Source organism: Clostridia bacterium (assembly GCA_016887505.1).
GTDB lineage: Bacteria > Bacillota > TC1 > TC1 > UBA5767 > UBA5767.
In genome coordinates this window covers 2,406,374-2,521,716 of record CP069393.1, presented here as the reverse complement: position 1 = coordinate 2,521,716, position 115,343 = coordinate 2,406,374, and the positions used below count along the sequence as shown (strand labels likewise).

Below are 115,343 nucleotides of genomic sequence, written 5' to 3'. Positions count from 1 at the left end.
ATATTTTTGTGACCGGGCAAAACGAACCATAAAGCCCACCTGATCCACGACTGAAATATTGGTATGGTCTTTTGTCAACATCATGACACTTCCTGCAATTGCCACAAGAATGGCGACAATGCTCACCACCGTATTCTTAAAAATTAGGTAATACATAATGTCAAGAATGCCAACGACTATGGTCACCATAATGGTTTTAAATAACTCTTCTTTACCGAACCCATCAAAAATCTCAACCCTTGTTTTCAATCCCTGGGGAATATACAAGGGATTCTTTTTTCTTTCTTCCATACGCACCTCCATCACATGTAATAACTCATGACTAAATCTTTAATCTGCCATATACTCTCTGCTAAGATATAAAAGATTACTGTATTTTTCATTCTCTTCTTATAGCTGCTACTTTGTTCTTCATCAATTCCTATATGAATAAAGCAGTGAACGACTCTCAAAACTGCTCCTACACGAATTAAAAGGATGAAGGCATCAGCCATTTCTTTTAATAGATCCACTGCCTCACCATCCTTCTATTTCTTAAATACCGCTTTTCCCATTTGATAGATTCGAGCAGTTGAGTAAACTCGGTTCATCATGCCACCGCCACCATTTCCACTTGAGACAATCAAAAATTCCTGCAAGAACTTTGGTGTCCTTAAGGCCAATAGCAGAGCTGCTAGTCCCCAAAACACATGGGCATTGAGCATTAATGAAACACCCAGTTTCGCTAGTACAATCTGCACCAGAACAGCTGTTGTACTTTGAAAGAACTTTTGTATATAGGTTCTAAACACTCCATTGTCTTGATCCATTAAGCCCACACAAGCTAAAGGTAAACCTATTCTAAGAATCAGAATTTCAAGTCCTCTTGTGAGAAACTGGATATACAGCATAAAAAAGCAGATAAAAAAAATGATGGACACAATACCAGTGAAAATCCCTGCGCTTGTAATACCGGTAATAATGGTACTGAAATCCGTTGCCATACCATTAGAGACAGTGGTAATTAGTTCATTGCTTAGGTCTTGAACAATTTCAGCCAACCAACCATATAAGGTTGGAAAACTAATGGCAATGGCAAGGGACTTGAAGAACCCTGTAAGGAGCATAATAGGTTCAACCTCTGCATCGCCTTCTGTCCATAAAATGTATCTCTCAAAGCCTTTCTTTAAAAATTTCAAGACAATAAGAGAAACTCCAAATGAAAAGAAAATATCAAATATGCCACTTATACCACTGGTTCCAAGAAGTGTATCCATATAGTCTTCTGCATGAAGGGCAATAGGAACAAGACCATCTAAGAGTGTATTTACATATGCCAAACAGCCCGTTAATATGGCGCCAATTAATAGCATGATGACGTATTCCATTAATGTGCACCTCCTTCTCTGATAAAGTATTCAGGGGCTGAGAAGCCCCCTGCTACTTTAAATCGTTGATTTCCATACAATTAGCTCACGCTACCACTAAAGTTGAACATGTCTTGGATACGTTGTCTCAAAGTCGGCAAAATCACGTCACCGAAAAGTGCGTACAAACCCGCTAACAGCAATGCTCCGATGACAATCGAGATCAAAATTTTAACCGCCGAATCAACCATTCCTTCACCACTATTTCCCGCAAGAATTGCTCTTCCTTTAACCATTACTTTTACCATTTCCATTTGTGCTTTGTTCATTAACTTTCTCATTTCATTACCTCCGTAAGTTTAATTTTGTTTTTTATTTTTAATCGGGACTTTCCCATGATTAAACGTAGTAACCAATAATCAGATTAAGTGTTGCAGAAGCTAGAACTGCTCCTATAACTGAAACAATTACCGTAACAATACGGTTGTTCCACTTCTTCTGATCAATTTCATCTGCTGCGCTTCTTCTAATAAAGAAATAAATAATCAGTAAAACACCGACAATAGGCGCTAGAACCATCAGCCATGTTGTTACATCTTGAATCAATTTTTCAGTGCCTTTGACAATTTGACTGTCCTTAACCGTATCCGCCATAACTGGAACCGTTGACATCATCATTACGACCAGCGTTCCTAAGATTGTCTTTAAAAAATTCCTTGCTTTCATTTTTAGTGGTTTAAGTTTCACCTTGTTCACCGCCTTTCATATTTCGCATATAAACAAAATTCGATTTTTCTTCTTGGGTGTAATACTCCCAAATATTCCATGTATCAATGGCATTAGAAGCTTTTCTTTGATTTCGTTTTCCTTCTCTTTTTTCACGCACCTTTCTGTTGTGTTCTTTGTCTCCAAGTCCAAAGAGGGTATTAAAAAACCACTCCGATAGATCTGGCAATTGCATCATTGCCGGGTGATTTCTCGAAGTGATTAATGTATATGGTCTATTGATTCGTCTGATCTCGTCCACCGTTAATAAGGCTCGGTGAGTCAGATTAACACTATGGGAACTTGATGGATTAGAATATTTACCATGAGACGAACTTAGAGAATAGGTGGATACAGTATAGTTCCCCAGCTTCTTTGATATTTCATCCAAAGTTCCCAAATCATCTGCCTGAAGATAAAGCCAGGTTTCACAGTTGGATTTAATAGTTCCAGCGACTTCTTTGCCATATTTCTCATCCAGTTGCATAAAGCTTTGAAGGAATAAATTGAATCGAATGCCTCTACCACCACCAACCGTTAGTTTATTGGCGAAGTCGGGAATCTTCACAAAGTTACCGAACTCTTCAAGCATGAAGTTTACTCGTCTTTTTAATCGTCCACCTCTTTCATCTGCATTTTTAACCAGTTGCATATAGCATTGATTAACAAAGAGACTGGCTAAACTATAATACGTTGTCTTTTCATCTGGAAGCACAATAAACAGTACCTGCTTGTTTGTTCCCATTCTCCTTAAGTCAAAGTCACTGGCTTCAGACATGGAATGTATGAGTGGGTTTGTAAACAGCCTTAATGTTGTCAGTGCTGAAGTATAAAATGATCCTCTCGTTTTATTTGGAGCAACTTCACTTATGGCAAGTAAGGCTTTTGCAGGATGATGTGCCGGCATGTTCTTCATGTATTTGATGATAGGCATTGCCCCATCCACCACTTTGCACATCTCACTGATGAAGAAATAAACATTGCTCATGTTCTGATATCTTCTGTCTTTACCATTACGATTGTCATAAACGACTGCCATAATAGCACTGGCAATAATACTGGCTTCACCGTTGGTCCATATTTTTTCATTATGACTGTTCTCCGGTACAAGGGCAGTAGTTAAGTCCCATGTGGCATCCACCGCTTTAGGAATATTATTTTCATCAATGGCATCAATGACCGGCTGTAAGAAGTTATACCGATCACTCTTTAAGGGATTCTTAAAGTCAATACAAATCACCTCATAGCCAAGGGCTTCAAAATAGGGATAGGTGTAAGTGAAGATTTCACCTTTTGGGTCACTAATGACTAAACTTTCAGCTGAAAGCCCTAGTAGTCCAACCGATTGAAGCACCACTGACCTTGTTTTTCCTGATCGTGTTGCACCAATGCAGAGACTATGGGTATCCTCATCAATGTAAAATATCTTTTCTGCATCACCTTCTTGATGAAAACCGACAACAATACCACCTTGGTTTAGCTTGGGTATCGAATATTCCTGCGTATCGGTTTCTGGCAAGTCTTTTTCATTTGACTTTTCATTACTTCTTTCTGGTAACCTTTGAAGGGCTTCTCCTTGGGATAAGCTTTTTTCTTTTGGACAGTTTTCTTCTTCTTCTTCATCCCGCTTGGTCCTTTCCATTAATATTTTTAATTCGTTTTTTCTAAGCTTTATAGATTTAAAGCCTTTGTTCTTTTCTTCTTCTGTGAGCCATCTAGCTGAACCAAATTGCATTTGTCCTGCTCTAACCGGCGTTGCTATATCATGGGTAATTGCTTCTAAATCTGATTGATAAGGTTTCATATTTGCCAGATAGAAGTAAATGGAGCACAGAAGGATAAAGCCTTGTAAATAGAAAAATAGCGACAAATGTTGACCACTTGCCGCCATACTTTCAAAACATGATTTTATTGGAATAAAGGTGAGCACCTTCATTTTTCCTGACAATAAAAAATGTAGGTTGGTGGAAAAATATATATTCATCCATAAACCTACAAGAAATATTAGAGCTGATATCATCAGCTTCAGTTGTTTATACTTCATCTTTCACATCACCTCACAGTTCTATCCCGTCATCAGCAACCATTTCAAGATCTTCTAGCTTCTCATGGCGTAGAATCTCTGGCACAAGCAATTCAATTTTTTCAAGAATCGAACCGATGGCTTTTTCATCCTTATAATTCAAATTGCCATTAAGCCCCACATAGTTCACTAGGCTTGAATGGATTAATTTTAAATCTGTTTCACCAAACATCCGATCAGCATTAATGAGTCCTGATCGTTTAGCAAAATCTTCTTTTGCAGCTTCAAGACTTGTAAAATAATGCCCCAATGTAACGGAGTTACCATCATAGGTATATCGCCAAGTCACAAACTCGAAGCCTTCCTGCATTTTACCCATAGCTAGAACATGTCCATCATGTTCTAAAATTTTACGATAGCCCTCTATTAATCCATCTGCTTTCAATGGTTTTAGTTGATTATAGAGTTCTATTAATTTTGTCATTCAATCGTCCACCTTTCTTTTACATACTGTTTTCATTTTCTTTGTCCCAGTTGAGCCCTTTGCCTTTCTTTGATTCTTCAATTTTTTCTTTTAATGCTTCTCCTTCCAGTATTGATAATGGATAATTCTTACCGGTATCTAATGGATCATCCATTTTGACAAGTTGTACTGCCGATAAAAGCATTTCCATTTTACTTTGAGAAAGCTTAGCATCCATCCTTTGACTGTTTAATTCAAAAGCTTTTAACAGTGCTTCCTTGGTAAAATGCTCTGGTGGATAGAGTTTTCTGTTTCTGCATTTTTTGCCCTCCCCATTTGTAAAAGTAATATATTTTCTAGTATCACTCCAATCCACTTGATAGCCTAATGCCTTCATATTGGCTATGAACTCTTCTTTGCTTCTAGCAATCCATTTCATTTTTTTCACTGCTAAAAAGAGTTCATATTTCCAACTATGACCTTTTTCTTTAGAACGGTATTCACCCCGATTCACATGACTGCCTGATTTACCCTGGGTAATAATCAATCCGTATTTTTTGCAAATTTCATCAGAATAATCTTTCATCATTTGAAGCTGCTCTGCACTTTGTTTCCACTTATGTCCTGTCTTTTTATTAACAGTGTTTACAATAAAATGGGTGTGAAGATGATCTCTATCTGTATGGACTGCATAAGCAACTTGAAAACCTTTAAAGGTTTCCATTTGAACCAGCTCATCCGCAATTTGTTTGACGATTTCCGGTGTCACCTTATCATAAGGAGCAAAGCTCTGAGTGAAATGAATGTATTGTCTACCCTTTAATTTACTGTATTCCGACTTCGTCATGAAAAACTCGTTATAAGCCGTATTTACTTCACAATTGTGACCACCTTTAAGATTTTCATCTGTTTTCGCGGGATTAATAATATATTTTAAGACTCTGTTAAGCGCTGATAAGGTGTTGTTTTTCCCGTTAATAAATTCAATAACAGCCATAATCACTACATCTCATCTAATTCATGATCTAGTTCATTGGCTAAATCCTTTAAATCCTCAAGCATCTTCTGACTGAATTCAGATTTAACACCTACAGCCTCATATAGATCAGATAGTGCGCCAATTATCTTTTCAGGATTCTCTTCAAAAAGTTTTGATTGCCTGATGTCTTGTGATATTAGAAAATCTTGACCTTCAGCATATTGTCCCTTAATTACAACATCCACTGCATAAGAACCCTCAGTAATGCCTATGGTTGTATACTTTCCATCTGCCGGTAATTGATTAAAATAATTGGCTGCTTCCTGGAGATTGTCTTTCCACTCACAACCATTTCCATAACGATAAATATGATATTTCATTTGTCATCACCTCTTCCCTTTCACTAATTTGCATAACTCATCCCACAGACCGGTGAATGCTTCTCTGGTCTTCGTTAGATTAACCTCCTTGATTTTTCCTTGATGGGCTAATACGGTTAACTGGTTTAAGTTGTTGCCGATTTTGGATAATTGATGATTCATTTCTTTAATGTCATCAAAAAAAATAATCTCCTTGTCCAGTGCGGATAGGGAGACGTATCTGCTTATGCTAAGATTTGCTTTTTTCGCTTTACCTACAATCTTTTGATATTCTTTTTCTGTAACTCTTATATTGATTCGCCTTGTTTTATTCAAAACATCACCTCTTCCCATTAAAATCCAATAAAAAAACTCAAAGTATAATTAAATACCTTGAGCTTCGATTTCGTACAATTGCATTTATTCTAATTTCAGAATTAACAGTAACTTATAGCACTTCTAAACTTTATTTTATCGCGGTGTGTTCCAATAAAAGTACTAAATCTCTTCGTCTAATTTATGATTTATTGGTAAACTTAAAATTTCATCAGATTATAACAAGATTACTCCCACTAATTATTGAACAATCAAACCAGATCTTCTCATGTAGGAATTTAATTCCTCTAAGTTACGATTGAATATTTTACTTATCAAGTAATCCTCTCTTTTAACAATATTAGTACCCAATTTGGGTATTGGTAATACCGCTCTAAAACCATCCACCCACACTAAACTAAAACGCCTCCTTATATTCCCATCAACAAATAATTTGTAATCGTATCTATAGGCTGATTTATCTGGATGACATGTAGCCCAATCTTCTTGAAATGCTTCTCTTTCATCATAATCATTCCAACTTATCTTAATATTCTGATTCAAATTAGATATTGCTTCGTTTTGGGACTCATCAACATCCCACTCACCACGAATAGCTTCAATAATATTATCCTCTTTCTCATAGACAAAATTCGAACTACTAATCAATAAGTCACTAAATTTAATTAAATGCTCTAGATAATGTATTCCTTCGTTCATTTCTCCAATTATAAAAAATACACGTATCATATTATACAATCCATGTGTCCCACCTTGATTAATGATGTACTGAACTATTGCTTCTCTTGTTTCTTCTTTTTCATAAAGAACAGCGGTAGGAAAATGACAATATTGCACAAACTCATTACCAAAGTATGATGGATAATTCATTTTGCTAAAAGTATCATATAACTTAGGCAGCTTTCTATCTAAGCTGTATTCTATTTCTACTAAATCACGCCAAAATTGAATAGATTCATAGGGAGCATCATTAACCCTACAAGCATAAAACTCTTCTATATTCTCAATGTTAATACAATCCATATCATACTCAAATACTTCTCCATCACTATAGGGAGAATAAGCAGATACATTATATAGATATCGTTGCAAAAATTCACTCTCAATATTACTTTTTTCTATAACCCATTTAAGATATTCCATTGAACCGGCATTGTCTGTGGTCTTATTTATCGTTTCTAAAATGTTATATAATCGATGACATTTCTTCTCCATTGTACCGGAATCATACCAAAAACTTTGATGAGCTAGATACAAACACTCTGGTAACGCTCTACTCACTAATTGCTCTGCTCTGTAATTTGGACGTACCATACTATTGTCTATACCATAAATCAACAATTCATATTTCTTATCAATATCCACATTATCATACATAACTGCTAATTGAAATATGGATTCGCTCTGACTATCATATTCATCTATATTGTCTCTTAAAGTATCTTTTAGAATCTTATCTAATAAGCCTTTACTTGCAACTTTTTCAAATAGGCTCTTATTAAATTTATATATTGTAAATAACACTGTTTGTATATATATAACACTCTCGTAATTCAAGAGTTCTCTCAGAAATTTTTTCACCTGCAAAGAATCAAATCTAATCTTTGATATAAAAATCCCTAACATATTAGAATGATAATACCTTAACCATCCATTATAGATAAAGTTATATGGCTTAATTGCTTCCAACCACTCAATTAATATTTTACTCGTATCATGATAGTTATTATAAGCGATTCTAGCAATCTCAACCCCTAACTCGAATTCGCTTAATTCGTATCTAAAGTCATCTTTTTGTATAATTGCTAAAAGTATATGTAGTTCAATGTGTCTTGACCATGCTGGGTAATTCCTTTGATTCGCCTCGTTAAATGCTTCCTTCAGTTTGTCACGATATTTAACTTCTTCACTTAGGAAAGTGTATATTGCTAATGTATTAGTGTAATACTTTTCATCCTTATCCTCAATTCTACTGATAAATTTTTCTCTAAATTCAATAGCTTCCTCTGTTTTTTCAAACAAGATATTAATATATTGATGTTCTACTAAGTTATACGACAATGCTTCCAACATGAATATATCCATAGTCTCAATTAACTCAGACAAATATTTCAACTCAAATTCCAAAGCCGTTCTAATAAAGGAATGTTCTAGTTTATAATCGTTTGCAACAAAATCCATATGTTTTACATTATTATCATTTAACTTAGATTCACTGAATAACTTCTTATAAATATCATCTATCTTTTCATTTTTAATATTATATAGATAATAACAAAGTCTTCCAATATTTTTATGATTTACTTTGACCGTTTCTAATGAAAACTTTTGTTTTGCAAAAAAGCTTATATCTACTCCGTTAGTTCGATGATATACCTCTACAAAATCAGGAAAATTATCTTTAGTTATAGAATCACCAATATTCAAATTATCATTGCTTACTAAAAATTCTAATTCTTGTTCCTTATATGTGGATAATAAATATATAAAAGAATCAGAACGAGAATACTGTGGCTCTAAATACAAATACGATCTATTTCGTCCAATCAAATCATCCTTGTATTCATTTGAGACATAATATGAACCCAAATAACTTTCTAAGAGCCTTAACGCTAAACACTTATAGATGTTTCTATTCGTTTCTGCTCTTCCAAGACTTGTTCTTAAGAAAATATTTACCATAAAATCACGATTAGAAAAAAGTTTTAAGTCTCTTAATATTTGGGGTCTATCATAATACTCTTTTTCTATTTTTTGATACAAAAAAAATTCTTGGAATCTCTTATGTCTAAATGACATCTTCGTTTTTGCACCTTCATAATAACTTGCTTCAAAAAATAAATCTGCCAAAGCCTCAACAATTATATTAGTATCTCTAGCTGATTTCACTCCAAAGTTTTGCTTAATTATTTCTTGAACTTCATCTAATGAAACAGAATATGATAAGTTCTTTTGCATTTGAAAAGCTATTTCTTGGCATATTTCACATATTTTTTCTTGCTTAGGTTGCAACAAAGAAAGTTCCATAAGTTTTGAATAAGTTCTTATCCAATAAAATATAGCCAATTCAATAATTTCTATTTTGCTAGTTGTAAAATCTACATTTTCTATATTTTCCCACAAGATATTAACTGAGAATATATCATCTATTTCTCTTATCAGTTTCCCATTTTCTAGATTATTCAATTTTTCCCTTTTTATATCATTACTCTTTGAATCAAAGTACTTTTCTATATCTTTAAAATTTAGTTTTTCGAAAATATATTCGTTCCATGAAAATTCTTGTCGAAAATACGAAAGATTACTTGAGTCTGATCTTGATGAAATTACTATCCCCTTTACCTCATTTTGCTTTGATAGCTGCTTAATTGATTGGAGTATCTTACTAGCATCATAAAACGGCACTTCATCTAAACCATCAAATAGATAAAAATACTTATTTGTTTCATTTCTATACGATAAATCATAATCAGTCAATCTTGCTCTAATCAGATTTTCAATATTACCATTTATACACTCTCTTAATCTTATAAATACTGGAATGCAAACACATTCATCCTTCTTAGTTTTTTCAAAATAGAATGTATTAAATTTATCAGAAAAGTCCTTGTACACTTTCTTCATTGCCACTGATTTTCCAGTTCCCGCTGCACCTAATATTAATCCAAATTTAGCATTAGTCAACTTTAATATTAAGTCTTCCACAGACCCTCCATTTGCAAACCTTAAATTTAAAAATTCATTTGATTGCAAGAAGGTATTATCATCAATTGTAATAGTATCTTTTATGAACTCCCATTCTCTTGAAGCTGAAAAATACATTTTATATAAATCTAGATTACTGGATTCTTTAACCATGTCTAGTATATTATCAGCTTGTAACCATTTGATCTCTATGTTATTATTTTTAGCAATACGCGCTATATCTATTCTTGGCGTATCAGACTCTGAAAGTATCTCCTCATCAGTGCAAACATGGCTTAATTCAGCATTTGTGTAAATATAAATAACATCTAGTTTTCCTTTAAAATACTTAACTGCTTTTATTAATGACTTTCTAATCTGACGATATTTCGTGTCATTACTTTCACCTATAAAGAATTTACACTGTGCCCCATACCATTTCTTTTCATCTTTATCCTCAACAGGCTGAAACTCTAATCCCGCCTCATTTATGTTATAACCGTATTCATATGCGGTCTTTTTTCTATCCCGAAGAAAGAGAACTCTACACATGTCTTCAAAAGCCTTAGTTCTATCTTTATTCTTCTTATTAAAATCATGCCAATCTGCTCTAATCAAGATATAATCTCCACCTTTCAAATTACTTACACACTAATTTCTTTAATTTTAGGGTTTGGGACACAGTCCCAAGTATTTATAGGGTATGGGAAGCTCCCATCAAGCACAATGTCATACATTGTGGAAGCTTGCCCTCATGAAAGCAGAGCTTTCCTATTCGGTCTTTGGGGTATTGAAAAATAAGGTTTTTCTCTCTACATCAATCAATAAATATCTGAATTGACCATTTCTTTTATCATCGAACTTGCTAAAATCATACCAGTTAAGATTATAACTTCCGTTCATAATAATTGTCTCTTCCCTATTTTTCATCGTTCCTGCACCTGTATGTTCAGCCCATTTCATGTTTCCAGTTACAACCCTACCATCAGCAATGCTAAAATCAGCACAACAGGTGTTTTCTTTACTGTCCTTCTTCCAGTAACTTGGATCATTCGTTAGCATAATGATATGTCCATCTACAAACTTATCATGATCCTGAAGAACATTTTCAACTCTTACTACATCTTTAATCAAATCATATTTCCCAAGATCTTGAGCGCCATGATTTTTCAGATGAATTTCTTCTGACTCAAATATGACACTCTTTTTCAAGGTCTTATACTTCAGCTCGATGGGAATGTATTGATTCTCATTGATTACCAATATATCAATATGATAAAGCTTATCACCGATTTTATAAGCATATTCAAGACGAACCTCAACTTCTGGATACTCACGCTGTATTTCCCAAGCTAAAGCAAACTGAAAATCAGCTTCTGAATGAAAAATCTGTCGCTTAGACTTTAATTTTTTCATGATTAGATTCATATCTAGTTTTATTGCAATCGCCCCCTTTATTATGGTTAATTCTGCTAATACTATTTTCTCATAAACATCAGATTATTTCATCAACTATTGTAAACTTCTTTAATTTCATATGAACTCAATATCCATCTCTTCATCCAACTCTCCAGAAATTTGTTTTTCAATATCTCCATTAAATCTCATATCGATTCCACCTTTGGCGACTAGATAATTCTTTCGATCCAGATTATAAAACAAATCTCTTGGCGTTGTGTACTCATCTTCATAACCGTTAAAAAGATTATATGCAAGCCTAACTAAGGCTTTACTACTAGAACACAAGTCCACTTGACCATTTGTTAGAATTTCTGGATTAATTTCATGATTCTTAAAGTCATAGATATGTCGAAACTTTGTAAATAAATCTTCATTCCCTCCAATGATATAAAAAAGTGACATTCTCTCTAAATCACTTGGATGGGTTCGGTCTTTTAAAATCATATTTTGAAAATTATAAGCATGATCTTCATTTAAAAAATACATTTGCTGCCTCCTTTCAAAGCTCCATTTCTTCTTCAATATCCCTCTCTGTTTCATAACTTGCTTCTAGCTCTCTTGCTCGACTTTCCTGTTGATTGCTTTTTATGGTTATTAGATCTTCATTAAAATCCTTACCTGTTGGACTATGCCTTAGCAGCTTATAGTTCTCATGATATTTCTCATTAAACTGCTGGCAAGCAAAATGCCCTGCTTCGTCATTATCGAGGCAGAGCATAATTCTATTAATCTCTGGATGCAGTTTTAAGTAATAATCTAATGCTCGATCAGCTACACCTCCAAGTGAAATCATATGATGTTCAAAAGATTCAATTCCATGATATTGGAGCAAGGTTAAATAACTCATCAGATCAATGGGGGATTCAAAGACACATACTGTTGTACTGCTTCCCTCATAAGAAAAGGGAAATGCCTTATCAGAGTTTTTTACATCTCCCCGATAGGAATTCCCCCTCGTATTGGTACTGCGTACACTGGCGAACTTGGCTTCATGTTTTTCATCATAGCCTACAAAGACACAGCTCCTATGAGTATTTTCATATAGCTTGTCCTGACTGATAAAATCGTAAACAGCTTCCTTATCAATACCTCTTGACTGTATGAGATAGGCAATGACATGTTTGTAGGTATCATTTTTATCCGGCAATACAAATGGTCCTTTTTCATCATCAATCGGTTTAGGTCTTGGTGTAAAATCACTTTTTTCTGTACCAAGAAGTGTATAAACTGCATCTACCCAGTTCTTATCTTCCATTTCCATAACAAACTGAATAGGACCACCGCCTGCATCTTTAGAAAACCAATTCCATTTAGCACCGGTTGCATCGATGTAAAGACCTCCATAATCTTTGACTTTATAGGAATTACCCACCTTCTTGAGATTAAGTCCTATTTGTTCAGCATATGCAATGAGATTGATACTGTTCGATTCATTTATTTCAGCTTCTGTAAATCGTTTCAAATCTTAACACCCCTCATCCATATCACCAAAGTTTATTGTTTCGATATCTCCGTCAAAGGTTTTAATCACTCGTTTAAATACACCAATCTTCTCATGTTCTTCTGTGGCAAGTTCAAGTTGATTATGGTGTAGTAAAAAAGCTTTAATGCCATGCTCCATAATATAGCTTTTAATCTTTTCCTTTGCCTCACCTTTTGTGCCAAGTATCCATGTAATGGTTTCAGCGTTATTTTCTCGAATACGTTCTGTTCTATTTTGATTCATCAATAATCCCTCCTACAATTCCATCTCTTCATCCACTGAAGTATATTCAACCTGCTCTTCTTCAGCTGCTGATAATTTAATAGGTTCGTAATTTGCAACATCCATTCTATCGTTTGGTAACACGCCATTTTCTGCCATAGAACTAAAGCTATAACCACCTACAATAATATGATCTAATACTTTAATATCTAAAGGTCTAAAGATATCGACAATCCGTTGTGTTAAAGCAATATCTTCACTAGAAGCTTTTAAACTGCCCCCGGGATGATTGTGCGATAGCATGATGCTACTGCAATCATTTGCAAGAGCCATTTTTAGAATATCTCTTGGGTATACGACCGCCATGTTGGTAGTTCCTTGTGATACTGTTCTAAGCTCAATGATGCTGTTGCTGTTATCTAAAAAGGCAACCAAGAATCTTTCCTTATCTTTCACACCACCAAGTAAAGATGCAAAGTATTTCCCTGAATCATTAGGCGATTTAAAGGTGATTTTTTCATTCTCCTGATCTAGCTTAAGCACATTGTAAGAAGCAATGAATTCATTTAGCTTATTGAGTTTTTCAAGTTGCCTGTCATTAGGTTCAACAACACCTGGATGCTCTAATATATTAAAAGGATTGTTTTCTTTTGCATAACTTTTCAATTTGCTCATTGGAATACCAGTCAATTTATTTAAGCTTTGAAAAAAGCTATCTGAGTATTTTGCTTTCGTTGCCATATTACTGTCCCCCTTCCAATGCTTCTAATGATTTTGCTTTAGCTTCGATCACTTCTTTAAGTGCCTTAATTCTGTCTTTTTCAACTTCTTCAACCTCCAAAGCATCAATACTTGTAAAGAATGCCTGTATACCTAATTTCTCTACCGCTTTTGTCACTTTCTTTTCTGAGCTTTCCGAAAGCTCCAGAACCTCACACATCAACTCAATGACGTTTTCTTGTTTGATATTTTGAATTATTTGTCTAGTCATTAAATTCAACTCCTTCCATTTAAAAAGCAGGGGTTGCCCCCTGCTAAACTGTCATTTCTTCGTCATCTTCAATGATTACTCCTTCATTAAAATCTTCTTCACTCACTGCGATACCATCATCACCTTTATCCATGTCCAGTTCAGCATTCAGCTCGAACTGTCGCTTTAGCTTCAGTGCTAACTCTTCCTCATACATAAATGGTTTCTCCCATTCTTCCTTGGACTGGGTCATGTTTCTTTCATACTCATCAATCTGGCTTTCTATTTTTTCAATGCGCTTTTCAAGACCTTCCAAAAGGTTTTCAAGCCTTACCATATTACCATGGGGACTATCTCCAAATTCAACTTCGTACTTTTGCTCTGCATGAAGAATCATCTTATACTGACCAAAGAAATTATTCTTTTGGATTAAGAGATCAAAGCCATTAAATGTTCCTATATGAGTTTCTTTATCTGGTTCGATCCTTAAAAGTAACACTTGAAAATATGTTCCTGCTTTTTCCCTTTCGTCAAAGAACTTACCATCAATATTGATTTGAAACTCTTCTGTTTGATTCATGTCACGCTTACTGATGTCCTTAATCAATCCTTCAAGGCGCTGTTTTGCCTGTTGAATCAGCTTAGGATATTTGTAGGTAAAATTATCCTCCATGGCATACCTTCTGCTGTTGTATTCAGACTTTAAAAGACTTAAACGGCTGACTTCGTTATCAATATCCATCTTTTCTTTAATTAAAGGATTGCCTGTTGCTAGGGCTTTAACTTCTGCAAATGATAGTACTGTTTCATCAATATCCTCTGCATTTCTTGCTACGGATTTACTAGTCATGATTTGACTGATGAATCGCTGTTTGTTCTCAACAATTTGCCACAAATAACTGTCAAATGTTGATTTTGTCACGTATTTATAAATGTTTACAGCTTCATTTTGATTACCTTGTCTTAAGATTCTTCCTTCTCGCTGCTCCAGATCACTTGGTCTCCATGGGCAGTCTAAATGATGAAGGGCAATTAATCGGTCTTGAATATTAGTTCCAGTACCCATCTTAGCAGTTGAACCAATGATAATTCTTTTATTACCACTACGCATATCTGCAAATAGCGTTTCTCTTTGTGCTTCACTGTTGGCATCATGTATAAAGCAAACCTCTTTTTCTGGAATACCTCTCTTTATTAATTCTTCCTTGATATAAGGATAAACAGAAAAACGCCCATCTGTATTAGGCGTTCCTACATCACAAAATATGATTTGTGTTCCTTTAAAAGCATGGCTCTCCTTATATTCTTCAAAGACCTTATCAATGCACTGATTGACTTTGCTGTCGGGTTCATTTGGTGCTTCATTATAAAGCAGTCTAGGATCAAGGCCTAAAAGTCTTGCTTCGTTGATTATTTTAAGCATGTTATCAATCCTTGGATCAACCATACCATTTCGAATATCACTTGCCCTTTCTACAAAGCTTTCCATAATCTCTTTTGTAAAATCACTGGACTCAGCTGAAATCAACTTATGCTTATCACCTTTTAACTTAGGAATAGGTAATTTAAGCATATCGGCTGTTTTTACATCTGCCATGTTTTTAAAAATCGTCATCAGCTCCGGTAAATTTGAGAATTTAGCAAATCTGCTTTTATAGCGATAGCCGGTTCCTTCTGGTGCTAACTCAAGGCTTGAAACAACTTCTCCAAACTGTGCTGCCCATGCATCAAAGTGATGGATGCCTCTTGCTTCAAGCTCCTTATTTTGAATATACCTTTGCATCACATACATTTCGGTCATACTATTACTGATGGGGGTTCCCGTAGCAAAGATTACCCCACGACCATGATTGATTTCTTGGATATACTGGGTTTTCATGAGCATATCCATGGATTTCTTACTTCTCGTATTTGAGATTCCTGCAACATTTCTTATCTTTGAAAACACAGCACAATTCTTAAAATAATGGGCTTCATCTACATAGACACAATCAATTCCAAGTTCTTCAAAGTTAATGACATCATCTTTAGGGCTATCATGAAGTCGTTTAATTTCAGCTGTTAATGATAGCTTAAGTTTTTCCATCTGCTTGATACTCCAATTTTCGCCATTACTCTTTTTTGCATCAGCAATAGCAGCAGAGATATCATTGATCTGCCTATGAATCATTTCTTCCTGTCGTTCATTCGATACAGGAATCTTTTCGAATTGGGAGTGTCCCATAATAACAGCATCATAAGCACCAGTAGCAATACGACTGACGAAACGTCTACGATTTGATTTTTGAAAATCTTTCTTTGTGGTGACAAGAATATTAGCCGATGGATAAAGCCTTAAGAACTCACTGCCGATATGCTGTGTTAAATGATTTGGTACAACAAGCACTGCTTTATTAATCAGTCCCAGTCTCTTTTGTTCCATACAGCTAGCAACCATTTCAAAAGTCTTACCTGCACCTACTGAATGAGCTAGAAGTGTACTGCCACCATAGATAATTCTTGCAATGGCAGCTGTTTGATGTTCTCTTAATTTAATATCTGGATTCATGCCTGGGAACTTTAAGTAACTGCCATCATATTCTCTCAGACGGATATTGTTATAGTGCTGATTATAATAATTCACATACTTTTTACGTCTTTCTGGATCTTTAAATAGCCATTCTTTAAAGGCTTGTTTTAGCAGTGATTGTTTTTCTCTCGCCAGCATGGTCTCTTTTTTGTTGATGATATATTTTACTGTATCACCATCTTCAACGCGATCCTTCACCGTAGAATTTCTAAGGTTTAAGCTGTCTTCAATGATGTAGTAAGCATTCATTCTAGATGTACCATAGGTTTCTTTGGCTGAAACTGAATAGCCATCTAATCCTTTGTTCTCAACTGCAAAGCTTGCATTGTAATTGTTGTAGTGCACTTTGATTTCATTTCTTCCACCAGTATTGTAATAATATCTCGGTGTTTTCAAGGTCTCATAGATGAACTGCTCATAATCTGTTGGTTCAATCCAAGTGGTTCCTAACCTTACATCAATATCACTGGCTTCAAGATCAATGGGTTGTACTTTTTCTAGGGCAGGGACATTCTTAGAAAAGAGTTCAGGATTCATATCCGCAAAGACCTTGGCAAATTTAAGTTTTTGCCTAACATCACCTGAGAGGTACTCATCAGCTGTCTCCCAGCCTCTTAAAACATCATTTTCATCATACTTTTCAGGGTTCAGATAAATGTCTTGTTCAAGCTCTTTAATGATGACTTGAGGTTCTTCATCATAAAGCTCAGCCATAAATGGAATATCCACCATGCCTTTTTCATTTAAGGAAGCTGTTAATGCTTCAAATGCAGAATCTACATCTGTTATGGATTCATAAGGCTTAATGGTTCTTTTGGTAAACATGTCTGCCTTTGTGACATGATGATCTTCATCCTCCACTTCTAGAGAACATAAAAGTGGATAATCATTGTCATCACGGAAGGCACTGGCATTTGGTCTTGAAGTAATATAACCATGATTCTTCACAAATGTATCGTAGAGTTGATTTAATTGATCTTGAGCCTTTTCAAGCGTTTCCTTAGTACAACCTTCCATTTGAAGTGTAATGGTTTCTCTTGTTATTTCACGAATCGCCATCATGCCTTGAATACGTTCAAGGGTTTTACCGGTATAATCCATTCGTCTCATCATAGAGTTTTCACGGTAATAAAGTTTGTCATCTATAAAGGCATAACAGTAGTTCTTATACTTATGATCAGCAGGGATGTCATTGTTATCCTCTTTTTTTGCCTGCTCGTAATAGCCGATTTCAGCTTGAAGATGAGAGACTGCTTCTGTTAGAGCTTCTTGTAGATTAAAGTTACTATCTGTATTTACACATGTCGTATAACGACTGTCTCTACCAAACATTCTTTCATCAAATATCATTTCACCAAGCATCATATGGGGATGGTCAATGAAGTACTGATTGACGGGGACCCCATTTTCATTTTCTGTAACTGATAGCCAAGTTGGTATTTCCACCGACCTGCGTTCTCTTTTTTTAAGAAAAAGAATATCTGCTGTTACATCGGTATTAGCATTTTCCTTAAATGCTGTATTGGGTAATCGTATTGCACCTATCAGCTCTGCTCTTTCAGCAATATACTTTCTGACAGCTTGATCTTTTTTGTCCATGGTTCCCTTACTGGTAACAAAGGCAATGATGCCACCAGGACGTACTTTATCTAATGTTTTTGCTAAGAAATAGTCATGGATCATGAAGTTATGCTTATCATAAAGTCTGTCATATACTTTATAATTACCAAAAGGGACATTGCCAATGGCTACATCAAAAAAGTTATCTTCAAACTGTGTTTCTTCATAACCTTTAATTTGAATCTGTGCATTCTGATAGAGCTGTCTTGCAATACGACCTGATACATCATCCAGTTCAACCCCAAAGAGTTTTGACTTGTTCATAGAGTCAGGAAGGTGGGAAAAGAAATTACCAACACCTAAGGAAGGTTCCAAGATGTTCCCCTTTTTAAAACCAAACTGATCAAGTGCCTGATAAATGCTTTGAATGACAATTGAAGATGTATAGTGGGCATTGGGCGTTGAGGCTTTTGCACTATCGTATTCTTCTTGTGACAAGAGTTTCTTTAATTCAGCATACTCATTGCTCCAGCCACTTGCCCCTATATCAAAAGCCCCAGGCATACCACCCCAACCTACATACCTGGCTAAGATGGATTGTTCTTTATCTGTTGCCATTCGATTTTCTGCCTCAATAACTTTTAACGTTTTAATGGTTTCAACATTGGCTCTGAATTTTGTTTTTAACCCACCAATACCAATCTCATCTTCAGGTGAAAATTGATAATTGATTTTTGTAGATTGTTCCTCCTTTTTCTTTTCATCTTTAACTGGACCAATGGATACAATGCCCCACTTTTCTTCTTCAGTCAGTGGTTTCTCATCAGGGAGAAAATCCAAAATAAAATCAACACTTTCTTTTCTGAAAATTGGATAACCCGTTTGCCCTGCAAAAGTTAAATCCATAAGAGATACCGCATTGCTATCATAATCAATGGATTCGATCTGAAATTTCCTTCCCTCAATATCCACTTCCATACCCACTTCTAAAGGATATTCATGGAGATCCTCATCTTCTAAGTCCAATAAATCATCCGTTTTTGAAGATGCTTCAATAATGATTTCATGACCGTTATCATCAAATATTGGTTCTTGATTCTCTTCATCAATATCCTCTAAATAATAAGCCTTATAAACAATGTGACCTTGCCTAGCAATATTTGATAACCAATCTTTTAGAAAATCATTTAACTCATCTTCTAAATCAAGATTAATCAACTCATCACCCTGATACGCTACATGATAGATTGCCATATTATCTTGTTGAAAAGTGGCTGCTGTTAATGTCTTTTGATTATGGTCCACTATGAGTTCCATATCTGGATCACTCATTAAATCTCCATTTTGCTCGTAATAATGGGATAGAGAGATTCGATTCTCATAAAGTCTTTCAATGACAAGGTCCATAAAGCCAGGCGCTTTTAGCTTCATATACCGATAACGTCCGTTTAAGATTCCAGGAGCAACCTTCATTAACTTTTTATAATTCTCATGCCTAATGTCATTTTCAGCGTAACCTAAGTCAAATAATGTTGGTTGATACACTGTCTTTCTTGTTGGTGGATTATCATTTTTATAACGTGGTTCAAAATATTTACCGTTATCAATTAAGGCATCAATACCAGAAGCCACTTTAGCCCAAGACAAATGAATTTCTTTATCGCTTTTATAAATATCAATTGTAATTCCTTTACTGTCGTGGTTTTCAAAACCACTTAAATCATCAGAGAATGTAACAGAACTACCGCCAGTACCATATTCATTTTTTAGAAAGTCTGCTTTTTCTTTTGCAGTATGTTCTTCTGAGAAGAAATCTACAATCCGCTGTTTCCCACCTTCAAAACCAGAACCTCTTAGTACTACCTTTTCAATAATTTCATCATCTGTTAGTTCCATTAAAAAAGAGCTACGCTCTGGCAGCTCTAAATCTTTTGCTATCTCTCCTTGAAGATGATTTCTTGAAGAACGATCTCCTCCGCTCTCATTCTGATCATCTCTCTGTGATGATAAGTCTGATAAGTGTTGGTCGGGTCCTGAATGGGTTCTTCTTGTAGCATCTGGCCTTGAAGTTTCTCCATCCTCTCCCACGCTTCCTCGTTCACTTGATGCATCATTGGAAGCAACGTCCCTTCGGTCACTAGATAATTGTACCGATTGATGTGTTCCTCTTTCAGATAATTCAACGCCATCTGCCCGTACTTCCCTAGCGGCTTCTTGTCGTAGCTTTCCTCCCTCGATACTTGAATCTGAGGATGATAAATCCCTTGTACTTCCTGATAACTGAGTTCCATGGGTTTCATTAACATTCACGCTCCTTTTTTCTTCTTTGATGGTCTTAATTTCTCTTTCGATTTCTCTTAGAATATGTTCTGAGATGGTACTTGTCAGATAACCTAATCTTAGTGTTAATGCCTTTGAATCAAAATCTGTTACTGTACTAAATGAATTTAGATTACTTAGCTTAGGTTCTTCAATGCCTGATCGAATGGCTGTCATATACTCTACACTATCCATAAGAGACTGCATAAACTGCCTTAAAACGCCTTCAACGGGAAGTCCCGATAATTTGGTCTTAGGCAATTCCTTTTCAAGACCTTGCTGGATATCTGAGGTATAAGCAAGGACAGATTCATGGGTCCGCCTTGCAATCCATTCTGACAGGGTGTTTGCATTAAAACTTTCTAATAGTTGTGATTCTAATGTTTCATTCAATTTCCACACTTTTGGAATGGTATGTGGCTGGCCATGGGTATCTTCAATATCAAACAGGTATTTTAGTTTTAAATAAGCACTTTGATCATCGAAGACTGCAATACTCTTAGCACCTCTGTTAATCCACCTGCCAATGCGACGGTTCCAGATTTCCATATCAGCAACTAATGTAGCTTCAGGTCTTTGGGCATATATGAGCACGGCATTATTAAAGCTGTGCTTATATATCTTTGCATGAAATGTTAGAAAGTATTTCCATGCCTGCTCATCTTGCATGATTTCCTTCAAGATGTAGTCATAAATTTCCTTGATTTCTGTCAGTCTATTCAATCATCTCCTCCCCCTCCTCAATGTAATGTGATTGGTTTTTCATCTGGCTAAAGTAAAAATCAAGAGCCTTTTCAATTGTTTTTTCAATAGCCTTCTTATCTTCATTTGGATTAAAATACTTTGAAATGATTGTTGGTTGTAGCTTAAATGGTTTCACTTTACCAGTGCTTTTTAGCATATCTCCATTAATAATCTTTTGGGCTGTATTCCAGTTTAGGTTACCCTCTTTCTCATGCTTTCTCAAAAGAGCAGCCTTTTTCATATCCACTTTAAATGTGTTTTCAGAAATAATGGCCTCCACCATTTCTTGATTTTCCTGTGATAGATAAGAGAGGTCTACCCCAGCTCGCATAGCAATTTTACCTTCATCAACTAAGTCTTTTAATGGAGCACTTAATTCGTTAATACGTAAGTATCTTGATATATTTCTTGGAGAAATACCGTATTCTTCACCAATATTTTGATCAGACCTTAACTTTTCGCCCATTGGGCGAAAAGTTGAATCAGCTGACAAATCAGGAGCTTTCGATAGCTTTTCAATTTCATCTAGCAGATCATTTCTTACACCTTGTTTCTTCATGGCTGTATGTCTAGTAGCAATAACCGTGGCTCTTTCTGAGTAAGCTAAATCTGAAAAAGATCGTTGCATTAAATTTGTTTCAGTGACTATGAGTGTTGCTTCTTCTTCTGTAAGTCCTTCTTTAATAACTGTTGGAACTTCAGTTAATCCAGCTTCTTTAGCCGCATTAACTCTGTTATGGCCAGATAATATTTCATACTTATCATCCACTTTTCTTACTACAATAGGAACAATCACACCGTAGTTTTTAATGCTCTCCACCATGTCATTAAACCGGTCCCCTTCATAAAGCTTGAATGGGTGATTTCTAAAAGGAATAAGATCATCCAGCTTTAAAGAGGTTGTGCCATCTTGTTTTTCAGATGGCACTTCACTGTGATCTTCACCAAATATTGAGGCAAAGGTTTCAACTTTTTTCATTTTTGTTTTATCCATTACTAATCAACTCCTTTACTAGTTCCTGATACGCTATAGCAGCTTTATTTGTTGGCATATAATCCACAATACATTTACTTTGAAGATTGGCTTCACCTACTTTTACTGACTTAGGTATCCTAATATCAAACACTTTGATATGTTCACCATAAGCTTCATCCACCATTTCAATCATATTCTTGGATAGATTGGTTCTTTCATCAAACATGGTTAGCAGAATACCTTCAAAAGTAATGCTTGGATTAATTCTGCGCTTTATCTTCATAATTGTTTGAAGTAATAACTCCAAACCTTTTACAGATAGGTACTCCGGTGTTGCCGGAATCAATACGCTATCACAAGCAGCCAATACATTTAAAGTCATCAAGCCTAAAGATGGTGCTGAATCTACAATGATGAAATCATAATCTGGTCTAAGCTTTTCTGTGATTGTTTTTAGAACATACTCTCTGCTCATAGTACTGACCAAGTTCATTTCAATGGCTGACATTTCAATACTACTTGGAATAACATCCACACCATCACTATTTAGTATGTAACTCTCTTTTGGCGGAAGATCATCTTCATTCATAACAGCCATCATCAAATGGTACAGTGTCGTATCCAAAGTTTCAGGTTTTACAATACCAAAGCAGTCAGTCATGGAGGCTTGGTTATCCGTATCGATTGCCAGTACCTTGTAACCCTCCTTTGCTAAGATTGTTGCTAAATTCCTGCAAGTTGTACTTTTGGCTACCCCACCTTTTTGGGATGCTACAGCTATAATTTTACTCATGATTTTTTATGCTCCTTTCTGATATTCACTTTATAATGTGATAATACACTTTTAGATTAACTGTATCAAGGTTTCGCTTATTTTTTCGCTTATTTTGAATTACTTTCATTGAATCATTCGATGATACAATTGCAGATATTCACTAATAGGTGTATTATTTAACTTAGGTAGGTGATAATTAATGAAATTAACGATGGGTGAAAAGATCCGTATTTTACTTAAAAGAAAGAATGTAACGATAATAGAACTTAGCAAAAGACTCGGTACCACAAATCAGAACATGGCTAATAAACTCAAAAGAGATAACTTCTCTGTGAATGAGTTAGAAGCGATTGGCGAAGCTTTAGATTGTGAGTTTGAGGGGTATTTTGTTGAGAAGAATGGGGAAAGAATCTAATTATTGAATTAGAAATCAATGTTGATATGGGAGGTAACACAGTGATATTAAAACGAATTGAAGTAAACAACTATCGTAAATTCTTAAATACTGCACTTTCATTTGATGAAGACATTACTTTATTAGCAGGCGCAAACAATAGTGGTAAAACATCTATTATCGAATTGATGGAACATATAATTAATAGCACAAAAACTAATTTAAGAGTTGAAGATATTCCAGTTGAAAATTCTAAAGAATGGCTAGATAAAGTATATCCACTCTTCTTAAATTCATTTACTCAAATACATGATAATGAAAAAGTAATTCACGATATAGTAAACAGTATTTTTGGCCTTGACTCTATAACTGAAACAGAGCCAATTCTTTTACCACTAACAAACGTTAAATTTACCATTGATTATGATCCTCAGAATGACGACATAAGAAATTTTGCTGATTATATTATGGACTTTGATCCGACAAATCACTCTTTCTATTTCGAATATAGTTTTGAACCAACCGCATCGATTTTTGGCAAGGTTCTAGCAAATGATTTTGGCAAATTAAAATTACGCTTTGCTCAGCTAACAGATCCGGATTCTGATATTCTAAAAATAAACTCCATCAAGGAACGTATTCTCAAGTTATATGTTTCTTGCTTAGTTGATAAATGCTTTTTTACGGATAAGCAATTTAGCAATCGCAACGAAATCGAAACAAAGAGCTTCAAAAAACTATTTAACTTTCATAATATCTGTGCTGGCAGATCTCTGGATGATCAAAATGGAGATAAACACAAAACTTTAAGCAAAGATATGATCACCCTTACAAGTCATAATAAAGAATGGAAATCGTTGATTGAACAGTTACCAGATAAGATATTACAACGACTAGAAGCAGAAAATATTACTTCACTTGTTCAAGAGACTTCTATTAACGGACTAAGTGATGCTATTAGTTCAATAGCTCAAACTAATGGTGGAAATACTGGAAACATGGTACTTAATATGGATGTCTCTGAAGATGCTATCAGAACCTTGATAATGCAAATTACAAGCGCCAAGTATCTTGTTGATAATCACTTCCTAAATGAATCTTCACAGGGACTTGGGTACAGCAATATGATTTACATACTAGTACAATTAGAGAATTATAAATTGAGTATAAATTCCCTACTGGTTAACATGTTCTTTATTGAAGAACCTGAATCTCATATGCATCCTCAAATGCAAAATGTTTTTGGAAAATACTTAAGAAAATACTATCAAATGCAGAAAATTCAAGGTCTAATAACAACTCATTCAAGTGAAATAGTCAGAGCAACTGATATGAAGAATCTAAGAATAAGCCGTTCTTTTAGTAATTTTAAAAGCGATATACTTGATTTTTATGATTTTAAGGATGAAATCAAAAATGATCCAATAATTGATAATTTTTATGACTGGTTCTTTGAAGTAGGCTTCTCTGAAGTAGTTTTTGCAGATAGAGTTATATTATATGAGGGTGATACCGAAAGAATGCTAATACGAAAAATTGCAACATTTGATTGCTTTAAAAAATTAAATCAGCTTTATGTTGCATTTGTTCAAGTTGGCGGTGCTTATGCTTATAATTACAAGAAGCTTATTGAATTCCTTAAGGTTAAAACATTAATTATTACAGATTTAGATTATGACAAATTGGCAAAAACTGAAAATCAAATACAAAATTCATTTACTACAAATGCAACTCTTAAAAATTTTTATAAGGATACACACAATAATGTTGAACCGAACGTATCTGACTTATATAATTGGTCTTACTTAGGTGGTAATGTCATTCTAGACGGACATGCTTACTTAGCCTATCAAGGTAAAGATGATGGATATTCAAGAACGTTAGAAGAAGCAATGTTAGCAAAACACTATAATGTAAATGCATTCACAAGCAAAAATAGATCCTCATGGGTTAAACTAAGATCTAATGATAATTTGAAATATACAATCCCTCAAAAAAATGCTCGGTATTGTATACGCGATATCGTTGCACATACATCAAATGGGAAAACAGATTTTATGTATTCAGTAATACTTAATAATTATACCGAACAGCTTCTACCAAAATACATTGAGGAGGGATTACTTTGGCTAATTCAATAGTTGATAATATTTTTCTAGTAAATGCACCGGCTGGAAGTGGTAAAACATATAAAATACGTTCTATGGTCACTAATCACTCTATTGAATTCCCAGAAGATAATATTTTATGTATAACTTACACAAATCGTGCTGCCGAAGAATTGAATAAAGATTTGAATAATCCTAAAATTCACATATCAACCATTCACTCCTTTTTAAACGATTTTATTGGTGTCTATTTTAGTCATCAGGATATTTTAAAACTCTATTTTAAATTCTATAGTAATAAAATAAAAAAACGCATTGAAAATATTGAAAATGAAGACCATATCAATAATAGTAATCAAAAGTACATTGAAAAATATGGTTCTTTGGATTATGACACGCTAAAAAGCAATATCACGTCATTATCATATAATGAAACAGCATTCAACTCCTTATATTACGGCGGGCTTTCACATGATGATTTAATTGTATTTTCAAAAGTGATATTTGATAATTTCACTGTAATAAAAAAACGTTTATCACAGAAATTTCAGGCTATTTTTATAGATGAATATCAAGATGCATCTGCTGATATACTAAAGATCTTTTATAACGCGACTTTAAATACGCCATCTAAACTATACTTATTAGGTGATAAAATGCAACAAATATATAAAAATTATGATGGTACATTTGAAAAACAATTATCAAGTTTAAATACCACTATCTCCCTTACAACTAATCACCGTTCGATATCTGAAGTTATTGATATTCTTAATAAACTGTACAACGACCCTTCATTTGTACAAGTACCTTCAAGTAAAAATATCGATATCAAACCAGACCACAATCCTAGAGTAATAATTTGTAACGATATCGAGAAAGCGATTAATCAGGAGCTTAATTGTTTCCCAAATGCTCTTTGTTTATATCTTTTAAATCAAAAAAAATTCGATTCTATTGGGTGTGGGAACTTATATCGCACACTTAACCGTTTGGAAAGGTATTCTCATGTTCAAAAATATAGCGCCTCTGATATTCTTACAGATTTTTCAAATGAGAATCCTGATCCAATTTTAAGAGTATTCTTTATCATTGCAGAAATCTCAGATTATTACAATCATCACAACTTGGGCAAAATACTTCAATTATTCAAACAAAACCACAGAATCTTTAATGCAAAGATATATGAGTTTAAGTCTCACGATGACAAAAAAAGACTTTCAACTATTCTAGAGAAAGTTATTACCCAGTACCTAAGCAACGATGTAACAAACAAACTAGAAACCATACTATCATGCTTACTAGAAAGCAATCTTATTAGAACAGATTACCTTGATCCTGATTATGAAATAGAATACTCCAATGTTTTAGATGTAAAATTCTCTGAGTTCAAAGCTATCCTAAATTATTTAAAAAGCCCTAATATTTCAACACAGCATGGTGTTAAAGGTGAAAGTCACGATACCGTCTTTTTCATCGCAGAGAATAGTAATAGAATACCTGTTGTACATATGTACAAATTTTTTGAGCTCTGGAGCACTAATGATATTTCACTTACTACATTCGAATCCTTTTATTATGAATACTGCAAGTGGATTAATGAAACTAATACCGAATTAGGTTTCCAGATATCTGATATCACTCCAGAACTACATGCCGAAAAGATGGATTATTTAGTATCTCGTGTTAACTCTTTACTTTCACATTATTCTGATAATCAATACTTTCAACTATTATGTGAAAAAGATTATACCGATTACCTCTCAAGACCAAATAAAACTCGAGTAATCAAATGTTTCAAAGAAAGTGTAGTTTATGGTTCACTGAGTGCATATCGTTTATTTTATGTTGGCTGTTCTAGATCTCGCCGTAATTTAACAATATTTATCAGCGAGACTTCAATTTCTAATTATAAACAGGAGCTTATCGATAAATTAAATAAAACTGGTTTCTCAGTTATTGACCAATAAATAATGTTCTACAAATAAATATAATAGAAAATTAGTAATAAAAAATCCTGAATTCTCATGCCACAAATTCAGGATTTTTTGCTACCTATTTTCAATTTTTGAACCACAAAACCGACTGCTGGTTGACGTGTTCCCACGTACCAGGTCATATTGCAATTTTGATTTTGATACTCCTTTTTAGGTCTTTTTGGGGGTAATTTTCGCTATTTTTGCTAAAACTAAAGAAGTCATAAAAGTGCTTGAACTCCAGTAAAATCAAGGGTTCTGGCGTTGTAGTTTTACTACCGTCTCCACATGTGTCGATTGCGTAAACATATCAAATGGTTGCACATCCACGATCTGGTATTGGTTGGTCTCTAGTAGAAGCTTCAGGTCTCTTGCTAGTGTGGCAGGATTACATGATACATATAGTATTTCACGCGGGCCAGCATCTAGTATTGCTTGTAGGGCTTCTGCTTCAACGCCAGACCTGGGTGGATCTAGAAAGATGACATCTGGATGGAAATCTTTAGGAAGCTTCTCTGGGAGGATTTCTTCCACCTTGCCCAAGAGAAAACGGGCATTGTCGATATGATTCAATTTTGCATTTAGCTCAGCATCTCTAATCGCAGAATGCACCACTTCTATGCCTATAACCTCACCAGCTCTCTTGGCTATATGGCAAGTAATACTTCCCATCCCGCAGTAAAGGTCTAATACTTGGTCTTCTTTGGTTATGGCAGCCTTATTTAATGCATAAGCATACAGGGCCTGCATCTGACTATGATTTACTTGCACAAAAGCAAGCGGTGAAATCCGGAAGGTAAAGCCTAAGATGTTTTCTTCAATATAGTCATCTCCACTTAGGTGATAGTATTTATGCTCCTCACTATCAAACCAAACCAGACTCACAACCTTACGCAATTCATGACAAGAATCCTTCATGCGTTTGAGTACGCTTCCCGTTGGCACCTTTCCATGCAGAATCACCATAAAATTAGAGTTTTTAATACTCTTCTTGATGACCACCCTATTGACTTGAAGTGAATGCTTGGCAAGAAAAGTCTCAAGCTGCCTCTTAAGTTCACTCATATCCCCAGGAATCAACAAACATTCCTTGATTGTTACAAAACGCTTGGACTTCTTAGCAAAAAAACCAAGCTCATGTCCCCTCACCTGAAATTGAATCTTCGTCCTATAGCGTAGCGGATCATCCATGCCTATAACCGGTCTTACTGTTATATCTTCCAAGCCACCAATACGCGCCAAAACCTGGCCTACCTGATTCTTCTTCAAATCCAACTGAGCTGAATAGGTTAGATGCTGAATATCGCATCCCCCGCATTCAGGAAAAAATCTACACGGTGGCTTCACCCTGTAAGGACTCTTTTCAAGAATCTCCACCAATTCCCCCAGGGCATAACTCTTCTTAATTTTCTTAAGCCGGATATGCGCCTTTTCCAAAGGCAACAGTCCCGGTACAAATACTACCAACTCATCGATCCGGGCTACGCCGTCCCCATCTTGGGTTAAATCACTGGCCGTTACCGTATACGTCGATTTCTTATTCAGCATAGCTTGCCCCCTATCCGGCTGTATTGCCGTCCTCAACTTTTTTAAGCAGCTCAATGGCTACCTTTACATATGTACTATCCTGCTCATACTCTTTTCTTACCCCTTCAATGCGCTCCATACACTCCTTGCGCATCTCACTAGAAGCAATGAATGTCTTCAAAATACTCTTCAACTCATCTGTATTCGATACCTGCATCGCCGTCTTTTGGACAATTTCCAGCATGGGCTGCTTCTTCTTGGTAAAAGCCACAAATGGCGTCCAATTGAGAAGCGCCTCATATGCTGTAATGTACAGGGGTTTTGCCACCAATAAGTCTGCATGCCCCAGTATCTCCTGAATACTTTCCACCTCACGCAACTCATGAATATTTGTGTACCCTTTTCCAATTGAGCGGCTTAGTGAACGCTTTCCACCCGTTACCATAATGGTTTGCCAGCCAGAATCATTCAACCAGTCATAAAACTTCTTCGGTTGCTCCAGCCTTTCCAAATAATCACCGAACAAGACCAAGGTCGGCATATGCTCATTGAATAAGGCCGGAGGATGCTCTTCCTTCGTTCTCTCAAAGGGCAGGTTGGCCTTGCGCAATTTTAATCTATCAACTCCTAAGTCGATTAACCTCTGTTCAATAACTGAATCCGCAGCAATATAGGCATCCACCCCACGAACTAGCCAAGAACGATTCTTCGGCATCTCGGTAACAGCCAAAATCAGTTTATATTTCCCGCCATAATGTTGCTTATAGCTCGAAGATAAAATGGCCAATTCCGGATACAGGGATATAATGACACTAGGCTTTTTCTGACGAATCACCCGTCTAAACATGGGGAAAAATATGCGAGAAAATAGATCCTCCACATTTTCAGACCGAAATCTTGTTCCCCGCAAGACACTCTCCTGAATCGTTAGGTGTCCCGCTAAATTACTTAAGGACAAATAGATCCCCCTATGCAATCTAGGAGCAACATGCTGAAATAGGTCCATCGACAGGACGTCCATCCCGTTTCTACTCATCTGATTTTCCAAGGCCACCGCCGCATCAGCATTAGAACTAAACAGGCCGTTATAAAAGATGAGAACAGGAAGACGCTTCTCATTTTTACTAGTTTTCTGTTGGCTTAGATTCTGGGTTATCTCCATAATCGCAGACAATGAATGCGTATCCGCAATACTCTCCATATTCTTTTGCATCGTTTTCAAGATATATGGCTGTTCCAACATCAGCATTATAATTGAAGGAATATGCGATATATCCTCAACCTTAATGGCAGCACCTTCCGCATCTAAGAAATCCGCATTGTCCTCTTCCTGCCCAGGAATCAGATAGGGAATTAGCATCGGCATCTTTTTCGCAATCGCCTCCGATACACTAAGCCCACCTGGTTTCGAAATAAGCAAATCTGCCTGGTCCATCAGTCCAGCAATGTCTGTATAGAAACCATGTATCACGATTTCCTTTTCAGATAAACCTTCCCCGTATTTTTTGAGCAAGCGCTTATGCAAGGCTTCATCATTGCCACAAACTACGATGATGCGCATGATTACAGGCATGGCCACAATCCTAGCCAACACCTTTTCCATTAACTTCAAACCCATAGAGCCACCCATCAATAAAATGGTAAACAAATCATCCGGATTTTTTTCTGGTCTAGGCTCATAAAACTCTTGTCGTATCGGTATACCATACGGAAAGACCTTGTTTTCAGGAACCCCGCGCAACATCAGGTCCTTCTTAGTATGCTGACTGCCCGTAATGTAGGCATCAATAAATCTATGTTTCGCCGTATATGTGTGGTGGCCTTCAAAATCGGTCACAACCGAGATTAAGGGTAGATCTATCTTACCGGATTCCTTAAGGGCACCCAAGATAAACGTCAAAATAGGATGGGTAGAAATAATAATATCCGGCACCTGATTTTCAATAATCTGCAATATCCCTTTTTCCGATTTCTTCTTTATAATATTGATTGCAGCTTCATTTAGTCTATTCTTATCCGCTACCCGATAAACCTGGCCATAAAGCTGAGGCGTCGTTTTGGCCAAACGCTTATAGCCATCCGAGACCAATACATCCAAGAGCTTATCCTGTTCCTTAAAGGGGTCACTTACCGCCGTTTCAAAACCTAGTTCCTTCAACTTTTTCTCTAAGGAATTTGCTGCATAATTATGACCTCCGCCAGTCGACAATGTCATCAATAATACTTTTTTCATAACCCACCTCAAAAAATATTGATATAGGCCATGGTCAACGCCTGCCATATCATCATAGAGAAAATCGAAGTATATAGAGAACTCGTCATTTCATAAACTAAAACCAAAACGATACCAGCAAAAAAAAGTGGTGGCATCAACCAAAAATTGAAAAAAAACAATGAAAACAAAAGACTACTCACAAGCATAGCCACCCCATTTCCCCATTGCTTTTCCATCGCCAAATACAAGTAGCCCCGGTAGACCACCTCGGTAAGCAGGGGGAAAAAGATGCAAACAGCCATAAAGACAGTAGCTCTATTGAAGACGCCACTTGCTTGGCGAATCCCCGCAAAAAAGGAAGAAATATCCACACCCAGGAGCAATAATAAATAATAATAGCCCAAGGTTAGTACAGCAAACATAAGAATGCCTGATATCAATGCAATCTGGACATACCACCAGGGCTTTTCCATAGTCAAATTGATTTTCAAACTGGAACGGTAATAATGATGCTGCATATATGTATGGATTACCCCTAGGCCAATAGACCCGCCCAAAAATTCTAATAAAAGTACCGGTCCCATAGAAAGGCCCGTAGATACATTCCCCAAAATCAATCGGGTTATAGCTCGGAATAGGACAACTGTTGCTAGAACAATCAGGGCGTCCCAAATATTCCAATTGTTTGATGATAAACTTTTTTGCATGTTAACCTCTTTTTCTGTCTGTTTTCTTCCCTCATTATATAAGATTCTATGTCTCTTGTCGCACCTAAGTTCTGATAAGCTTGATATATACAGACAAAACAGAACAAATCTCATCCAAGATACAAGCAAAACGACAAAAAATGTCCCTGTTCCAGGGACAAGTATACCTAGCTATTACCACCTTCGTTCACAAGACTCCTTTTTCTTCTTTGTTTGGGTTTTCGAATATCTAATCTAGCATAGCAAGAAGCACTTGCTAGCATCTAGGACTCTTACAGGATTGCACTAGCTTTCCATTCATTTCTTCCAACTAGCTCCACGAGAACCTGTATGACGTCTGCATCAAAATAAGCATCAGCACAAGCTTGCAAATTAAGAAGCGCTTCCTCTTCCCGTTTTGCCTGACAATACGGTCTCGGAGAAATCATGGCATCAAAAGAATCTGCCACAGCAATTATGCGAGCACCCAAGGAGATCTCTGTCCCCTTTTTCCCATTGGGATAGCCCGAACCATCTAATCTCTCGTGGTGGTCGAGGATAAAACTCGCAACATCAGAAAATGTAAGTGTTCCACACAATATATTGTATCCAGAAATACTATGCCCACGAATTTCCGCCCATTCTAATTCATTTAACGGACCCGTCTTATCCAACACCGAGTTGCTGACAGCGATTTTACCAATATCGTGTAATAGGCCAGCGTTCTTGATTTTACTTACTTCTTCCATTTCCAACCCTAATCTCCTAGCGATGGCTTCACATAATGAACCGACTCGTTGTGAATGACGCATCTCTCTGTTATTCTTTTCAAAAAGAGCATTCATAATCGTGTTTACCAAGATCTCACAGTGATTAAGCTTTTGAATATCATTTACGGAATAATTATCACACAATTTATCCTCTACATACTCATGCAAGAAAGTAACAATATAGCCCTCTTGTTCCTTATAGGCCGTAACAGTATAATACTTTTTCAGAGCCTGAGAATAGTATTTAAACCGTACCTCCCTTTCATATCGATGTGTCGCAATATGAACATCTCGGTCTAAAATCTTATTCATCGAATTTGAAGACAGGACATCTTGACTTCGAGCACCAATTATTCCCTTTTTATTTAGGCCCACAATCGTGGAGAATGCTGTATTTGTTTCCTCAACCTTGTAGTATGCCTCCGATTCATTGTCCTCGCAGATTCTCTTATGTAGTGCATATCCAATGGGGCTTTTCTGCAAAATATTTCGATATAGACTCATGCTATTCTCCTTACAGATAATCTTTATGTGTATGGTAGTAATTCGACATTACTGCTACATTCCCCTTTTTCATACCTCTTCGTCATATCGCTACATAACCGGTACTGCTTCGATAGGGCCTTTACCAAATTTGGTCCAAAGGAAAAGGACTATAACTCTCATAGTCCTTTTTCCTACTATCTATTTTGTTTTCCTAAGATTCTCCCCCGCTAGCAGTGAGAGGAATCTACTTTTTTCACTTTGCCAATCTCCTTACGGAAATTACGCTTCACATTATCAATATACTGGCGACGCAGTTTTTCTTGTTCTTCCAGTTCTTCCGGCGTCAAGCCTTCTTCCAATCTCTTATGGTAAAGCTCATTAATGCGAGCAATCACTTTTTGCATACTCATCTACCCACCTTTCCAAAACGCTTCTAATATATTAACGCATGAACGATTTCTTGGCAAACTAGGATGCCTTCGATTTGTATTGAGATTGAATCATCCGGTAGTAGAAACCTTGCTTGTCCATCAACTCCTCATGACTTCCCCGCTCTACAATCCGTCCATCATCAATGACCAAGATTTGGTCTGCTTTACGAATCGTACTTAATCTATGCGCAATTACAAAGCTGGTCCTACCCTCCATAAGTCTTAATAGGGCCTCTTGGATATGCGACTCTGTCCTCGTATCGACTGAACTAGTTGCTTCATCCAAGATTAGAATATCTGGACTCGCTAAGATTGCCCTCGCTATAGCCAAAAGCTGCCTTTGTCCTTGAGACAAGTTGCTTCCTTCCTCCGTCAAATGCGTGTCATATCCTTCAGGCAAGCGGTGAATAAACAGATGCGCATTTGCCAATTTTGCCGCTTCTTCCACTTCCTCATCTGTCGCCGTAAGACGGCCATAGCGGATATTTTCCCGCACAGTACCCGAAAAAAGATAGGTATCTTGCAATACAATGCCTAACTTCTCTCGCAGCGACTCCTTCTCCAGGTCCACAATATTCTGGCCATCAATCGTAATGCTTCCTTTTTGTATATCATAAAACCGGGTCAGAAGATTAATTATGGTTGTCTTGCCTGCTCCTGTTGGCCCCACCAAAGCAATGGTTTCGCCACTCTTCGCTTCTAAAGACACATCCTTAAGAATCGGTTTTTCCGGATCATAAGCAAAATTCACCCTATCAAAGCGAACGTTCCCATTTAGTTTTTCAACTTGAATCGCTTGCTTAGAATTTTTTACTTCAGGTTCTTGATCCATAATTTCAAATACTCGTTCTGCACCAGCAATCGCCAGTTGAATGGTGTTATACAACTGAGCAATCTGGTTTAGGGGGCGCCCAAACTGTCTCGCATAGTTCATGAAAATCGTGATAACACCTAGGGTCAGTAAACCATAGACATAAAACACAGCCCCCGCTGAAATAACTACTGCGTAACTGAAGTTGTTCAAAAAAATCATGAGCGGCATCATCATACCAGAATAAATCTGTGCCTTAATGGAGGCCTTGACCAGCTTCTGATTTTTCTCTTGGAAATCCTTTATGACAGCCTCTTCACGCCCATAGGCTTTGACCACCTGATGCCCAGTGCAATACTCTTCAACCATACCATTAATATTACCCAAATTACCTTGCTGAGAAGAAAAGTTCTTTCTGGTCTTTTTGCCTACCAAACCCATCAGTATAAACGTAACAGGTATCATCAAAACAGTAATCGCGCCCAGTTGCCAGTTAATCACAAACATCATGATGGTTACCCCAACCAAGGTCAGCGTATTCGACACTAGCTGGGTAACACTTTGGGATAAGGTATTCGAAATATTATCGATATCGTTGGTCATACGACTCATCAAATCGCCATGTGAATGTGTATCAAAAAAGCGAAGTGAAAAGCTCTGCAACTTACTAAACAATTCATTCCGAAGTCTTTTGACTGCAACCTGGCTCACCCGAATCATAAGCCTGGTTTGGATATAGGTAAACAAACCGATTGCCAGATAACAAGCGCTCAAAACTAGCAAGAGTTGCACCAGGCCGGGTACGTCACCAAGTAGGATATAATCATCTACTGCTTTGCCCATCAGAATGGGTGCAAAAACGGTCAGTGCCGTCGTCACAACAACCAAAATTGTCGTCCAAAAAATCATAATCTTCTGGTCATCCATGTATGAGAAAAGGCGTAATACCGTCTTTCTAGGATTCTCAAGCTTTGGTTTTTCTTGGGAGAACCGAGAAGCTGGGCCACCATGGCCACGCCCCGAACGTATATTTGGCGAATTCTTTTTCATATCTTTATTGGCCATCATTTATTCCTCCCAACTGTGATTCGTATATGTCTCTATATATGTCGCTGGTTTGCATTAGCTCCTCATGAGAACCGATTCCACGCAACATGCCATCGTCCAAGACCAAGATCTTATCTGCCAAAAGCACGGTAGAAATCCGTTGGGCTATGGTAATGCTAGTCCGTCCAGCCAAAACTTCCTCCATCTCTTTTTGCAGTTTCGTCTCAGTTTCAACGTCTACTGCACTGGTTGAATCATCGAGAATCAAGATTGCCGGATCTGAAATGATCGCACGCGCTATCGAAAGACGTTGTTTTTGTCCACCAGATAGGTTTACCCCCTTCTGGCCCAGCTCAGTCTTATAGCCATCCGGCATGGCCTCAATAAATTCATTGGCCTGGGCTATCTGCGCCCCACGCTGAAGTTCCTCAAAGGAAGCATCTGGTTTGGCAAAGCGCAAATTATCTTCTATACTGCCCGAAAAAAGAAGTGGTGCTTGAAGCGCAATACCAATCTGTTTTCTCAAAACGCTTTTGGAAATCGTTTTCACGTCAATATCATCTATTAGCACCTGTCCCTGCGTCACATCATAAAATCGAGGGATCAAATGAATAAGCGTACTCTTACCGGAACCAGTAGCACCGAGTATGGCTACTTTCTCACCAGGTTCTATTGTGAAATTCAAATCTTTCAGCACACAGTCTGCACCATGTTTATCGTAATCAAAACAAACATTCTTGAATTCGATTTTGCCCCGAATATCTACTTCTTGCAGGGCCTTTTCCATATCCTGGATATCACTTTGTTGGTCAAGAATCTCTTGTATCCGTTTTGCCGAAGCTGCTGCTCTGGAAATCGTCATCAAGACCATGGCCATCATCATCAGCCCCATCATAATCAGGCCAAGATAGTTGATAAAAGCCTGAATCTGACCAATCTGAATGCTGCCATTTGCAAAATTCACACCACCCAAATATAGTGCACCCACAATAGCCATATTGGAGACGATTAGAATAAGAGGCATCATCAGGGCAATGCGTTGGTAAGCAATCGTAGATGTCTGATAAAGATCCTCATTGACCTTTCCAAAACGCTTTTTCTCAAAATCGCCACGCACAAAAGCCTTGATAACCCGGATACCAGAAAGATTCTCTCCAATTACGCCGTTTACAGCATCAATTCTTTCTTGGACCTTCGAAAACATGGGAAAGGCAAAGCGTATAAGAAGAACAACCCCTACAATGAGAATCGGCAACATGAAGGCGATTACTCTGGTAAGTCCAGGACTAGTTACCACCGCCATAGCCAAACCACCTAAGAGTAAAAATGGCCCGCGTAATGCTACCTTTAATCCCATGAGTACTGTCTGCTGAACCTGGTTCACATCATTGGTAGCCCGGGTAATCAACTGACCGGTCTCCAACCTATCCACGTTCCCTCTAGATAAGCGCATAATTTTCCCAAATACTTGATCCCGCAAATCTCCACCTAGACTTTGAGACGCAATAGAAGCATAATAATTGCACACAAGTCCCGAAACAAGGCCCACGATGGCTGCTCCCAACATTAGAATACTCATTTTTCCGATATAGCCCAAATCTTTGTTCGCTACGCCAATATCGATCATTCGCTGCATGATGGCAGGAAGTAGCAAATCCATAAGAACCGAGCCCATAATAAAAGTCGGTGCTAGGATGGCTGCCTTTTTGTAATTCTTTAGTTGTTTCAATAATCCCCATAATTGCTTCATATATTTTTTCTCCTGCAAGGATGTCCTGTAACACCCAGATTTTCTCGAACCCTCATAAGAAGCCCGTTAAACTGTAACTTTTCTTCTGCGGTAAAGCCTTGAAAGGCTGTTTCTTCCTGCTCTTGCATATCCTTTTGTAATATTTGCATGGTTTCCCTGGCTTTATCCGTTAGGAACACCTGCATAGACCTTTTATCGTTTAAGTCACGCCTGCGTTCTACGAAACCTGCCTTTTCCATTCGTGCCACCATCTTGGTAATTGTGGCCGGACGTATATCCATCCATTCTCCAATGTCTCGTTGACTACTGCCATCCTGGTGCATGAGAAAGGCCAATAACTGTGGCTGACCCTGGTACAAACCTAGTTCCTCGAGGTTCTCATGCAATTTTCGGTGCACCAATCTAGATGTATAGCCTAGATTGTGCAATAAACTATTTCTATGCATAGTACCATCCTTTAGTATTTATTTTGCCGGCTAACTATATTTGAGTATACCACACATCTATATCTTGTCTATAGAAAATTAGTCTATTCACAGAAATGTCACAATTTACTTTATCAGAGTATGGTCTGCTAAAAAACAAAAAAAAATTGCCCGAAGGCAATTCTTTTATTTAGCTAATATGTTTGTTAATCACATTCATCATGGCGTCTTTTGGCATAAATCCAACCAATTTGTCTACCACTTTTCCACCTTTAAATACCATCAAAGTTGGGATACTCATGATACTGTATTCCGATGAGGTCACAACATTTGCATCCACATCCAACTTGGCTACCTTCAGTTTACCTTCCGTGTCGCCAGCAATTTCTTCTACAACTGGTGCTACCATTCTACAGGGGCCACACCAAGTTGCCCAAAAATCTACCAACACTGGTTGTTCTGAATTTAAAACTTCTTCTTTAAAAGTTGCATCACTTACATGTACGATTGACATATCCTTCACCTCGTTTTTCTTTTAGAATCTATTGTGTATTCCTAATTTCTGTACTCATTGTACCCCCTGGGGGTATCTATGTCAACCTTTTTTCACACCTTTTCAAAATATATTTCTTATTTTCGACTATCCATGGGAATATAGGCTCCCTTGCCTGATACCGATTTATAGGCAGGCCGGATAATCTTTTGTTCTGAAATCAACTGTTCAATACGATGTGCACACCAACCAGCTGTTCTAGCAACCGCAAAGATTGGTGTATAAAGATCTCCTGGAATATTCAACATGTCATAAACTAGACCAGAATAAAAATCTACATTTGCACAGATTGCAAAATCTTCTCCCTTTAGTTCTTTAAATAGCTGTTTGGTCAGACGTTCTACGCTCTGGTAGAGTTTGAACTCATCGACACGACCTTTTTCTTCCGCCAATTCCAAGGCCTTTTGTTCCAGTACTTCCGCTCTAGGGTCACTGCTCGTGTAAATTGCATGTCCCATACCGTAGATTAATCCGGTTTGATCAAACGCATCCTTTTTAACGATTTTCATCAAGTACTTGTACAATTCCGTGTCGTTTTGCCAGTCCTCCACATTGCCCATGATATCCGCCATCATCTCAAGAACTTTACGATTGGCGCCACCATGCTTCGGACCTTTCAATGCACCCACCGCCGCGGATAGTGCGGCATAGGTATCCGTTCCGGATGAGGAAACAACGTAGGTAGTAAAGGCAGAGTTATTTCCGCCACCGTGTTCTGCATGAATTACCAAACATAAGTCCAACAGCTCTGCTTCTTTCGCTGTAAACTTATTGTCTGGACGAATCATATGTAGGATATTCTCCGCTGTGGAATATTCTTTTTTAGGTGCGTGTATGTATAAGCTAGCATTATTAAAATAATGCTGTTTAGCCTGATAGCCATAGGCCACCATGGCAGGCATCTTCGCAATCATATCCAAACTTTGTCTAGTGATATTCCGAATCGAGATATCGTCTGGATTATTATCATAAGAATAAGACACCAGCAAACTGCGCTGAATTTTATTCATAATATCTGTACTAGGATTCTTAAGGATCATATTTTCTACAAATCCATCTGGAAGATTGCGATGATTGCCCAAGGCTTCATTGAAATCCTGTAATTCTTCTTTATTGGGCAAGCTTCCAAACATCAACAAGTAGATGGTTTCCTCAAAGCCAAAACGTTTTTCTTTAAGAAATCCTTGGCAAAGTTCCCGCAAAGGAATCCCTCTATAGGTAAGATTACCAGTATCCGGCACTTTTTCACCGTCCACGATGATGTATCCGTGTACTTCAGCAATAGAAGTAAGACCCACTAAGACCCCGGTTCCATTTTCATTTCGGAGGCCTCGTTTCACCTCATATTTTTTATATAAATCTGGTTCTATATGATTGTTTTCTTCAGCCATCTTTGCCAGTTTGTCAATAATGGTTTGCTCTTTATTTGATAGCATATTGTACTCCTTTCGCCTATAAATATATCTTCGGATTTTACAATTTTCCCAATTTCTTCGCTTTATAATTATACCAAAATGGTATAAATTATACAAAGGTTTTAGCATGTGGCATAAGATTGATAAAATCCCTACTCCCTTTTAAAAAAAGACGATTGTACAAAAGTACAACCGCCTCTCGCTATTAATAATTATTCATTTTACAATGCAATTACTGCATTTTCGTTATCCATACCGCATTGTTTGGTGCATCCCATTGTACTTCTGAATCTAAATTTTCTCCAATGAAACGAAGGGGAATCAAGGTACGTCCATTGATCATTCTCGCCGGTACATCAATCTTCACCGCTTCGCCATTCACGTAAACTGTATCTTGGTCTATGGTCAGCTTGATTTCTGTGCCTTCTTTACTAGCCGTTACCGTCCGGGTTGCATCGTCATATGTCACTTGCATATCCATCGCTTCAGCTGTTTTTCTTAGTGGCACCAAGGTACGTCCACTTTCCATGCGAGGTAATTCGTCATAGTAAACACGTTCGTTATTTACCAAGACCTTCATTTCGTCCATGGTATCGCTCATCATATCGTAAAGATCTAGAGAGTTATCCAAGGTCAGTTCTGGAAATTCAATTTCCTCGACAGCGTTGATGTTTGAAATTCTGTCGTTGAAGGTTAAAACGATATTAATTTCCGGTTCTTCTTCCATCGTCCAAGGTTCATCAATCGCTTCACTAAACTCTTTCACGTCTAGGCTTAGACCTATCGTTCCTTCTGTAGCTACCAAGTATCCTTCTGAATCAATCTTATAGGTAATGTCTATTCCATCTTCGTCTAAGATGTTGACATCGTCGATCATGTCAAAGAATTCATCAATCGCCTCAAGCATCTCTTCTTTGGTTTCATCAGAGCTATACATTTTGATTATTTCTTCAAATTCTTGTATTTCCACAGCATCTTCACTACCCATTTCCATTTGGGGCATGGATTGCTCAATTAATCCTACGTAGCCTTCCATAAAGGAAGTGAAATAGCCTTCATCAATGATAAAAGTCATAAAATAATTTAACCAATCTTTTGCTTCTTCATCACTCATCTTAAGATTGTAAATTTTTACTGTTTCACCATCCAGGGTACCCCTACCCGTATTGCTTAGGTAGTTTCCTGAATAATCCCAGTCTTGCATGAACTCAGCGGCCATGTCCTTCATGTCCGCTTCAAATTCCAAGCTAGATTCCAATACACCAGAATAATCAATACCCAATACATCATTCATCACATTGGAACGAATTGCAATATACTCTTTTCCTTCCAACTCCGGTATTTCCGCGGTCAACTGGGAGGGTAATTTAACAATCTCTTCAAAGGTAAGATCACTACCTGAAAGATCAATGTCCATCCAGATTGTAAACGGCATATCTCCCATAATGCTCATAAGATTCATATCGATTCTGCCCTTGACCATGGTCTGATCATCATTCGTGATCAATTTTTGAGACATGGTAATGGATGACGCATTAATGATATTCAAAATAGGCTGAATATCCGCCATATCCTCATCAGACATACCACTAATCTCTACGGATACTTTTGCTTCCATATTGTCTTCGTAAGACAACATCTCTGCATTTTTCATCGTAGCATTATAGAGTGCTATTTCTGCACTAGAACAACCGGCAATCAGTGATACCGTTATGAACATAACCATCAATAATGCCAACGCTTTTTTCTTTGTATTCATAATAACTCCTTTCAAAATCCTTCTATTGTTAATTATATCATTTTTTATCGAACTTGTAAGGACTCCTTTGCCAAGAGTACCGTTCAAACAAAAAAAAGGAGGAAACTTCCGAAGAAGTTTCCTCCCATATTACTAAAATATAGCTCTAGCTAAAGAGGCCTAGATAGTTCTGCGTGTTGTCGGTTTCGCTGAATTTGTCCACGATAATACCACTAAGTGCGCCCGTAGGACAAGAGGAAATACATACACCACAGTTTCTGCACAAGTCACGGTCAACCGTCATAATTGGGAAGTCCAACTGACGTGCATCATAGGAGCAAGCTTCTACGCAACGCATGCAGTTAATACATCCACAATGCATGCAGCGACTAGCTTCTTTTCTGTCATCGTCTTCCAACAGACCAAGCTCAACTTCGTTGAATCCAGGTACTCTGTCTTCTACATCGATGAAGTATCCATCCATTCTGCCTTGAACATCATCGTTAAGGTCAATGAAATGCATTCTATTGGCTTCCAATTCACCTTTCAAATCGCCGCTGCCGCCCAATTCATAGTCAATGGCCTCAGCAGATTTTCTTCCGCTTGCAACCGCTTCAATTACAGATTTAGGTCCAGTAGCGCAGTCACCGGCAACGTATACGCCAGCTTCAACAGATTTGCCACTATTCATGTCGATTACGTTCGGGATGAAGTCTCCAACAATGGTTTGGCCAGTAGCCAGAATTACGATATCTGCATCGATTGCTTTATCAGCTTCGCCAGTCGCTTCTGGGCTTCTTCTACCAGATGCATCTACAGCGCCCAATTTCATGGGTGAGTAGTAGAGTTTGCTGCCATCAATTTTAGAAGGTGCTGCTAAGAACTTGTAGGCAACGCCTTCTTCTTTAGCGTGAGCAATTTCTTCTGCATAGGCTGGCATAGCATCTTCGTCTCTTCTGTATACCACGGTTACTTCATCAGCAGATAGTCTTAAAGCGCTTCTCGCTGCGTCAATGGCTACGTTACCGCCACCAATAACCACAACTTTTTTGCCCTTCATAGAACCAGCTAGATTTAAGTTAACGTCTCTTAGGAAGGATACACCAGAAAGAACGTTTCCGCTCTCTTGTCCTTCGATGGAAATGTTAGGATCACCATGGGCGCCTAGGGCCACGATAACACCATCATACTGTTCTTTCAGTTGATCTAAGCTAACATCAGTTCCTACTTTAACACCTGTTCTAATCTCAACGCCCATACTTTCAATGCGTCCAATTTCCAAGTTCAGGATGTCTTTAGGCAATCTGTAATCAGGAATACCTACTGCCAACATACCACCAGCGATTGGAAGTGCTTCAAATATCTTCACACCGTAACCAGCTTTAGCCATGTAGTAAGCAGCGGACAGACCAGCAGGACCAGAACCTACGATAGCAATGTTTTTGCCATTGTACGGAGCCAATTCAGGGATAGGAAGTTCAGATCCGCAAGCCATGAAGGTTTCATCTGCTGCAGCTCTCTTCAGAAGACGGATGCTTATGGGCTCGTCTACAAATCCACGACGGCAAGCTGCTTCACAAGGATGGTCACATACTCTACCACAGATTGCTACCAAGGGGTTAGCATGGCTGACTGTTTTGTATGCGCCGATGTAATCTCCACGGCGAACTTGGTCGATGTACAGTGCTGCATCTACACCAGCAGGACAAGCAGCCTGACAAGGTGAGTAGTCTGGGTCATACTTGAATTGGAACTTCACATCAGATTCTTTGTCTTCTTCTCTTTCACCTACATGAGGTTTGTTTTCAAACTGCGTTTTGAAGGCAGGTAATGCTGCACCAACAGCCTCGGTCAAAGAATTGTATCCCAACTGTTTCAACAGTACGGAGAGATCTTTACAAAGTTTGGTGTAGTATTCAATACCCTTGATGATGGCGATGGAACATACACCGACTGCTTTACAACCAACCATCAAGAATTCTACTAAGTCTTCTGCGTTGGTAACACCACCGATACCATATAGGTTCAGGTCTTCGATGCCGTCTTCAATTGCATTTCTAGCAATCTCGGAGTTGATTCTCATAGCGATCGGTCTCATGGCACCACCGGACATCCAGCCGTAACCATCTGCAGAACCCATTGCTGGTCTCTTATTGTAGATATCTACTTTTAAAGTAGGTCCAATAGAGTCGATAGCCGCGATAGCGGATGCGCCTAATTCCAAACAGGTTCTAGCACAACCGACAGGGTCTGCCCAGTTAGCACTTAGTTTACAAATAATTGGAATAGATACGCGCTCTAAGGTTGCTTTGAGCATAGGGATCATATCGTGTTCCGTATAGGAAACCAACTCAATAAAGTCAGCACCGGCTGCTTCTGCTTTGGCTACAATTGCTTCTGCTTCAGGCAGGGTGTGTCCAACAGATGCGATAACGACAGCGCCAGCTGCTTTGGTCATCGGGATTTCTCTTTCGAACCATACTTCGGGGTCAGAGTCAGCCCATTTTTCACAGTTGATCAGCGAATCGTTGTTGTGCATCGCGATGTGAGGAACTGGGTTAACTGCTCTTTGCTTACGAATAGTTTTAGTTACTACCGCACCGGCACCACATTCGTGAGCACGGATTAAACCTTCAGCTGCGAAGGATAGAGGGCCTGATGACAAAATCAAAGGGGACTGCATCTTCACGCCACAGAGTTCTGTGGTAATGTCAGCGCCTTTAAAATCCTCAGGCAAATCTTTCATCCATCTAATGTTTCTGATACTTTGCATAACTACCTCCAAAATGAATTTTATTATCTATTTTTCAGTATAAACTTAATTAGATACTTAGTCGTTTAGCTTATCTTTCGCGTCTTCAATTGCGTCTACTACCTGTTTGTAACCTGTGCAACGGCACAAGTTGCCTGAAATTGCTTCCACAATTCTTTCCCGGTCTGCTTCAGGATACTTGTCTAGAATATTCTTTCCAGACAAGACCAAGCCAGGGATGCAGAAACCACATTGCATGGCGTTGTGCTCCACAAATGCTTCCTGAACTGGATGCAATTTATCGCCATCTGCTACACCTTCGATGGTCTCAATGCTTTTACCCTCGCAGGAAGCAGCCAAGGTGAGACAGCTATCTACGGTTTCACCGTCTATGATGACAGTACAAGCACCACATTCACCGATGCCGCAACCTTCTTTGGCTCCTGTTAATTTCAAATCTTTTCTTAATACGTCCAGTAAACGGGCATACGGTTCGATTTCCACCGTAACCGGTTTCCTATTGACAATCATGTTTACCGTAATCTTATTCATTCTCACTCACCCCCGTGGCTTCGTTCAAAGAGCGTTTCACCAAGCTGGCGATTACTGGTTCCTTATACGGCGTGGACCATCTTCTGCCGGTCACGCTGACCATTTCCTCGGCCACCTTTTCACCGATTGCTTTATGCAGTGCATAGCTCGGTTTTTGGCCTAACAGCATCTCTTCTGCCGATTTGATGCGAACCGCAGTCGGCATACAACTTCCAGGCACAATGCGTACTTCCACAGCCTTACCTTCTTCGTCCAGTTCCACATAGGTAGCCACATTCATTCTAGAAATGGCCAAAGCTTTTCTACGGCCCAACTTCACGAAGCTGTAGCCTGCTTCTGGATTCATGATGGGTATGCGGATGCTAACGATAAGCTCATTTTCAGCGATATCCGTTACATACGGTTTCAACAAAAGGTCCTCTAAAAGAACTTCTCTTGTTCCATTCACGCTGGCCAGTACAATGAAGGCACCCAAGGCCACCAAGGGAGGTAGTGGGTCAGAAGCCGGCGATGCCGTTCCAATACTACCACCGACAGTACCTGCATGGCGAATCTGTGGTGAACCTACACTATGACATGCTTCACAAAGGAATGGAGCATATTCATTTAAAAATGGATTCTCCCAGATTTCTTCATGCGTAATGCCAGGTCCCAAATTGATCATATCGTCTTCCACATCGATAAACTTCAGTTCCGCGATATGGGTCGTGTCGATTACTATTTCAACACCAAGGCGTTTTTTGTCGTCATCTCTCATCTCAACCATTAAGTCGGTACCGCCAGCAATCAGTTTGGCTTTCTTGCCATACAGGTCTAGCAGTTCCAGGCAGGCCTCGATAGAAGTGGGTCTCTTATATTCAAATCTAATCATCTTCCATATCCTCCTACTTCAATGATCTGCCCAGAAGTGAACGTTCCAGGTTGCAAGGAATCTCTCTTACAGGCTCACCCTTAGCATCTGCGATGGCAGCTGCAATGGCTGCACCAACCGCTTCGGTTGCCGGTTCTCCCAAGGACTTAGCACCATAGGTACCTTCTTTATCCTCACATTCAAAGAGGATGGCTTCCATCTCCGGTACATCCATGGAAGTTGGGAAAATATAGCTATCAAAGTTTTTACTTCCCAGCTTACCCTTATTTACCGGTACTTCCTCGGTAACACCAAGACCTTGACCCATGGCAATACCACCATAAATCTGTCCTTCTGAGGTATCTGGATTTACGCAGGTTCCTAGGTCGTGTCCTGAAGTAACTTTTAGGACGTCTACAAAGCCTGTTTCCATATCTACTTCAACTTCCGCTACGATTACGCCATAGGAGTAGGTTGGGAATGCATCCCCTTGACCAGTGTGATGGTCTAAGCCAAGATCTTTCGGCTCACTCCAGTTGAAGGCAGCTAACGATTTTCCAGTCCAAAGTCTAGTGTTGCAAACATCGCCTAGGCAAACTTTATGTTTGCTAGCGCCCATTTGGTTGCCTCTGACAAAGTATTCATTGTTTTCAATGTCCACATCGTCCACATCTGCTTCCAACATTTGAGCAGCGGTTTCCTTCAGCAAGCGACCAAGCTCCAAACTAGCTTTTCTCATGGATTGTGCGCCCATTACGGTACCACGGGAAGCCACGGTCATGCCTGAGTCAGGAATGGAGTGGGTGTCCACACCAACAAAGTTGATTCTATCTGGGGTACAACCAATACCTTCTGCCGCGATTTGTGCATAGGCTGTTTTCAAACCTTGGCCATTCTCAGCCAGGCCTGAGTTAATCAAAATAGTTCCATCCTCGATTGCGGTACAAAGAGCGGCTCCTGCATCTGGTGTTTCAGCACCATAACCACAACCACGATAGCAGTTAACAAGAGCAATCCCTTTTCTCTTTTCTTGGTTGTTATGCGTTTTAGCATACTCTTTTTTCTTAGCATAGTAATCGGTTCTCTCAACCAAGGTATCGATCATTTCTAGGGTAATTGTTTCTTCCACCAGTTCTTGACCAGTCGCCGTTAAATCACCTTTTTGTAACACGTTCAACTTTCTGAATTCTACTTCATCCATCCCCAGTTCCTTCGCGATTTCATTGATGAATTGTTCTTGCGCAAAGATAATCTGTGGTGATGAATAGCCCCGCATAGCGCCACCGTGGATATTGTTGGTAAATACGCCATAGGTATCTGTTTTTACATTCGGAATGTTGTAAACGCCAGCCGAGTGAATGGCGGCACGGCAGTTCATGAACTGGGTTTGGTTGTTGTAAGCACCAGCATTGTCAATCTGGGTGCCTTCCCAAGCCACAATTTTACCATCCTTCGTCAAACCAGCTTTGTAGTGGAAGTGGAATGGGTGACGTTTGGGAGACTCCATAAAGGATTCTTCCCTAGTCATAACCATCTTGACGGGTCGGCCCGTTTCCATGCAAAGCAGAGCTGCTCTGCCAACAATCATTCCGACTAGTTCTTCCTTACCGCCAAAAGATCCACCGAGCATTCTTTGTACTACACGGCACTTATTGAAAGGAGCACCCGTAGCATCTGCTAGGTAACGTCTGGTGAAGAAGGGGTTTTGTGCAGAAGCATGTGCAGTGATCACACCGTCTACTGGGTCTTGTAATACTACACAAGACTCTGTTTCAAGGTAGGAATGTTCCACATGGTTGGTTCTATATTCTCTTTCTAAGATGATATCTGCTTCTTCAAAGCCTTTTTCTACATCCCCTTTGCGAATAGGGAAGTAGGAATCCAAGAAGATATTTCCTTTTACATCCTTATTGGGAACGCCGTCCTTTAGGCCGACACCCTTTTCACGAATTTGAACTGCGTCTTTAGCCAGTGCTTCTTCAATTGTAAAAACGCCCTCTAGTTCTTCATATTCTACTTCGATAGCCGCCAATGCATCTTGCACCAGTTCGTTCGTCTCTGCAGCCACGATTGCAACTGTTTCACCTACGTACCGTAAGATTTCATCTGTTACGTATGGATAATCAGCCCAGCTTTGCGGCTTTCTGACATCCTTTCCGGTCAGTACAGCGTGTACTCCCGGCAACTCTTTGGCTTTGCTTGTATCAATGCTGACAATCTTAGCATGCGCATATGGGCTGCGCAAACATCCGCCGTACAGCATTCCTGGGAACTCAACATCAGCAGCATAGACCGCACGGCCGGTAACTTTGTCGACTGCGTCGAGTCTAGTTACTCGCTTGTTCAGATATCGAAAGTTCTTTTTCCCCATTAATGGCATAGGTTTACCTCCCGCTTTCTAATTAAACTTCCAAAAACGCTGCGTTGCTTCACGCATCTCATCTTTGGCTTTTTCAACATCGATGGTTTTAATCTGGTAATTTTCTTTGACCAGTTTTCCGTCAATCATTACTTCAGAAACATTGTTGGGATTTCTGAAAAGGATCAGTTGGTCATATACGTTGAATTGGTTGATTGGTGTTGGGCTGTCGATGTCAATGGTAATAATATCGGCTTTTTTGCCAACGGCCAGTCTTCCTAAGTCTTCGCGCTTGATGGCATCTGCTCCCATGGAAGTAGCCATCTTGTAGACAACGTCTGCTGGCATAACTTGTGGGTCTTGTTTATGAGCTTTGTGTACCAAGAATGCACCACGCATAACTTCAAAGAAGTTGTTAACGTAGCCGTCACTACCGATACCCACTGGAACACCCGCTTCTAGATATTCAGGGATGGGCGCAAATCCGCCACCAACTTCACAGTTGGATAAAGGCATGTGGACAATTCTTGTACCGCGTTTGGCTACAATGTCAATCTCGTCTTGTTCCAGTTGTACACCTTGGGAAGCAAGTACATTTTCGGAAAGGAATCCAAAGTCTTCATATACATTTACGGTTCTCTTACCGTACTTATCCAAGCACCAGTTGGGCTCGAATACTGATTCAGACATGTGCATATGAATATCTGTACCTAGTTCGTCGGCCATTGCTTTGGCGCCCATCACAAAGTCCTCATCCCCTGTAAATAGAGTATGAATAGACATGATGCCTTCAACCAATCCGCCTTTTTTGTTGTTTTCTTTGCAGAAGTCGTAGTTTTCTTTAAGTCCCAATTGTGCATTTTCTTCACTTTGTCTTTGGCAAGCTTCAAAGCACAATACGCCTCTTACGCCGGCCTCTTCTAGTACTTTTTTCTCGATATTCAAGGCACCTGGTATAGAGTTTGGTCCTTCTAGAATGTCAACAAAAGTAGTAACACCAGAATCAATGGCTTCTACACATGCCCAACGAGCTGTTTTTTCTACTAACTCATGATCTACGCGATCTTCCACGTACGGCCACCAAAAATCATCCAAAAAGCTTGAAAATTCCGTTACCAATGCTTCCGTGGTAATTCCGTGTGATAAGACGCCATACATGTGATTGTGTCCGTTGACAAATCCGGGTGCAATCATCTTACCCTTTGCATCAATAATCTTGTCTGCACCAGTCTCGTCAATCTCTGCGTTCGGTCCTACTGCAACAATCTGATTGCCTTCCACACGGACCCCCCAGTCCTGCTTCAAGCCTTCTTCCGTCATGAGGCATGCACCTTTAAAAACAGTTATCATCTTTTTTTCCTCCTACCCATATATTTTTCTATTACAGCGTTTATGCTTAATATTTTCAAGACAACTAAAAAAGCGTACATCAGCAAAAGCCGGTGTACGCTTGTATTCTTACCTTTGGAGTGCCAGTTCCCGGTTCCGGTTCCATAAATATAGGTACTCAATACATCTTTACGTCGAAATAATTATACTATAGAACAAACCTTTTTGTAAAGTTATAACTTATTTTACAATTTTGGTACCCTTGTCACCAACTACAGCATCTCTTAGGTTGTCAAGTGAAGTAATGATACCTTCTCCACCCTTTTCAACAAATTCAACAATCGCTTGAACTTTAGGGCCCATACTACCTTTTCCGAATTGACCTTCTTGGTCATAGCGCTTCGCATCAGCCACTGTTACCACACCTAAATTTTCTTGTTCCGGTGTACCAAAGTTGATGGCTACATTGCTGACATCCGTTGCAATCGTCAGTATGTCTGCATTTAGTTCAGAAGCCAGCAAACTAGACGCTAGGTCTTTGTCGATTACAGCTTCTACACCAGAAAGTATGCCTTGTTCGTCTCTCATAACAGGAATACCGCCACCGCCGACAGAAATAACGATGCATCCAGCATTGATCAGTTCTTTCACTTCTTCCAACTCCACTACATCAATGGGTCTTGGGGAAGGAACAACTTTTCTCCAGCCTCTACCGGAATCTTCTACCCAGCTTTCGCCGTTTGCCATACCAACTTTTGCTTCTTCTTCAGTATAGAAAGCGCCAACTGGTTTGGTTGGATTTTCAAATGCAGGATCCTTAGGGTCTACAACAACCTGGGTCAGTACGGTCACGACCGGCTTATTTAGACCTTCTCTTTTTAGTTCATTCATAATATTCTGCTGAATCATATATCCAATTTGTCCTTGGGACATAGCACCACAGATATACAATGGTTGAGCAGGCACCTGTTCTCTGGCTGCTGCATTCTGCAATAAGATATTGCCAACCTGCGGACCATTACCGTGTGCAATGACTACTTCATAGCCTTCTTTGACCAATTTAACGATGTTCTTTGCTGCTTCATTTACATTGGCCATCTGTTCTTCAACAGAACCTTTTTGCCCTGGCTTCAAAATAGCATTTCCACCCAAAGCTACTACTACTGATTTCATATCTAATATCCTCCTATAAGTCTTAATTACATAAGGCAATTATACCCCAAATCATACCTGTTGCAAAGATATTCTTAAGTGTGATTAAATTCTTTAAGTCTTATTGCAATCTAATAGCAAACAAGCGCCTATTAAATCCGTCATAGTATTGATTACACTCCGACGCGATACCTTTCTAGCTCTTCTTTTGCCCCATTTGAGCCTTCAAACAAGAAAAGCGGAGCCACCCGGATGGGTGGTTCCGCCAACATAAACAATATCCTATTTAACTGTTTCTACAAATTCGCCGATTGGTTCTCCCTGTACAAACTTTCCGTCTTGGCACATTAGCTGTCCTCGCAGAACAGTTGCAACGGGATACCCCTTCAACTTCATACCATCAAAAGTGGAATACTGCGCTGCCGTGTGCACCGTTTCCTTGCTGATGGTTACTTCCTTCTCAGGATCAAAGATTACCAAATCGGCATCTGACCCTACCCGAATTACCCCTTTTCTAGGATAAATACCAAAGGTTTTAGCGGGATTTTCACTCAGCATTTTGATGAGTGTTTCGAAACTGATTTTACCTTCTCCAACACCAGCTGTATGTAAGCAGGGGAACAAGGTTTCTGTTCCCGGGATGCCACCATTGGTTTCAAAGAAGGTGTCACCATTGAATTTTTGCATCGCACAGTATGAGCAATGATCCGTGGTAAACATGTCGAGCGTGTTTTCCGCCACATTCTCCCACAAAAGCCGGCGCTCTTCTTCACTTCTAAGAGGTGGTTGCATGATGTAGAGTTGGGCATCGTCCCGCTCATAGGCTTTTTCATTTAAAAGCAGATAGTGGGGACACGTTTCCCCGCTAATATTAACGCCTTCTTTGCGGGCTGCCTTAATCCTATTTGCCGTCTCGCCAGCGGATACATGCACAATATGCACATGGGTGTCATACTTTCTGACGATCTCAATGATGCGCTCTACAGCGTGAACCTCTGCTTCAACCGGTCGACTCACACCATGGTATCTCGGTGCAGTTTTGCCTTCTTTCGTTAATACAGCAATCTTGTTGGCAATAATGGGTTCATCTTCGGCATGAATCGTAACCACCAAGTCCAGTTCACTACACATGGCGATGATTCGTTCCATTTCCTCGTAGGGCATTCTTTGGTCATAGATTGTGAATAGTTTTAGACTATTGACACCGGCCGCTTTTAATTTTTCTAACTCTTTCTTGGTTGTTTTCACATCGGACGAAACCACATGGAAGGTGTAGTCAACAAAGCTTGCACCGTGCGCCTCCTCCTTACGAAGAGCCAAAGCCTCACTCATTGTTACACCAGAAGTGGGCTCCGCATAGTCTACAATCGTAGTCACGCCTCCAAACAAGGCTGCTCTCGATCCAGTCTCAAAATTATCGATGGTGAATACATTCCCAATGCCCATCTTGTAATGAACATGGGCGTCAATCAGACCAGGAAGCACCAACTTACCGCCTGCATCAATCACTTGATCCTGACTGTTCGCGAGCATATCCGTGCCAATGGCCGAAAACTTACCGTCCACAATCTTAAGATCTGTAGCTTCAAGACCATGTTCCAGAAATACTTTTCCGTTTTTTATTAGTAAAGCCATTGCCTCTCCTACTTCCTAATAACCAATTTTTTTCAATGCTTCATTCAAGCCTTCAATGGTGGGTTCCACCTTAAGTGGTTCGCCTGCTGCATCGATGGCATTTTTAACATCTTTTAAACCATTACCGGTAACGGCACAAACTACTGTCTCCTCTTTACCGATCACTCCGTCTTTAACTAGTTTTTGCAAACCAGCCATACCAGCACATCCGGCAGGTTCACCGAAAACGCCGGCGGTTTTGCCCATGAGTCGCATGCTGTCTAGAATTTCTTCATCCGTCACGGTTTCCCAAACACCGTTCGACTCTTTAATTGCCCGTAGAGCCTTGATTGCATTTCTAGGCACGCCTACCGCAATACTGTCCGCGATGGTATTTTCGACTTCTTGTTCCCAAGCTTCGCCTTTGCCGTTCTTCCAAGCGTGTGCTAGTGGCGCACAGCCTTCTGCTTGAATGCCAGCAACACGTGGCAACTTGTCGATAAAGCCGGCTTTGAATAAGTCAACATATCCCTTCCAAGCGCCAGCAATGGTACAGCCGTCACCTACACTGAATACAATCCAGTCAGGTACTTTCCAATCCATTTGTTCGCAAATCTCTAGGGTAACCGTTTTCTTTCCTTCAACTAAATAGGGGTTTACGGCTGCATTTCTATTATACCAACCAAACCTACTAATTGCTTCTGCACTAAGTTGGAAGGTTTCTTCGTAACTGCCTTGTACGCTCATCACGTTGGCACCGAAAATTTTCAATTGGCTTACTTTTCCGCTAGGAGCTCTACCTGGTACAAAAATAACCGTCTTGATGCCAACCGAAGCTGCGTTTCCTGCCAAAGAAGAAGCCGCATTCCCAGTTGAAGAACAACAGATGACTTCTGCTTTTTCTTCTAGTGCTTTGGCAACCGCCACGCAAGAAGCTCTATCTTTCAAACTTGCAGTAGGGTTGATGCCATCGTCCTTGACATATAAAGTATCAAGACCAATAATTTCACCCAGGCCATCCGCTTTATATAGGGGGCTCCAACCAACTCTTAATTTAGGCTTGGGACCATTCTCCTCGATTGGCATAAAGGGCTCATATCTCCAAATAGAGTAATCCTTGTTGTTCGCAAAGTCTTCCTTAGAAGTGTTGGCCTTGATGTAGTCATAGTCATAGATCACATCCAAGATGCCTAGCTTAGGTCCACAGTCAGGACAGGTGTATACGCCCGGTTCAGCCGGAAAGGTCTTCTTACAGTGAATGCATTGCAAGTGTTTAACATTTTTTAATGTAGACATAACAGTACTCCTCAATTTTTGATTAAATTAAATATCGCTTAAATTATACCACAGAAAATTATTCCGCATTACATCATTTGATAAAAATCCTACACTCTCGTTGCTTTTTCCACACTTTTGTACCACCCAGCCAGGGAAGGACAACTTTCTTCGACAAAAAGACCCTAAGCCCCGCTCTCATCGGCACTCTTTCAAGTCCCATGCTATCCTCAACAGCATAGACAGCAGCATCTCTTTTTGAGGTATCGCATGCAACATAGGCTTCTTCCTCCCCACGGGTATATCCCACTAACTTTTCTCTTTGGTACCAAGTACAAACGCCACCACTACCGACACTACGGTAGTATCTAGGTACCCCAAGTCCTTCTCCTGCATCAATACGAATGTAGCGTTCTGTTACCAGAATAAAACCAATTAGCTCTTCACCAAACTGCGACCTTACCTGTTTGGCAAGTCTTTCTTCGTCAAAGGAAATCAGACTACCTAGTCCAGCGCCAATGCTTTCCATAAACTCAGGATCATCATAGAGAGAAGCAAGTATATAGGACGAGCGAGCTGCATCCTGCCATTCATCGATCTCGCTATCCTTCATTGCCTGTGACAAGGCCATTTCGGGCAAAAGGAAAATGCATCCCAAAAAAGCCACCAACATGAATTGCCATACCTTTTCCATCAGTAGCCCCCTTCCCCAAAGACCATACCTCTCACCACGATTTCCGTAACCAATAGTCCCTCAGGGCCTAAATCTGTTGCATACAAAAAGCGCACCAGTCTAGAAGGGCTAAGACGCAAGCAGGAGACGATAACCTCGTCTCCCACATACAATTCCTGATTCCAGCCATCGGCATCGAATTCCCGAAGACGTACATTCTTCCCTACCCGTCTTAACACACAGGTCTCCACTTCATACTCCCCCAAGTCTTCTTTCAACCTAAGCACATCCTCCCTATGCATCACCGCATCTCGGCACACATCCTGCAAAAAGCATTCCGCCTCATAATACACTCTACCTCTTTCCTGTATCTGCATATGGAAAGTAAAGACAAGCAACATCATCAGGGTAAACCCCAGCAAAGAAAGCACCATCCCATATACCCTACCCATTATTAGGCCTCGTACTCTTTAAAAGTAACCTTTGTAATCTCGCCCGAATCTCCATACGTCTTTTCAATATTAAAGAAATTGTAATCTTGAACACTAGTAGTGAGAATCTCAACTTCTTCTTTATCAAAGAACACAATTGTATACTGCCCATTGTACTTGTTGTAGTAGTCATAGGCATATTGGGCAGTGACTACATTGGGATTGTTCATCAAGAACTGTACTTCGTTTTGTTCTTGTTCTACATAAGACATCATGTCTCGAGCGTTTGCAGCTTCTCCCAAGACTGAAAAAGAAAATAAGCCAATCGTCACAGCAATAGTAAGTACCAATACGACAATTTTATCCATGTTTAATCCTCCTGTAAGATGAAATGAATAGAAGTAACCTTTTTACTTTCGTAGGTCACATCCATTAGAAATCGTTGCTCTAGGGTAAATGGGTAGGTATAGGGATTTTCTTCATAGGTAGTGTCTATATATGTTTTCTGGCCATAACTAGAATCCAGCACAATGCTGACAGCCTCATTCTCAGCGTAATAATCGATTAAAGATATGACATCTGCTCCATAGGCCTGGGTATCTGGCAGGAATGTAGGAAATTGGTTTTCCGCTAAGCTAAGTGATGCCAATGACCCCAACATTTCCATAGATTGACGATATAGGGGAATACAGCAAATAATCAGGGAAAGAATAATACAAGTTATGAGTATTTCAGCTACCAGTTGGTTCATACGTTTCTCCTTTTATATGGGAACGAAAGGCACGCTGCCACTAAGCCAGGGCAAGAGCATGGCATAGGTCAATAAACCAGCCAAAGTAAGGCCACTAAAGATGCCAAACAACTCGATGGTTTCTTTGCGTCTTCTAGCTTCCTGTTTGCGAATAAGCTTACTAATACAGAGATCCGTTTGCATAGACCGGATTCCTTCCATTAAATGGATGCGATCTGCTTGAGATATCTTTTCAATAAAGAGTCTCAACTCTAAATCCCCTACCTCTCGGTCGATTCTTTGGTAAACAGCGAGCATATCGGCACTGTTTCGTTCTCGCTCTCTTCGTATCAAGTCTAGGGTAGGTCTTAGATAGAAAGCGTGATTTTGCAGAATATGAAGTACCTCGCTAAAACAAGAGGGTTCGACTGAACCAGTAAGAATAAAAAGGCGCTTCAAAAACCGGATCTCTTTTTGCCGGTCCTTGGCTCCATAGGAGTAGACTGCCATAAGCCACAAGTCCGGTAAAAAAGGAACAAGCAAAATTAGTAGACGCCCAAACCCTTTGTCTGGGAAAAATATCAACCCAAAACCAAAAAACAAAACACCAATTTTTTTGAAACGCCAAAATGTTTCCGGCACTATGACTGTACAGCGAAGCTTCCTCGCATATCCTTGTACCAAAGGCTTCAAGACGGCAAAGAAAAGCTCACCTCTTTGGTAGGATATCCGGATTGTGTCCACTACGAGAAGCAGGAGTAGAAACAGGGAAATCTTAATCCAAATTTGCATCAGAACGTCCTTTCTAGGTATTGCAATATAAAACAGAAAACCAAGAGTACAATAAGATAGAAGCCGGTAAAAATATCATGTTTAAAAGAAGTGTAATACGCATTTGCACCAGTAATCATCAAAGCCTTATTCAGAACCGGCACCAGGATATAGAGCACACCAAGAATAATCAGCAATACCTGGTAGGAACGGCTTAACGCTTTCAACTCTTTCATCGTCTGCATCTCCACCAAGCATTCTTCTGCAAGATCGACAAACTGTTCAAGTATGGTCTTACGTCCACCCTTTTCACACGCTTGTCGGACAATATATAGAAGCAAGGTAAAATACTCAAGGTCGATGGTCTTCATCATCGTTAAAAAGATTTCATCCCTTCTCGCTAAATCGTTGTACTGTAAGGCTTGTAGAATATTCTCGAAAATTCTCCTTGAGCCACCATGCAATTCTGGTATCAAACTTTGGATAGATTCCAACATGTCTCCACTAATTAAATAGCGGGAAGACAAAAGGCGATAGATTTGAGGCAGTTCAGCCTGGAGTCTCTCCTTTCCCCGTTTGGTCAATAGATATAGAAGAATCAAACTTACGAGAACTGCCGAAGCTAAAAATAGTAAAGACCGAATCAGGCCATACCCTAAAACCAGCAGAACTAGAAACAATAGAATACAAAAAACCAAAAGCAGAAATACCAATAGCACCAAGGCTTTTTCGCTTGTCCCTCCAACATGCCAGTCCATAAAGGCAAGAAAGAAGGATGCTTTTTCCAGGATTTTGGCGCTCCGTGATTTTTCTTTAAGATGGCCAACTAGGCTATCTAACAGATCTTCTTTTTCCAGCCCCAGCATTTTTTGAATCCGTTTTTTCTTTTCTACCGAGCGCAAAAGAAACTCCAAAATAAGGAGTGCAGCCAGTAGCAGGAATAAGATTGTCATCTCAATCTCTCCATTCTGAGGCTAGTTTTTCACAACGCCGGCGGCTAACATATCGGCTCAACTTGTCAATATAGGTATCCGACGGCGGCTCCAAATGTACAAACCCATTCTGCTCATAGTCATATCTCGCCAAGACTCTTAACTCATACGGTTTGGGATCTAGCCTGCGAATAATCTCCAACCTGCGAAGTTCCTCAAGAGATAAATGCTCCAGGTGAAGTTCCTTGCGTCTCACCTCCACTATTTCTTCCACCACAATTCGTCTACTCTCATAAGGATGTCTAGCTAGATGAATAATCAAATCCAAGCTATCCGCCAAATTTTCCTCAGCCATCCGGCTCTGCCTTTCACTCTCCTTTAAAAGATTTGCACAACAGCGAATCGCTAAGGACGCTTTGGCTGCATGCAAGGTCCCGCCAATACCTGCATTAAGTCGTATCGCCCCACGAACCAAGCTCTCCATTTCCTCACGGCAGGTAATCTCTCCCACTACCAAAACATCTCTCGATGTTTTCAACATATAGCGAAAGCCCTCTTCAATACTCAAATGAGGATTTTCAATCACCGCTAAAATGTTCTTCTCCGGGTAATGCTCTTGAACCCTGAGCTCATTTTCCGTATCCAGAATGCCAATGCCCCAATAGTTTGGAATTTTCTCAATTAGGGCAGACAAAAATGTGGTCTTTCCAATACCCATCTCTGAGCCCGTCACCAAAAAGGAACCCCTCCCCCTTTGGTTTTGGCAAAGCAATCGATATATCTTTTGGTCTATCGTGCCATATTTATCCCGTAAGGTTTCCAAGGTCACCTTCTTCAGGTTGAACAGGCGCTCATTGAAATAGAGATCACCCGGACCGGGTGTTGCCAAATATCCTGCCACCGTAACCCGGGAGCCAGATATTTTATCTACACTTAGAGCAGGTCGGTTGTAGTCATATTGCGGTCTAGCTCGCCCCGCGGCCTTTTTCTGCACCCGGTAAAGCGCAGTATTGGAAGCAAAAGATAGTCCTTCCAAACGAATCTTTCTTCCCTGGAACACGATATAAATATAGTCGGAACGCAATACCCCCATCTCATCAATATTTTGGTATTGCAAGGAGTCAAGCACATCTTGTCCATTTTCCTGGGCAAATATCATTCGAGCTAGCAGCCTTCTTCGGTAGGTCAAATCCCCTAGGTTCGCGTCAAGCCTGGCTTTTTCATCCACCAAAAAGTCTTCTAAGTCTTCCCGCCTTAGTGCCGCTGACTCGCATTGCCTTAACAATTCTTCCAAACCACCAAGGTCTAGGACTAATTCCAGTAAAAGCCAGTAGGAATGAGGTGGCATGAAAAATTCCTCCATGGCTTCATCCTTTAGCTCTCTAGCTAAGACACTCGCGTAAAGGAGCACCATATGATTTTTAGATTGCAACAGCCCCTGCATCGCTTCCTCTCGTGTTTTTTGCCAGGACTGCCACTTACTTCTGGCCGTTTCCTTGCTCAGCTTAAAAGCCTGGGCATATTTTTGGGGTTCTTCCAAAATGGAGGATACCGTGCAGTAACAGGTAGAAAGAAAGGAACGCATCCACTTATCTTTCATCTTGTTTTCTCCTAAAACGATGTAACACTTTGTAAACTGGATTTCTTTCCATAACCCGCTCTGGAAAAAACAAATTTTCGACACTCCCTTGTACTGCCTGCCCATAGGAAGAATTAAGCAGATTTCTTAGATTGAGTGGCTCTAGCCACTCCCGTTGTAATAAAGGGCAGGAAGGCAGTAGCGTAAAGGGTTTTCCAAAAATTCCATCGTATGCCTTATACATTTCTAGGCAACAATTTTCCTCAGACAAATGACTAACAAAGAAATGTTCCACTTGAAGCTCATCTACCCGTTTCTTATCTAGTTGCAGCCAGAGTGGATTGGGAGGAAGAACAAGGAATCTTCTAGCAGGCCTTCTCGTAAACCCTTCCGCAAGCAGTACCATTTCCGCCTTTATGCTCGCCTCCTTTTGCATTTCCATCTTCTCCCGTTGACTAAGAACCGAGGACGATTCCAAGATGCGCAGGTTGGAATGCAGTTCAGTCGCATAGTCTAAAACAGGGGTATTGGCTTTCCCTCGCGCTAGGTCCAGCAAGTAGGCATCTGCTGCACCACTAGGTTTTTTGCAAAATTTCTGATCCAATTTCAAGCTATCCGAAAGAACCAATACCTCCTTATCCATACCCGCCAAAATCCAGGCCATGGTTCGTATCAGGCTGGTCGCACCTAGTCCTGTTTGTAGTCCCATAATTTCAATTCTCATATTTTTCCACCCTCTTCGTAGGGGACTCTATGCAAGGAGACTGTGGTTGCGTTGAATCCAGATATAGTCTGGCGCTAAACGTTACCACCCCCCGTACTTTTTCTATTAGACGCTGCTCATAATCATCCACTGGAATCAAGATTTCAGTCCTACCCTCTTCAGTAGTCTGCACCTGCATGAGGGGTGTTTTGCTAACTAAAATCTCATAGGTCCCATCATCTCGATGTGCAAGCAAATCTATGTTTCGGCCGGCCTCAAGACTGCCTAACAAATCCTCCCTAAGGCTTACACTAATCAAGCGATAATACCCTTCTTGCCTGCTATCCTGTGTTTTCAAGCTCTCCAGCACCAGTATTTCACCACCGCCTATGTTTCTTTCAACAATCTGTCCTTCTATTTCATCTAAGCTGCTCAAATAATGTTCTGGCAGAAAAAGCACCGGTCTTTCCACCAGTTCTATCTTGGCGAGCGCCTCCTCATCAATGGCACTCCCCTTGCTGAGTCTAGTATTTTCTTTTAGCACCAAAACCAGATCCTGTTCCATGGCATCTAAGTCCATCGTGCTTCGAAGGTATGCCTCTTGCTTTTTTAATTCCCCAGGCAAGGCAATCTTCTGAAAGTAGTATGACAAGCCAACCAATAACAGCGCCAGGACAATACACAGTATCCGGGGATAATAGCCTGGCAGTCTTTTTCCATGAACCATCCACTTCATAGCGACCTCCTCAAATCTCTATTCGTAACCGCTTAGTAATCCCCTATCCTTTCACTCTTCTTTAATGAATTTGGAACAAAAAATATAAAAAAAAGGACCCCGAAGGGTCCCTACTACTAGTAAGCTAAACTTTTAAAAGGTCTTTTTTTCAAATGGTCTGTTCCAGCTCTGCGGGCTAAATCGTCTGCTGTAGCCTGACCTGAGGCAGCAAGTGCACTCTCGTTCAATCCAAGTATGATGGAGTTTTCCATAACCACTTTGCCGTCTATGAGTACCGTTTCCACATTCTTGTTGCCAGATGAATAAATCAAGGTAGAAATCGGGTTGTGCATCGGTATGGCTTTCATATCGAGTGCCGGGTCAAATAAAAACAAATCCGCTTTCTTTCCAACTTCTAAAGAGCCAATCTCATGATCTAGACCTAGCGCTTTCGCCCCCTCAATCGTGGCCATCTCCAATACCTTGCCAGCCGTCATGATGGTTGGATCCCGGTGCGTAACCTTCTGCAATAGCGCCGTCATCTTCAATAGCTCAATCATGTCATTCGAGTTATTGCTGCCTGCTCCATCTGTTCCCAATCCCACCGTCAAACCGGCCACATTGAATTTGGGAATTGGTGGTACGCCGGATGAAAGATACATATTGGATACAGGGTTATGGGATATCTTGGCGTCAAATATCTTGCTCATACGAATGTCCCGGTCTGTTAGGTAAACACAATGCACCATCAAGAAGTTGGGTCCCATGATACCCATTTTTTCCATCACATCGATGTCGGGAAGACCATGCAATTCTTCTGATGCAGCTCGGTCAAACGGCGTTTCAGAGATATGGATGGTTATGCCGGTTCCAATTTCATTCGCTAAATCTCGCGTCATATTGAGTGAGGCCGCTGAGTTACTCCAAACTGCTGCTGGTGCCAACCAGATTTTGAGCCGCTCATTCTCGGTATTGTGGTAGGCTGCAGCCAGTCTGCGAACGTCTTTTTCAATCACATCTACCGTCTGAGCCATCTGAGGACGCACACCAAACTGGAATCCATCATCCATGTAGCCACGGGCTAAAATACCCCGGACACCCAATTCCTTGAAGGCTTTAAGCACACCATCCGAAAGATTCTCTCTAGGATGAGGATACATGTAGTCTAGTTGGGTAGTAACCCCACTATGTATACCTTCCACCGTACCAATCAAAGCACCGGTATAGCAATCCTCTTGGGTTAGATGAGTGCTGCTGGGAAAGGTCATATCAGAAAGCCAATCAGAGAGCACCTTATCATCTCCCAAACCCTTTAACAAGGTCTGGAAAAGATGGTTATGGGTATTCACCAGGCCGGGAAACACTATCTTCCCTTTCGCTTCAATGACTTTCTCTACACTAAGGTATTTTTGATCCATTTCCGCAACCGGACCAATTTCCAAAATGCGTCCTTGGTCAATTGCCAAGGAATGCTCATACAGAGTCTCTCTCTTGCCGTTCATCGTGACAATGATGGCATCGCGTATCAATACATCAATCATTCGTACACCTCCGAATAAAAAATTAAGGCCTTGCTTACGCAAGGCCTTAAACTCTAGTTTAAGTAGCCACTATGCCGTGACGAGGCTTAAAACCATTTTACCCGAAGACAGGAATAATTGCAAGATGCGTTATTCCTGGTCCTCCCACATTGCATCCAATTCTTCATCCGTAATATCCCACAGTAAATCGTAGGGTGGAAGAGGTTCTTCCTTCATGAATTCCGGAATGCGGTCGGTGCTCTTACCTAGTCCGCACTTCTCGTTATAGGCCTTTTCGGACATAATCAAGTCTATGGCCCATTTATTTAAGCTTTCAATCGTTTCTTCACGATTATACAAAGTATTAATCATATCTCTAAGAAGTTCTGGTTGCATAGCCGTTGCCGAAGTAACAAAGGCGCAAATTCCAGCAATATCATATAAGGCTCTCGTAATTTGCATATTTCTAGATATTCCTACCCAACCCTCGTTTTTATCATGGTGGTCCTTCGGAATAAAGACCGTAAGTCCTGCCGTATGGTCTGCCCCCATAGGAGTCGTAGCATAGGTAATTCCTGTGCCTTTCACACCACGCGGGTCATATGCACTCATCGTTTGATCTTTAACAGTCGGGATCCGTCTGACGCCTAACAGTTGTCCTGCACGGCTGGCACCGTTTCCGGCAATTCTTCCACGCATACCACCGGTATACACTTCGTTCATGATGGCTTTAAATCCTTCAAAGTCACCGAACTCTACCATGCCACCTTCAGCCATGACGCCCAATGCACCACCCAATTCAATGGTATCTAGTCCTAGATCGTTGGCAATATAGTTTAGTTCGCCAATTTCATCCAAGGTACCCAAGCCCAAGTTGGAGCCCATCAAGGCAATCGTCTCATACTCCAATGGTGCAACCAATTCTTCACCATTGGCCTTAGGCACTACGTTTGAGCATTGTACGATACATCCTGGCATGCAGGGTTCCCAATTGCGTCCGCAACCACCACGTTCCTGGATCAAATCGTAAAGTGCTTCACCAGAAATATCCTCCGCATGCTCAAAAGTACCTTCTGAAAAATTCCTAGTAGGAAGTCCACCCAGTTTTTGAACCGGCATCACCGTGTCAGCGGTACCATATTTTTTCATGGCTTTTGGACGATCACTGGTTGCGATACAAGTATTAAAAGCCATTCTGGCTTTCTTAAAGGCATCCGAGTTTCTATTAGGCAGTTGGTAACTACCTTTTCTAGGAATCAGAATCGCTTTCACGCGTTTCACTTCACCCATCACCGCACCGATTCCTCCGCGCGCTGACATTCTGCTTTGTCTTGAGAACATATCGGTATTGGCTATACCACTACCCATCATGCCATACTCACCAGAAGGTCCCACCGAAATAATGGCATAGTCTTCGCTATATTTTTCAAACAATTTCTTCGCTAGGCTGAAGTTGCCCAAGCCAGAATATTCCTTAGCGTCGATAAATTCCACCGTATCGTTTTCAATTTTAAGTAACCAAAGAGAATCCTTATCTGCTTTTTCTTCCAGGATAATACCCCGAATTCCTTGTTTTGCCATGGAATTCGCCACGATACCACCACTGTTGGCTTCCTTCACACCACCAGTAAGAGGACTCTTACACCCAATAGAAATCCTGCCACCAGAAGAAACTGCTGAATCTGGCATAAGGCCAGTCGCAAATATCAGCTTGTTGTGTCTTCCCATAGCATCACAGCCTGGAGGAATCTCTTCTGTAATAATCTTATTGGTTAACCCTCTACCACCCAATAGCTGGTCATCACCCGTAAGTTCTTCAAATTTGTAGCTCTGATCGGCTACATTGATGCGCAATAATTTCATAATTACACCCCTATTCATTTCGTATAATCTCATTATATCACAAGTCTTCAGACAATCAACGGATAATTGGAACCGGTTCTATCCACCACAAAAAAAAGAGACTGCCAATGCAGTCTCTTCCATTTTTAAGATTACTATCTTTGTCCACCAACGTTACCCATGGTCAATGCCATCAGTGCTTTAATGGTGTGCATTCTGTTTTCAGCCTCATCGTAAAGAACGGATTGAGGACCGTACATAACTTCTTCAGTTACTTCGCTACCTACATCAGCAGGCATGCAGTGCATGTAGATGGCTTGCTCTTTTGCAAGTTCCATTCTTCTTTGGTCGATGATCCAGCCTGGATTAGCTTCAATCATTTCAAGACCAGCTGCTTCGTCGTTGCCTACGTGCATGATTGGGCCCCAACCTTTTGCATAGATGATATCAGCATCAGTACAAGCTTCGTCCATATCGTGAACGATTTCGAACTTGCTGCCGTTCTTTCTAGCATTTTCTTCAGCCAAAGCTACCGCTTCAGGAAGAATATCAAATTTCTCTGGGTGAGCCAAGGTAACGTCCATGCCAAAACGAGTCATGATAGATACCAAGGAGTTAGCCATAGAAAGAGGTCTCATGTAGTTACCAGCAGAAGTCCAGGAAATAACAAATTTTTTGCCTTTCAAATCTCTGCCGAATTTTTCTCTAATGGTGAACATGTCAGCCAAAGCTTGCGTTGGGTGCCAAATGTCACACTGCATGTTGTAAACAGGAATGTTGGAAGCTGCTGCAACTTTTTGCATCCAATCGTTTCCGCCAACCAAGGTGTTACGGATACCAATACCGTGGCCCATTCTGCCCAATACTTCTACAGTATCTTTAGGAGTTTCGCCATGGTCAACTTGAGTAGCTTTGGGAGTCAGGTAGTTACCGTGACCACCCAATTGAGTAATACCACACTCAAATGCGTTTCTAGTTCTTGTAGATTCCTCGAAGAACAGCATGAATAAAGATTTTGAACGCAGGATATCGTCGTGCTGAATACCCAGGGTGTTTTCCAGTTTTAATCTCTCAGTGGTGAGAAATAGTGTTTCCAACTCTTCGTTGGTCCAATCTTTGGTAGATAACAAGTGTTTGCCTTTTAATAAAGTTTTCATCTTTTTCTCCTCTCCTTAATAGCAATGCTTATTTTTCACTGGCAGTCAGTGCTACCAGTGCAAAAAACTTAGATGCGGCCAAGTACTCATCTACGTTGACTTTGTCTTCCGTAGAATGGCACAGGCTGGAATCCCCAGGGCCAAAGCCCAATGCAGGTACGCCAGTTTTGGCACACAGGGAAGTTGCGTTGGTGCAAAAGTCCCATTTGCTTACAACTGCTTTTTTGCCGAATACAGCTTCAAAAGCTTCAATACCAGCTTGTATGATTTCATGGCTTTCAGGAATTTCCCATGAAGGGAAGTAATCTTCAGCGTTGATTTCATAACCGGTATAGCTTACAACTAATTCTTCATCGATTGCTGCTGTTGCATCCGGTACCAAGTCCAAAACAGGTTTAAGCTCTTTAATTAGGTCTTCTCTAGACTCGCCACAGGAAATTCTTCTGTCGCAATAAATGGTTACTTCACCAGGAATAGTATTCAAGCTAGGTGTCTTACACTCAACTTTAGTTACTTCGATAGAACCTTTACCCAAAAATGGATCTTCTTTAAAGTCATCAAAAGCATCAATTCCTTTAATAATTGGCAAGGCTTTAATCAGCGCGTTCTCACCCTTCCAGGCACAACTGCCATGGGCACATTTTCCAGGAACGGTAATCTTAATCAACGCTCTGCCTTTATGACCACGCTTCAATTCTCCATCTGACGCTTCGGATACAATAATGTAGTCCGGGTTAATGTCTTCTTCAAGCTTCATCATTTCTTCTGCGCAGGAACCTTCCACATCTTCTTCAGAAATGGAACCACCTACCCACATGGTTACCTTGTCATCTAAGCCAAGATCTTTGATGGCTTTAGCTGCCCAAACGATGGCGGACAATGGACCCTTATCATCTACAGCGCCACGGCCCCAGATATCTCCATTTTCGTCCATTTTGCCTTCTAAAGGATCAAATCCCCATTCAGAGGCATCACCAGTTTCAACAGTATCAATGTGTGCATCGTACAATAGTACCTTATCACCATGTCCTACACGGCCATGGATGTTTCCGATAGCATCGATACGTACTTCATCGTAACCCATTTCTTCCATTTTCTTGGCCAACCAGTTAACGGCTTCGCCTTCGTTGTAGGTTACGCTCTCGATAGAAACGAACTCACGTAGAAATGAGATCATCTCACTTTTGTGTTCATCAATATAATCACTAATTTGTTTCGTGATGTCAGTAATGTTTTCCATAAACTACCTCCTCCTACTACAAACCCATCTTTGCAAGTGCATCTTATTCTTACACAGTACCCATATCCCTGTCAATAACCCTTATTGAGATATTTTGAATTATATTCCGGACAAATTAAGGAGTTCAAACTGTTATACCTCTGTTTTACTCGGCATAAGTCCTATTTACTCTCTTTTACTCAATTGTGTGAAAATATGTATCCCTATCTCGCCGGCATCTGGTCGTAAAAAATTATTTTTAAAAATTTCTCACGAAATCTTTTTTTCACCACACCAGTCCTCGATAAGAAAGGGGGCAGGATGCTCCAACACGGTAGGTTGAATCCCGAGCCTGCACGCGGTGAGCATGCTTTTGCCGGTACACATCAAAGTGCACCTCCAAATGCTGCTTTTTCATCCAACATTCAAGGTGCACTTCTTTCAATCATATTGTTCTGTATAAACGTTCTGGGTAAACCTTATTTGGTCAGGCGGCTCCATAGTTCTCCAGCCTTATCCTTGGCTTCATTGGCCAATTCAAATGCGCTACCCTTTATGTCTTCAAAACCATCTTTGGCAGATAACATTTTATCGGTCATATCATCCAACGCTTTTAGGTCAGAGTACAGAGGGTGTGCATCACAGATAGCAGTTACTTCTGCTTGCAGTCCTGCAAGGTTGCTATCAAATTCATCGGATAATGCACGGTCAATCAGGCTAGCGACTTTCTTCATATCCTCTTCTTTGAAACCTCTAGTCGTAGCAGCAGGAGCACCCAAGCGGATACCACTCGTAACGAATGGGCTCTCTGGATCAAATGGAATCGAGTTCTTGTTGCAAGTAATTCCAATTTCATCTAAACGAGCTTCTGCAACTTTTCCTGTCATATTTCTAGAACGTACATCAACCAACATTACGTGATTGTCTGTACCACCAGATACGATATGTAGTCCAGCTTCACTTAAGGAATCGGCTAGGGTTGCTGCATTATTGATAACCTGTTGCTGATAGGTTTTAAATTCTGGTTGTAGGGCTTCTTTAAAGGCTACCGCTTTCGCTGCAATAACGTGCATCAATGGGCCACCTTGCAAACCTGGGAATATTGCCTTGTCAATTTTCTTAGCATGTTCTGCTTTGCAAAGAATCATACCGCCTCTAGGTCCACGCAATGTCTTATGTGTTGTAGTGGTTACAAAGTCTGCATACGGTACGGGTGAGGGATGAAGGCCAGTTGCTACCAAACCAGCAATATGAGCCATATCTACCATCAAGAGTGCGCCGACTTCATCTGCGATTTCTCTAAAGCGTTTGAAATCAAAAACTCTAGAATAGGCAGATGCACCAGCTACAATCAGCTTGGGTTTGACTTCTTTGGCTCTTTCCAAAACAACATCCATATCAATGGTTTCCGTGTCAGGCTGAACACCATAGGATTCAAAATTAAACCACAAGCCAGAAATGTTAACCGGTGAACCATGAGTCAAGTGACCACCGTGTGCTAGGCTCATGCCAAGTACGGTATCACCAGGTTTCAGGCATGCTAGGTATACACCCAAATTGGCGCTTGCGCCTGAGTGAGGTTGTACGTTTGCATGGTCAGCGCCAAACAGTTCACAAGCCCGTTTTCTAGCCAAATCTTCGGCTACGTCAACATACTCACAACCACCATAATAACGCTTTCCAGGATAACCTTCCGCGTATTTATTCGTAAGAACGCTACCTTGCACCTGCATCACGGCAGGGCTAACAAAGTTTTCGCTGGCGATGAGCTCGATTTTTCGGTCTTGTCTTGCTCTTTCCTTTTGTAGTACTTCAGCAATTTCTGGATCAAATTCCTTTAATCTAATCATAACTACACCTACCTATATTTTATTTTAACCCTAGATGGGGCTCTTCCTATTATTTTACAACATTCTTTAATATAAGTTAACTTATATTTTCAAATTTCAACCCGGTTAATTTCATTATTTGATAAAAACACCAGCAGGAGCCGCTTTTATCCAGATAGTAATCTCGAAATTATGAGAAATGAGCAATCCGATCTCGTCTAAGCGCAATAATTTCAGACATAATAGAAATGGCAATTTCCTGCGTGGTCTCCGCCCCTATTGGCAATCCAATCGGTGTATAGATTGAATCCAACAGTTCCCTGTCATAGCCTTCTTCTTCTAAATTGTTAAGAAGTGTTTTTACCCTAGACTTAGATCCAATCATTCCAATATACTTACACGGATTCTTCAATATTTCTCTAAGACAAATCATATCGTAGGCATGCCCTCTAGTAACTAGCACCACATAGGTAGCCGTATCAAAACCAATCTCAGACAACGCCTTCTCAAAGGGTTTACATAGGACTAAATCTGCCCATGGAAAACGTTCCTTATTGGCAAACTCAGGACGGTCATCTATGACAGTCACCTCAAACTCGCAGCGAGAAGCCATCTCCGTAAGCGGTATCGAGATATGTCCACCCCCAAATACCACCATCTTTTCATACGGCGTAACTGCCTCAATCACCCACCGACCTTTGACACAAAACTTATCACGGTGTAACAATCTCGTCAAAAGTTCATCCGGCAGCAATTCACGGGCCAGTTCCGACTGGTTCTTGGCTTCTTTTTCAGAAACAAGAATCTTTTTATCTCCTTCCAAATCACGAAAGAGAATACCTTGCTCCTTGTTGTTTAGCAAAGACAGAATCCTTTCATAGGTTTTTGTCTCCCGTACATACTCCACGTGGGTCTTCATGGTGCCCCCACAAATCATGCCTTCTTTCATGGCTATATCGTCTTGCAACGTGATTTGAGAGATCGCATTCTTTTTATCCTTAATCACGCTAAGAGCAAACTGGCGAATTCGTTCTTCGCCGGTTCCGCCCCCCACCGTTCCAACAAAGCTTCCATCGGAAAAGACCAGCATGTTCGTCCCCTCATGACGAGGGGTCGAGCCAGTGGCTTGAATAATTGTAGCCAAGGCCATTTCCCTACCTTTGTTGTTTACAATCTCCTTAATGATCTGAAAATCCATCAATCCCTCCCAATTGTTCCATCACCGCAAGCAAGGTTGCACCACCTAGTGCTCTCGCCTTATCGGATATGCTGTAGCAATTCTTCTGTACCGGTCTAGGATCAACATCTCCCACCTTCATGCCAGGAAATACAGCCAAGCCAGTTTTCAACAGTCCTCGCACTACACCATCGAAAGGAGCCTTAATTGCATTACCATCTACTTCGGCAACCAGTTCATGCTCTTTTACATAGTCGCCAATCTGTACAATTTCCTTGAAAAGTCCTTCCTTCGGTGCTCTTAGCACCCTATCTGCACTTCGGCCACCGATGATGCCCGGTGTATTGGTGTTGGGTAGTGCTTCCCCTTTAAGAATAATTCTTCCTAAATCATGTCCCCGCATGGTCTCAATCACCACATGAACATCCCTGCCGGCACAAAAGCCTGGGCCCAATCCAATAACCAGTTCCGCATCATCCATACTGGTTCCAAGATTTTTTTTGGCAAGAATGGCGTCTACTACGACTCGCGGTTGAAACTCTTGAATAATCTTGGCCTCAGGGTCCGCCAGTACGGGAATGCTATTTTCCGCTAGTATCTCTTGGTAGTTTGAAAAATCAGCTCGTTTGGCTACCATATTTTCCACCACAGCCTTCTCTTTATACATGCAATCCGCAAAGGATACCGTCCTACGAATAACTGTGGGTTCTGCGATTTCCGTCATAACGACCTGAAAGCCAGCTCTTTTGAGTACATAAGCGACGCCTGTTGCAAGATCTCCGGCGCCTTTCACTACAATTTTCATTTCCATGCCTCTCTTTCACGTACATGCTCTAAAATCTCTTTTTGGTCTACATCTTCTATTACGGCCTGATCAAGGACCGGACAAAAGGTAATCCTGTCCTCATGACGCTTCAGTACTTCTCTTGCACCTACGTCTCCTTGAACCGCTAACAATTCAGAAAATAAATCTGCTGGCACATAGGCGGGGTGGCCCCTTCTTCCCTCATAGCTAGGCAACACAATGCGATTCGAATTGGCAAGCACATATTGGTAGAGTTTTGCCAACGTCTCCTCTTTCAGGTGCGGCATATCACAAAAGGTAATCCAAATACCATCCAGCTTGAGTTCCTGCAAGGCCTGCACACCGGCAACCAAGGAGCTTCCCATGCCCTGCCTATAGTTTGGATTTTCTATGATTTGCACGCCCGGAAGTGAACTTTGTGCCATGATTTCATCTAGATTGTGTCCCAAAACTACGGAAACCTCCCCAAAGTCCTGGTAAAGGGAAACCGTTTTTTCTAAAAAGTTCATTTCTCCGCAGGAGAGGGTCTGCTTGTCCCGGCCCATGCGGCTGCTTGTACCAGCAGCAAGAACTAGCGTTGCCAGGCACATCTCGTATTCCTTTTTAGCCAACAGTGAGATGACTTTGCAGTCAACCCCCCTCTTTTCAAGAAGTCTCTTACATTCTAAGGCGAAGCTCCTCTTTTCTTGGGATTCGGATTTGTTGAAAATTACTTTAAGACGTTTTTTATTGTGCACACCTTTCATATATCCTTCAGGATGTACGACAAGATTTGCAAGTTCTTCTGCCCCTAGGATAAAGGGGGCATCCTTTCGCAACACCTTCAGAATATTTTCATAGCCATATACCATATCTGGGTCTAGTCTTTCTCCTAGAACTTCACTTCCAATTAGTACAACCACATTTCCCTCTTCAGAGATAACCGGTTCATGAGGGTAGGGCGCTTTCAAAGGACGGTTCCGAGCACCGTCTGCTTCCACAAGCAGGATAACTTGCTCGTGAAGATATTCTTCCACCTGACGTCTGATGGCTTCTAACACTTCTGGTTCATGCCCAAGGTATTTCTTTTTTTCAGGCCAAGTGGATCTGTAGAGAACTGGAATTTCTCCCGCTCGCCAGATTGCCCGCAAAGCCTCCAAGTCCTGCTTGGTCAGTCGATCCCCAACCTGCAAGGTGTGGTAATCCGTAAACTCGCTTATTAGCACCTTGGTGGTCGTAGCGATGAGCACCTTTAGACCTTTTTCAAGGCAGGTCTCCGCCACATGCCGGATGGTACTAGTCTTACCGCCTCCACCGATGAAATAGTGTACCTTTTCATCACCCGCGATCAGCCAATTGGTTAACAATAATTCATGCTCCATATCGTTCTCCTCATTAAAACATAACGATTGATTCTATTATACCACTTTCCTGCATTTGCGCATCCTGGTACAAAAAAAGCCGCACTAGGCGGCTATTAAAATCTCGGTGGTGTAATGGCAGACAAAAATACCATCTCGTCTTCCCCTGCATTGCGAATGCTGTGGGGCAAGGAGGCAAAGTAATAAATGCTATCACCCTCCTGAAGCGTATAGGTCTGTTCGCCAATCTTAATCTCCATCGTTCCCTGCATTACCAAATTACACTCTTCACCAGGGTGGACTGATCCTTCTTCTCCTACATCTGTATTGGGTTCAATACGCGCAATAAATAATTCCATCGCCCGGTTTACATCTGGTGTCAGTAATTCATAAATCAAGTGGGATTCCGGTAGTTTCAGTGTCTTTCGTTCTGAACGACGCACTACGGGACTGGATTTCTGATCGTCTATCAAGAAATAGAAAATCGGCACATCCAATGCTTTCGCAATCTTTCTAAGTGATGAGATGGAAGGTTCAGCCAAATCACGTTCAATTTGACTTAAAAAGGAAGCCGTCAGACCAATTCTCTCCGCCAGTTCCTTTAAGCTTAAATTCTTTTCACTTCGCTTTTTGCGAATTTTATCACCTAACATCAAATTCCTCCAGTGTTTAGTCTCACTCTATATTACTCTAATTATTTAAATATATCTACATAAATTCACAGTTTTCCCAGCAAAAAGTATTTATTTGCTTTTTTTACAAAACAAATCACGGGTCCATTCCCTCGGCCCAGGCACCGAGTCGCGTCCGGCATCTGAGCTCTCGACGCATCATTGCTTTTCGCTAGTATTTTGCAATAAAAAAGGCACCACCGTTCGTGGCACCTTTCATACAAATTAAGCATCAAGCTTTTGTTTTAAAATCTTATTAACCAAACCGGGATTGGCTTTGCCTCGGCTGGCCTTCATAACCTGACCGACCAAAAATCCAATCGCCTTGCCCTTGCCACCCTTGTAGTCGGCAACAGACTGGGGATTCGCAGCAAGTACTTCCTCTACGATTGCCTCCACTGCGCCTTCGTCGTTCACCTGAACCAAACCTTTTTCTTCCACGATTTGTTTCGGGGTTTTTCCCGTTTCCACCATCTCTGGAATCACTTGTTTGGCAATTTTTCCACTAATGGTGCCATCATGCATCAGTTTGATCAGTTCCGCTACGTCTTTTGGGCTGACCTTGGATTCATCTACCTTTATGTTTTTCGCATTCAAGGCTTTTGAGAAGTCTCCCATCAGTACGTTGGCAATCGTTTTGGGGTCATCCACCTTGGCCCGAACGCCATCATAGAACTCGGCCATTTCCAGCGTATCGGTAATCACCATCGCATCGTAGGCAGATAGACCATCTTCACTAATCAAACGCTTTCTGCGCTCAGCCGGTAAGGCAGGCAGAGCATTTTTAACCTTTTCAATCCATTCATCTGATATGACGATTGGAGCTAGGTCCGGCTCTGGGAAATAGCGGTAGTCGTGGGCTTCTTCCTTGCTACGCATCGAAAGGGTAATGCCTTTGGCATCATCCCAGGTTCTGGTTTCCTGTACGATAACACCGCCTGCTTCAATCACTTCAATCTGACGGGAAATCTCATAATCAATCGCCCGTTCTAAGGCCTTAAAGGAGTTCATGTTTTTGGTTTCAGTCCGGGTACCGAAGGCTTCTCTGCCCACCGGGCGTACCGATACATTGGCATCTACCCGAAGTGAGCCTTCTTCCATCTTGCAGTCGGAAACATCGATATAACGGATAATTTTTCGTAATTCCTCAACATAAGCCCTTGCTTCTTCTGAAGAACGAATATCCGGTTCAGAAACAATTTCAAGTAGGGGTACACCCACACGATTGTAGTCTACTAGGGAACCACTAGAGGTCATGATGGTATTCCCGTTGTGGACCAATTTACCGGCATCTTCTTCCATATGTGCTCTGGTTATACCGATGACCTTCGTCCTTCCATCTTCCAATTCAATTGCAAGCGAACCATGCTCGCAAATGGGTTGATCAAATTGAGAAGTCTGGAAGTTTTTAGATAAATCCGGATAATAGTAGTTTTTTCTATCAAATTTATTGTAGCCATTGATGTGGGCATTCAACGCCAAACCTGTACGAATGCCAAACTCAACCACTTGCTTGTTCAGTACTGGTAAAACGCCCGGCAAGCCTAAGCAAACTGGACAAACATGGGTATTGGGTTCTCCTCCAAATTCAGTTGAACAGGAACAGAATATCTTGGTTTTGGTTTTCAGCTCTACATGGACCTCAAGTCCTATGACAGCTTCATATTGTGTCATTATTCCACCTCCAGATTCGGACGTTTGGTATGGAAATCCGTAGCGCGCTCATAGGCATGTGCTGCTTTTAGAATAGTGCCTTCTGCAAAGGGCGCCCCGATCAGTTGCATACCGATGGGCAGGCCATCAATAAATCCACAAGGCATGGACAGCGCAGGTACGCCTGCCATGTTGATGGTTACAGTACAAATATCGGATTGATACATACTCAATGGATCCTTTGTCTTTTCGCCAAACTTAAAGGCAGGTCCGGTAGCCGTTGGGGTAAGCAATACATCAAATTTTTCAAAAGCCTTGTCAAAGTCTTGTTTAATCAAGGTGCGGACCTGTTGGGCTTTTTTGTAATAGGCATCATAGTAGCCTGAGCTGAGTGCATACGTACCCAGCATAATTCTCTTCTTAACTTCATGACCAAACCCTTCGGCTCTGGTCCTCGTATACATGGAGTACACATCCTCCGCTTCCATATCACGGTAGCCATAGCGCACACCGTCAAAACGAGCTAGGTTGGAGGAGCATTCAGCTGGTGCAATAATATAGTATGCCGGAAGGGCGTACTTGGTGTAAGGCATGGAAATTTCTTCTACCTCTGCACCTAGTTTTTTAAAGGTCTCAATGGCTTCTTGAACCAAAGCAACGGTTCCCTCATCTAGGCCTTCACCATAATATTCCTTCGGTACACCAATTTTCATACCCTTTACATCTTGATTTAGAAAATCACGGTACCGGGGTACTTCAACATTTGCTGATGTGGAATCTCTTTTGTCATAGCCGGCAATGCTCTCCATAACCAGCGCACAGTCTTCTACGTCTTTGGTAAAAGGACCAATCTGATCTAGGCTAGATGCAAACGCAATCAGGCCATAGCGAGATACTCTACCATAGGTTGGCTTCAAGCCCACCAGACCACACAAGGAAGCTGGTTGGCGGATTGATCCACCCGTATCTGAACCAAGAGAGAACACGGCTTCTCCCGCTGCCACACAGGCTGCCGGACCACCTGACGATCCTCCCGGTACACAGTCTAAATTCCAAGGGTTTTTGGTTGGGAAAAATCTAGAATTCTCCGTTGAGGACCCCATGGCAAACTCATCCATATTGAGCTTTCCTACCATAACGCCACCTGCAGCATTCAATTTTTCCATTACATGGGCATCATACGCCGGCACATAGTTTTCCAACATCTTGGAGCTGCAAGTCGTCGTATAACCTTTGGTGGAAATATTATCCTTGATTCCCATCGGGATACCTGCCAGGGGAGAAAGTTCTTCACCCATAATCCGCCTTGCATCTATTTCTTTTGCCCGGTTTATCGCCAACTCTTCCGTCTGACTTACCATGGACTGTACTTTGGGTTCTACTGTACGAATATGTTCATAGTGCTCGCTCACGATTTCCAAGGAACTGACTTCTTTTTTCACCATCAATTCACTTAGTTCGTGGGCACTCATTTCATGAAATTTCATGTTTATTACCTCGCTACATAATTTTGGGCACACGGAACTGGTTGTCCTTAGCCGCTGGAGCATTGGCTACCACTTCCTCAGGTTCCATCGAAGGCTCCACTACATCTTCTCGGAATACGTTTTTGATATCCAGCACGTGACTGGTCGGAGGCACATGGCTGATATCCAATTGATTCAAAGTGTCCATGAATCCAAGAACAGCATTCAGTTCCTCGGTATACAATGTTTTTTCTTCTTCCGTTAGTTCCAAACGTGCCAGTTTGGCAACGTGTTCAACTTCTTTTTTGCTGATGGACATATTTTCACCGCCTTTTTCTTAAAAATCCTTCTGTATTGTATCAGAAAACCCCTATTCTGGGTAGACTATACCTCTTCGTTCAAGAAGCTCTCAATTACAACTTTTTCTGCTTGCTCTGTATTTAGGCCCAGGGTCATCAGTTTGATTAGCTGGTCACTTGCAATCCGTCCAATGGCTGCCTCGTGAATCAGGCTAGCGCCCTCATGTTCTGCTCGAATTTCCGGAACACTAGAGACTTGTGCCGAATCCATGATGATCGAGTCGCATTGGATGTGTCCACGACAATGATTGCGTCCCGTCATTTTTAATTCAAATTCCTGTCTAGAATTGCCCTTGGCCACACTTCTGGAAATAATCTGGGCATCTGCATTTTCACCTTTTAAAATGATGTCCACGATACTCTTGGCCCTTTGCTGACTATCCGTAAGCATCGATTCTTGGATGAGCAGGCTGGCATCATCTTCAAGCTCCACGACCGTTTCTCTAGTCGTATCATCTACGCCCTCGATCTGCACCATTTCCAAAATAGCCTGCGAACCCTTCTCTAGAACTAACTCCGTTTTAGGATTCAGAAATCTCTTACCGCCATCTCCTTCACCATAGTGCTTTTCTGTATATTTAAGCTTTGCGTTTTTTTCCAAATGAAAGGTATGTAAACCATCGTGCTGCGAATCGCCTGTACCACAGTTGTGGATGCCACAACCAGCCACAATGTTCACATCTGCGCCTTCTCCGATTAAAAAGGTGTTGACGACTCTTTCCTTGAGTCCACTTGCCGTAATAATAACCGGGATATGCACCGTTTCCCCTTTGCTTCCAGGCAGGACATGAATGTCGATGCCCATCTTATCTTCTCGGGCCTTAATTTTCACGGTTTCCGTGGAATAAAGGCTATAGGATCCGCCATCTTCCCGTATGCTATGAGCACCTTTCGGTACCTCTTTGATATCGGCAACTTTCTGCAACAGTTCTTTAGCTGTTTTGTCCATAGTTAATCTCCTTGTCGCACGTAAAGTCACAATAGGCATCTGTATGTAAAATCTTTTTCAAGATTTCATCCTTGGTGCCGCGCCTATCAATTTTACCGCCAGATATCAAGACAATCTCATCGGCCAGTTCCATAATTCTCTCTTGGTGCGAGATGATGAGCATACCATTTGAAGTGCCATTGCTATGATAGTCTTTGAAGGTCTCGGTCAATCGGCTAAAGCTCCACAAATCGATGCCCGCCTCTGGTTCATCGAAAATAGAGAACTTCGGCTTTTTGGCTAAAATGCTGGCTATTTCAATCCGTTTCAACTCTCCACCAGATAGCGAATCATCAATTTCCCTTTTCAAATAATTATCCGGGCAAAGGCCAACCACCTTAAGCACTGAACACATAGGATCCTTTTTAGGGTCCCAGCCAGCCAAGGTTAATAGCTTGCCGATTGTCAGTCCCTTGAAACGTGGCGGATGCTGAAAGGCAAACCCAATACCCAGTTTTGCCCTTTGGGTTATATCTAGGGCCGTAATATCTTTGCCGTCTAAAAGAACACGCCCGGTATCGGGTTTATAGATGCCCATGATTACTTTGGCCAGTGAAGACTTTCCTCCTCCATTGGGGCCAGTAAAGACATAGAATTTGTGGTCTTCTAAATCCAAATTGATATCATGCAAGATTTGCGTTTTTCCATGTTCCGTATCCATGGATAAACTGATATTCTCTAAGGTAATCATAATTCCCTCATTTCTTTATAATCCATAGCGTCTTATAGTAGCGCCATCAGTTCTTCTTCAGAGATAACCTCTACCCCTAAATTCCTTGCCTTCGTAAGCTTTGAACCCGCGTCCGTGCCAGCCACTACATAGGTCGTCTTCTTGCTAACAGACTTGGTCACTTTTCCACCATGGGATTCAATCCAATCTGTGGCCTCTTGCCTCGTGTAGTTGCTAAGTGTCCCGGTCAGAACAAAAGTCTGTCCCTCCAGCTTATTGTCTTGCATTTGCTCGCGCGATGAGAAATTCACGCCAGCTCTTCTCAGTCGCTCAATGACCTCACGGTTGTTGGGCTGCGAAAAGAAGTGCACAATGCTGGAGGCAACCTTAATGCCTACGTCTTGGATGTCCACCAATTCTTCTTCTTTGGCTTCAATCAAAGCATCCAAAGAACCAAATTGTCTTGCTAAAACTGCGGATGCCTTCTCGCCCACATGGCGAATACCCAGGGCAAAAATTAATCCTTTAAGGTCCTGCTTTTTACTGTTTTCGATAGCCGCAAGCAGGTTTTCTATGCTTTTTTTACCCATGCGGTCTAACACGAGCAGTGCGTCAGACGTGAGTCCATACAGGTCGGCTGCATTTTTAACCAACCCTTCTTCAAATAACTGGTCCAACTGTTTTTCACCCAGCCCGTCAATGTCCATTGCTTTTCTAGAAACAAAGTGGACCAGCCCCCGCTTTACTTGCGCCGGACAAACGAGGCCGCCAGTACAGCGAAGTGCCGATTCTTCCGGTAGTCGTATGGTTGGTGAGCCACAGACTGGACACGTGTCTGGCAAATGATATGGTTCTAAATTAGCCAGGCGCTTCTCAGGAAGGGAGTGTAATACTTCCGGAATAATATCACCTGCTTTTTGCACTAGAATCCTATCTCCAATGCGGATATCTCGTTCTTCGATAATATCTTGGTTGTGGAGTGAAGCTCTAGAAACCGTAGTGCCAGCCAATTGCACCGGTTCAAATACCGCTGTCGGTGTTAGTTTTCCCGTCCGGCCCACATTGACTTCAATATCCAGTAAGGTGGTTTCCGCTTGTTCTGGCGGAAACTTGAAGGCGATTGCCCATTTGGGACTCTTGTTGGTAAAACCCAATCGTTCTCGGTCCGCCAACTTATCTACCTTGATCACGATTCCATCTATCTCGTAGTCTAGCGTATGCCTCTTCTCAATCCAGGACTCGCAAAAGGCAATCATCTTTTCTATTCCAGCAATCCGGCAACCATTTTTTTCCACTGAGAAGCCTTCTTGCGAAAGCCAAGCCAAGGCATGCTCTTGGTTGCTAAAGGGTATTGGTTCTGCTTCTATATGAGTTATATCATAGATAAAGGAACCGAGTTTTCGTTTCTTAACTACGGCAGGGTCAAGCTGGCGAATCGTACCCGCTGCTGCATTTCGAGGATTGGCAAAAAGCTTTTCACCTTCCTCTTCTCGTCTTTCATTGATGCGAGCAAAAGCCTTTTTGGGGAGGTATACCTCACCTCGAACTTCCAATACCTTCGGAGCCCCTGTACCCAACGACTTCGGAATGTCTGCAATTTGCATCACGTTCTTGGTTACATCCTCGCCCGTGAGTCCGTCTCCACGAGTGGCAGCCATGGTAAGCTTGCCCTCTTCATAGATGAGAGCCATCGATAGGCCATCGATTTTCATCTCGGCCATGTAGACTACATCTGGTCCCAATACATCACGGCAACGCTTGTCAAATTCCCTCAGCTCTTCCGTGTTCATCGCATTGGCTAAACTATATAGCTTGTTTCTATGTTGGTATTGGCCAAAGCCGTCTGCAACTGCACCGCCCACCTGTTCAGTAGGAGAGATGGATTCTTTTAATTCTGGAAACTGTTTTTCCAAGGATTCCAGTTCCCGTAAAAGCATGTCATACTCAAAATCGGAAACGCTGGGGTCGTCCTTAAGATAGTATTCCTTGTTGTATTGGGCAATCAAATCGCGCAACGCTTGCACGCGCACTGAAGCTTTTGTTAAATCCAACATGCTTCCTCCCCACTAATTTAGTCCGCTCTGCGTACCGGAGCGTATTCGGCAATGAAAATCTTGATTCCTTGTCCAGGAAAGGCGATGGACAGCTCCATCTGAGCTCCCGTTCCATCCGTCTTAACCACGGTGCCTTCACCAAATTTTGCATGAATCACTCTGTCGCCTAGGCGGAAATCGGATATCTCACCAATACTCGCTGTTTCCTGTTCTTGATTTTTAAGTTTTTTCTGCTCTTTTTTACGTTCAAAGCTCATCTTGATACAGTCGGCAGGTATTTCCTCGATAAAGCGAGATGGTTGGTTGTATTTGGTCATGCCATACATGTTTCTCTGCCAAGCCCTCGTGATGTATACCTTCTCCATCCCCCGGGTAATGCCTACATAGCATAATCTACGTTCCTCTTCCATTTCTCTGTCGTCATACAGAGCTCGTTGATGAGGAAAAATGCCTTCTTCCATGCCGGCCAGAAAGACCACGGGAAATTCCAGTCCCTTTGCTGCATGCAAGGTCATGAGTGTCACTTCGTCGCCCGAGGCTTTGTTGGCATCCAAATCTGTATATAGGCTTGTGGCTGCCAAAAATTCCTCCAAGCGCTTATCTTCTGCATATTTATCGAACTCTAAGGTCTCACTTAAAAATTCCTGTAGGTTCTCGATCCGGTTGACGGCTTCTGTTGTGCCTTCTTTCTTTAAGGCATCCACATACCCCGTTTCCTTGAGTATATCTTCCGCTAGGGCCGTCAGCGGCACCTTGTCTACCTGTTCTTGGAATTTTTGCATCATCTTATAGAAGGCTTTTAATTTATTTCTTGGACCACTGCCCACGGTATCCAACAGATTTACCGACTCCAAGGCACTTACCTCATTGGCTGCGGCATAGGCCAAGATCTTGTCTACCGTCGCTACCCCGATGCCTCGTTTGGGTACATTGATGATCCGGCCTAAATTTACAAAATCGTGGGGATTGTTCAATACTTGTAGATAAGCCAGGATATCCTTAATCTCCTTTCTAGCATAGAAAGAAGTGCCTCCATAAATACGGTAGGGGATATTTTGCCTGATCATGGCTTTCTCTAGTGCCCTGGACTGTGCATTGGTACGGTAGAGGGCTGCAAAATCCAAGTAACTCCGATTTTCCGCTTTCATACATTTCGCAATTTCGTTTGCAATATACCATGCCTCATGGTTCTCATCCTGACCTTCATATACCTTAAGACGTACACCTTCGCCCTTATCCGTCCAAAGATTTTTTTCCTTGCGTTCTGCGTTATTGCAAATAACCCCATTGGCGGCTCTTAGAATACAACCGGTAGAACGATAGTTTTGGTCTAACGTGATGACGGCAGCATCTGGATAATCTTTTTCAAAATCCAAAATATTCTGCATATCGGCACCACGCCAGCCATAAATGGACTGGTCAGGGTCTCCAACTACAGCCAGGTTGCGATGTTTGCCCGCTAGAATGCGGACCAGGCGGTATTGTACATAGTTGGTATCTTGGTACTCATCAACAGATATATATCGAAACTTATTGGTATAGTAGTCTCGCACATCGTCGTGTTCCATCAAGAGTTTCAGCAACATAACCAATAAATCATCGAAATCTAGTGCGTTGGCACTCTTGAGTTGCTTTGAATAGGATTGAAAAACCCTTGCTACAATTTCGTCATGGTAGTCTGTTGCTTGCTCTAAAGCCTGTTTGGGTGTTTTAAATTGATTTTTTAAATCGGAAATGCCCCCTAGCATAGCCCGTGGGGTATTTTTCTTGGGATCTAAGTCCAACTCCTTGACGACCTTTTTCAACAACTTCAAACTATCGTCGCGGTCATAGATGGCAAAATTATTGTCATATCCCATTTTATTAATATGTCTTCTGAGAATTCGATTGCCCATGGAATGGAAGGTAGAAACAAAGAGCTTGCGTCCCTTGTCCGCACCTACTAGCCTTTCTACACGTTGCTTCATTTCCTTGGCTGCCTTATTGGTAAAGGTTATGGCTAAAATTTCCTCAGGATTCACACCCTTGTCTAGCATATAGGCTATTCTTGTGGTTAGGACTTTGGTTTTTCCTGAACCAGCTCCTGCCAAGATCAGAAGTGGTCCGTCTATATGTTCTACTGCCTTTCGTTGGGCAGGATTAAGGTTTTCCAGTAAATTCATTTTATCTCCCTTTTTTAAACAATCTTTTCCCATTATACCAAATTATGGCCCTCTAAACACGATAAAAATAGATACGGTCTATCCGGCCCTTATATTATAAGGCAATTATGGTTGGGTTACGACCTATTAGACTAGATTATTCTCTTTTACTCATTTGTCTCCAACAATAGAACAGCCCCAGGGCTATGGGGCTGTAACTACTCCAGTAGGTTTCCTTGAAACAGATATTTTACCTTACCGTCTACCACAATGATGGTTGAATTCCCCTCTGGGTAGTAGAGTATATTTTCTATGAAATTCTTGATATCCTCTTCAACATAGGAATACTGCCCAACCACGAAAGTTCGAGCATCCGGATGAAAATCAAGCTCCACAATAGTGCCATCCGTGCTTTGGAAGTCAGCTTTTCCTTCTATTCCCCTACCAACGTATACCGTAAAAGCATCCTTATTCAAAACCAGGTCATTTAATACTTCGGTAGAAGCTTGCAAATAGGTGAGATCACTATGCATTTGTCGAATATCCAAGCCCTCAAAAGCCTCCAATACTACTTCGATATTTGTTCCTTCTTCCAAGCTTTCCCATTTCTTTTGGTAGTCCTTCATTTCTTTTTCCAGGGCAATCACCTTAACAGTCAAAAAACATAGGGCAACAAACAAGACTACCAACACTATGCTTAGGCTCTTATTTTTCATTTTCATCTTTTCCTCCAACTAGTAAATACCAATCTTGTACTCCTCTACAGTATATCCTCATCCTTCAACAAAATCAGCCCCTTTGGTAAGATAGAATCGAAAGCTTGAAAGGAAAGTATAGACTACGCTCAACACCCTATGCTATTATTAAAGAGAGAGAGGTATAACGTATGCGCGACTTTTTGAATTCTTTAATTAGCCGCTTCGGCTTCATACTGTTGCTCCTAGCCTTTTGGCTAGGATTCTCGCCTGACATCACCGTACAAACGGTGCTCATCGGTCTTTTTTTCAGTGCCATCATTAAAAAAATTTCGGATTACCTATTCCAAGACATTTACCGTATCAATGTTGATTACCGGTTTATCTTGGGCTTTTTTTCGTATTTCCTAAATCTACTTGGAAACATCATGATCAGTGCTTTCTCCATGGTCCAAGTTGTTTTTTGTCATCAAGATGACCCCATCATCTTCAATGTACACCTAACTACAGACAATCCCCTAGTTGTAATTTTAGTAGCCAATGCCATAACCCTCACACCTGGCACCATCACCTTAGAGATTGGTGACGACCAAGTACTGAGTGTTTTATCCATCAACGCCGGAAAAAAGGGTACTGCTATCATGGAAAACGATATTATTGCCGCCTATGAAAAGCCCTTCCAGAAGCTAAAACGAAAGGAGCGCCCATGAATCTATTAAATATTAGCATCCTGATTATCGTTCTATCCATGATGGGAGAACTATTCCGCTTGCTCTTGGGGCCAACCTCCTGGGACCGGCTCATGGCAGCCAACCTGATTTCAGTAAAGGGACTGATGATCCTTGCCTTATTTGCCCACTACAATCAGTTGGAATACCTCTTGGATGTCGCTCTTACCTATGGCATCATCGGTTATATTGGCATTATCCTGATTGCCAACTATCTAGCAGAAGGGAGAAACGACCATGAATAATCTAACCGTCCCCCTAATACTAGGCTATGCTGGTTTCTTTTTTGCTTGGTTTTTCTTATTAGTAGAGGCCTATGGACTCATTGCTCTTAAGAATATTTATAGCCGCTTTCTTTTATCGGCCTTGGCTGATACCGTTGCCATTTTGCTGCTTTTTACTGGCATAATTCTCGTTGATCGCAACCTGGCTAGTTCCGGTAAAATGCTCGTGCTATTGGCTTTTCTTCTAGTCGTGAACCCCATTACGTCGCACTTAATTGCTCGTTCCGCTAGGCGTAACGGTATCGGTCTACAAGACAAAAAGAAGGAGGACTGATATGCGCATCGCTTTTTTAAGTTTTCTACTGGTTATTGTGCTTGCCATCATCTTTTCCAAGAGCATCATTCGGGCTATCATCATGCTATCGGTGTTTTCCGTCATTTCCTCCTTACTGTACTTTCTTTATCAGGCACCAGATGTAGCCATGGCCGAACTTGCGATTGGGGCTGCCGTTGTACCCCTAATTTATGTAATCAGCATCACCAGACAAAAAAAATACATCGTAATCGACAATACCAAGGATCGTTTTCTCGAGCAGGGTATGACAGGTCACATGCTTTTATCGCAGTTTTGCAAAAGTAAAAACCTAGAATTGGTCGTCTTGAGGGAAATTCCAGAAAAGGAATCCTTCCTTTTTTCTAAAAAGGATATCGACTTGATTGTGGAACGTGACAGCTTTCTTTCTGGCACCAGCATCAGCTATCAGGTTAAGCCCTGCGACAGGAGATATGTTTTTAAAGGCTCGCAGTCTAGCTACATTTTCAACGACTTAAAACAACAACTGCTGAAAAGCCCTTGTGCCTATGCCCGCATAGAAAGTATCGAAGAAGGTGAAACAGATGACTAAGAAGACTACAAACTGGCTGGAACAGTGGAATGGATTGGTCAAGCGCCATATTTTCACACTACGTATTTTAAAGTACTTCTTTCTTCTTGGGGCCATGATCATTATTTTTACGGCCCTAAATATGAGCTTCATGCAAGAAAGTCTCACTCTTTCTACGCCCTATTTAAAAGACTATTATCTGTCGCATTTCTTACAAGATACCGGGGCCATGAATTCAGTGACGGCCATTTACTTAGACTACCGTATCTTCGACAGTATCTTTGAAGCGGGGATTCTGTTGATTGCAGTGACCGGGATTATTTTCATCGCAGGAAGCGACAAGGGGGGACACTATGAAAAATTCTAGACTGCTCGTTCAAGTATCCAGAATGGTCTTTCCCTTCATTATCCTGTTTGGCTTCTACATCATTTTAAATGGCGCTACCTCTCCAGGTGGCGGATTCCAAGGTGGGGCCATCCTAACGACTGGTTTTCTAATCACCTATTTCAGCAAACCAACGCGCACAATCAATCTCCACCGCTTGGTCATTGTGGAAAAGAATCTCTTTTTCATCTTGTTGCTAGTAGTGCTAACCCACTATTTCCTACCGACTCCGCCAGCACTCTACCTTATTGCCATGAACCTGATTATTGGGCTCAAAGTCGCGGTCGGTCTTACCGCAGTAGTAGCCGTATTTATTGAGGAGGGACGTTGATGATATTTTCACTAGAAACATTCCTAATTCTAGCCATCATCCTAACTGGATTCGTAGGACTCGCTACTGCCAAAAACGTCATACGGTCCGTCATTTGCTTGAATATCACGCAAACTGGCATCATTCTCCTATTTCTTTCCTTGGTCTACCAGCCAGGGATGCTTCCACCTGTCATGCCGACGCCGCTTTCTACCATGGTCGATCCAACTCCAGAAGCTTTGGTGATTACCACCATCGTCATTGGAGCTGCCATCACCTCCTTGGCCCTGATGATGAGTATTAAGATTTTTCATCATTACGGCACGCTCGAGTGGAATGAATTATCGAGAAGGGAGGGCTAACATGTACACCCTTCCTCTTTTCTTAGTTTTTGCACCGATTGTTACCGCCATCTTCATCTATATTTTGGAAAACAGGTGGAGCAATTATCTAGTTTTTGCAGCGCAAGCTTTCTTGAGCTATATTTTCCTGCGTCTTATTCTAGTATTTCCCGAGATCAACAACCAGACCTTCGTGTTAGGAGATTGGACCTTAGCCTCTGGGATAGCCTTTAAGATTGACAATCTGTCCCTAGCCTTTATCGGGCTGTCCATCTTTCTTTGGTGGCTGGTACTACTCTATGCCTGGGAATTCCATGGCAAGGACAACAAATTTTTATTCTTCCTGTTGTTTCTGGAGGGCACCTTTTTAGGGCTCTTGATGGTCAATGATCTATTTACCTTCTTCATCTTTATCGATATCATTACCATCCTCTCCACCATCCTCGTCGTCTACAAAAAAGATGGTTGGTCTCTACGTTCCGGTCTCTACTACCTGTTAATCAATTCCATGGGCATGCTTACCTACCTCATGGGATTCATCATCATCTACCTATTGACCGGTACCCTAAACTGGGATTTGGCCAGCAGCCGACTACAGGCCTTGCCCCCTAGTCTCGCCATCACCACAGCCTATATTTTAATGAGTGCTTCCGTCACTGTAAAAGCAGCCTTCTTCCCTACCTTCAACTGGCTATCTAGAGCCCATGGTAGCGCACCAGCCTCTATCTCGGCCTTGCTCTCTGGTCTTTTGGTAAAAGGTGGACTATATGGCTTCATCCGAATACAAGAACTCTTTGGTGGCAGCCCGCTTGGGGACTTCTACTTCTATTTAGGCTTCATTACCGCTTTAACAGGAATTGCCTTTGCCATTTCCCAAAAGGATATCAAACAGATTTTGGCCTTTCACACCATCAGTCAGGTGGGAATCATCTTGATTGGTATTTCCAGCATTCAGACCGACATCTACTATGGCGGCTTGATTCATCTATTCAACCATGCCATGTTTAAGTCATTGCTTTTCATGGGTGCCGGCGTAATCATCAACCACTACCGGACCAGACGAGTAGTTGAAATCAGAGGCGTATTCAAGCGCTTTCCACTACTGTCCATCGCCATGTTTGTAGGAATCCTGGCTATCACGGGAACGCCCTTTTTTAACGGCTACCTAGGCAAATACATCATCGCCCATGAGTTGGAAGGAAGACCCTTCTTCTTCTATCTTTTCCAGCTGATTAATCTTGGAACCATGGTTTCCTTCATGAAATTCTCACAAATCTTCTTTCCAGATACCAAGGAAAGCATGGCTTTCACACCACATATGAAAGGAAAGTATATACCACGAAAGGCACAAATCAATATCCCCATGTTTACCCTGGCCTTTACCTGTATTCTCTTAACCTTCAGCTATGCTTTTTTAGGAGATTTGCTACAAGCAGAATTCCCTGTCATTCATTTGGTGGATAAAAATAAGATGCTGCAATGGGTAGCACTTGCCGGTATGGCCTATCTAATTACACGCTATCTAATCTTTTCGGATAAGGCAACACCCTTGATGCACCGTATTCGGGAAACAAAGATTCCCTTCTACAATACCGCCTACATGTTTATCCTACTCATGGCCAGTATGTTTTTATTTAGTTTGTAAAAAAAGGAGAGCACATTTCAACGGATTCGGTTTTGAGGTGCATATTTCAAAATCACAGGTAAAATCACAAGAAAATCGCACTAGAAATCACAGCGGGGTTCACATTATTGTGGACCCGCTATTTTACTACACCTCAGCCCCTTCACTCCCAAAATCACACCCGTTTTCACAATAGAATTCACATTGGTTTTCACATAACTATTGCTTGTTAACTCCAGCGTTAACGCGTGAATTGGCTTGTGAATTGGTTTGTGAATTGCACAAAAATAAGAGAGCGGAATTTCGCTCTCTTACAACTTTCTATTGGCCATTTATCGTTGCCTAAGGTTCAGAAAAACCTAGATCACAAATACCAGCATAACTACTAGTTTGAAAGATTTTTTATCATAATCATAGTGCTCATGATAAAGGGTTTATTCGCCAAATTTTCTTAATTCCTTTTCAAAAGCCGCTATTCCTTGTAATATTTCCTCGAAAGGAATTTGCTGTCCGTATATCATGCTTTGCATGCTAGAGTAATCTGTCATGAGTGTTTTCTTGATCGAATCAGGTGGACTGAGGAGAATATCATTAAAAGTGCATTCCCCGTATTTTGCCCAATTGCAGATGTAAAATTTCTCTTTAAATTCTGCAACTTCTTTTAATAGTTCCGGGTCAGCTATAGCGGATTCTTTAATTGGACTGTGTAGCATCATGTACAAATCATAATAATGTCTAGAATATCTAGCTGGTAAATTAGAAGTTATCGGGCGATGAGCCTCTCTATGTAGAATGGTCGCTTTTTCCCAAAACGTTCTTTTTGCTTCAACCGTCCTCACTGAAGTGGAATTAGTTGTGAAGAGTTGGGGATAATAATTAGCAGCATATGGAATGATTTCTAGTTCTTTTGTAGGTGTCCATGAAGCGAGACATCCTAGCTCCAGCCGTATTTCCTGAACCAAAGCGGGGTTTTGGAATGATCGAGGATACGAAAAATGAATCGTAAAGGGATCATCTTGATTGATGAACAAACTCCATCCTTCGACTTTTTCATTAGCGAGGTCTTCTTGCAATGATTTCAGAAACTTTTCGCGCAGAAAAATAGCTGTTTTTTCATTGGTGCTCTTGTTAAAGATGTCTTGCTTATTTTTTGATCTTTCTTCCCAGGGTTCGTTCAATCTTAAGCCGATTACTCGCCAATCAAGAATTAAATCGATATCTTCTGAGAATCTTTCTATCACATCATAACATTTCGAAAGACTGGTTCCGCCCTTGAAGGCTAGATGGTCAGAATACTCTGATGATCGGAACAGAATGTCTATCATCCAACACACCCAAAAATCTTTTTCGATGATTGCATCACTTATTCCCTTTTTTGAGGCAACCGCTTGAAATAGGTCCGAAAGGTCTTTTCTAGTTCTTTTCGCAAGTTCTCTCATTGCATCCTCCATTAGACTCAATAATTTCAAGAATTTCATCAAAGATCCATCGTCTAATATTTTTGTTGTTATCAAGCAATGATGATAATTCGCAGCATGAATATTTTTCGAAGATTCTTGATCGATCAATATCTGAAATTTTTCCTTTTCCCAATGCTTTAATCGCTTCTATTAAAAGACCCTCTTTGTAAGATAGCTCTGTGATTTCGCGACTTGTCTTAGTACTAAATCTAATGGTCATGCCATTGTATTCAATTTTTTTGTACGGTCCACTAGATGCGTAGTTATACACTGCCGGAACTTGAGTGCTCAACCCAAGAATGTTCAGAGCCGTATCGCCTTTGGGGATGATTTTCCATTTATAATTTTTTGCATATGCTTTAGCGAGTTCATTTGGAGACGCTGGAATTGATTCATTCAGAAAATCGCTATAATTTGGTTTTTGATAAACTCCACGGATGACTCTGATTAACACGCCTTTTTTGTTGAGGCGCGACAAAGCCATTTTTACGGCGTCGTAATTGCCGTAATCTAGAAAATCCTGAATTGTAAAGAGATCGCCATTTCTTTCATTATTTATATGCTCTTCAATTAATCTTTGGATCATTTCGCGAGTCACAATAATCACCTCTCTCGTCGTTTCGTTACTAATAATATATACTTTTAGTAACGAAATGTCAAAGAAGAAAGCGACTGAGTAGCAAGATTCGTTACTAATGATGTACGTTTTTAGTACCGAAAATCGGCTCAAAGGCGCTTGTAAGAGGTTTCGATAAGTGAAAAATTAGCCAACTGAGGCCCTAGATCAAATCTTGTGCGCTAGAGTGAAATCATCCGTGTGAATTCGAATTTCGATAGGCAGAATATTGCTTGCCGATTGCGACCCAGCTCAATTTGGATCTACTTTCGGAGATTCCTTTTGCAAGACGCTCGTCGGAATGAAGACGTCTAAATCCATCTCCAAGGGCCAAGGTTTTCTTTAGCCTATTTTAGTGCATTTCGATTGGTGGTAATGTCGGTGATGCGGTGGCAATACCATAATCGCCAATTATGCACTATATAATACATAGATAGAGGTATCGTTTCTTTAAATTGCGAAAAAATAATTTATGTTATGCATGCAAGATAACGATCTTGCCCTTCCATGGATAGGAATCAATCCATGGGGTTTGTGCGAAAGTCCCATGCGGCCAATAGCGGGGCCTTAAAGCTCTTGGTACTTGTTTTTTAAATGAAGTTGATATTATTGCATCTTTTAATGCACAACAGCGGTTGTTGCGCTCTATGATGCACAATTCGGTGGTATATGAATTTCGCAGTGAGGTGAGAATCAAAAAATTGAATTCTAACGTTTGGAATCGATAAAAAAAGAAGCGATGAATATTCGTCGCCTCTTGAGAAATACCATGTGAATTCTCGTGTGAATTCCGTTGTGAATTAATGTGTGTTTTCTCTTGTGATTTTAAAATATGCACCTCAAAACCGAACCCGTTGAGCACATTTGCTCTCCTTTTTCCTATTTGGTATATCCTCTTGGATTATTTTCTTGCCATCGCCAAACGTCTTGGCACATCTCAGCCAAACCCTTTTGGGCAATAAAGCCCAGTTCCTCACGCGCTTTTGTTACGTCAGCATAACAAACGGCAATATCACCCGGACGCCTAGCGCTTATTTCGAATGGAATCTTTCGTCCGGAAGCTTCTTCAAAGGCTTTAACAATCTGTAAAACAGAATAACCCTTGCCCGTTCCCAGGTTATATAGACCCTGCATTTTTTCGGTTTCCACTTTTTTTAATGCCAAGAGATGGCCCTTGGCTAGATCCATTACGTGTATATAGTCCCGCACGCCGGTTCCATCTATTGTCGGATAGTCTGCCCCAAACACCGTTAGCTGGTCTCTTTGGCCAATGGCAACTTGAGCCACAAAGGGGAGCAAATTATTGGGGATTCCCGAAGGGTTTTCACCGATTTTTCCACTCTCGTGGGCGCCGATGGGATTAAAATATCTAAGATTAACCACCGAAAAATCATCCCAAGAATTCTTCAAATCCATTAGGATTTGTTCAATCATCAACTTGGTCCTACCATACGGATTGGTCGGTTGCAGTCTTGCCGATTCCTCTATGGGAACACAGTCCGGATCGCCATAAACCGTAGCAGAAGAGCTAAACACCATGCGTTTCACCTGGTAGCGCTTCATCATTTTCAGTAGGTTCATCGTACCGCAAACATTATTCTCGTAATATAGAAGTGGTTTTTCTACGGACTCTCCAACTGCCTTTTTTCCCGCAAAATGGATTACTGCATCAAAGGAGTACTTCTCAAATACCTGTTCCAAGGCTGCTATATCCAACAAGTCCACTTTTACAAAATCAAAGCATTTGCCGGTAATTTCCGTTACCCTGTCAAGTGCTTGCATTGAGCTGTTGGATAAATCATCTAACACCACCACCTCATAGCCAGCCAAAAGCAATTCTACCAATGTATGTGAGCCGATGTAGCCGGCTCCCCCCGTTACTAAAACCATAGTCCCTCCAAAATATTTTACTTCATTTTAGTATAGCACGTCTTACAGTAGGTTCGTCTAACCATACGAGGCTACTGCGTTAATACGTTAATCCACTTACCTGATTTAAAGCGCAAATAACCCACTACTATTTTAAATGCTTCTTCTGAGAAAAAGGCTAGGTAAACCCATTCCACAGATAGCTTGAGGCCCAGTCCTGCGAGAGCTCCTAATGGTAAAGCAACAGCCCAAACACCGACTGTATCTAGCATCAGGCAATACCTGGTATCTCCACCAGCCCGGAGCACCCCAGTGATCAGGGTAATATTGAAACTGCGGGCTGCCATCAGCAGACCCATTATACGAATAGTCTTAATCGCCAATCCTGCTGTCGCACCAGAAACCTTGAATGGCATAATAACGACTGGCGCCAAGAAAATAATTAGAATCCCCAAAACCAAGCCACTCAAGAAGGAGGTTCGAAGCAAGCGCCCACCATTAAGCTGGGCAAGTTTCCTGTCACGCCCCCCCAGGGTGTTGCCAATCATTATGGCCGCTGCACCACCTATTCCAAAATACAGGGTTTGCAATACCCTCTCAACCGTATAGGTGATGGAAATAACCGTTACGGCTTGGGCACTAATTCGCCCGTAGACCATCATGTAGAGCGTTACTCCGATAACCCACAGTGCCTCATTAAGAATCACAGGTCCCACTATATTGGTAAAACGCAACCATTCTTTTCTGCTAATATTTTTAAAACTATTCTTGTGCACAGCACCTGGCAACTGTTTTCCAAATACCAATCCCAAAACCAGGGTAGATTCTATGATTCTTGAAAAGACGGTGGCTAGAGCTGCCCCCTCCACGCCCATGGCCGGAAGACCAAGCTTGCCAAAAATTAGCAGATAGTTTAACAGCGTGTTGGCACCAAAGGCCACAATGGAAACATACAGGGGAAAACGCACCTTACCAGCCGACTTCATAACGGTCTCATACAAAAAGGCAGCCCCGGTAAACAAGTAGCTGAAGCTGGCAATATGCAGATATCTGCTGGCAAGCTGTATCAACGCCTGGTCGTGTGTAAACAAACCCATGAGTTGTTGCGGTGCAAAAAAAGCAAGTCCCGACATAATCAGGGTCGGAATCACAGTAACAATAAGTCCCAAGGCTGTATACTTATTGAAATCCCGAATATTCTTATCTCCCCAGAACTGGGCCGTAAACACCGACGTTCCACTTACAATACCAAACAGAATAACAGAAAAAACAAAATATACCTGGTTGGCCAGACCTACAGCCGCAATTTCTAGGCCACCCAGCTGGCCAATCATTACCGTATCCACAAAATTAAGTCCATTGATGATTAAATTCTGTAGGGCAATCGGAACCCCCAACATAATCAATGACTTATAAAACTTCTTTAATTCCATTCCTTACACCAAAACCTTCTCTATCATTTTAGAACATCATAGCCAATACTAGCTTGAATGGCAATCTTCTTTAAAAAAAAGATGGAGCCAAAAGCTCCATCTTGCTTTGGCATATTCCCGTACAAGGGAGTTTCGGGGGGGAATAAGCCACTTGGTATAATAAGACAAATGTCCTAATATCATCGTTACACCGGTTAGGTAGTCCGGTTACCACTTAATAATAAAGTACTTAAGCTCATTTGTCTAGTAGTACATACCTTTTTTACTCCTTTTTTCGAAAGATCCCACGCCCTCTTTTCACTAAAAACACATAGGGGACGTAAGACTAGTCTTACGTCCCCTATGAATCTATTCGGAAATTTCCTTTTGGGACTTACTTAGATATATTTTTGCCACACAGATCAAGAGGTAAATCAATCCCGCAGTCAAAAAGGCCGTGGCAAAGGGCATAGGCGATTCAATATAAAGCCCTATCAGGATTCCTGCTAGAACGGAAATGATTCCCCGCCACCTAATTCCCTGATAATACAGCGCATGCTGGATAAGTCCCGCACGATGCAGGTAAAAATCCACAATGATTACCCCACCAATCGGTGCAAAAACCAGTGACACCAAGGCCAAAAATTGGCCCAGGTAATTGTACATTCCACCTACTGCCAACACACCGGCTAATACGATGGATACGGTAGTCGTTTTAATTCGCTCCCCTCGGTCCAAAAAGTTGGCTATGCCAAGGCCTGAGGCGTACAAATTGTTATCGGCTGTCGTCCATGACAAGAAAATCAAGAGGAGGGATCCAAATAAACCAAATCCCAGATGGAACAAGATATCTGGTAGATCAGGACTACCCACTACTAGACCCATGATGGCACCGATTCCAGTCTGAAGGCTATTGAGCAGTACAAAAGTAAGAAGCATGGTAATCAGGACATCCCGTTTCCGCAGGGCAAATCGTAAAATATCTGGTGCAGCAACGGCACCGACAATCCAAGACCCTACAACAATGGATACTGCTCGACCGTATTGCATGGTTTCAGTCGGTTTTAGGAGCATCAAGGTAGATAACTCAATTTCCCCGACAGCTAAAATTTGACGGATTCCAAAATACGAAATCAGTACAACGATGGGGACGGATATCGAGGATATTCGGACCATACCGGGAAAGCCATACACCGCCGTCAAGCCAAATAGGACCGTCATCACCAGGGATAGAAATACAACATTCCAGCCTGTATAATGGCCCAAAGATTTGGCCGCCAAACCAATACCGATTGCAGACCAACAGATAAAGGATAGCGAAAAAAGCAGGGAAATGATTTTAGAGCCTCGAATTCCAAAAGCATAGCGGGACAGGTAGGTTGCGCTTAGTCCCGTTTCCTGGGCAATAAATCCCATAACCATGGCTACCAAAAACAGCAAACTATTTCCAAGAACGATTGCACCAAAACTGCTACTGAGCGTTAGTCCTTCCGATATCAAAGTGCCAGTTAAAAAATTGGACACCGTTAAGATGAATCCCGCCCAAATAATACTTAGCCCCATCCATTTGCTTCTTGCCTCTTGGGGAATAGGCGACAGAGGATAGTTATTAATTTCATACCGTTTTCGAACCTTATTCATCGGCACCCTCCCTCGCTAAAATTTCTACAATACATTCTTCTATGACTTCTTTTTTTCTGATTAGCACTTCTTGACTACTCTCCACATTCTTTTCTTCAATCCGGTCCAAGTATTCTTGCTTGAATTCCAACACTTGAACAAAACATTCTGGATTCTTAACCATGATTTGATTTAAAATATAATATTCCAAGTCCTCTGTCTCAATCAACAGATTACGAACTGACTTGGACTCTAACATCTCTGCGATGGACAAATGGTATTCTTCGATGCCTTGCAAGGCTACTTCGTGCTGTCCCAGGTTAAAACTGGTAATTGCAAGTCTAAAGCGGTCCTTAATATGCCCAACCTCCATAGGCTTATCACTGGTCTGCAAATACTTAGAAACAATCAGCTCAATAGCCAAACGCACCTCCAAGTATTCCCGGATGCTCTGCACCGTAATAGCACTGACCTTAAACCCTACATTGGGCAGGATATCTACAAAGCCCTTCTTTTCAAGAATCTTGATGGCGTCATTTACCGTAGTACGACCAATACCGTATTTTCTAGCAACATCGAAAGATGAAAACTGGTCTCCCTCATGCCAAAGTCCGGTCGAAATATTGTCTCGCATAATCTTATAGATCAAGGTAACCTTGCTCTCGATTGACAGTTTACGCATCGTCCTTTGCGCCTCCCATAGACCAGAGTTTCTTCAAGTCCTCTTCATTGTTTTCAACAATGCCCAGCATTCTGCCCCCACAGATGAGGCCAGCATGGTCCATACCACTCGACGTATACACTTCTTTATCAATAATCAAGACGGCTCCTCCGTCTTTTTTAAATGAAAGCATGCTTTCTCGAAAGGTTTTTTCAAGGCTGTCACATTCTTTTTTCGGTTCATAGTAAATGATTAGGCTAGGTTTCTGACCCTTCTTGGTAAAGATGCGGTTTCTGCGCCGAAATTGCTGCATGCTCTTTTTGTTTCCAATCCAAGGATAGTCTATGCCGGAATCACCCCAGAAGGACCGTTTGTAGCCCATGACACTATGACTAAACACCCGCTCATCTGGAAAGATTTCTTCTCCTTCCGACTTTGGTAAAATCAGGCTCATACCATAGGATAAACGGGCAGACGGCAGTTCTTCCTCAATGGCCTGGCCCTTAAATCTTAAGATGCCGTCCATCATCGGTACCACGCCAAAAAGAGCATATAGAAACAACCTACGCTCTTCTTTGTTGGGAATACCCAAAGAAAGACATTGACCTTCTTGTATCGAAAAACCCAAGTTCACCAAACTTGCTGTATCTGTAAAAACGCTGAATCGCTCAGCGTATAACACCTGCTTTACCAAATTGCAAAACCTCCTCAAGATTTCTTTTTCCAAACATGTTTCATACTTACCAATATATATTGACAAGGAGCACTAGAAAAGAAAAAAATCATAAAAAATAGGATTGCCACCAAAATAGACACGATTCCATTAAACAGCATGGCCCCAAATATCCCTTGTATGACTACCACACGACAAATGAATATACTTGTCAAACCGGCTAAAATAGACACGGTAAGATAGGGCAATACTTGAACAAAGTAGGACCGAAACCGTGTATGAAGGACATGCCTATATACCATATATGGCTTTTGCCAAAAAGAAATGGCTAGTAGGCTTAGAAGATTGGCGGATAAGATCCCCACCGGTCCAAAAAAATATCCAAGGGCTAGACAGAGCAGGACATTCAATGCGCCACTTAGTATGGGTACATAGCGGTCTGTAAACATTAGACCACTAACCTTTTTAAATATTTCAGCAGGCTGAATCATGATCTGTAATAAGAATAGGGCTGCAAAGCCATAGCGCACCCCAGACTCCAAAACATAGGTTTTTCCCAGCCAAAACTGCATAAACAAATCTGAAACATTTAAAAATCCAAGTGCCACGGCCGTCCCCACAGCGCTATAGAGAAAGAGCATCGCCCGGTAGACCGCTAGATTGCGTATTCCATCATTTTCTGTAAGCAAATTTCCTACACTGGCTGTCATATTCTGCACTATCATATCGCTAAAATGGGTCAGTGTCAGAATAATCATACCATAACTTCCAAATGCAGCCGTTTGTGCTAGGCCTCCGAATACCGCTACATAAATATTATTCAACCCATTTTGCAGTACACTTTCCACATTGTGAAAAGAATGGCCGACCATTCGCTGGACTATTTTCTTTTTTTCATCGGATGCTACCTGCCCAACCTTTCCGGCCGGAATCAAGCCCAGACGATTGACCAAAAGATGTACCGAAACAAAGTACATCAAGGTCGATACGAAATGAGCTGCTATATAGGTATAGAAGCTGGGGAATATGGGTAGAAAAATTATCCTAAGCAAGGCCATCACGCCTTGACTCATGACATATAGATTTGTGAGAAAGAAAAATTCCTGACTCACCATGGCAAACAAGACAGGATACGAAAAAAAGAATGCGAGTGCATAGTTAAAGGCAATCAGGAAAAAGTACAGCCCCACTTGGTAAGAATAAAATGAGCTAAGAATCAGAGTAAGAAGAATAGATACGCCGATAAAGACCCAACCTAATCTGAAATATACTTTTCGAAATAGTCCATACATCGCCAAGACGACAGGTGCATCCCCCTGACGAGCTGGCGCATACAGGGATGTTAAAAAAGAGGGAAATATCCCAAATTTAAAATAGCCAAGTACAATATACAAATCTGAAAAAAGAGCAATTAAACCAATCGCCTCTTGACCCAATACGCTTGCTACTGTAGAGCGAGCAAAAAAAGCGAGTATTGTGGTTACGGAAATGGCAATCATTCCCAAAAAGCTGTTTCTAGCCGCATATCTAGTTCTCAATGTCTTTACCACCTGTAACTTGGATTATTTTCTCTAGTAAGAGTATCTTTTAACATGATTCCACTTGTTACCAAATTTGTCGATATATGGATTTAGATATTTCAAAAAAGGCTCGTTTACAGATCTGCCCTTTTTGAGGGTCGTAGATGAGAATCATCAGTCCGTCCCTGTTGGCAGCAAACACCGCACCATCCAGGATGGTCTCAATACAGTCACCCTCAAGCTTTCGGACAGATAAAGAAAATGGTAGATTCGCCTCTTCTTGTTCATCAAAGTCAAGTATCAACTCTTGGTTCGTAAAGAAGGATTTCAGGACCGGCTCAGATTGTCGAAAATCCTTGTAGACGAAACCAGTCCCATAATTTGTAAACCAAGCTGGTTCTAATCCTAGATCAGAATCCGCCAAAGACTCCAGTGCCTTCTCCAATGGTGGTACCATATTGACATTACAATAACTTGCCATCACAATCTTTCCATCCATTTCGATTCCATCTAAAAAACTTTCCAAATCATATTGGTTGTTTGTCCAATCGTATTCCGCAATCCCCAACCTATCTGCGATATAGGACATCAAAAACTGGGTGGCCTGGTAATTTCCTATATAACTCAAATGCTGGTTGTAGCTCACCACACCATCCTTAAAAGCTTTTTCTCCTTTAAAGGTAAGTGATTCCCTGCCAAGTTCTGTTTCTCGGTTCATATCCAGAAAAAAGACACCCAATTCCTGTAAATCTTCTTCTAGCCGCTCAGTTTGTTCTGTATAATTGCTATGCTCCAAGAACGGTGTATAAATGGGAGCCATGATGGTGAATAGTTCTGAATCGTTGGCTTTAACCAATTCACAAATTTTTTCCAACCAGTAGGCATTTTCCTCTGAATAATCAAACAAATATTCGTAGTCAGAATGCGCATATAAATCGGCATCCTCTGCCTGCAATGTATTGGTCAATTTCAATATGAATCCAAAATCATCCGGATCATACACATACTGCAAATTGCTTTTTAGCTGTTCCCAATCTTTCCAATTGTTATGGCTATTCACAACAGGAACTAGTAGATTTAGTACATATTGGGGCTCCACTAGTTGGATAGCTGTATTCACTTTATTGATAGAAAATGGGATTTCATTCAAAACATCTCGGTATTTCCAGAACCTGCCATCTTTCGGGTTATCGATTACGTTATGCATTGGATGAATAAGGGAAAATGTTTCAAGCACCACCAATTTCGCCCCTCGCTCCTTATAGATCTCTTCTAATAGCATATAGGTAATCTTTAGATTCTGCCCTGGAGATACGACCATCATGGTATCTACACCCAATACATTTTCCATGCTTTCAGGATTGAAAGAATGAAGAGCATGGGAGCCTCCAATAAGAACTACATCTGCCACTGTTTCTTCTTCATAAATCCGGTCGATTCTCGTTCTTAATAAGGGCATGTGGTAGGCCAAATACTGATTAGACAAAGTCAAAATAAATAGAAATAGAACGATGAAGGCAATACTCTTAACGAGTAGTCGAATCTTCTGCATATTTTCTCCCGTTAAAACTGGAAATAAATGAATTCTTGAACATTCATCTCACCATAAAATCCGAATAATACAATGGAAAAGATTAAAACAAAATACAGGGACCACCGTAGCATCAAAGGCTCTTGTAGCAAACGATTCTTCAAGCCACTCAGTCCCTTATGCTGTTCTAGTTGCCAATCGTAAATCAAGACTACCATCATCGAAATCAGCAGAACACTCATCTCCACACGGTCCAAACCATAGCTGAAAAAGCGATCCGATAGTGCACCACTCGATACTAGCCGATTTCCTGAAAGCAAGAACAGTTTTCGGAAATATTGCCAGGCTTGGTGCAGGCTTTGTGAGCGGAATAGAACCATCGACAAGGTTACAAGAACAAACGTACTAGTGATTCTCACATAGCGATATGCAGGGCAAGTCGTACACCATCTGTTTAAGGTCTTATGCTGAATACTGAAACGATACCATAGATAGTCAAGGTAGTGAAGGATACCATGTAACATACCCCAAAGCCAATAGGTCAAATTGGCTCCATGCCATATACCGCTAACGGCAAAGATGACGAAAATATTGAAATGTGTTCTAGCATGGCTGATGCGGTTTCCACCCAAGGGGATGTAAACATAATCCTTAAGCCAGCTTCCGAGTGAGATATGCCAACGATTCCAAAAATCCCGAATGCCTTCTGCAAAAAATGGTTGTCTGAAATTGGTCATTAAATCTATGCCCATTATTTTTGATGCCCCGATTGCAATGTCCGAGTATCCAGAAAAATCACCATATACTTGAAAAATAAAGAATACCAGCCCAAGAATCAACTCCCACCCATCCGTGATGGTGTCTAGTTGGGAAAATACTGAATTTACATATACAGCTGCTCGGTCGGCAACCACAATCTTTTTAAAGAATCCAATCCCCATCATCAATAGTCCATCGTGTAATCTATCAAATTGAAAGGTATTCTTGTTTTTTAGTTGAGGCATCAAATGGTCAAAACGTTCAATCGGGCCTGCTACTAGTTGCGGAAAAAAAGAAACATACAAGGCAAAGTAGCCAAAATGATGCTCTGCTTTAATCTTTTTCCGGTACACATCGATTGAATAGCTCAAGGTCTGGAAGGTATAAAAAGAGATGCCCATCGGCAATAGAAAGTGGAATCCCACATCCATCCCATTGCCAGTTATTAGGCGACTAGCCAATCCATAGGTATAGCTGAAATATTTGAAAAAAAACAGTAAACCCAAATTGGCAAGCAGGCTCATACTTAGAAAAACTTTACGAACTTTTTGATTCTCAGATTTTTCCATCATCAAGCCAACCGTATAATCGACTAGAGTGGAAAAAAGAATGAGCACAATGTAAGCTGGATTCCACCACATATAAAAGAAATAGCTGGATGCCAATAGTAGCATCCATCTAAATCGTTGTCCGGGCACTACAAAGTACAGCAGAAGTACCACGAGATAGAACAATATAAAGGCCATTGAATTAAAGGACATATGGAAACCCCTTGCTTATGTATTCTGATTTTTTGTCAGTCATTTTGCGAGCGTCGTTTGGGACTCGGACCATCATACCGTTTCTTTATCCCTTCTGCAGAACCAGGCTGCAGGACCGTACGAACCGTCTGTAAAAGGATTCGGATATCCAATAACATGCTATAGTTCAAAATATAGAGCAAATCGAATTTCAGCTTATCCTTGACGTCCGTACTATATTTCCCATCTACTTGCGCAAGACCCGTTATGCCCGGCTTTACCCGGAAGCGGTCACAGTAGTTGGGTATGGTTTCCTTATATTGGTCTACAAAAAATGGCCGTTCCGGTCTAGGACCAACTAGACTCATCTCACCACGCAAGACGTTGATCAGTTGAGGCAACTCATCGATGCGTGTTGTTCTAAGGAAACTTCCTACTTTGGTAATACGGGGATCATCACTCGTCGCAAGGACTGGGCCTGACATTTTTTCCGCATTCACAAACATGGTTCGGAACTTATATAGCTCATACTCTTTTTCCTCTTTTTTTACCCGTTTCTGACGAAACATGGCTGGTCCTCTGTCCTCCACCTTGATTGCAATTGCTGCTAGCAGCATGAGGGGAGAAAAGACCACCAGCATAAGGAAGGCAACTACCAAATCCATGGTGCGCTTAAAGAATCGTTCTTCTAGTGACATCGACCGATTGTCCATTCTAAAAAGCAGGGTATCATCGAAACGAACCACCTTCGCGTTGCGGTAACCAATCTGCAAAATATCCGGTTCATACAAGACAGGCAAGTCATTCATTAGTGCAAAAGCAACTAAGCGCTGTCTTTCCTTGTCTGCGCAGATACTAGCCATATAAAGAGCATCGGTCTGTAGCAAGACATCATCTGTAATTTGGCTAACCGATTCAACACGAGCTACAACGTGGCAACGGTCATAGGACTTACTTTCCAGCTGTCTTTTAATAGCTTCTAATTCTCCTTTGGCACCAATCACAAGGATGCGAAGAGCCGGGACCCGCTTTGTATACATATGGTCGCGAACCAGCAGGAGTGGAAAGAGTAAGACCAGCTGGATAATATAGGCATAAATAAACAGTTTAGCCGGCAGGACAAATACGTTAAAACCGACCGCAATAACGACTAGACCAGCATTTCCAATCATGCCTGACAGCAGTAGGGATAAAAACACCTGGATGCCATCCATTGAGCCCGCTTCATGCAGCCCGAATACATCAAACAGAACCATCATACCAAGCAGCAGAAAGGGCATTAACACGGCAATATCAGAAAATAGGTAGACATGGCCATGCCGGTAATTAAAAAGGCTTAAGGCCAAATGGTAGGAATAATAAATAATTATCATCGACAAAATTCCCTGCAGGATGCCATATGTTTTACTTGCAAAATAATTCTTCATTGTCTTCACCATCCGCCATTCTTATTCCACTGATACCAAAGCAGTTCCAGATTTTTCCTGCCTAGTTGCTTTTAGTCTCTTGCATAGAGGTCTCGCGTATATACTTTTTCTGCAATATCTCTTAAGTCATCCGACATCCGGTTGGCAACAACGAGGTCTACCCTGTTTTTAAATTCCTCTAGATCCTTGGTCACCCTAGACTGAAAGAATTTCTCACCAGGATAGTCCGGCTCATAGACCAAAACCTCAATGCCTTTGGCCTTGATTCGCTTCATGATGCCTTGGATTGAGGAATGACGGAAGTTGTCGGAATTCATCTTCATGGTGAGACGATATATGCCGACCAATTGGGGATTACAAGCCACAATCCGGTCTGCAATATGGTCTTTTCTCGTTCGATTGGCATCCACAATTGCCCGAATCATGTTGTTCGGTACGTCTTGGTAGTTGGCCAATAATTGTTTTGAATCCTTCGGTAGACAGTAGCCACCATACCCAAAGGAGGGATTATTATAATGATTTCCAATTCGTGGATCTAATCCGACGCCATCAATAATTTGAGCTGTATTCAGACCCCTAATTTCTGCAAAGGTATCTAGCTCATTAAAAAAGGCTACACGCATGGCTAAAAAGGTGTTGGAAAATAGCTTTACGGCTTCTGCTTCTGTCGATTCCGTAAACAAAACAGGAATTTTCTCTTTTATGGCTCCCTCTTGCAGAAGCTCTGCAAAGATGCTAGCCCGCTCACTTCTCTCGCCAACGATAATCCTAGACGGATATAGATTATCGTAGAGTGCCTTCCCCTCTCGTAAAAACTCTGGTGAGAAAATAATCTGCCTTGTATTGAACTCTTTTCGAATTCGCTCCGTATATCCTACTGGCACAGTAGATTTGATGACCATCACGGCTTCTGGATTAATGGCCATTACCTCTTTAATCACCGATTCAATGCTACTAGTATCAAAGTGATTCAAATCTGGATCATAATTGGTGGGGGTCGCAATGATGATATAGTCAGCACCATGAAAGGCTTCGCTCGCACACAAGGTAGCTTTCAGATTCAAGGGTTTCGTCTGAAAAAATTCATCCATCAGATCATCTTGGAAGGGAAGGATTCTGTCGTTTACCTGTTTTACCTTACGAGCATCGATATCTAGCGCTACTACCTCATGATTCTGGGATAGCAAAACCCCATTAGACATGCCTACATACCCCATACCTGCTATGGCAATCTTCATACTAGTCCTCCTTCATGGTCCAATTTTCATAATAGCCTTTAAACCAGTTCACAAAACAATCTAAACCTTCCTCCAGCCCGGTCGTCGGTCTATATCCTATTGCTTTTTCTAGTTTGCCAGTGTCTGCATAGGTTGTTTCAACATCCCCTGACTGCATGGGAAGTAAGTTCTTTTGGGCCTTCTTGCCAAGCTTATTTTCCAAGATCTCGATAAACTCTAGCAATTCTTCCGGATGTGCGTTGCCGATATTGTATATCTCATGAGGCGCCTTCCCAACCTTTTGGGGTGGTTTTTCCAGCAACTTCTCCATGGCTTGCGTAATGTCGTCCACATAGGTAAAGTCGCGTCGCATCTTGCCATAGTTGTAGACATCAATGCCTTCACCCGCCATGATTTTCTCAGCAAATCTATAGTAGGCCATATCGGGTCTTCCCCAAGGCCCATAAACCGTAAAAAAGCGGAGTCCCGTCGCTGGAATACCATACAAATGACTATAGGTATAGGCCATCAGCTCATCTGCCTTTTTCGTTGCAGCATAGAGACTGACCGGTTGGTCCACCTTCATATCTTCTCGGAAAGGCAGTTTTTTTTCATCCCCATACACGGAGCTGGATGAAGCATATAGTAGATGCTTTACCGGATGACGCCGACAAGCTTCTAGGATACTTAAAAAGCCCTCCACATTGCTTGTTACATATTGAAAGGGTTGTTCCAAGGAGTATCTCACCCCAGCTTGTGCCGCCAAGTGAATGACGACTTGTGGCTGAGCACTCGAAAATAGGGATTCTAACTTTTCTTTTTCATTCAAATCCTGCTCATAGAATTGGAAAGCATCCTTATTGGCTAGAATAGCCAGTCTCGCCTCCTTTAGGGAGACATCGTAGTAGGAGTTCATATTGTCTATTCCCACTACTGTATGGCCGCTATCCAACAGTCGTTTCGCCATATGGTATCCGATGAAACCGGCTACCCCTGTAATTAAAATTGTATTGGAATCGCCTTGGAGTTGCATCTTGTCTCTCCTTATCCTGCCCCATCCTAGGGGATCGTTTCTAGCCAGCATTGCCCCTGATTGTTTTAGATAATTGTAAGTATACCAACTTTTTATCCCTTAGAACAAATATTCGTGACATTCCATCAGGATTCTATCTTCTCTTCCTTGTGGCAATGCGTCCACTCCCTTCGCGCTAGCAAGGTCTGTTCGATTTGTTTGACTATATCAGATAGTTCCATCCTACTAGTATCCACGCGCACATCCGGGTTTAGTGGCTCCTCGTAGGGGCTGCTAATACCAGTAAAATTGGGGATTTCCCCCTTTCTAGCCTTTAGATATAAGCCCTTGACATCCCTTTTTTCACATACTTCCATCGGTGTGTCCACATAGACTTCCAAAAAGTTCTTGCCAACGATGGTTCTTGCCTGCTCTCGGTCTTCCCGGTAGGGTGAAATAAGGGCCACCATAACCAGGAGTCCTGCTTCATTCATCAGCCTAGCTACTTCAGCTACCCTCCGAATGTTTTCAATACGGTCCTCTTCCGTAAATCCCAGATTCCGGTTTAGGCCATGCCGAATATTATCCCCATCTAAAATCATGGTATGTTTTCCAGCCTGCATCAACTTGCTTTCTAGGGCATTGGCGATGGTGGATTTGCCGGAGCCGGATAATCCTGTCAGCCAAATGGTTCCCGCTTGTTGATTTTTTTGCCTAGCTCGAACTTCTGGCGTAACGGTGGTCTTTTCCCAAAAAACATTAGTTGAACGCCTCATTGAATGGTTTATGGTGCCACAAGCTGAGGTCATATTGCTCACCCGGTCCATCAAGATAAAGGAGCCTAGGGTCTGGTTGTGCCGAAATTCCTCAAATACCATATTTTCAGATAAGGCTATGGTGCAAACACCGATTTCGTTTTTGATTAGGTGTTCCACCCGCAATTGTTTTCCCGTATGGACATCAATCCTATATTTAATCTCAAATATGGTGGCAGGAAGAAGCTTGGTTCCACATTTAATCAAATAACTTCTTCCCTCTACTAGTTCATGATCATCCATCCAGAGCAAGTTTGCCTCAAAAAGGTCCGCCAGTTGTACCTTGGTATCACTTGCAAGCACACAACCCCGAGAAACATCCACCTCTTTGTCTAACTGTATGGTCACAGGCTGCCCCAGCCCAGCTTCATCAACACATTTATTCGCCAAGTATAGGTCCTTAACCCTTGCCCTTTCCTGGCTGGGCAAACTTAGGACTTCATCTCCAACCCGGATGGTTCCTGATTCTATCTGTCCTTGAAAGCCGCGGAATTGTTGATTGGGTCTGGACACTCTTTGCACAGGCATGATAAAGCTTTTTTCTTGCTCTTTTTTGGTGACGTCAATCGATTCTAGTATTTGCAAGAGAGGCAATTTGTCGTACCATGGCATGTTTTTGGATACATTAGTCACATTGTCTCCTGCCGTAGCAGAAACAGGAATCACCTGTAACGACTCGAGGTCAAAGACGGCTGCAAAAGATTGAAACTCCCTTTTGATTTCTTCAAAACGATTTTTGTCATAATGAATCAAATCCATCTTGTTGACTGCAAGCAAGATATGCCTAATGCCCATCAAGGCACAAATTCTGGCATGGCGTTTGGTTTGCAGCTGAATTCCCTGCGTTGCATCAACTAAAAGAACTGCTAGGTCAGCAAAGGATGCACCTACGGCCATATTCCTGGTATACTGCTCATGCCCAGGGCAGTCTGCCACAATGAAGGATCTCTTATCCGTGGAGAAGAATCGGTAGGCAACGTCAATGGTGATTCCCTGTTCCCGTTCAGCCATCAGCCCATCGAGCAAAAGAGAATAGTCAATGGCACCATCTCTACTTCCTACACGGCTTTCCAATTCCAGGGCTTTTTCCTGGTCGGTAAAAATCAGTTTTGCATCGTAGAGCATATGACCAATCAAGGTAGACTTACCATCATCCACGCTACCACAAGTTATAAATTTCAACAGTTCCATCCTAGAAATACCCCTCCCGTTTGCGCCGCTCCATACTTGCTGCCGCTTCTTGGTCAATAACCCTGCTGGTCCGCTCTGAGGTTAGGGCCATCAGGGTTTCCTCGATAATCTTATCCAGGGTATCTGCATTCGATTCATAGCCACCGGTTAAGGGATAGCAGCCCAGGGTCCGGAACCGAACCTTCTCTACGACTACTTCTTCGTGCGCCAAAATACGCATGCGCTCATCATCGACCATAATGATATTGCCGTCACGGTGTATCACTGGCCTTTCCTTGGCAAAATACAAGGGTACTATCTCAATATTTTCTTGGCGTATATATTGCCAAATATCTTTTTCTGTCCAGTTGGAAATGGGGAATACGCGAATCGATTCTCCCTTGTTGATTCTAGTGTTGTATAGTTTCCACATTTCTGGTCTTTGATTTTTCGGGTCCCAAGCATGCGCTGAATTGCGAAACGAAAATATGCGTTCCTTGGCCCTGGATTTTTCCTCATCTCGCCGTCCACCACCAAACGCGGCTGTAAAGCCATACTTGTTAAGCCCTGCCTTCAAAGCCTCGGTCTTCATAATATCGGTGTAAGCTGCACCATGGTCAAAGGGGTTGATATTTTTATCTACGCCCTCTTGATTGGTGTATACCAGCATCTCAATGCCCAATTCTTTGGCCTTGCGATCGCGAAATTCAATCATTTCCCTAAACTTCCAAGTCGTATCGATATGCATAAACGGAAAGGGTGGTTTCTCCGGATAAAAAGCCTTTAAAGCCAAATGCAGCATAACCGAGCTATCCTTGCCCACAGAATAAAGCATCACCGGTTTTTCGCACTCCGCCGCCACCTCTCTCATAATATAAATGGCTTCCGCTTCCAACTGATCCAAATGTGTCATATTTCCTCCTACAACCATATGTTTTCTTTCCGGTTGACGATATAAAATCCTTTACGATTCAAACTATCTTCTCTATTGTAGTGCATGATGCTGCCATCCATTTGGCGAAAGATTCCTCCAGCTTCCTCCACGATACACTGCATGGCCGCCGTGTCCCACTCTGAGGTAAATCCATACCGGTAATATACGTCCGCATGACCCCTCGCCACCAAACAACCCTTTAGGGAACTGCCAACCGGTTTAATCTCCTGAATCTCCGCCTTATGTTCAAGATATAATTTCTGCTCTTCTTCACTGACATGAGACCGGCTGCAAACCACCCTAATGCTTGTTTTGCGCTCGCTTACTTGGATATTTTCTGTTATGCCGGTTCCCATATTCTTGTAGACGGCCCCATTGCATTCGCTAGCATAGTATAGTTCTTTTGTTACAGGCACATAAATCAAGCCCGCTATGGGATAGCCCCGTCGACATAAGGCAATATTCACAGTGAATTGTCCGTTTCTTTTTACAAATTCCTTGGTACCATCTAGTGGGTCCACCACAAAGCAGTACTCCTTTAAAAGCCTTGCCGGATTGTCCCTTCCCTCTTCCGAAAGAATCGCATACTCCGGATAGGCTTTTTCTAGAACGGATACAATAATGTCATTTGCTCGTCTATCCGCTAAGGTCAGTGGAGAATTATCTTCTTTCATGTCTACATGAAAATCTGTCTGGTAAACATCCATAATCGCCCTTGCCGCCTTCTTGGCAGCACCAGTCATACAATCCATCAGGTCTTGTGTTTTTCTATCCATGGTTTAGCTCCTGTCCGCTTCTTTCTCTAGATACGCCTTGTATGCAGTAAATACTTCAAGATAAAATGATTTCGGTATCCTAGTAGTCAATTGTTCAGCAATTCTTCCTTCTTTCGGATGCAGTAACTTTAGCTGATCATTAGGGGATAGATAACGGTTTATTCGCTGAATATACCCATTGATTTCATCCACCTGTTCTTGACTATACCCAATATCCAGCCGGAAGGGTAGATCCTTCACACTAGCCATTACTTGCAAGGGAATCCGACCATGGCATAGTCCTCTTTCCATATTTAGTTTGTTCTTTTTCATAAGTGGATACTTCTTATTGTATTTTTCTAAAAACAAAACTGCATATAAGCCTAGCGACGGATTGTCGTGTGGGGCAATTCGTTCTTCCAGTCCAGAAACATCCAACTTTATGCTATGAAAAAAATCTTGAATCAAATCCTTCTTATAGAAAGCGTCACAGCGAAAGGGCCTAAGGCAAAAATCATAGTCCGGACAAATCTCCATCCAATTCAGAATCCTTCGGTAATCACAGTTGTCGATTAGGGTATTCATCTGTTTAATGATGCTATCGCTACCATTCTTGATGCGCTGTTGAATGGAGCTATTAACAAAGGAATCGAAATCGCGCACATAACAGATTACCGTGATTTGCTCAAAGTATTGACCAAGCATGGTCTTCAAACGGCGAATCTCCTCTTGGCTAAAGAAAAGCAATTGTTCCGAGGAGATGATGGTATTTTCCTCTTTCGAGGTGAACTCTTTTATCCATAATCCATGCCAGTAATCTTCCATTACAGCATAATTCAAGATTTTCTTTTGGATTGGTTTGGTGCACGCTGCCCGGATTGTCGCAAAGATGCTTTTATTTTGAGGGTGGAGTGAGACCGGGTAGTGAATATTGTTTTTTTCCAAATGGGCTGCGTTGTTTGCTAGAAAAGATTGGATTGAAGATGAACCTGCTTTGTTCATCCCAATATGCAATATTAGCTTCTTACTTTTCTTCATCGTTCACCCCAACCATTTCCAGCGCCTTATTATGACAATTCATCCATTCCACAAATACGGCTTCCTCCAGATATTGCTCCTTTATCTGAAATGCACCAGCAAACGCATCCTGCAGGATCTGGCGTTCCGCTTGGTTAAAGGCTGCTTCTAATTGTATATTGTCCATCAGCTTGTTTGAATACAAGGTATCTCGCAAATCCTCCAAGACATTCTCAGCAAGACCAAAAATATCCGTATCCCCATCCGACCACTTAGAAAGACAATATTGCAGTAGAGCGGCAACCCGGACTGAATCTTGTATGGGATTTTCCGTGCTGCACCCACTAAAACATTGTTCTGTAATGAGTTTCCCACTCCCCGTATCGTCTACTAGGCGTTTCGCCGTTTGCACAAACTGCACATACTCCTTTTTCATCTTATCTACTGTTTCATCCTCCAGCACCCTGCTTTGAAGAGTCCAAAACACATAGGTGGAAAAAGAAGGCAGCACCAAGGTTACCGAACCCTTGTGGAAACCAAGCGCATCTAGGCGGTAGTCTCCCGCCAAACAGTCTGTCCATTTAACGCGAATGCAGTATTCCTTTTGTTTGCCGATACGTTGCATTAACCTCTCTCGAACTAGGGGGTTAAGAAGGCCCCCTTCCTTTTGTTTCATACTTTTTCTAGGTATGCGTCCCTCAGCAGCCCCATAGAGAAAAAAATGCTTTATCGCAGGCATCCTCGAATAGTCAATATCCCCATAGGTGTTCTTATACAGTTCTTCATCAAAATCTACCCTATTTCTAAAAAGTAGATATTGGATCCAGCTAAGACCTCTTGCCGGCCATCTTTTTATTTTTCCCCATTCCTTTGCAACATCCCATTTTTTAGCCGCTTTTCGCCTGGGCGCCTCCAGGCTGTTTTCAAGTTCCATAATCTTTTTATTCTTATCTTCAAGCAACTTGTTGTAGGCATTAATAATTTCTACATAATAGTCCGTATCCAGAATAGAAGCCGGCAAATCCAGGCTCCCCGCGTCAGCTTGACCTTCTACCTTCTCCTCCGGCAAAGTGCATTCAATTCTTTCTTCTGCTGGTAAAAATTGATTGACATAGCGCACCTGGGCTTGCATATTTTTTCGAGTCTGTAGGTCGTAGTGCAAGGGAATATCAATTTTTCTTCCCGGAAAGGCAGCAAACACCTTGGCTGGCAGTGGCTTACCCGCCAGCCCCCGTTCTTCATTCAACAGTCCTGACTTGATGGTGGGATACTTTCGATTCAGTTCATACAAAAACAAGGCAGATTCAAGATTCAATGATTCATTCTTCCGGTTTGACCCGATTACTTCCGGCTCAATTTCCACTCCACAACCATGATAAAAGAAATCCCTTTCCAAAGCCCCACCGTAAAACGACTTCTTTTGGAAAGGACGAACTATGACGTGTTCGCTACCGAAACTCGCCGTCCAACGTAAGAGCAGTTCCCTGTATCGTATGTCAATTTTTCTGCCCCGGTAATACTCCAGAAAGGATAGATCCGACGGAGTATATCCATTCTTAATGTCCTGTTGCAACATGCTGGGAATATATTTCCCAGGATCTCTAAAATAAACAATCACCGTTACCTGGTCGAATAGGGGGCCTACAAAGGAACGTAGTCTTTCTACATCTTCATAGCTATAAAAGGACATAGTTTCACTCGACACGATGGCTGTTCCCTGCTCCATGGTTTTCCACAAGCTAGCCCATTTCTTTTTGAGTTGTTGCACTTGCCAGCCCACATCCGTAGAGCCATAGTTCTTTTTCCAGTCATATGAATACGCAGGATTTTCCTTGAACAAGGGGGAAAAACTATGATTGTTGTGATGCATCTGCGGATAATAGTAGATATCCTTTTTTCGTAGCGCAGCAGCCGATGAGTGTAAACAGTCCTGTATTGAGCTCGTTCCTGTTTTCATGGTGCCAATATGGATTAATAGCTTTCTCATATTTTCCTCACTATGCCTTATGTTTGATCTTTCTCAATATTCCGTAGGATTTTCTACAAAACTGCACAAATTGGGGATGAGACGCAAACTTTACCTTAAAGCGGCGCTTGAATTCCCCACGATTATATAGAAGATAGAAGAGGGCCTTAGATAGCGTTCTGCGGCCATATAGGAACTCTGGTTCAACCCCTACCTCCATGCTCGATTCCACGTTTTTACTAGTACCGTTATGCATATACTCCTGTTCCGCTAGGGAACGTTTCCAGATCTGGAATATGGAAACCCTTTCTCCATCTACTTTGGTTTCCATATGTTTGAATAAGCGCTTATCCATCTCCACATCAGAAAAGAGTAAGCGCTGCAAACCCCGGTCCACCCCATAGGCCCGATCACCTAGACAGGTTGCATATTCCCCATAGACTAGCTTGAAGTCTTGGGCTAATTGCAGCAAGCCCCTTCTCATTTCCGTCACCAAATACTTGTTTATGACCGCTGTATTGATTTCTCTTAGACTGGCACCTTGGTCTGTGGCAAGCCTAGCAAGGCTCGGATTCAAAAAGAATTCTTCGATACTCGATGACCAAATGACGTTTCGGTCTTCAAAATATTCTACCGTTTCACTATGGTTTTTTGCATGCAATACGAATTGTTGTACTTCCGGAAAAAACTCTCTAAAATAGTCTTTTTCCAAGGGAAGGTGCCCATAGCTTAAATAGGCTGTTTTTTCTCCACTAAATATTTCTTCCTTCCGCATCGTTTCATGGTAGGACAGGTCCTCGCATGCAGCCCTTATATTTGGAAGCAAGTCGTAATATTCTTTCTCGTCATGAAAGAGTTCATCGCTTATTGAAATCGTTTGCTCTATTTTCTTTCTTACTTCGTCTGGTAGGTCGAAGATATCCAAGAGTCGTTTCCAAGAAAGCTGCCGAAGATCTACATACAGCGGAAGGCGAAGGTCCGGCTTTTTGCATACGGCTCGCAACATATCTAGTCGACTACGGTCTGAACAAAGCAATTCACAAGTGGGACTTTCGCCAAAGATGGTTTTATACACCAAACTGATGGAATCAAACAAGTTCGCATCCACCACCAGTTTTTGGATACCATGGTGCACAATCCTCTTGTGTAACCACAGGCAGGCCCCCACCAGGTAGAAACCGACTGGGTAATAGCCGTAGAGGACTGGTTTTAGTAAAAAGTCTGAATCTAGACAGCTTTCGTTCAGCAAGGTACTGTAATAGCGTTTTTGGAGTAAACTGCCTAAGAGTCTAAGTAGGAGTTCATAATGATTCGCGCAGTCCCGGGATTGCCACTCGCTATGGCTCTTGCTTAGGCATCCCAAATACGCCATCGCTTCCGTCATATGTTTGTGGCGCTTAGGATAAAATAGCTTTCCTTCTTGTAAGCCTGCTCCTTTCGCTTCTTCTTCCGCTACAATTTCCAATACCTGATTTGGCTCTAGGCTACCCAAGGCTTCTAGGTCAAGTACTTTCATCCGTGCTGGGTCAAACTTCTCTTTTTCCCAGTTCTTCGCTAGTGCTTCTTCAACAAGGGAGCCCTCATGCAAGGTATCGTTTACGATGATTACACCTTGGTTTTTAGACAGATGGACTTGCATGCAATCCAATAATTCCTGGTGCAAATACACCCTCTTGGCAAAGCTTGCTATTTCTTTTTGTTTCATGTCTTGCAGACTTGTGTCTGAATATTTGCCGCTCGCCTCCAACAAATCATATACTCGGTCCAACGGCCTTACTTTTTCAGAAGCATGGCCTAAACCTTCTGCTTGAATTACCCGTCCTGCCCACGCCCTCATGGTGGGGAAATCGGTGTCTTCAAGTTCTGTCCCCAGGCAAAGAAGGAGAAGGTCATCTTGGACGCATAGATTGCCCACCAGGCATTGTGAAGCCCGGATGACCAACAGTTCTCTGTTCGAGAAGGCGATGGATTCTAGCAAGTCTTCTAGCCGACTCGACCAATCGCGCTCATAAAGATAGAAATAGTTATCTGTGACTTCAGCCGGTTTAAGACTCGTCATCGAAAAAGAATCTTTTAAGTAGCTGCTCAGCTTTTTCTTTACATTGGGTGATAATAGGGTTCCCTTGATTTTTTGGTCATAGCTATATACTTCCCGTTCCTTCCAAAAAGTCAAATGTGCACCATACTGTTCATATAGGCCGACCTTTTTTAGAAAGTTTTCCATCAAAGAAAAGGAAAATACCAGATCGTCGATAAGCTTGATAAACTTGTTCTTATCCCCGGCAATGCTGGTCGTGGAATAGACATTCTTGATGTAAAAATAGCCCTCATAGTCAATGCTTTCATAGTGCTTGGCATAGTAATGCAAGAGCATGGTGTGGAATACATCTTCATAGTTTAAAAAATGTCTGTCGATATGGAGGTTTTCTTTGGCCTTGTCCCATAATTCCCTACGGTACAACTTATTCCATAAAACCACCCAGTGGAAAGCATATCTGGATTTTTCCATAAAGGCCTCCATAATCTGGCTTCCCCTGAGGCTTTCTCCCGTCGGCCGGTTCAAAAAACTGATGGATTTTCTCTTGTTGATTTCATCCACAACCACTAGATTCCCACAAACCATATCGGCACCCGTTTGCTGGGCCTTTCGCATCAAGCGCCGGTAGAAGTCGACCCCCAGATAGTCATCGCTATCTACGCAGGCGATATAGTCTCCTTTTGCTTGGTGAAAGGCCGTCATTCTTGCTGCAAATACCCCCTGGTTTTTCTCATGTTCAATAAAGCGAACCCGAGGATCCGCTTCCAGGTAGGGTTGTATGATTTCAGTAATATTGCCGGGGGAACAATCGCTAACCACAATGACCTCGAGGTTCTTATAGGTCTGCCTTAGAATACTATCTAAACAACGTGGGACTAGTTTCTCAGTGTTGTAGACCGGTACCAAAACAGATATTTTGGGTTCTTCCATAAACTGTCTATCTCGCCTTGATAAATCGTTTATCATTTTGTCTTCCTTTTCTTCGTTTTTGCATCGCCTCAGCATACGCTTCTGTTATTTCTTCTGACGGTCCCTGTCTCACCATACAGCCACCATCTAGCCATATGGTTCTGGATGTGAGTTCCTTTACGCTATCTAGATTGTGGGTACAAAGGATAACCGTCTTCTGGTCGGTCATTAATTGTTTCATGGTATCGTAACTTTTTTTCTTGAAACGAATGTCCCCCACCCCTAGGACCTCATCTAATATCAATATCTCCGGGTCAACCTTACTCGCAATGGCAAAACCAAGCTTGGCTCGCATGCCCGATGAATAATTCTTGACGGGAATATGGATAAAATCCTCTAACTCCGAATATGCCACAATTTGGTCATAGACTTGGTCGATATAGGCCTTCTTCTTGCCCAGTATGGCAGCATTTAGATAAATATTTTCTGCTCCTGTGAACTCATTTTCAAATCCAGCCCCCAGTTCGAGAAGGGGGGCAATCCGGCCCTTCACTTGAACCCTACCGGAGGTGGGTTTCATTACACCAGAGATTATCTTAAGCAGTGTGCTCTTCCCTGCACCATTGGGGCCAATAATCCCAATCTTCTCTCCCCGTTCAATACACAAGGTGATGTCGTCTAGGGCTAAAAATCTCTTTTTCTCTACTTTGCCATGCACTCTATGTATAAGGTATTCTTTCAGACTGTCAATTTTTTCTCTAGGCACAATATATTCCATGCCAACATGGATAAGAGAAATGACCGGCTCTTGTTTGCACTGCATATTATCCTCCTTAGAGATACAAGATAAAATCATCCTGTTTCTTTTTAAAATACAAGACTCCCAAAATCAAACTTACAAGTGCCAAGACTGTACATAGCAAGAGATTTCTAGGCTCCGGTGCCAGCCCATAGTAGGCCACGCGCCGAAATCCCTGTAAAAAATGAAATACCGGATTCCATTGCAGAATAAATTGGTATTTTTCCGGTACGATTTCGGGTGGATAAATGATGGCACTGGCAAAATATAGGGCATTGGTAAACACCTTGTAGATGTGCTCCATATCCCTAAAATAGACTGCAATGGCGGCTAAAATCATCCCCACTCCCGTCGTAAAGAGGAAAATAAGCAACATATAGGGAATGCTCCATAGAATGTTTATATTCACCGGATGTCTGGTTACAAGCATAATCAATCCTAGATCCAAAAGAGAAATTAGAAAAAAAATGTAGTTTGAACATATTCGCGACAAAGTAAGAATATACTTGGGTACATAGATTTTCTTAATCAAGGGGGCACTCGATATGATCGACATCAGGGCCACCGAAGAACCCATCGTGAAAAACTGAAACAGCAAGCGACCCGTCAACAAGTAGACTGGATAATTGCTCACGTTTCTTTTTAGCAAGGAGGAGAATACGATGGATAGAATGACCATATCTAGGAGTGGACTCAATAGGCTCCAAAGGATTCCTAGATAAGAATTCTTGTATTTTTTTTTCACATCACGCATGGTCAACAGATAAAAGAGATATCGATGGTCCATGAAATTGTCTACTTGTTTTTTTAACCCATTCATAAGCTGTGCTCCCCTATTAAATTCTGCGAACCAAGGACAGCATGACCCGAGCCATGCCGGCGGGCAAAATGGCATATATGCTTTCAAAACACCATAATAGCCAGTCCTCGCCATATACGTTCCGCTTGGTGAAGAGGACCCCCCAAGGCCCATTTTGAAAAGCAAATAGCCTGGTCTTTAGGTTCTCTTTTTGACTTTGGATGGCAGACTCCTCTTCATTAAAGACCTGCAGCAAAAAGTCCATCCGCTCAATACTCTTCTCTAATTTTCGACAATAGTCCTCTTTTGTCTTGATCTTGTCCAAGATACGCAAGCCTACTTGGTTTTCGCCATGGATCCGGTAAGCAAGGAGTGCCTGGTTGACATAGCTGATTTTCCCCTTAGAAGCTGCAAATAGGGCTAGCCAATGGTCGTGGTAGTAGAATTGTTCCGCAAAGGGTATGGCCAGAAGGGCCAGCTTTCTTTCCACCATCATGCTGCACCCGGTAACCGCATTTCTTTGGAGAAAAAAGGGAAACAAGCCAGCTCCCTGGACCGAGCTGATCCGGCGATTCTTTTGGTGTGCAGATAAATGGGTAATATGGTCATTTCCATCCATGATGTGCATATCGGAATAAGCCAGCAAGGCCTTGTCCTTGCAGATGGCCTGCAGCAATTTTTTTGTCTTTTCTGGATACCAATCATCGTCTTGGTCACAAAAGGATATATAACTTCCCTTTGCGTGAAGAAGGGCCGACTCAAAGCTTTTGGTGCTTCCCCGGTTCAATTCATTTCTAAATAGGCGGTAGGGAAAGGACGTGATCTGTTCCTCTAAAAGTCTTTGGATTGTCTCATAGGCTTCATCGGATGCACTGTCATCCACTACCACCAGTTCTAAATTCGAATAGGTCTGCCTATCTAGGCTCTGCAATTGTTTCACCAAATAGGCCGTTTGGGGATGATAGCAAGCAAGGACTAGGCTCACAAGCGGACAATTGTTTTCTACCACAACTTCCACCCCCATTTGTTAAAGTATTTAAAAATTGAAAGTATGTTGATGAAAAACAGCTTGGGACTGCGGTAGGTTCCCCGGTACCATCCATGCGTCACCTGGGCATGCGGATAAAAGACCACCCTCGATGCTTGCTTGATGCGGCGCGAAATATCGGCATCTTCTAGATATAGGAAAAAACGTTCATCAAAGCCCTCCACCAACTGAAAGCATTCTGTCCTAAACAACATAAAACAACCGGATGCATATTCGATGTCCATGGTTTGGTCATATCCTGACTCCATCATGACATAGGCCTCTTGTCTTGCTCGTAAGAAGGCTAGGGGCAGGCGCCGAATCATCAAATCCAAGAGTGTGGGATTTCTTTTACACAGGCATTGGCAGCTGCCATCCATATTCTTCAGTTTCGGAACCAATAGACCAATTTCTGGCTCTTGCTCCATAAAGAAAATCATCGAGGCCAACTGTTCTTTTCCCTCTAGGCGGATATCTGGATTCATCACCAGATGGTAGTTCGATTTCAGTTTTTTCAACAGTAGATTGTGACCTCTACCAAAGCCTACATTCTTGGTATTGGCCACCAACTCTAAAAACACATGCCCATAGTCTGCCTTGTTTACCTCAAAATCTGCTTGGAAGCGTTCCATCTCCTGCCAGGAATTATCTTTGGAATGGTTGTCTATGACATACAAATGGCAGGAAAGCGCACTCGGTAGCGCCTCCACTAGATTCCATAAATTATCGTAT

Annotated in this window: 100 protein-coding genes (2 of these 100 running past the window's edge); 11 read left to right on the top strand and 89 right to left on the bottom strand. The window is 41.3% G+C overall.

Going from position 1 to position 115,343, the window contains the following annotated elements; all coding sequences use genetic code 11:
* The 21 genes from JR334_11905 to JR334_11805 form a co-directional block, all read right to left on the bottom strand.
* Positions 1 to 291 carry the 5' portion of a hypothetical protein gene (locus tag JR334_11905; protein ID QRN85633.1) on the bottom strand. Its footprint begins 33 nt before the window's first position, so only the first 291 of its 324 coding nucleotides appear in the window; the start codon lies at positions 289 to 291; its stop codon lies beyond the left edge, outside the window.
* Positions 292 to 302: 11 nt separating this feature from the next.
* A complete protein-coding gene (locus JR334_11900; GenBank protein ID QRN85632.1) occupies positions 303 to 512 on the bottom strand; it encodes a mercury transporter in 210 nt (69 codons plus the stop codon).
* Positions 513 to 527: 15 nt separating this feature from the next.
* Positions 528 to 1,367 carry a hypothetical protein gene (locus JR334_11895; protein QRN85631.1) on the bottom strand — a complete coding sequence of 280 codons (840 nt, stop codon included), beginning with the start codon at positions 1,365 to 1,367 and terminating at the stop codon, positions 528 to 530.
* Between the two features lie 80 nt (positions 1,368 to 1,447).
* Positions 1,448 to 1,687, bottom strand: coding sequence for a hypothetical protein (locus JR334_11890; protein QRN85630.1), 240 nt, complete (start codon positions 1,685 to 1,687; stop codon positions 1,448 to 1,450).
* Positions 1,688 to 1,745: 58 nt separating this feature from the next.
* The gene (locus JR334_11885; protein ID QRN85629.1) at positions 1,746 to 2,072 is read right to left on the bottom strand and encodes a hypothetical protein; all 327 of its coding nucleotides are present in this window, start codon (positions 2,070 to 2,072) and stop codon (positions 1,746 to 1,748) included.
* A gap of 10 nt (positions 2,073 to 2,082) precedes the next feature.
* Positions 2,083 to 4,155, bottom strand: a complete 2,073-nt coding sequence (locus JR334_11880; GenBank protein ID QRN85628.1) for a type IV secretory system conjugative DNA transfer family protein — start codon at positions 4,153 to 4,155, stop codon at positions 2,083 to 2,085.
* 13 nt (positions 4,156 to 4,168) lie between these two features.
* Entirely contained in the window at positions 4,169 to 4,618 is a 450-nt protein-coding gene (locus JR334_11875; protein QRN85627.1) for a hypothetical protein, read from the bottom strand.
* A gap of 19 nt (positions 4,619 to 4,637) precedes the next feature.
* The gene (locus tag JR334_11870) at positions 4,638 to 5,594 is read right to left on the bottom strand and encodes a relaxase/mobilization nuclease domain-containing protein (GenBank protein ID QRN85626.1); all 957 of its coding nucleotides are present in this window, start codon (positions 5,592 to 5,594) and stop codon (positions 4,638 to 4,640) included.
* 5 nt (positions 5,595 to 5,599) lie between these two features.
* Positions 5,600 to 5,956, bottom strand: coding sequence for a hypothetical protein (locus JR334_11865; protein ID QRN85625.1), 357 nt, complete (start codon positions 5,954 to 5,956; stop codon positions 5,600 to 5,602).
* A gap of 6 nt (positions 5,957 to 5,962) precedes the next feature.
* On the bottom strand, positions 5,963 to 6,289 hold the full coding sequence (locus JR334_11860) for a MobC family plasmid mobilization relaxosome protein (protein ID QRN85624.1): 327 nt from the start codon (positions 6,287 to 6,289) through the stop codon (positions 5,963 to 5,965).
* Between the two features lie 222 nt (positions 6,290 to 6,511).
* A complete protein-coding gene (locus tag JR334_11855; GenBank protein QRN85623.1) occupies positions 6,512 to 10,573 on the bottom strand; it encodes a hypothetical protein in 4,062 nt (1,353 codons plus the stop codon).
* A gap of 153 nt (positions 10,574 to 10,726) precedes the next feature.
* Positions 10,727 to 11,371 (bottom strand): hypothetical protein, encoded by a 645-nt coding sequence (locus tag JR334_11850; GenBank protein ID QRN85622.1) that lies wholly within the window; start codon positions 11,369 to 11,371, stop codon positions 10,727 to 10,729.
* Between the two features lie 117 nt (positions 11,372 to 11,488).
* Positions 11,489 to 11,902 carry a hypothetical protein gene (locus JR334_11845; GenBank protein QRN85621.1) on the bottom strand — a complete coding sequence of 138 codons (414 nt, stop codon included), beginning with the start codon at positions 11,900 to 11,902 and terminating at the stop codon, positions 11,489 to 11,491.
* Positions 11,903 to 11,915: 13 nt separating this feature from the next.
* Positions 11,916 to 12,878, bottom strand: coding sequence for a toprim domain-containing protein (locus tag JR334_11840; protein ID QRN85620.1), 963 nt, complete (start codon positions 12,876 to 12,878; stop codon positions 11,916 to 11,918).
* A gap of 3 nt (positions 12,879 to 12,881) precedes the next feature.
* Entirely contained in the window at positions 12,882 to 13,142 is a 261-nt protein-coding gene (locus JR334_11835; protein QRN85619.1) for a hypothetical protein, read from the bottom strand.
* 12 nt (positions 13,143 to 13,154) lie between these two features.
* Complete coding sequence (locus JR334_11830; protein ID QRN85618.1) at positions 13,155 to 13,862, bottom strand: JAB domain-containing protein; 708 nt, start codon at positions 13,860 to 13,862, stop codon at positions 13,155 to 13,157.
* Position 13,863: 1 nt separating this feature from the next.
* Positions 13,864 to 14,112 carry a hypothetical protein gene (locus tag JR334_11825; protein ID QRN85617.1) on the bottom strand — a complete coding sequence of 83 codons (249 nt, stop codon included), beginning with the start codon at positions 14,110 to 14,112 and terminating at the stop codon, positions 13,864 to 13,866.
* Between the two features lie 43 nt (positions 14,113 to 14,155).
* On the bottom strand, positions 14,156 to 20,116 hold the full coding sequence (locus JR334_11820; GenBank protein QRN85616.1) for a DEAD/DEAH box helicase family protein: 5,961 nt from the start codon (positions 20,114 to 20,116) through the stop codon (positions 14,156 to 14,158).
* Positions 20,117 to 20,154: 38 nt separating this feature from the next.
* A complete protein-coding gene (locus tag JR334_11815) occupies positions 20,155 to 20,526 on the bottom strand; it encodes a TnpV protein (GenBank protein ID QRN85615.1) in 372 nt (123 codons plus the stop codon).
* A 728-nt stretch (positions 20,527 to 21,254) separates the two neighbouring features.
* Positions 21,255 to 22,262, bottom strand: a complete 1,008-nt coding sequence (locus JR334_11810; protein ID QRN86929.1) for a ParB N-terminal domain-containing protein — start codon at positions 22,260 to 22,262, stop codon at positions 21,255 to 21,257.
* A gap of 7 nt (positions 22,263 to 22,269) precedes the next feature.
* Positions 22,270 to 23,052 (bottom strand): ParA family protein, encoded by a 783-nt coding sequence (locus tag JR334_11805; protein QRN85614.1) that lies wholly within the window; start codon positions 23,050 to 23,052, stop codon positions 22,270 to 22,272.
* A gap of 181 nt (positions 23,053 to 23,233) precedes the next feature.
* On the opposite strand from JR334_11805, the gene JR334_11800 reads away from it, so the two are divergent.
* From JR334_11800 to JR334_11790, 3 genes are read left to right on the top strand one after another with little or no spacing between them, the layout of a single operon-like run.
* The gene (locus JR334_11800; GenBank protein ID QRN85613.1) at positions 23,234 to 23,449 is read left to right on the top strand and encodes a helix-turn-helix domain-containing protein; all 216 of its coding nucleotides are present in this window, start codon (positions 23,234 to 23,236) and stop codon (positions 23,447 to 23,449) included.
* 41 nt (positions 23,450 to 23,490) lie between these two features.
* Positions 23,491 to 25,569, top strand: a complete 2,079-nt coding sequence (locus JR334_11795) for an AAA family ATPase (GenBank protein QRN85612.1) — start codon at positions 23,491 to 23,493, stop codon at positions 25,567 to 25,569.
* Complete coding sequence (locus JR334_11790; protein QRN85611.1) at positions 25,554 to 27,506, top strand: ATP-dependent helicase; 1,953 nt, start codon at positions 25,554 to 25,556, stop codon at positions 27,504 to 27,506. The genes JR334_11795 and JR334_11790 overlap by 16 nt, the downstream gene beginning before the upstream one ends.
* 255 nt (positions 27,507 to 27,761) lie before the next feature.
* On the opposite strand, the gene rlmD is transcribed toward JR334_11790, so the two are convergent.
* The 45 genes from rlmD to JR334_11565 form a co-directional block, all read right to left on the bottom strand.
* A complete protein-coding gene (rlmD, locus tag JR334_11785) occupies positions 27,762 to 29,060 on the bottom strand; it encodes a 23S rRNA (uracil(1939)-C(5))-methyltransferase RlmD (protein ID QRN85610.1) in 1,299 nt (432 codons plus the stop codon).
* Between the two features lie 10 nt (positions 29,061 to 29,070).
* The gene (locus tag JR334_11780; GenBank protein ID QRN85609.1) at positions 29,071 to 31,272 is read right to left on the bottom strand and encodes a hypothetical protein; all 2,202 of its coding nucleotides are present in this window, start codon (positions 31,270 to 31,272) and stop codon (positions 29,071 to 29,073) included.
* Positions 31,273 to 31,280: 8 nt separating this feature from the next.
* Positions 31,281 to 31,961, bottom strand: coding sequence for a CPBP family intramembrane metalloprotease (locus JR334_11775; protein ID QRN85608.1), 681 nt, complete (start codon positions 31,959 to 31,961; stop codon positions 31,281 to 31,283).
* Between the two features lie 272 nt (positions 31,962 to 32,233).
* Positions 32,234 to 33,214, bottom strand: a complete 981-nt coding sequence (locus JR334_11770) for an HD-GYP domain-containing protein (GenBank protein QRN85607.1) — start codon at positions 33,212 to 33,214, stop codon at positions 32,234 to 32,236.
* A gap of 209 nt (positions 33,215 to 33,423) precedes the next feature.
* Complete coding sequence (locus JR334_11765; GenBank protein ID QRN85606.1) at positions 33,424 to 33,606, bottom strand: DUF896 domain-containing protein; 183 nt, start codon at positions 33,604 to 33,606, stop codon at positions 33,424 to 33,426.
* Positions 33,607 to 33,664: 58 nt separating this feature from the next.
* Positions 33,665 to 35,488 carry an ABC transporter ATP-binding protein gene (locus tag JR334_11760; protein QRN86928.1) on the bottom strand — a complete coding sequence of 608 codons (1,824 nt, stop codon included), beginning with the start codon at positions 35,486 to 35,488 and terminating at the stop codon, positions 33,665 to 33,667.
* 4 nt (positions 35,489 to 35,492) lie between these two features.
* The gene (locus JR334_11755) at positions 35,493 to 37,235 is read right to left on the bottom strand and encodes an ABC transporter ATP-binding protein (protein ID QRN85605.1); all 1,743 of its coding nucleotides are present in this window, start codon (positions 37,233 to 37,235) and stop codon (positions 35,493 to 35,495) included.
* A complete protein-coding gene (locus JR334_11750; protein ID QRN85604.1) occupies positions 37,232 to 37,681 on the bottom strand; it encodes a MarR family transcriptional regulator in 450 nt (149 codons plus the stop codon). Before JR334_11750 ends, JR334_11755 begins: the two co-directional genes overlap by 4 nt.
* A gap of 169 nt (positions 37,682 to 37,850) precedes the next feature.
* On the bottom strand, positions 37,851 to 38,174 hold the full coding sequence (gene trxA, locus JR334_11745) for a thioredoxin (protein QRN85603.1): 324 nt from the start codon (positions 38,172 to 38,174) through the stop codon (positions 37,851 to 37,853).
* A 116-nt stretch (positions 38,175 to 38,290) separates the two neighbouring features.
* Positions 38,291 to 39,649 (bottom strand): citrate/2-methylcitrate synthase, encoded by a 1,359-nt coding sequence (locus JR334_11740; GenBank protein ID QRN85602.1) that lies wholly within the window; start codon positions 39,647 to 39,649, stop codon positions 38,291 to 38,293.
* 211 nt (positions 39,650 to 39,860) lie between these two features.
* Positions 39,861 to 41,387, bottom strand: a complete 1,527-nt coding sequence (locus tag JR334_11735) for a copper amine oxidase N-terminal domain-containing protein (protein QRN85601.1) — start codon at positions 41,385 to 41,387, stop codon at positions 39,861 to 39,863.
* A gap of 145 nt (positions 41,388 to 41,532) precedes the next feature.
* A complete protein-coding gene (locus JR334_11730) occupies positions 41,533 to 44,112 on the bottom strand; it encodes an FAD-dependent oxidoreductase (GenBank protein QRN86927.1) in 2,580 nt (859 codons plus the stop codon).
* Positions 44,113 to 44,196: 84 nt separating this feature from the next.
* A complete protein-coding gene (locus JR334_11725; protein ID QRN85600.1) occupies positions 44,197 to 44,670 on the bottom strand; it encodes a (2Fe-2S)-binding protein in 474 nt (157 codons plus the stop codon).
* Positions 44,663 to 45,541, bottom strand: coding sequence for an FAD binding domain-containing protein (locus JR334_11720; protein QRN85599.1), 879 nt, complete (start codon positions 45,539 to 45,541; stop codon positions 44,663 to 44,665). Before JR334_11720 ends, JR334_11725 begins: the two co-directional genes overlap by 8 nt.
* 13 nt (positions 45,542 to 45,554) lie before the next feature.
* Positions 45,555 to 47,900 (bottom strand): xanthine dehydrogenase family protein, encoded by a 2,346-nt coding sequence (locus JR334_11715; GenBank protein QRN85598.1) that lies wholly within the window; start codon positions 47,898 to 47,900, stop codon positions 45,555 to 45,557.
* Positions 47,901 to 47,918: 18 nt separating this feature from the next.
* Positions 47,919 to 49,229 carry an amidohydrolase family protein gene (locus JR334_11710; protein QRN85597.1) on the bottom strand — a complete coding sequence of 437 codons (1,311 nt, stop codon included), beginning with the start codon at positions 49,227 to 49,229 and terminating at the stop codon, positions 47,919 to 47,921.
* Between the two features lie 219 nt (positions 49,230 to 49,448).
* A complete protein-coding gene (gene arcC / locus JR334_11705; GenBank protein QRN85596.1) occupies positions 49,449 to 50,381 on the bottom strand; it encodes a carbamate kinase in 933 nt (310 codons plus the stop codon).
* 261 nt (positions 50,382 to 50,642) lie between these two features.
* Positions 50,643 to 51,995 (bottom strand): dihydropyrimidinase, encoded by a 1,353-nt coding sequence (gene hydA / locus JR334_11700; protein ID QRN85595.1) that lies wholly within the window; start codon positions 51,993 to 51,995, stop codon positions 50,643 to 50,645.
* Between the two features lie 15 nt (positions 51,996 to 52,010).
* Positions 52,011 to 53,270, bottom strand: a complete 1,260-nt coding sequence (locus JR334_11695; GenBank protein QRN85594.1) for a threonine synthase — start codon at positions 53,268 to 53,270, stop codon at positions 52,011 to 52,013.
* 73 nt (positions 53,271 to 53,343) lie between these two features.
* The gene (locus JR334_11690; protein QRN85593.1) at positions 53,344 to 53,943 is read right to left on the bottom strand and encodes a hypothetical protein; all 600 of its coding nucleotides are present in this window, start codon (positions 53,941 to 53,943) and stop codon (positions 53,344 to 53,346) included.
* Positions 53,943 to 54,374: a hypothetical protein gene (locus JR334_11685; GenBank protein QRN85592.1), complete on the bottom strand. Its 432-nt coding sequence runs from the start codon at positions 54,372 to 54,374 to the stop codon at positions 53,943 to 53,945. The genes JR334_11690 and JR334_11685 overlap by 1 nt, the downstream gene beginning before the upstream one ends.
* Before the next feature lie 2 nt (positions 54,375 to 54,376).
* The gene (locus tag JR334_11680) at positions 54,377 to 54,721 is read right to left on the bottom strand and encodes a hypothetical protein (protein QRN85591.1); all 345 of its coding nucleotides are present in this window, start codon (positions 54,719 to 54,721) and stop codon (positions 54,377 to 54,379) included.
* Positions 54,722 to 54,723: 2 nt separating this feature from the next.
* Entirely contained in the window at positions 54,724 to 55,104 is a 381-nt protein-coding gene (locus tag JR334_11675; protein QRN85590.1) for a hypothetical protein, read from the bottom strand.
* A gap of 12 nt (positions 55,105 to 55,116) precedes the next feature.
* Positions 55,117 to 55,875 carry a hypothetical protein gene (locus JR334_11670; GenBank protein QRN85589.1) on the bottom strand — a complete coding sequence of 253 codons (759 nt, stop codon included), beginning with the start codon at positions 55,873 to 55,875 and terminating at the stop codon, positions 55,117 to 55,119.
* A complete protein-coding gene (locus tag JR334_11665) occupies positions 55,875 to 56,807 on the bottom strand; it encodes a hypothetical protein (protein ID QRN85588.1) in 933 nt (310 codons plus the stop codon). The genes JR334_11670 and JR334_11665 overlap by 1 nt, the downstream gene beginning before the upstream one ends.
* Before the next feature lies 1 nt (position 56,808).
* Positions 56,809 to 58,386: a Flp pilus assembly complex ATPase component TadA gene (tadA, locus tag JR334_11660; protein QRN85587.1), complete on the bottom strand. Its 1,578-nt coding sequence runs from the start codon at positions 58,384 to 58,386 to the stop codon at positions 56,809 to 56,811.
* Entirely contained in the window at positions 58,376 to 59,089 is a 714-nt protein-coding gene (locus JR334_11655; GenBank protein ID QRN85586.1) for a hypothetical protein, read from the bottom strand. Before JR334_11655 ends, tadA begins: the two co-directional genes overlap by 11 nt.
* Complete coding sequence (locus JR334_11650) at positions 59,079 to 59,804, bottom strand: SAF domain-containing protein (protein ID QRN85585.1); 726 nt, start codon at positions 59,802 to 59,804, stop codon at positions 59,079 to 59,081. Before JR334_11650 ends, JR334_11655 begins: the two co-directional genes overlap by 11 nt.
* A gap of 116 nt (positions 59,805 to 59,920) precedes the next feature.
* The gene (locus JR334_11645) at positions 59,921 to 61,324 is read right to left on the bottom strand and encodes an amidohydrolase (protein ID QRN85584.1); all 1,404 of its coding nucleotides are present in this window, start codon (positions 61,322 to 61,324) and stop codon (positions 59,921 to 59,923) included.
* A gap of 129 nt (positions 61,325 to 61,453) precedes the next feature.
* Positions 61,454 to 63,166, bottom strand: coding sequence for an aldehyde ferredoxin oxidoreductase (locus JR334_11640; protein QRN85583.1), 1,713 nt, complete (start codon positions 63,164 to 63,166; stop codon positions 61,454 to 61,456).
* A 134-nt stretch (positions 63,167 to 63,300) separates the two neighbouring features.
* On the bottom strand, positions 63,301 to 64,302 hold the full coding sequence (locus JR334_11635) for an ornithine carbamoyltransferase (GenBank protein ID QRN85582.1): 1,002 nt from the start codon (positions 64,300 to 64,302) through the stop codon (positions 63,301 to 63,303).
* Between the two features lie 28 nt (positions 64,303 to 64,330).
* A complete protein-coding gene (locus tag JR334_11630; protein ID QRN85581.1) occupies positions 64,331 to 65,542 on the bottom strand; it encodes a YgeY family selenium metabolism-linked hydrolase in 1,212 nt (403 codons plus the stop codon).
* A gap of 458 nt (positions 65,543 to 66,000) precedes the next feature.
* Complete coding sequence (locus JR334_11625; protein QRN85580.1) at positions 66,001 to 67,371, bottom strand: serine hydroxymethyltransferase; 1,371 nt, start codon at positions 67,369 to 67,371, stop codon at positions 66,001 to 66,003.
* 169 nt (positions 67,372 to 67,540) lie between these two features.
* Positions 67,541 to 68,548 (bottom strand): XdhC family protein, encoded by a 1,008-nt coding sequence (locus JR334_11620; protein ID QRN85579.1) that lies wholly within the window; start codon positions 68,546 to 68,548, stop codon positions 67,541 to 67,543.
* Complete coding sequence (locus JR334_11615; protein ID QRN85578.1) at positions 68,529 to 69,338, bottom strand: EF2563 family selenium-dependent molybdenum hydroxylase system protein; 810 nt, start codon at positions 69,336 to 69,338, stop codon at positions 68,529 to 68,531. Before JR334_11615 ends, JR334_11620 begins: the two co-directional genes overlap by 20 nt.
* The gene (gene yqeC, locus JR334_11610; GenBank protein ID QRN85577.1) at positions 69,329 to 70,693 is read right to left on the bottom strand and encodes a putative selenium-dependent hydroxylase accessory protein YqeC; all 1,365 of its coding nucleotides are present in this window, start codon (positions 70,691 to 70,693) and stop codon (positions 69,329 to 69,331) included. The genes JR334_11615 and yqeC overlap by 10 nt, the downstream gene beginning before the upstream one ends.
* 95 nt (positions 70,694 to 70,788) lie before the next feature.
* The gene (locus tag JR334_11605; protein QRN85576.1) at positions 70,789 to 71,325 is read right to left on the bottom strand and encodes a helix-turn-helix domain-containing protein; all 537 of its coding nucleotides are present in this window, start codon (positions 71,323 to 71,325) and stop codon (positions 70,789 to 70,791) included.
* A 243-nt stretch (positions 71,326 to 71,568) separates the two neighbouring features.
* On the bottom strand, positions 71,569 to 73,017 hold the full coding sequence (gene gatB, locus JR334_11600) for an Asp-tRNA(Asn)/Glu-tRNA(Gln) amidotransferase subunit GatB (GenBank protein ID QRN85575.1): 1,449 nt from the start codon (positions 73,015 to 73,017) through the stop codon (positions 71,569 to 71,571).
* Positions 73,017 to 74,483, bottom strand: coding sequence for an Asp-tRNA(Asn)/Glu-tRNA(Gln) amidotransferase subunit GatA (gene gatA / locus JR334_11595; protein ID QRN85574.1), 1,467 nt, complete (start codon positions 74,481 to 74,483; stop codon positions 73,017 to 73,019). The genes gatB and gatA overlap by 1 nt, the downstream gene beginning before the upstream one ends.
* Before the next feature lie 13 nt (positions 74,484 to 74,496).
* Positions 74,497 to 74,781 (bottom strand): Asp-tRNA(Asn)/Glu-tRNA(Gln) amidotransferase subunit GatC, encoded by a 285-nt coding sequence (gene gatC / locus JR334_11590; protein ID QRN85573.1) that lies wholly within the window; start codon positions 74,779 to 74,781, stop codon positions 74,497 to 74,499.
* 65 nt (positions 74,782 to 74,846) lie between these two features.
* Positions 74,847 to 75,770 (bottom strand): SufD family Fe-S cluster assembly protein, encoded by a 924-nt coding sequence (locus tag JR334_11585; GenBank protein ID QRN85572.1) that lies wholly within the window; start codon positions 75,768 to 75,770, stop codon positions 74,847 to 74,849.
* Positions 75,754 to 76,500 (bottom strand): ATP-binding cassette domain-containing protein, encoded by a 747-nt coding sequence (locus tag JR334_11580; protein QRN85571.1) that lies wholly within the window; start codon positions 76,498 to 76,500, stop codon positions 75,754 to 75,756. The genes JR334_11585 and JR334_11580 overlap by 17 nt, the downstream gene beginning before the upstream one ends.
* A 32-nt stretch (positions 76,501 to 76,532) precedes the next feature.
* Positions 76,533 to 78,533, bottom strand: a complete 2,001-nt coding sequence (ligA, locus tag JR334_11575) for an NAD-dependent DNA ligase LigA (GenBank protein ID QRN85570.1) — start codon at positions 78,531 to 78,533, stop codon at positions 76,533 to 76,535.
* Positions 78,534 to 78,550: 17 nt separating this feature from the next.
* Positions 78,551 to 80,695: a DNA helicase PcrA gene (gene pcrA / locus JR334_11570; GenBank protein QRN85569.1), complete on the bottom strand. Its 2,145-nt coding sequence runs from the start codon at positions 80,693 to 80,695 to the stop codon at positions 78,551 to 78,553.
* Positions 80,696 to 80,892: 197 nt separating this feature from the next.
* Positions 80,893 to 81,396, bottom strand: coding sequence for a hypothetical protein (locus JR334_11565; protein QRN85568.1), 504 nt, complete (start codon positions 81,394 to 81,396; stop codon positions 80,893 to 80,895).
* 164 nt (positions 81,397 to 81,560) lie between these two features.
* Between JR334_11565 and JR334_11560 the strand changes: the two genes are divergently transcribed.
* Genes JR334_11560 through JR334_11525 form a run of 8 tightly spaced genes read left to right on the top strand, consistent with a single transcriptional unit; the run spans position 81,561 to position 85,886 of the window.
* The gene (locus JR334_11560; GenBank protein ID QRN85567.1) at positions 81,561 to 82,079 is read left to right on the top strand and encodes a Na+/H+ antiporter subunit E; all 519 of its coding nucleotides are present in this window, start codon (positions 81,561 to 81,563) and stop codon (positions 82,077 to 82,079) included.
* The gene (locus JR334_11555; protein ID QRN85566.1) at positions 82,076 to 82,342 is read left to right on the top strand and encodes a pH regulation protein F; all 267 of its coding nucleotides are present in this window, start codon (positions 82,076 to 82,078) and stop codon (positions 82,340 to 82,342) included. Before JR334_11560 ends, JR334_11555 begins: the two co-directional genes overlap by 4 nt.
* Positions 82,335 to 82,655, top strand: coding sequence for a monovalent cation/H(+) antiporter subunit G (locus JR334_11550; GenBank protein QRN85565.1), 321 nt, complete (start codon positions 82,335 to 82,337; stop codon positions 82,653 to 82,655). Before JR334_11555 ends, JR334_11550 begins: the two co-directional genes overlap by 8 nt.
* Position 82,656: 1 nt before the next feature.
* Positions 82,657 to 83,226, top strand: a complete 570-nt coding sequence (locus JR334_11545) for a DUF4040 domain-containing protein (GenBank protein ID QRN85564.1) — start codon at positions 82,657 to 82,659, stop codon at positions 83,224 to 83,226.
* The gene (locus JR334_11540) at positions 83,219 to 83,572 is read left to right on the top strand and encodes a hypothetical protein (protein QRN85563.1); all 354 of its coding nucleotides are present in this window, start codon (positions 83,219 to 83,221) and stop codon (positions 83,570 to 83,572) included. The genes JR334_11545 and JR334_11540 overlap by 8 nt, the downstream gene beginning before the upstream one ends.
* The gene (locus JR334_11535) at positions 83,559 to 83,921 is read left to right on the top strand and encodes a sodium:proton antiporter (protein ID QRN85562.1); all 363 of its coding nucleotides are present in this window, start codon (positions 83,559 to 83,561) and stop codon (positions 83,919 to 83,921) included. Before JR334_11540 ends, JR334_11535 begins: the two co-directional genes overlap by 14 nt.
* A complete protein-coding gene (locus JR334_11530) occupies positions 83,921 to 84,262 on the top strand; it encodes a cation:proton antiporter subunit C (GenBank protein ID QRN85561.1) in 342 nt (113 codons plus the stop codon). Before JR334_11535 ends, JR334_11530 begins: the two co-directional genes overlap by 1 nt.
* Position 84,263: 1 nt before the next feature.
* On the top strand, positions 84,264 to 85,886 hold the full coding sequence (locus tag JR334_11525; protein ID QRN85560.1) for a hypothetical protein: 1,623 nt from the start codon (positions 84,264 to 84,266) through the stop codon (positions 85,884 to 85,886).
* A 413-nt stretch (positions 85,887 to 86,299) separates the two neighbouring features.
* Here JR334_11525 and JR334_11520 read toward each other — a convergent pair whose 3' ends face one another.
* From JR334_11520 to JR334_11410, 23 genes are all read right to left on the bottom strand, one after another.
* Positions 86,300 to 87,304, bottom strand: coding sequence for a nucleotidyl transferase AbiEii/AbiGii toxin family protein (locus tag JR334_11520; GenBank protein ID QRN85559.1), 1,005 nt, complete (start codon positions 87,302 to 87,304; stop codon positions 86,300 to 86,302).
* Positions 87,279 to 87,923 carry a type IV toxin-antitoxin system AbiEi family antitoxin domain-containing protein gene (locus JR334_11515; GenBank protein QRN85558.1) on the bottom strand — a complete coding sequence of 215 codons (645 nt, stop codon included), beginning with the start codon at positions 87,921 to 87,923 and terminating at the stop codon, positions 87,279 to 87,281. The genes JR334_11520 and JR334_11515 overlap by 26 nt, the downstream gene beginning before the upstream one ends.
* Before the next feature lie 897 nt (positions 87,924 to 88,820).
* Positions 88,821 to 89,831, bottom strand: a complete 1,011-nt coding sequence (galE, locus tag JR334_11510) for a UDP-glucose 4-epimerase GalE (protein QRN85557.1) — start codon at positions 89,829 to 89,831, stop codon at positions 88,821 to 88,823.
* Positions 89,832 to 89,902: 71 nt separating this feature from the next.
* Positions 89,903 to 91,243 (bottom strand): MATE family efflux transporter, encoded by a 1,341-nt coding sequence (locus tag JR334_11505; protein ID QRN85556.1) that lies wholly within the window; start codon positions 91,241 to 91,243, stop codon positions 89,903 to 89,905.
* A gap of 348 nt (positions 91,244 to 91,591) precedes the next feature.
* Positions 91,592 to 92,863, bottom strand: coding sequence for a cytosine permease (locus JR334_11500; GenBank protein QRN85555.1), 1,272 nt, complete (start codon positions 92,861 to 92,863; stop codon positions 91,592 to 91,594).
* Positions 92,856 to 93,524, bottom strand: coding sequence for a GntR family transcriptional regulator (locus JR334_11495; GenBank protein QRN85554.1), 669 nt, complete (start codon positions 93,522 to 93,524; stop codon positions 92,856 to 92,858). The genes JR334_11500 and JR334_11495 overlap by 8 nt, the downstream gene beginning before the upstream one ends.
* A complete protein-coding gene (locus JR334_11490) occupies positions 93,517 to 94,197 on the bottom strand; it encodes a hypothetical protein (protein ID QRN85553.1) in 681 nt (226 codons plus the stop codon). Before JR334_11490 ends, JR334_11495 begins: the two co-directional genes overlap by 8 nt.
* 14 nt (positions 94,198 to 94,211) lie before the next feature.
* Positions 94,212 to 95,714, bottom strand: coding sequence for a hypothetical protein (locus tag JR334_11485; protein QRN85552.1), 1,503 nt, complete (start codon positions 95,712 to 95,714; stop codon positions 94,212 to 94,214).
* A 67-nt stretch (positions 95,715 to 95,781) separates the two neighbouring features.
* Positions 95,782 to 97,248 carry a hypothetical protein gene (locus tag JR334_11480; GenBank protein QRN85551.1) on the bottom strand — a complete coding sequence of 489 codons (1,467 nt, stop codon included), beginning with the start codon at positions 97,246 to 97,248 and terminating at the stop codon, positions 95,782 to 95,784.
* An 11-nt stretch (positions 97,249 to 97,259) separates the two neighbouring features.
* Complete coding sequence (locus tag JR334_11475; protein QRN85550.1) at positions 97,260 to 98,747, bottom strand: MBOAT family protein; 1,488 nt, start codon at positions 98,745 to 98,747, stop codon at positions 97,260 to 97,262.
* 35 nt (positions 98,748 to 98,782) lie between these two features.
* A complete protein-coding gene (locus tag JR334_11470; protein QRN85549.1) occupies positions 98,783 to 100,153 on the bottom strand; it encodes a sugar transferase in 1,371 nt (456 codons plus the stop codon).
* A 71-nt stretch (positions 100,154 to 100,224) separates the two neighbouring features.
* Positions 100,225 to 101,391 (bottom strand): nucleotide sugar dehydrogenase, encoded by a 1,167-nt coding sequence (locus tag JR334_11465; GenBank protein QRN85548.1) that lies wholly within the window; start codon positions 101,389 to 101,391, stop codon positions 100,225 to 100,227.
* A 1-nt stretch (position 101,392) separates the two neighbouring features.
* A complete protein-coding gene (locus JR334_11460) occupies positions 101,393 to 102,403 on the bottom strand; it encodes a GDP-mannose 4,6-dehydratase (protein ID QRN85547.1) in 1,011 nt (336 codons plus the stop codon).
* Between the two features lie 125 nt (positions 102,404 to 102,528).
* Complete coding sequence (gene cysC / locus JR334_11455; protein ID QRN85546.1) at positions 102,529 to 104,388, bottom strand: adenylyl-sulfate kinase; 1,860 nt, start codon at positions 104,386 to 104,388, stop codon at positions 102,529 to 102,531.
* Between the two features lies 1 nt (position 104,389).
* On the bottom strand, positions 104,390 to 105,298 hold the full coding sequence (cysD, locus tag JR334_11450) for a sulfate adenylyltransferase subunit CysD (GenBank protein ID QRN85545.1): 909 nt from the start codon (positions 105,296 to 105,298) through the stop codon (positions 104,390 to 104,392).
* Complete coding sequence (gene cysQ, locus JR334_11445; protein QRN86926.1) at positions 105,289 to 106,053, bottom strand: 3'(2'),5'-bisphosphate nucleotidase CysQ; 765 nt, start codon at positions 106,051 to 106,053, stop codon at positions 105,289 to 105,291. The genes cysD and cysQ overlap by 10 nt, the downstream gene beginning before the upstream one ends.
* A 27-nt stretch (positions 106,054 to 106,080) precedes the next feature.
* The gene (locus tag JR334_11440) at positions 106,081 to 107,094 is read right to left on the bottom strand and encodes a hypothetical protein (protein ID QRN85544.1); all 1,014 of its coding nucleotides are present in this window, start codon (positions 107,092 to 107,094) and stop codon (positions 106,081 to 106,083) included.
* Positions 107,081 to 109,060 (bottom strand): hypothetical protein, encoded by a 1,980-nt coding sequence (locus JR334_11435; protein ID QRN85543.1) that lies wholly within the window; start codon positions 109,058 to 109,060, stop codon positions 107,081 to 107,083. Before JR334_11435 ends, JR334_11440 begins: the two co-directional genes overlap by 14 nt.
* A gap of 10 nt (positions 109,061 to 109,070) precedes the next feature.
* Complete coding sequence (locus JR334_11430) at positions 109,071 to 112,043, bottom strand: glycosyltransferase family 2 protein (protein QRN85542.1); 2,973 nt, start codon at positions 112,041 to 112,043, stop codon at positions 109,071 to 109,073.
* Positions 112,015 to 112,809, bottom strand: coding sequence for an ABC transporter ATP-binding protein (locus tag JR334_11425; protein ID QRN85541.1), 795 nt, complete (start codon positions 112,807 to 112,809; stop codon positions 112,015 to 112,017). The genes JR334_11430 and JR334_11425 overlap by 29 nt, the downstream gene beginning before the upstream one ends.
* A 10-nt stretch (positions 112,810 to 112,819) precedes the next feature.
* Positions 112,820 to 113,605, bottom strand: coding sequence for an ABC transporter permease (locus tag JR334_11420; protein QRN85540.1), 786 nt, complete (start codon positions 113,603 to 113,605; stop codon positions 112,820 to 112,822).
* A gap of 16 nt (positions 113,606 to 113,621) precedes the next feature.
* Positions 113,622 to 114,593, bottom strand: coding sequence for a glycosyltransferase (locus JR334_11415; GenBank protein QRN85539.1), 972 nt, complete (start codon positions 114,591 to 114,593; stop codon positions 113,622 to 113,624).
* On the bottom strand, positions 114,587 to 115,343 hold the 3' portion of the coding sequence (locus JR334_11410) for a glycosyltransferase family 2 protein (GenBank protein QRN85538.1). 53 nt of this gene lie beyond the right edge of the window; only the last 757 of its 810 coding nucleotides appear in the window; its start codon lies beyond the right edge, outside the window; the stop codon is at positions 114,587 to 114,589. Before JR334_11410 ends, JR334_11415 begins: the two co-directional genes overlap by 7 nt.

Excerpts from the sequence above, each read along its gene's own strand:
- JR334_11725 (QRN85600.1), bottom strand. The coding sequence starts at position 44,670 with ATGAATAAGATTACGGTAAACATGATTGTCAATAGGAAACCGGTTACG.
- JR334_11680 (QRN85591.1), bottom strand. The coding sequence starts at position 54,721 with ATGGATAAAATTGTCGTATTGGTACTTACTATTGCTGTGACGATTGGC.
- JR334_11805 (QRN85614.1), bottom strand. The coding sequence starts at position 23,052 with ATGAGTAAAATTATAGCTGTAGCATCCCAAAAAGGTGGGGTAGCCAAA.
- JR334_11765 (QRN85606.1), bottom strand. The coding sequence starts at position 33,606 with ATGAGTATGCAAAAAGTGATTGCTCGCATTAATGAGCTTTACCATAAG.
- tadA (QRN85587.1), bottom strand. The coding sequence starts at position 58,386 with ATGAAAGATAAGTGGATGCGTTCCTTTCTTTCTACCTGTTACTGCACG.
- JR334_11420 (QRN85540.1), bottom strand. The coding sequence starts at position 113,605 with ATGAATGGGTTAAAAAAACAAGTAGACAATTTCATGGACCATCGATAT.
- JR334_11870 (QRN85626.1), bottom strand. The coding sequence starts at position 5,594 with ATGGCTGTTATTGAATTTATTAACGGGAAAAACAACACCTTATCAGCG.
- JR334_11815 (QRN85615.1), bottom strand. The coding sequence starts at position 20,526 with ATGTTAATGAAACCCATGGAACTCAGTTATCAGGAAGTACAAGGGATT.
- JR334_11580 (QRN85571.1), bottom strand. The coding sequence starts at position 76,500 with ATGATTACCTTAGAGAATATCAGTTTATCCATGGATACGGAACATGGA.
- JR334_11550 (QRN85565.1), top strand. The coding sequence starts at position 82,335 with ATGAATAATCTAACCGTCCCCCTAATACTAGGCTATGCTGGTTTCTTT.
- JR334_11470 (QRN85549.1), bottom strand. The coding sequence starts at position 100,153 with ATGAAGAATTATTTTGCAAGTAAAACATATGGCATCCTGCAGGGAATT.
- JR334_11545 (QRN85564.1), top strand. The coding sequence starts at position 82,657 with ATGCGCATCGCTTTTTTAAGTTTTCTACTGGTTATTGTGCTTGCCATC.
- JR334_11845 (QRN85621.1), bottom strand. The coding sequence starts at position 11,902 with ATGTATTTTTTAAATGAAGATCATGCTTATAATTTTCAAAATATGATT.
- rlmD (QRN85610.1), bottom strand. The coding sequence starts at position 29,060 with ATGCTGAATAAGAAATCGACGTATACGGTAACGGCCAGTGATTTAACC.
- JR334_11690 (QRN85593.1), bottom strand. The coding sequence starts at position 53,943 with ATGGAAAAGGTATGGCAATTCATGTTGGTGGCTTTTTTGGGATGCATT.
- JR334_11775 (QRN85608.1), bottom strand. The coding sequence starts at position 31,961 with ATGCAAAAAAGTTTATCATCAAACAATTGGAATATTTGGGACGCCCTG.
- gatC (QRN85573.1), bottom strand. The coding sequence starts at position 74,781 with ATGTCCATCAGCAAAAAAGAAGTTGAACACGTTGCCAAACTGGCACGT.
- hydA (QRN85595.1), bottom strand. The coding sequence starts at position 51,995 with ATGGCTTTACTAATAAAAAACGGAAAAGTATTTCTGGAACATGGTCTT.
- JR334_11735 (QRN85601.1), bottom strand. The coding sequence starts at position 41,387 with ATGAATACAAAGAAAAAAGCGTTGGCATTATTGATGGTTATGTTCATA.
- JR334_11895 (QRN85631.1), bottom strand. The coding sequence starts at position 1,367 with ATGGAATACGTCATCATGCTATTAATTGGCGCCATATTAACGGGCTGT.
- JR334_11540 (QRN85563.1), top strand. The coding sequence starts at position 83,219 with ATGACTAAGAAGACTACAAACTGGCTGGAACAGTGGAATGGATTGGTC.
- JR334_11865 (QRN85625.1), bottom strand. The coding sequence starts at position 5,956 with ATGAAATATCATATTTATCGTTATGGAAATGGTTGTGAGTGGAAAGAC.
- trxA (QRN85603.1), bottom strand. The coding sequence starts at position 38,174 with ATGTCAATCGTACATGTAAGTGATGCAACTTTTAAAGAAGAAGTTTTA.
- JR334_11685 (QRN85592.1), bottom strand. The coding sequence starts at position 54,374 with ATGGGTAGGGTATATGGGATGGTGCTTTCTTTGCTGGGGTTTACCCTG.
- JR334_11750 (QRN85604.1), bottom strand. The coding sequence starts at position 37,681 with ATGCATAGAAATAGTTTATTGCACAATCTAGGCTATACATCTAGATTG.
- JR334_11645 (QRN85584.1), bottom strand. The coding sequence starts at position 61,324 with ATGATTGATGTATTGATACGCGATGCCATCATTGTCACGATGAACGGC.
- JR334_11850 (QRN85622.1), bottom strand. The coding sequence starts at position 11,371 with ATGAAAAAATTAAAGTCTAAGCGACAGATTTTTCATTCAGAAGCTGAT.
- cysC (QRN85546.1), bottom strand. The coding sequence starts at position 104,388 with ATGGAACTGTTGAAATTTATAACTTGTGGTAGCGTGGATGATGGTAAG.
- JR334_11650 (QRN85585.1), bottom strand. The coding sequence starts at position 59,804 with ATGAAGTGGATGGTTCATGGAAAAAGACTGCCAGGCTATTATCCCCGG.
- JR334_11890 (QRN85630.1), bottom strand. The coding sequence starts at position 1,687 with ATGAGAAAGTTAATGAACAAAGCACAAATGGAAATGGTAAAAGTAATG.
- cysD (QRN85545.1), bottom strand. The coding sequence starts at position 105,298 with ATGGTTGTAGGAGGAAATATGACACATTTGGATCAGTTGGAAGCGGAA.
- JR334_11860 (QRN85624.1), bottom strand. The coding sequence starts at position 6,289 with ATGGGAAGAGGTGATGTTTTGAATAAAACAAGGCGAATCAATATAAGA.
- JR334_11720 (QRN85599.1), bottom strand. The coding sequence starts at position 45,541 with ATGATTAGATTTGAATATAAGAGACCCACTTCTATCGAGGCCTGCCTG.
- JR334_11560 (QRN85567.1), top strand. The coding sequence starts at position 81,561 with ATGCGCGACTTTTTGAATTCTTTAATTAGCCGCTTCGGCTTCATACTG.
- JR334_11835 (QRN85619.1), bottom strand. The coding sequence starts at position 13,142 with ATGAATCAAAATAGAACAGAACGTATTCGAGAAAATAACGCTGAAACC.
- JR334_11535 (QRN85562.1), top strand. The coding sequence starts at position 83,559 with ATGAAAAATTCTAGACTGCTCGTTCAAGTATCCAGAATGGTCTTTCCC.
- gatA (QRN85574.1), bottom strand. The coding sequence starts at position 74,483 with ATGAAATTTCATGAAATGAGTGCCCACGAACTAAGTGAATTGATGGTG.
- JR334_11465 (QRN85548.1), bottom strand. The coding sequence starts at position 101,391 with ATGAAGATTGCCATAGCAGGTATGGGGTATGTAGGCATGTCTAATGGG.
- JR334_11565 (QRN85568.1), bottom strand. The coding sequence starts at position 81,396 with ATGAAAATGAAAAATAAGAGCCTAAGCATAGTGTTGGTAGTCTTGTTT.
- JR334_11430 (QRN85542.1), bottom strand. The coding sequence starts at position 112,043 with ATGATAAACGATTTATCAAGGCGAGATAGACAGTTTATGGAAGAACCC.
- JR334_11520 (QRN85559.1), bottom strand. The coding sequence starts at position 87,304 with ATGAGAGAACTTGCGAAAAGAACTAGAAAAGACCTTTCGGACCTATTT.
- JR334_11625 (QRN85580.1), bottom strand. The coding sequence starts at position 67,371 with ATGATTAGATTAAAGGAATTTGATCCAGAAATTGCTGAAGTACTACAA.
- JR334_11755 (QRN85605.1), bottom strand. The coding sequence starts at position 37,235 with ATGAAGCAATTATGGGGATTATTGAAACAACTAAAGAATTACAAAAAG.
- JR334_11675 (QRN85590.1), bottom strand. The coding sequence starts at position 55,104 with ATGAACCAACTGGTAGCTGAAATACTCATAACTTGTATTATTCTTTCC.
- gatB (QRN85575.1), bottom strand. The coding sequence starts at position 73,017 with ATGACACAATATGAAGCTGTCATAGGACTTGAGGTCCATGTAGAGCTG.
- ligA (QRN85570.1), bottom strand. The coding sequence starts at position 78,533 with ATGTTGGATTTAACAAAAGCTTCAGTGCGCGTGCAAGCGTTGCGCGAT.
- JR334_11495 (QRN85554.1), bottom strand. The coding sequence starts at position 93,524 with ATGCGTAAACTGTCAATCGAGAGCAAGGTTACCTTGATCTATAAGATT.
- JR334_11435 (QRN85543.1), bottom strand. The coding sequence starts at position 109,060 with ATGAGAAAGCTATTAATCCATATTGGCACCATGAAAACAGGAACGAGC.
- JR334_11460 (QRN85547.1), bottom strand. The coding sequence starts at position 102,403 with ATGCAACTCCAAGGCGATTCCAATACAATTTTAATTACAGGGGTAGCC.
- cysQ (QRN86926.1), bottom strand. The coding sequence starts at position 106,053 with ATGGATTGTATGACTGGTGCTGCCAAGAAGGCGGCAAGGGCGATTATG.
- JR334_11480 (QRN85551.1), bottom strand. The coding sequence starts at position 97,248 with ATGCAGAAGATTCGACTACTCGTTAAGAGTATTGCCTTCATCGTTCTA.
- JR334_11695 (QRN85594.1), bottom strand. The coding sequence starts at position 53,270 with ATGTCTACATTAAAAAATGTTAAACACTTGCAATGCATTCACTGTAAG.
- JR334_11475 (QRN85550.1), bottom strand. The coding sequence starts at position 98,747 with ATGTCCTTTAATTCAATGGCCTTTATATTGTTCTATCTCGTGGTACTT.
- JR334_11440 (QRN85544.1), bottom strand. The coding sequence starts at position 107,094 with ATGAAGAAAAGTAAGAAGCTAATATTGCATATTGGGATGAACAAAGCA.
- JR334_11825 (QRN85617.1), bottom strand. The coding sequence starts at position 14,112 with ATGACTAGACAAATAATTCAAAATATCAAACAAGAAAACGTCATTGAG.
- JR334_11630 (QRN85581.1), bottom strand. The coding sequence starts at position 65,542 with ATGGAAAACATTACTGACATCACGAAACAAATTAGTGATTATATTGAT.
- JR334_11875 (QRN85627.1), bottom strand. The coding sequence starts at position 4,618 with ATGACAAAATTAATAGAACTCTATAATCAACTAAAACCATTGAAAGCA.
- JR334_11730 (QRN86927.1), bottom strand. The coding sequence starts at position 44,112 with ATGAAAGATTTGCCTGAGGATTTTAAAGGCGCTGACATTACCACAGAA.
- JR334_11770 (QRN85607.1), bottom strand. The coding sequence starts at position 33,214 with ATGAGTCTATATCGAAATATTTTGCAGAAAAGCCCCATTGGATATGCA.
- JR334_11820 (QRN85616.1), bottom strand. The coding sequence starts at position 20,116 with ATGGAACTAACAGATGATGAAATTATTGAAAAGGTAGTACTAAGAGGT.
- pcrA (QRN85569.1), bottom strand. The coding sequence starts at position 80,695 with ATGAATTTACTGGAAAACCTTAATCCTGCCCAACGAAAGGCAGTAGAA.
- JR334_11635 (QRN85582.1), bottom strand. The coding sequence starts at position 64,302 with ATGAAAACTTTATTAAAAGGCAAACACTTGTTATCTACCAAAGATTGG.
- JR334_11555 (QRN85566.1), top strand. The coding sequence starts at position 82,076 with ATGAATCTATTAAATATTAGCATCCTGATTATCGTTCTATCCATGATG.
- JR334_11800 (QRN85613.1), top strand. The coding sequence starts at position 23,234 with ATGAAATTAACGATGGGTGAAAAGATCCGTATTTTACTTAAAAGAAAG.
- JR334_11740 (QRN85602.1), bottom strand. The coding sequence starts at position 39,649 with ATGCTATCAAATAAAGAGCAAACCATTATTGACAAACTGGCAAAGATG.
- arcC (QRN85596.1), bottom strand. The coding sequence starts at position 50,381 with ATGAAATCAGTAGTAGTAGCTTTGGGTGGAAATGCTATTTTGAAGCCA.
- galE (QRN85557.1), bottom strand. The coding sequence starts at position 89,831 with ATGGTTTTAGTAACGGGGGGAGCCGGCTACATCGGCTCACATACATTG.
- JR334_11615 (QRN85578.1), bottom strand. The coding sequence starts at position 69,338 with ATGGAAATGAAAATTGTAGTGAAAGGCGCCGGAGATCTTGCAACAGGC.
- JR334_11830 (QRN85618.1), bottom strand. The coding sequence starts at position 13,862 with ATGGCAACGAAAGCAAAATACTCAGATAGCTTTTTTCAAAGCTTAAAT.
- JR334_11885 (QRN85629.1), bottom strand. The coding sequence starts at position 2,072 with ATGAAAGCAAGGAATTTTTTAAAGACAATCTTAGGAACGCTGGTCGTA.
- JR334_11760 (QRN86928.1), bottom strand. The coding sequence starts at position 35,488 with ATGAAAAAGAATTCGCCAAATATACGTTCGGGGCGTGGCCATGGTGGC.
- JR334_11780 (QRN85609.1), bottom strand. The coding sequence starts at position 31,272 with ATGAAAAAAGTATTATTGATGACATTGTCGACTGGCGGAGGTCATAAT.
- JR334_11710 (QRN85597.1), bottom strand. The coding sequence starts at position 49,229 with ATGATAACTGTTTTTAAAGGTGCATGCCTCATGACGGAAGAAGGCTTG.
- yqeC (QRN85577.1), bottom strand. The coding sequence starts at position 70,693 with ATGGAGCATGAATTATTGTTAACCAATTGGCTGATCGCGGGTGATGAA.
- JR334_11500 (QRN85555.1), bottom strand. The coding sequence starts at position 92,863 with ATGAATAAGGTTCGAAAACGGTATGAAATTAATAACTATCCTCTGTCG.
- JR334_11585 (QRN85572.1), bottom strand. The coding sequence starts at position 75,770 with ATGGACAAAACAGCTAAAGAACTGTTGCAGAAAGTTGCCGATATCAAA.
- JR334_11665 (QRN85588.1), bottom strand. The coding sequence starts at position 56,807 with ATGACAATCTTATTCCTGCTACTGGCTGCACTCCTTATTTTGGAGTTT.
- JR334_11505 (QRN85556.1), bottom strand. The coding sequence starts at position 91,243 with ATGGAATTAAAGAAGTTTTATAAGTCATTGATTATGTTGGGGGTTCCG.
- JR334_11640 (QRN85583.1), bottom strand. The coding sequence starts at position 63,166 with ATGAAATTATTGCGCATCAATGTAGCCGATCAGAGCTACAAATTTGAA.
- JR334_11810 (QRN86929.1), bottom strand. The coding sequence starts at position 22,262 with ATGAAAAAAGTTGAAACCTTTGCCTCAATATTTGGTGAAGATCACAGT.
- JR334_11620 (QRN85579.1), bottom strand. The coding sequence starts at position 68,548 with ATGGATTTTCAGATCATTAAGGAGATTGTAAACAACAAAGGTAGGGAA.
- JR334_11715 (QRN85598.1), bottom strand. The coding sequence starts at position 47,900 with ATGCCATTAATGGGGAAAAAGAACTTTCGATATCTGAACAAGCGAGTA.
- JR334_11530 (QRN85561.1), top strand. The coding sequence starts at position 83,921 with ATGATATTTTCACTAGAAACATTCCTAATTCTAGCCATCATCCTAACT.
- JR334_11670 (QRN85589.1), bottom strand. The coding sequence starts at position 55,875 with ATGCAAATTTGGATTAAGATTTCCCTGTTTCTACTCCTGCTTCTCGTA.
- JR334_11605 (QRN85576.1), bottom strand. The coding sequence starts at position 71,325 with ATGTTAGGTGATAAAATTCGCAAAAAGCGAAGTGAAAAGAATTTAAGC.
- JR334_11880 (QRN85628.1), bottom strand. The coding sequence starts at position 4,155 with ATGAAGTATAAACAACTGAAGCTGATGATATCAGCTCTAATATTTCTT.
- JR334_11425 (QRN85541.1), bottom strand. The coding sequence starts at position 112,809 with ATGCAGTGCAAACAAGAGCCGGTCATTTCTCTTATCCATGTTGGCATG.
- JR334_11525 (QRN85560.1), top strand. The coding sequence starts at position 84,264 with ATGTACACCCTTCCTCTTTTCTTAGTTTTTGCACCGATTGTTACCGCC.
- JR334_11655 (QRN85586.1), bottom strand. The coding sequence starts at position 59,089 with ATGAGAATTGAAATTATGGGACTACAAACAGGACTAGGTGCGACCAGC.